At 71.1% G+C, this 113,612-nt stretch carries 108 protein-coding genes, 4 pseudogenes and 1 riboswitch (1 of these 113 running past the window's edge); of the genes and pseudogenes, 86 read left to right on the plus strand and 26 right to left on the minus strand.

The annotated features are described in order from the left end of the window. Positions 1–171: 171 nt before the first annotated feature. From pgsA to KXC43_RS21825, 4 genes are read left to right on the plus strand one after another with little or no spacing between them, the layout of a single operon-like run. A complete protein-coding gene (gene pgsA / locus KXC43_RS21810) occupies positions 172–858 on the plus strand; it encodes a phosphatidylinositol phosphate synthase (protein ID WP_221377971.1) in 687 nt (228 codons plus the stop codon). Continuing rightward, on the plus strand, positions 855–1,718 hold the full coding sequence (locus KXC43_RS21815; RefSeq protein WP_221377972.1) for a phosphatidylinositol mannoside acyltransferase: 864 nt from the start codon (positions 855–857) through the stop codon (positions 1,716–1,718). The genes pgsA and KXC43_RS21815 overlap by 4 nt, the downstream gene beginning before the upstream one ends. Before the next feature lie 9 nt (positions 1,719–1,727). Then, entirely contained in the window at positions 1,728–2,882 is a 1,155-nt protein-coding gene (locus KXC43_RS21820; protein WP_221377973.1) for a glycosyltransferase family 4 protein, read from the plus strand. 25 nt (positions 2,883–2,907) lie between these two features. Further along, positions 2,908–3,447: a hypothetical protein gene (locus tag KXC43_RS21825; protein ID WP_221378154.1), complete on the plus strand. Its 540-nt coding sequence runs from the start codon at positions 2,908–2,910 to the stop codon at positions 3,445–3,447. A gap of 7 nt (positions 3,448–3,454) precedes the next feature. Here the strand turns inward: KXC43_RS21825 and pdxS are convergent, their stop codons facing one another. Then, a complete protein-coding gene (gene pdxS, locus KXC43_RS21830; RefSeq protein ID WP_221377974.1) occupies positions 3,455–4,342 on the minus strand; it encodes a pyridoxal 5'-phosphate synthase lyase subunit PdxS in 888 nt (295 codons plus the stop codon). 435 nt (positions 4,343–4,777) lie between these two features. On the opposite strand from pdxS, the gene KXC43_RS21835 reads away from it, so the two are divergent. Further along, complete coding sequence (locus KXC43_RS21835) at positions 4,778–6,001, plus strand: glycosyltransferase (RefSeq protein ID WP_221377975.1); 1,224 nt, start codon at positions 4,778–4,780, stop codon at positions 5,999–6,001. Positions 6,002–6,310: 309 nt separating this feature from the next. Here KXC43_RS21835 and KXC43_RS21840 read toward each other — a convergent pair whose 3' ends face one another. Then, positions 6,311–6,712: a VOC family protein gene (locus tag KXC43_RS21840; RefSeq protein WP_221377976.1), complete on the minus strand. Its 402-nt coding sequence runs from the start codon at positions 6,710–6,712 to the stop codon at positions 6,311–6,313. Then, positions 6,709–7,125, minus strand: coding sequence for a helix-turn-helix transcriptional regulator (locus KXC43_RS21845; protein ID WP_221377977.1), 417 nt, complete (start codon positions 7,123–7,125; stop codon positions 6,709–6,711). The genes KXC43_RS21840 and KXC43_RS21845 overlap by 4 nt, the downstream gene beginning before the upstream one ends. A 23-nt stretch (positions 7,126–7,148) precedes the next feature. Here KXC43_RS21845 and pdxT point away from each other — a divergent pair, with 23 nt between their 5' ends. The 4 genes from pdxT to KXC43_RS21865 all read left to right on the plus strand — a co-directional run bounded on the left by pdxT (position 7,149) and on the right by KXC43_RS21865 (position 9,726). Beyond that, positions 7,149–7,745 carry a pyridoxal 5'-phosphate synthase glutaminase subunit PdxT gene (gene pdxT / locus KXC43_RS21850; RefSeq protein ID WP_221377978.1) on the plus strand — a complete coding sequence of 199 codons (597 nt, stop codon included), beginning with the start codon at positions 7,149–7,151 and terminating at the stop codon, positions 7,743–7,745. Between the two features lie 18 nt (positions 7,746–7,763). Continuing rightward, complete coding sequence (locus tag KXC43_RS21855) at positions 7,764–8,516, plus strand: YebC/PmpR family DNA-binding transcriptional regulator (protein WP_221377979.1); 753 nt, start codon at positions 7,764–7,766, stop codon at positions 8,514–8,516. 43 nt (positions 8,517–8,559) lie between these two features. After that, a complete protein-coding gene (locus KXC43_RS21860) occupies positions 8,560–9,111 on the plus strand; it encodes a Uma2 family endonuclease (RefSeq protein WP_221377980.1) in 552 nt (183 codons plus the stop codon). Positions 9,112–9,177: 66 nt separating this feature from the next. Continuing rightward, positions 9,178–9,726 (plus strand): Uma2 family endonuclease, encoded by a 549-nt coding sequence (locus KXC43_RS21865; protein WP_221377981.1) that lies wholly within the window; start codon positions 9,178–9,180, stop codon positions 9,724–9,726. A gap of 103 nt (positions 9,727–9,829) precedes the next feature. Here KXC43_RS21865 and KXC43_RS21870 read toward each other — a convergent pair whose 3' ends face one another. After that, positions 9,830–10,369, minus strand: coding sequence for a hypothetical protein (locus tag KXC43_RS21870; protein WP_221377982.1), 540 nt, complete (start codon positions 10,367–10,369; stop codon positions 9,830–9,832). A 104-nt stretch (positions 10,370–10,473) separates the two neighbouring features. Here KXC43_RS21870 and ruvC point away from each other — a divergent pair, with 104 nt between their 5' ends. The 10 genes and pseudogenes from ruvC (at position 10,474) to KXC43_RS21920 (ending at position 20,686) form a co-directional block, all read left to right on the plus strand. After that, positions 10,474–11,016 carry a crossover junction endodeoxyribonuclease RuvC gene (gene ruvC / locus KXC43_RS21875; RefSeq protein ID WP_221377983.1) on the plus strand — a complete coding sequence of 181 codons (543 nt, stop codon included), beginning with the start codon at positions 10,474–10,476 and terminating at the stop codon, positions 11,014–11,016. Continuing rightward, entirely contained in the window at positions 11,013–11,615 is a 603-nt protein-coding gene (ruvA, locus tag KXC43_RS21880) for a Holliday junction branch migration protein RuvA (RefSeq protein ID WP_221377984.1), read from the plus strand. Before ruvC ends, ruvA begins: the two co-directional genes overlap by 4 nt. Then, positions 11,612–11,947, plus strand: a pseudogene (locus KXC43_RS51110) (Holliday junction branch migration DNA helicase RuvB); the annotation flags it as partial. The gene ruvA and the pseudogene KXC43_RS51110, both read left to right, overlap by 4 nt. Positions 11,948–11,986: 39 nt before the next feature. Then, positions 11,987–12,625 (plus strand): annotated as a pseudogene (locus tag KXC43_RS51115) (LAGLIDADG family homing endonuclease); the annotation flags it as partial. A gap of 60 nt (positions 12,626–12,685) precedes the next feature. After that, positions 12,686–13,654: pseudogene (gene ruvB / locus KXC43_RS21895) on the plus strand (Holliday junction branch migration DNA helicase RuvB); the annotation flags it as partial. A 145-nt stretch (positions 13,655–13,799) separates the two neighbouring features. Then, the gene (gene yajC / locus KXC43_RS21900; RefSeq protein WP_221377985.1) at positions 13,800–14,186 is read left to right on the plus strand and encodes a preprotein translocase subunit YajC; all 387 of its coding nucleotides are present in this window, start codon (positions 13,800–13,802) and stop codon (positions 14,184–14,186) included. A gap of 188 nt (positions 14,187–14,374) precedes the next feature. Further along, positions 14,375–16,246, plus strand: coding sequence for a protein translocase subunit SecD (gene secD, locus KXC43_RS21905; RefSeq protein WP_221378156.1), 1,872 nt, complete (start codon positions 14,375–14,377; stop codon positions 16,244–16,246). A 1-nt stretch (position 16,247) separates the two neighbouring features. After that, entirely contained in the window at positions 16,248–17,450 is a 1,203-nt protein-coding gene (gene secF, locus KXC43_RS21910) for a protein translocase subunit SecF (protein WP_221377986.1), read from the plus strand. A 68-nt stretch (positions 17,451–17,518) separates the two neighbouring features. Next, complete coding sequence (locus tag KXC43_RS21915; RefSeq protein ID WP_221377987.1) at positions 17,519–18,082, plus strand: adenine phosphoribosyltransferase; 564 nt, start codon at positions 17,519–17,521, stop codon at positions 18,080–18,082. 168 nt (positions 18,083–18,250) lie between these two features. Further along, entirely contained in the window at positions 18,251–20,686 is a 2,436-nt protein-coding gene (locus tag KXC43_RS21920; RefSeq protein ID WP_221377988.1) for a RelA/SpoT family protein, read from the plus strand. Between the two features lie 51 nt (positions 20,687–20,737). Here KXC43_RS21920 and KXC43_RS21925 read toward each other — a convergent pair whose 3' ends face one another. Further along, positions 20,738–21,580, minus strand: a complete 843-nt coding sequence (locus KXC43_RS21925) for a peptidylprolyl isomerase (protein ID WP_221377989.1) — start codon at positions 21,578–21,580, stop codon at positions 20,738–20,740. Positions 21,581–21,616: 36 nt separating this feature from the next. Next, entirely contained in the window at positions 21,617–22,471 is an 855-nt protein-coding gene (locus KXC43_RS21930) for a peptidylprolyl isomerase (protein ID WP_221377990.1), read from the minus strand. Positions 22,472–22,602: 131 nt separating this feature from the next. Between KXC43_RS21930 and KXC43_RS21935 the strand changes: the two genes are divergently transcribed. The 3 genes from KXC43_RS21935 to KXC43_RS21945 all read left to right on the plus strand — a co-directional run bounded on the left by KXC43_RS21935 (position 22,603) and on the right by KXC43_RS21945 (position 25,682). Then, entirely contained in the window at positions 22,603–23,301 is a 699-nt protein-coding gene (locus KXC43_RS21935; protein ID WP_221377991.1) for an MBL fold metallo-hydrolase, read from the plus strand. Positions 23,302–23,327: 26 nt separating this feature from the next. Further along, complete coding sequence (gene hisS, locus KXC43_RS21940) at positions 23,328–24,635, plus strand: histidine--tRNA ligase (RefSeq protein WP_221377992.1); 1,308 nt, start codon at positions 23,328–23,330, stop codon at positions 24,633–24,635. A gap of 120 nt (positions 24,636–24,755) precedes the next feature. Continuing rightward, positions 24,756–25,682, plus strand: a complete 927-nt coding sequence (locus tag KXC43_RS21945; RefSeq protein ID WP_221377993.1) for an acyl-ACP desaturase — start codon at positions 24,756–24,758, stop codon at positions 25,680–25,682. Positions 25,683–25,686: 4 nt separating this feature from the next. Here the strand turns inward: KXC43_RS21945 and KXC43_RS21950 are convergent, their stop codons facing one another. Next, positions 25,687–26,193: a PaaI family thioesterase gene (locus KXC43_RS21950; protein ID WP_221377994.1), complete on the minus strand. Its 507-nt coding sequence runs from the start codon at positions 26,191–26,193 to the stop codon at positions 25,687–25,689. A gap of 55 nt (positions 26,194–26,248) precedes the next feature. Here KXC43_RS21950 and KXC43_RS21955 point away from each other — a divergent pair, with 55 nt between their 5' ends. From KXC43_RS21955 to KXC43_RS21980, 6 genes are all read left to right on the plus strand, one after another. Beyond that, positions 26,249–26,731, plus strand: coding sequence for a winged helix-turn-helix transcriptional regulator (locus KXC43_RS21955; protein ID WP_221377995.1), 483 nt, complete (start codon positions 26,249–26,251; stop codon positions 26,729–26,731). Between the two features lie 9 nt (positions 26,732–26,740). Next, positions 26,741–28,315, plus strand: a complete 1,575-nt coding sequence (locus tag KXC43_RS21960) for an MFS transporter (protein WP_221377996.1) — start codon at positions 26,741–26,743, stop codon at positions 28,313–28,315. 117 nt (positions 28,316–28,432) lie between these two features. After that, positions 28,433–31,165, plus strand: a complete 2,733-nt coding sequence (cphA, locus tag KXC43_RS21965) for a cyanophycin synthetase (RefSeq protein WP_221377997.1) — start codon at positions 28,433–28,435, stop codon at positions 31,163–31,165. 497 nt (positions 31,166–31,662) lie between these two features. Next, complete coding sequence (locus KXC43_RS21970) at positions 31,663–33,756, plus strand: serine/threonine-protein kinase (RefSeq protein WP_221377998.1); 2,094 nt, start codon at positions 31,663–31,665, stop codon at positions 33,754–33,756. 297 nt (positions 33,757–34,053) lie between these two features. After that, positions 34,054–34,308: a hypothetical protein gene (locus tag KXC43_RS21975; protein ID WP_221377999.1), complete on the plus strand. Its 255-nt coding sequence runs from the start codon at positions 34,054–34,056 to the stop codon at positions 34,306–34,308. Positions 34,309–34,463: 155 nt separating this feature from the next. Beyond that, entirely contained in the window at positions 34,464–35,366 is a 903-nt protein-coding gene (locus KXC43_RS21980; protein ID WP_221378000.1) for a sigma-70 family RNA polymerase sigma factor, read from the plus strand. A gap of 53 nt (positions 35,367–35,419) precedes the next feature. On the opposite strand, the gene KXC43_RS21985 is transcribed toward KXC43_RS21980, so the two are convergent. The 8 genes from KXC43_RS21985 to KXC43_RS22020 form a co-directional block, all read right to left on the minus strand. Then, complete coding sequence (locus KXC43_RS21985; RefSeq protein WP_221378001.1) at positions 35,420–36,145, minus strand: urease accessory protein UreD; 726 nt, start codon at positions 36,143–36,145, stop codon at positions 35,420–35,422. Between the two features lie 16 nt (positions 36,146–36,161). Beyond that, positions 36,162–36,914, minus strand: coding sequence for an urease accessory protein UreG (ureG, locus tag KXC43_RS21990; RefSeq protein ID WP_221378002.1), 753 nt, complete (start codon positions 36,912–36,914; stop codon positions 36,162–36,164). Continuing rightward, positions 36,904–37,548 carry an urease accessory protein UreF gene (locus tag KXC43_RS21995; protein ID WP_221378003.1) on the minus strand — a complete coding sequence of 215 codons (645 nt, stop codon included), beginning with the start codon at positions 37,546–37,548 and terminating at the stop codon, positions 36,904–36,906. Before KXC43_RS21995 ends, ureG begins: the two co-directional genes overlap by 11 nt. Continuing rightward, positions 37,548–39,266, minus strand: coding sequence for an urease subunit alpha (locus KXC43_RS22000; RefSeq protein ID WP_221378004.1), 1,719 nt, complete (start codon positions 39,264–39,266; stop codon positions 37,548–37,550). The genes KXC43_RS21995 and KXC43_RS22000 overlap by 1 nt, the downstream gene beginning before the upstream one ends. Then, positions 39,263–39,643 (minus strand): urease subunit beta, encoded by a 381-nt coding sequence (locus KXC43_RS22005; protein WP_221378005.1) that lies wholly within the window; start codon positions 39,641–39,643, stop codon positions 39,263–39,265. The genes KXC43_RS22000 and KXC43_RS22005 overlap by 4 nt, the downstream gene beginning before the upstream one ends. A 124-nt stretch (positions 39,644–39,767) precedes the next feature. Next, positions 39,768–40,070 carry an urease subunit gamma gene (locus KXC43_RS22010; protein WP_221378006.1) on the minus strand — a complete coding sequence of 101 codons (303 nt, stop codon included), beginning with the start codon at positions 40,068–40,070 and terminating at the stop codon, positions 39,768–39,770. A 122-nt stretch (positions 40,071–40,192) separates the two neighbouring features. Then, the gene (locus KXC43_RS22015; protein WP_221378007.1) at positions 40,193–40,573 is read right to left on the minus strand and encodes a RidA family protein; all 381 of its coding nucleotides are present in this window, start codon (positions 40,571–40,573) and stop codon (positions 40,193–40,195) included. 12 nt (positions 40,574–40,585) lie between these two features. Further along, positions 40,586–41,782, minus strand: coding sequence for an amidohydrolase family protein (locus KXC43_RS22020; protein WP_308129188.1), 1,197 nt, complete (start codon positions 41,780–41,782; stop codon positions 40,586–40,588). A 43-nt stretch (positions 41,783–41,825) separates the two neighbouring features. On the opposite strand from KXC43_RS22020, the gene KXC43_RS22025 reads away from it, so the two are divergent. From KXC43_RS22025 to KXC43_RS22040, 4 genes are read left to right on the plus strand one after another with little or no spacing between them, the layout of a single operon-like run. Continuing rightward, complete coding sequence (locus KXC43_RS22025) at positions 41,826–43,400, plus strand: beta-N-acetylhexosaminidase (protein ID WP_221378009.1); 1,575 nt, start codon at positions 41,826–41,828, stop codon at positions 43,398–43,400. A 34-nt stretch (positions 43,401–43,434) separates the two neighbouring features. Next, positions 43,435–43,869, plus strand: a complete 435-nt coding sequence (locus tag KXC43_RS22030) for a hemerythrin domain-containing protein (protein WP_221378010.1) — start codon at positions 43,435–43,437, stop codon at positions 43,867–43,869. Then, positions 43,856–45,028, plus strand: coding sequence for an alanine racemase (locus KXC43_RS22035; RefSeq protein ID WP_221378011.1), 1,173 nt, complete (start codon positions 43,856–43,858; stop codon positions 45,026–45,028). The genes KXC43_RS22030 and KXC43_RS22035 overlap by 14 nt, the downstream gene beginning before the upstream one ends. A 38-nt stretch (positions 45,029–45,066) precedes the next feature. Continuing rightward, entirely contained in the window at positions 45,067–45,831 is a 765-nt protein-coding gene (locus KXC43_RS22040) for a 2-phosphosulfolactate phosphatase (protein WP_221378012.1), read from the plus strand. A 3-nt stretch (positions 45,832–45,834) separates the two neighbouring features. Here the strand turns inward: KXC43_RS22040 and KXC43_RS22045 are convergent, their stop codons facing one another. After that, positions 45,835–46,845 (minus strand): aldo/keto reductase, encoded by a 1,011-nt coding sequence (locus KXC43_RS22045; protein WP_221378013.1) that lies wholly within the window; start codon positions 46,843–46,845, stop codon positions 45,835–45,837. 47 nt (positions 46,846–46,892) lie between these two features. Here KXC43_RS22045 and pdxR point away from each other — a divergent pair, with 47 nt between their 5' ends. The 17 genes from pdxR to KXC43_RS22130 all read left to right on the plus strand — a co-directional run bounded on the left by pdxR (position 46,893) and on the right by KXC43_RS22130 (position 66,962). Beyond that, positions 46,893–48,260 (plus strand): MocR-like pyridoxine biosynthesis transcription factor PdxR, encoded by a 1,368-nt coding sequence (gene pdxR, locus KXC43_RS22050; RefSeq protein WP_221378014.1) that lies wholly within the window; start codon positions 46,893–46,895, stop codon positions 48,258–48,260. Positions 48,261–48,323: 63 nt separating this feature from the next. After that, a complete protein-coding gene (locus tag KXC43_RS22055) occupies positions 48,324–49,022 on the plus strand; it encodes a hypothetical protein (RefSeq protein WP_221378015.1) in 699 nt (232 codons plus the stop codon). 70 nt (positions 49,023–49,092) lie between these two features. Further along, positions 49,093–50,895, plus strand: a complete 1,803-nt coding sequence (aspS, locus tag KXC43_RS22060; protein ID WP_221378016.1) for an aspartate--tRNA ligase — start codon at positions 49,093–49,095, stop codon at positions 50,893–50,895. Between the two features lie 12 nt (positions 50,896–50,907). Beyond that, the gene (locus KXC43_RS22065; RefSeq protein WP_221378017.1) at positions 50,908–51,702 is read left to right on the plus strand and encodes an SDR family oxidoreductase; all 795 of its coding nucleotides are present in this window, start codon (positions 50,908–50,910) and stop codon (positions 51,700–51,702) included. A gap of 104 nt (positions 51,703–51,806) precedes the next feature. Further along, complete coding sequence (locus KXC43_RS22070; protein WP_221378018.1) at positions 51,807–52,295, plus strand: GyrI-like domain-containing protein; 489 nt, start codon at positions 51,807–51,809, stop codon at positions 52,293–52,295. A gap of 5 nt (positions 52,296–52,300) precedes the next feature. Continuing rightward, positions 52,301–52,969: a hypothetical protein gene (locus KXC43_RS22075; RefSeq protein ID WP_221378019.1), complete on the plus strand. Its 669-nt coding sequence runs from the start codon at positions 52,301–52,303 to the stop codon at positions 52,967–52,969. A gap of 84 nt (positions 52,970–53,053) precedes the next feature. Further along, a complete protein-coding gene (locus tag KXC43_RS22080) occupies positions 53,054–53,272 on the plus strand; it encodes a hypothetical protein (protein ID WP_221378020.1) in 219 nt (72 codons plus the stop codon). A 119-nt stretch (positions 53,273–53,391) separates the two neighbouring features. Continuing rightward, on the plus strand, positions 53,392–55,047 hold the full coding sequence (locus tag KXC43_RS22085) for a replication-associated recombination protein A (RefSeq protein WP_221378021.1): 1,656 nt from the start codon (positions 53,392–53,394) through the stop codon (positions 55,045–55,047). A 3,143-nt stretch (positions 55,048–58,190) separates the two neighbouring features. Then, complete coding sequence (locus tag KXC43_RS22090; protein ID WP_221378022.1) at positions 58,191–58,925, plus strand: hypothetical protein; 735 nt, start codon at positions 58,191–58,193, stop codon at positions 58,923–58,925. Positions 58,926–59,001: 76 nt separating this feature from the next. Then, complete coding sequence (locus KXC43_RS22095; RefSeq protein ID WP_221378023.1) at positions 59,002–59,454, plus strand: DUF948 domain-containing protein; 453 nt, start codon at positions 59,002–59,004, stop codon at positions 59,452–59,454. 63 nt (positions 59,455–59,517) lie between these two features. Continuing rightward, a complete protein-coding gene (locus KXC43_RS22100) occupies positions 59,518–59,787 on the plus strand; it encodes a hypothetical protein (RefSeq protein ID WP_221378024.1) in 270 nt (89 codons plus the stop codon). Next, complete coding sequence (gene alaS, locus KXC43_RS22105; protein ID WP_221378025.1) at positions 59,784–62,468, plus strand: alanine--tRNA ligase; 2,685 nt, start codon at positions 59,784–59,786, stop codon at positions 62,466–62,468. The genes KXC43_RS22100 and alaS overlap by 4 nt, the downstream gene beginning before the upstream one ends. Positions 62,469–62,537: 69 nt before the next feature. Further along, on the plus strand, positions 62,538–62,996 hold the full coding sequence (gene ruvX, locus KXC43_RS22110) for a Holliday junction resolvase RuvX (RefSeq protein WP_221378026.1): 459 nt from the start codon (positions 62,538–62,540) through the stop codon (positions 62,994–62,996). Next, entirely contained in the window at positions 62,993–64,189 is a 1,197-nt protein-coding gene (gene mltG / locus KXC43_RS22115; protein ID WP_221378027.1) for an endolytic transglycosylase MltG, read from the plus strand. The genes ruvX and mltG overlap by 4 nt, the downstream gene beginning before the upstream one ends. 70 nt (positions 64,190–64,259) lie before the next feature. Further along, positions 64,260–65,099, plus strand: coding sequence for a shikimate dehydrogenase (locus KXC43_RS22120; RefSeq protein WP_221378028.1), 840 nt, complete (start codon positions 64,260–64,262; stop codon positions 65,097–65,099). 160 nt (positions 65,100–65,259) lie between these two features. Then, on the plus strand, positions 65,260–66,438 hold the full coding sequence (gene aroC, locus KXC43_RS22125; protein WP_221378029.1) for a chorismate synthase: 1,179 nt from the start codon (positions 65,260–65,262) through the stop codon (positions 66,436–66,438). After that, entirely contained in the window at positions 66,438–66,962 is a 525-nt protein-coding gene (locus tag KXC43_RS22130; protein WP_221378030.1) for a shikimate kinase, read from the plus strand. The genes aroC and KXC43_RS22130 overlap by 1 nt, the downstream gene beginning before the upstream one ends. On the opposite strand, the gene KXC43_RS22135 is transcribed toward KXC43_RS22130, so the two are convergent. Beyond that, the gene (locus tag KXC43_RS22135; RefSeq protein WP_221378031.1) at positions 66,931–70,179 is read right to left on the minus strand and encodes an NACHT domain-containing protein; all 3,249 of its coding nucleotides are present in this window, start codon (positions 70,177–70,179) and stop codon (positions 66,931–66,933) included. The genes KXC43_RS22130 and KXC43_RS22135 overlap by 32 nt on opposite strands. A gap of 193 nt (positions 70,180–70,372) precedes the next feature. Here KXC43_RS22135 and KXC43_RS51125 point away from each other — a divergent pair. The 3 genes and pseudogenes from KXC43_RS51125 to KXC43_RS22145 form a co-directional block, all read left to right on the plus strand. After that, a pseudogene (locus tag KXC43_RS51125) lies at positions 70,373–70,480 on the plus strand (NADP-dependent oxidoreductase); the annotation flags it as partial. Between the two features lie 98 nt (positions 70,481–70,578). Further along, on the plus strand, positions 70,579–70,833 hold the full coding sequence (locus KXC43_RS51130; RefSeq protein WP_308129189.1) for a zinc-binding dehydrogenase: 255 nt from the start codon (positions 70,579–70,581) through the stop codon (positions 70,831–70,833). Then, positions 70,797–72,731 (plus strand): AAA family ATPase, encoded by a 1,935-nt coding sequence (locus tag KXC43_RS22145; RefSeq protein WP_221378033.1) that lies wholly within the window; start codon positions 70,797–70,799, stop codon positions 72,729–72,731. Before KXC43_RS51130 ends, KXC43_RS22145 begins: the two co-directional genes overlap by 37 nt. Here KXC43_RS22145 and KXC43_RS22150 read toward each other — a convergent pair. Next, positions 72,722–73,420 (minus strand): Clp protease N-terminal domain-containing protein, encoded by a 699-nt coding sequence (locus tag KXC43_RS22150; protein WP_221378034.1) that lies wholly within the window; start codon positions 73,418–73,420, stop codon positions 72,722–72,724. The two genes, KXC43_RS22145 and KXC43_RS22150, sit on opposite strands and share 10 nt — an antisense overlap. An 88-nt stretch (positions 73,421–73,508) precedes the next feature. Here KXC43_RS22150 and aroB point away from each other — a divergent pair, with 88 nt between their 5' ends. Genes aroB through nusB form a run of 4 tightly spaced genes read left to right on the plus strand, consistent with a single transcriptional unit; the run spans position 73,509 to position 76,058 of the window. After that, complete coding sequence (gene aroB, locus KXC43_RS22155; protein WP_221378035.1) at positions 73,509–74,579, plus strand: 3-dehydroquinate synthase; 1,071 nt, start codon at positions 73,509–73,511, stop codon at positions 74,577–74,579. Next, the gene (gene aroQ / locus KXC43_RS22160) at positions 74,576–75,004 is read left to right on the plus strand and encodes a type II 3-dehydroquinate dehydratase (RefSeq protein WP_221378036.1); all 429 of its coding nucleotides are present in this window, start codon (positions 74,576–74,578) and stop codon (positions 75,002–75,004) included. The genes aroB and aroQ overlap by 4 nt, the downstream gene beginning before the upstream one ends. A gap of 60 nt (positions 75,005–75,064) precedes the next feature. Then, on the plus strand, positions 75,065–75,622 hold the full coding sequence (gene efp, locus KXC43_RS22165) for an elongation factor P (RefSeq protein ID WP_221378037.1): 558 nt from the start codon (positions 75,065–75,067) through the stop codon (positions 75,620–75,622). Positions 75,623–75,647: 25 nt separating this feature from the next. Further along, positions 75,648–76,058, plus strand: coding sequence for a transcription antitermination factor NusB (nusB, locus tag KXC43_RS22170; RefSeq protein ID WP_221378157.1), 411 nt, complete (start codon positions 75,648–75,650; stop codon positions 76,056–76,058). 313 nt (positions 76,059–76,371) lie between these two features. On the opposite strand, the gene bldD is transcribed toward nusB, so the two are convergent. Next, complete coding sequence (bldD, locus tag KXC43_RS22175; protein ID WP_020517563.1) at positions 76,372–76,860, minus strand: transcriptional regulator BldD; 489 nt, start codon at positions 76,858–76,860, stop codon at positions 76,372–76,374. 289 nt (positions 76,861–77,149) lie between these two features. On the opposite strand from bldD, the gene pyrR reads away from it, so the two are divergent. From pyrR to KXC43_RS22245, 14 genes are all read left to right on the plus strand, one after another. Further along, entirely contained in the window at positions 77,150–77,713 is a 564-nt protein-coding gene (pyrR, locus tag KXC43_RS22180) for a bifunctional pyr operon transcriptional regulator/uracil phosphoribosyltransferase PyrR (protein ID WP_221378038.1), read from the plus strand. Next, a complete protein-coding gene (locus KXC43_RS22185; protein WP_221378039.1) occupies positions 77,710–78,633 on the plus strand; it encodes an aspartate carbamoyltransferase catalytic subunit in 924 nt (307 codons plus the stop codon). The genes pyrR and KXC43_RS22185 overlap by 4 nt, the downstream gene beginning before the upstream one ends. Continuing rightward, the gene (locus KXC43_RS22190; protein ID WP_221378040.1) at positions 78,630–79,895 is read left to right on the plus strand and encodes a dihydroorotase; all 1,266 of its coding nucleotides are present in this window, start codon (positions 78,630–78,632) and stop codon (positions 79,893–79,895) included. The genes KXC43_RS22185 and KXC43_RS22190 overlap by 4 nt, the downstream gene beginning before the upstream one ends. Further along, a complete protein-coding gene (gene carA / locus KXC43_RS22195) occupies positions 79,895–81,001 on the plus strand; it encodes a glutamine-hydrolyzing carbamoyl-phosphate synthase small subunit (protein WP_221378041.1) in 1,107 nt (368 codons plus the stop codon). The genes KXC43_RS22190 and carA overlap by 1 nt, the downstream gene beginning before the upstream one ends. A 2-nt stretch (positions 81,002–81,003) precedes the next feature. Continuing rightward, positions 81,004–84,315, plus strand: a complete 3,312-nt coding sequence (gene carB, locus KXC43_RS22200) for a carbamoyl-phosphate synthase large subunit (protein ID WP_221378042.1) — start codon at positions 81,004–81,006, stop codon at positions 84,313–84,315. After that, a complete protein-coding gene (locus KXC43_RS22205; protein ID WP_221378043.1) occupies positions 84,312–85,364 on the plus strand; it encodes a quinone-dependent dihydroorotate dehydrogenase in 1,053 nt (350 codons plus the stop codon). The genes carB and KXC43_RS22205 overlap by 4 nt, the downstream gene beginning before the upstream one ends. Before the next feature lie 120 nt (positions 85,365–85,484). Further along, the gene (locus KXC43_RS22210) at positions 85,485–86,762 is read left to right on the plus strand and encodes an adenosylmethionine--8-amino-7-oxononanoate transaminase (protein ID WP_221378044.1); all 1,278 of its coding nucleotides are present in this window, start codon (positions 85,485–85,487) and stop codon (positions 86,760–86,762) included. A 203-nt stretch (positions 86,763–86,965) separates the two neighbouring features. Then, the gene (gene pyrF, locus KXC43_RS22215; RefSeq protein ID WP_221378045.1) at positions 86,966–87,796 is read left to right on the plus strand and encodes an orotidine-5'-phosphate decarboxylase; all 831 of its coding nucleotides are present in this window, start codon (positions 86,966–86,968) and stop codon (positions 87,794–87,796) included. A gap of 185 nt (positions 87,797–87,981) precedes the next feature. After that, positions 87,982–88,299: an integration host factor, actinobacterial type gene (gene mihF / locus KXC43_RS22220; RefSeq protein ID WP_020517554.1), complete on the plus strand. Its 318-nt coding sequence runs from the start codon at positions 87,982–87,984 to the stop codon at positions 88,297–88,299. A 33-nt stretch (positions 88,300–88,332) separates the two neighbouring features. After that, positions 88,333–88,932, plus strand: coding sequence for a guanylate kinase (gmk, locus tag KXC43_RS22225; protein WP_221378046.1), 600 nt, complete (start codon positions 88,333–88,335; stop codon positions 88,930–88,932). Positions 88,933–88,945: 13 nt separating this feature from the next. Beyond that, positions 88,946–89,209 carry a DNA-directed RNA polymerase subunit omega gene (rpoZ, locus tag KXC43_RS22230; RefSeq protein WP_015623990.1) on the plus strand — a complete coding sequence of 88 codons (264 nt, stop codon included), beginning with the start codon at positions 88,946–88,948 and terminating at the stop codon, positions 89,207–89,209. A gap of 577 nt (positions 89,210–89,786) precedes the next feature. Next, positions 89,787–91,037: a bifunctional phosphopantothenoylcysteine decarboxylase/phosphopantothenate--cysteine ligase CoaBC gene (gene coaBC, locus KXC43_RS22235; RefSeq protein WP_221378047.1), complete on the plus strand. Its 1,251-nt coding sequence runs from the start codon at positions 89,787–89,789 to the stop codon at positions 91,035–91,037. A gap of 45 nt (positions 91,038–91,082) precedes the next feature. Next, on the plus strand, positions 91,083–92,273 hold the full coding sequence (metK, locus tag KXC43_RS22240; RefSeq protein WP_221378048.1) for a methionine adenosyltransferase: 1,191 nt from the start codon (positions 91,083–91,085) through the stop codon (positions 92,271–92,273). Positions 92,274–92,372: 99 nt separating this feature from the next. Next, positions 92,373–92,996 (plus strand): hypothetical protein, encoded by a 624-nt coding sequence (locus tag KXC43_RS22245; RefSeq protein ID WP_221378049.1) that lies wholly within the window; start codon positions 92,373–92,375, stop codon positions 92,994–92,996. Positions 92,997–93,506: 510 nt separating this feature from the next. Here the strand turns inward: KXC43_RS22245 and KXC43_RS22250 are convergent. After that, positions 93,507–95,804 carry a primosomal protein N' gene (locus KXC43_RS22250; protein ID WP_221378050.1) on the minus strand — a complete coding sequence of 766 codons (2,298 nt, stop codon included), beginning with the start codon at positions 95,802–95,804 and terminating at the stop codon, positions 93,507–93,509. 273 nt (positions 95,805–96,077) lie between these two features. Between KXC43_RS22250 and KXC43_RS22255 the strand changes: the two genes are divergently transcribed. Genes KXC43_RS22255 through KXC43_RS22270 form a run of 4 tightly spaced genes read left to right on the plus strand, consistent with a single transcriptional unit; the run spans position 96,078 to position 100,353 of the window. After that, positions 96,078–97,304: a cytochrome P450 gene (locus KXC43_RS22255; protein WP_221378158.1), complete on the plus strand. Its 1,227-nt coding sequence runs from the start codon at positions 96,078–96,080 to the stop codon at positions 97,302–97,304. A gap of 41 nt (positions 97,305–97,345) precedes the next feature. Continuing rightward, on the plus strand, positions 97,346–97,903 hold the full coding sequence (gene def, locus KXC43_RS22260; protein WP_221378051.1) for a peptide deformylase: 558 nt from the start codon (positions 97,346–97,348) through the stop codon (positions 97,901–97,903). Positions 97,904–97,908: 5 nt separating this feature from the next. After that, positions 97,909–98,835: a methionyl-tRNA formyltransferase gene (fmt, locus tag KXC43_RS22265; RefSeq protein WP_221378159.1), complete on the plus strand. Its 927-nt coding sequence runs from the start codon at positions 97,909–97,911 to the stop codon at positions 98,833–98,835. 45 nt (positions 98,836–98,880) lie between these two features. Then, entirely contained in the window at positions 98,881–100,353 is a 1,473-nt protein-coding gene (locus KXC43_RS22270; RefSeq protein WP_221378052.1) for an RsmB/NOP family class I SAM-dependent RNA methyltransferase, read from the plus strand. A 58-nt stretch (positions 100,354–100,411) separates the two neighbouring features. Here KXC43_RS22270 and KXC43_RS22275 read toward each other — a convergent pair whose 3' ends face one another. Beyond that, entirely contained in the window at positions 100,412–101,275 is an 864-nt protein-coding gene (locus KXC43_RS22275) for a septum formation family protein (protein ID WP_221378053.1), read from the minus strand. Between the two features lie 135 nt (positions 101,276–101,410). Between KXC43_RS22275 and rpe the strand changes: the two genes are divergently transcribed. The 6 genes from rpe to ribH all read left to right on the plus strand — a co-directional run bounded on the left by rpe (position 101,411) and on the right by ribH (position 106,930). Further along, positions 101,411–102,079, plus strand: a complete 669-nt coding sequence (rpe, locus tag KXC43_RS22280) for a ribulose-phosphate 3-epimerase (protein ID WP_221378054.1) — start codon at positions 101,411–101,413, stop codon at positions 102,077–102,079. After that, on the plus strand, positions 102,076–103,083 hold the full coding sequence (locus tag KXC43_RS22285; protein ID WP_221378055.1) for a GGDEF domain-containing response regulator: 1,008 nt from the start codon (positions 102,076–102,078) through the stop codon (positions 103,081–103,083). Before rpe ends, KXC43_RS22285 begins: the two co-directional genes overlap by 4 nt. Before the next feature lie 108 nt (positions 103,084–103,191). Continuing rightward, positions 103,192–103,377: riboswitch (FMN riboswitch) on the plus strand. Between the two features lie 126 nt (positions 103,378–103,503). Further along, complete coding sequence (gene ribD / locus KXC43_RS22290; RefSeq protein ID WP_221378056.1) at positions 103,504–104,580, plus strand: bifunctional diaminohydroxyphosphoribosylaminopyrimidine deaminase/5-amino-6-(5-phosphoribosylamino)uracil reductase RibD; 1,077 nt, start codon at positions 103,504–103,506, stop codon at positions 104,578–104,580. 20 nt (positions 104,581–104,600) lie between these two features. After that, on the plus strand, positions 104,601–105,200 hold the full coding sequence (locus tag KXC43_RS22295; RefSeq protein WP_221378057.1) for a riboflavin synthase: 600 nt from the start codon (positions 104,601–104,603) through the stop codon (positions 105,198–105,200). After that, positions 105,193–106,407 carry a bifunctional 3,4-dihydroxy-2-butanone-4-phosphate synthase/GTP cyclohydrolase II gene (locus tag KXC43_RS22300; protein WP_221378058.1) on the plus strand — a complete coding sequence of 405 codons (1,215 nt, stop codon included), beginning with the start codon at positions 105,193–105,195 and terminating at the stop codon, positions 106,405–106,407. The genes KXC43_RS22295 and KXC43_RS22300 overlap by 8 nt, the downstream gene beginning before the upstream one ends. Positions 106,408–106,453: 46 nt before the next feature. Then, complete coding sequence (ribH, locus tag KXC43_RS22305) at positions 106,454–106,930, plus strand: 6,7-dimethyl-8-ribityllumazine synthase (protein ID WP_221378059.1); 477 nt, start codon at positions 106,454–106,456, stop codon at positions 106,928–106,930. Between the two features lie 42 nt (positions 106,931–106,972). Here ribH and KXC43_RS22310 read toward each other — a convergent pair whose 3' ends face one another. The 5 genes from KXC43_RS22310 to KXC43_RS22330 all read right to left on the minus strand — a co-directional run bounded on the left by KXC43_RS22310 (position 106,973) and on the right by KXC43_RS22330 (position 110,350). Then, positions 106,973–107,362 (minus strand): hypothetical protein, encoded by a 390-nt coding sequence (locus tag KXC43_RS22310; RefSeq protein WP_221378060.1) that lies wholly within the window; start codon positions 107,360–107,362, stop codon positions 106,973–106,975. Then, a complete protein-coding gene (locus tag KXC43_RS22315) occupies positions 107,362–107,781 on the minus strand; it encodes a hypothetical protein (RefSeq protein WP_221378061.1) in 420 nt (139 codons plus the stop codon). The genes KXC43_RS22310 and KXC43_RS22315 overlap by 1 nt, the downstream gene beginning before the upstream one ends. A gap of 106 nt (positions 107,782–107,887) precedes the next feature. Then, positions 107,888–108,628, minus strand: a complete 741-nt coding sequence (locus KXC43_RS22320; RefSeq protein WP_221378062.1) for an amino acid ABC transporter ATP-binding protein — start codon at positions 108,626–108,628, stop codon at positions 107,888–107,890. Between the two features lies 1 nt (position 108,629). Continuing rightward, complete coding sequence (locus KXC43_RS22325; RefSeq protein WP_255644561.1) at positions 108,630–109,457, minus strand: amino acid ABC transporter permease; 828 nt, start codon at positions 109,455–109,457, stop codon at positions 108,630–108,632. 20 nt (positions 109,458–109,477) lie between these two features. Continuing rightward, positions 109,478–110,350, minus strand: a complete 873-nt coding sequence (locus KXC43_RS22330; protein ID WP_221378064.1) for an ABC transporter substrate-binding protein — start codon at positions 110,348–110,350, stop codon at positions 109,478–109,480. A 77-nt stretch (positions 110,351–110,427) separates the two neighbouring features. On the opposite strand from KXC43_RS22330, the gene KXC43_RS22335 reads away from it, so the two are divergent. The 6 genes from KXC43_RS22335 to rplT form a co-directional block, all read left to right on the plus strand. After that, on the plus strand, positions 110,428–110,691 hold the full coding sequence (locus KXC43_RS22335) for a phosphoribosyl-ATP diphosphatase (RefSeq protein ID WP_127503214.1): 264 nt from the start codon (positions 110,428–110,430) through the stop codon (positions 110,689–110,691). Between the two features lie 47 nt (positions 110,692–110,738). Continuing rightward, on the plus strand, positions 110,739–111,581 hold the full coding sequence (hisG, locus tag KXC43_RS22340; protein ID WP_221378066.1) for an ATP phosphoribosyltransferase: 843 nt from the start codon (positions 110,739–110,741) through the stop codon (positions 111,579–111,581). Between the two features lie 35 nt (positions 111,582–111,616). Next, entirely contained in the window at positions 111,617–112,066 is a 450-nt protein-coding gene (locus KXC43_RS22345) for a PH domain-containing protein (RefSeq protein WP_438870907.1), read from the plus strand. A 335-nt stretch (positions 112,067–112,401) separates the two neighbouring features. Next, a complete protein-coding gene (gene infC, locus KXC43_RS22350; RefSeq protein ID WP_221378161.1) occupies positions 112,402–113,022 on the plus strand; it encodes a translation initiation factor IF-3 in 621 nt (206 codons plus the stop codon). 71 nt (positions 113,023–113,093) lie between these two features. Continuing rightward, on the plus strand, positions 113,094–113,288 hold the full coding sequence (rpmI, locus tag KXC43_RS22355; protein WP_221378067.1) for a 50S ribosomal protein L35: 195 nt from the start codon (positions 113,094–113,096) through the stop codon (positions 113,286–113,288). 37 nt (positions 113,289–113,325) lie between these two features. Further along, a protein-coding gene (gene rplT, locus KXC43_RS22360) for a 50S ribosomal protein L20 (protein WP_221378068.1) crosses the window boundary here: on the plus strand, positions 113,326–113,612 show its 5' portion. The gene runs 106 nt beyond the window's last position; 287 of the gene's 393 nt are visible here — the first part of the coding sequence; it begins with the start codon at positions 113,326–113,328; the stop codon falls past the right edge of the window.

The following is a 113,612-nucleotide window of genomic DNA, read 5'->3' on the forward strand; positions in this document are numbered from 1 at the left end:
TCTGCGGCAGGCCACCCGGGGGCCGGTCGCTCCTGCCGTTTCGAGACTGTTACGACGCCGTTGGTAAATCCCACACCCCGCGCCGTCCACCCCGCAACCCTATGTAGTCGGCCACGTTACGGCCCGGGCGGGGCGCGCTGACCAGGCTCACGCCGATAGGGTGGGACGGCCATGGCAAAGATCGTCCAAGTACCCGCGCGCGCCGTCATCGCTTACGGCGTGAACCCGCTCGCCCGTTTCCTGTTGCGGATCGGCGTCACCCCCAACGCCGTCACTGTCGCCGGCACCGTCGGCGTGCTGTTCGGCTCCTACTTCGGCGCGATAGGCGAGCTCATCTGGGGCACCGTCATCGTCACAGCCTTCGCGCTGACCGACGCGCTCGACGGCACGATGGCCCGGATGCGGGGCGGCTCCAGCAAGTTCGGGGCCCTGCTCGACTCGTCGATGGACAGGCTGGCCGACGCGGCCGTCTTCGGCGCGGTCGTCTACTACATGTCGACCGAGGGCAACCCGTACGGCGGCATGGTCGCGGCCCTGATCAGCCTGTCCGCCGGCCAGGTCGTCTCCTACGTCAAGGCCCGGGCGCAGAGCCTCGGGCTGGACGCCGACGTCGGCATCGCCGAGCGCCTCGAGCGCCTGCTCATCGTGGGTGCCGGCGGTCTGCTCGGCGGGTTCGGGCTCGACTGGGGCCTGCCGGCCGCGCTGTGGGTGCTGGCCGCGCTCTCGCTGGTCACCGTCTTCCAGCGGCTGATCCACGCCGGGCGCACCGAGCCGCTGCCGGCCGACGTCCGCGAGGCCCAGGCGGAGGCGCGCGCCGTGCCCGACGAAACCCCTGATGCCAAGGACCTTCCTGCGTGAAGGACAGGTTGATCGAGTTCGGCTACGCCGCCGGGTGGCGGGTGGTGCGGGCGCTGCCGTTGCCGGTGGCGCGCCGCCTTTTCATGGCGGGGGCCGACCGGGCGTACGCAAAGAACGGCCCCGGCACCCAGCGGCTGCGGCGCAATCTGCAGCAGGTGCGGCCAGACATGCCCGACGAGCTGGTGCGCGACGGGCTGCGCTCGTACGCGCGGTACTGGCTCGAGGCGTTCCGGCTGCCCTCGCAGACCCGGCAGCAGTTCCTCGACGGCTTCGGCATCTCGCCCGAGCACTACGACTGGCTCAAGACGGCGGTGGCCGACGGCAAGGGCCTGGTGCTCGCGCTGCCGCACGTCGGCAACTGGGACGCGGCCGCCGCGTGGGCCGTCTCCAACGACTGGCCCATGATCACCGTGGCCGAGCGGCTCAAGCCCGAGGCGGTCTTCGAGCAGTTCGTGGCGTACCGCGAGAAGCTCGGCCTGGAGGTGCTGCCGCTCACCGGGGGCCGGCGGGCTCCGCTCGACGTGCTGGCCGAGAAGCTGCAGCAGGGGTACGCGGTGGCGCTGCTGGGCGACCGCGACCTGTCCCGCAACGGGGTCGAGGTCGAATTCTTCGGCGGTCGCACCCGGATGCCGGCTGGGCCCGCGATCCTGGCCATCCGCACCGGCGCGCCGCTGTTCGCGGTCGACCTGTCGTTCACGCCGACCCAGACGTACGCCGTGCTGCGCCGGATCACGCCGCCCACCGAGGGCGCCCTCGACGTGCGGGTCAAGGCGACCACCCAGCTGCTCGCCGACGCCTACGCGGCCGGCATCGCGGACCACCCGCAGGACTGGCACATGCTGCAGAAACTGTGGCTCTAGGGGGACGCCATGCGGATCGGGATCGTCTCGCCCTACTCCTTCGACGTGCCCGGCGGCGTGCAGAACCACATCATGGACCTGGCCGAGGCCCTGATCGGGCTCGGCCACGAGGTCAGCGTGCTGGCCCCGGCCGACGAGGATGCGACCCTTCCGCCGTACGTGGTCTCGGCCGGCCGGGCCGTGCCGCTGCCCTACAACGGGTCGGTGGCGCGCATCGCGTTCGGGCCGATGTCGACGGCCCGGGTGCGGCGGTGGCTGAAGGCCGGGCAGTTCGACGTGCTGCACGTCCACGAGCCGATGACCTTGAGCCTGTCGCTGCTGGCCGTGCTGTCGGCCCGGGGACCGGTGGTGGCGACCTTCCACACGGCGATGACCCGGTCGCGGGCGCTGTCGGCCGCGCAGGGAATGCTCCAGCTGGTGGTCGAGAAGATCACCGCGCGCATAGCGGTCAGTGAGCTGGCCCGGAAGGTGCAGGTCGAGCATCTGGGCGGGGGAGCGGTCGAGATTCCCAACGGGGTGGCGGTCGCGAAGTTCGCCGCCGCCGCGCCCCTGGACGGGTGGCCCGGTGACGGCGGCACCATCGGTTTCCTCGGGCGTTTCACCGAGCCGCGCAAGGGTTTCGACATCCTGCGGGACGCGTTCGTGCCGCTGGCTCGTCAGCGGCCCGGACTGCGGTTGCTGGTGGCCGGGCCGGGCGACCACGACGACCTGTACGACTATTTTCCGGCCGGCCTGCGCGAGCGGGTGACATTTCTCGGCCTGGTCTCCGAAGCCGACAAAGCTCGCATGTTGCGCAGTGTCGACGTCTATGTGGCGCCCAACACGGGCGGGGAGAGCTTCGGCATGATCCTCACCGAGGCCATGGCGGCGGGCACGGCCATCGCGGCCAGCGACCTCGACGCCTTCCGGCGGGTGCTCGACGGCGGCCAGGCCGGGGCGTTGTTCCCGACCGGCGACTCCCAGGCGCTGTGTGGACTGCTCGACAGCCTGCTGTCGAACCCCGCTCGGCGCTCGGCGCTCTCGTCGGCGGCGTCGGCCGCGGTGACCGCGTTCGACTGGCCGAGCGTCGCTCTGCGTGTGCTCGAGGTCTACGCGACGGCGATCGAGGCCACCGACGGGCGGGTCATGGACGAGGAGTGGTCCGAACCACGCTCCTCGTCATAACACCGCGAGGCGGCGGGGCACTACGATTCCCGCCATGTGGTGGGTCCTGGGTGTCGTCGCGGCGGTGGTGCTGCTCGCGGCCTACCTGGGCTGGACGGCTCATCGGGTCGAGCGGGTGCACGTGCGGGCCCAGTCGGCCGAGCGTGCCCTCGACGCCCACCTGATGCGCCGGGCCGCGGCGGCCGCGGTGGTGGCCGAGCAGTCCGACATCATCGAGCTCTACGCGGCGGCGCGGCTCGCCCTCGACGCCGACCCCGACGAGCGGGAATCGGCCGAGAACGACCTGACCCGTCAGTTGCAGGTCGTCGCCCTCTCGGGTCCCGACCCGGCCACCCGTACGCTCCTGGCCACCAGCCGCCGCGTCGTGCTCGCCCGCCAGGTGCACACCGATCTCGTCCGCGATGCCCTGACCGCCCGCCGCCGCCCGCTGGTGCGGGCCCTGCGCATGGCCCGGCAATACCCGCGCCCCCAGTATTTCGACATCGAAGAGCCCCCGATGCCGGCGGCCGTGCCCGTTCCGGCGCCGGCCCCAGCGGTGCCGGCGACACCGCTGGAACCGGTCTGAGCAGCTGTTACCAGCCGCGCTCGGCCAGCCGGTGCGGCTCCGGCACCTCTTCGACGTTGATGCCGACCATGGCCTCACCCAGGCCGCGGGAGACCTTGGCGATCACATCGGGGTCGTCGTGGAACGTGGTCGCCTTGACGATCGCGGCGGCGCGCTGGGCCGGGTTGCCCGACTTGAAGATGCCGGAGCCGACGAACACGCCCTCGGCGCCCAGCTGCATCATCATCGCGGCGTCGGCCGGGGTCGCGATGCCACCCGCCGTGAACAGCGTGACCGGCAGCTTGCCCAGCTCGGCCACCTCCTTCACCAGCTCGTAGGGCGCCTGCAGCTCCTTGGCGGCGACGAAGAGCTCGTCGGTGGGCAGCGTCTGCAGCCGGCGGATCTCGGCCCGGATCTTGCGCATGTGGGTCGTCGCGTTGGAGACGTCACCCGTGCCGGCCTCACCCTTCGACCGGATCATGGCGGCGCCCTCGGTGAGCCGGCGCAGCGCCTCACCCAGGTTGGTGGCGCCGCAGACGAACGGCACCGTGAAGTTCCACTTGTCGATGTGGTGGGCGTAGTCGGCCGGCGTCAGCACCTCGGACTCGTCGATGTAGTCGACACCGAGCGACTGCAACACCTGGGCCTCGACGAATTGGCCGATGCGAGCCTTGGCCATGACCGGGATCGACACGGCGTTGATGATGCCGTCGATCATGTCGGGGTCGGACATGCGGGACACGCCACCCTGCGCGCGGATGTCAGCCGGCACCCGCTCCAGCGCCATGACCGCCACGGCCCCCGCGTCCTCGGCGATCTTCGCCTGCTCCGGCGTGACGACATCCATGATCACGCCGCCCTTGAGCATCTCAGCCATGCCGCGCTTGACCCGGGCGGTGCCTTTGTTCTCAGACATACGAGCAGCGTAGGCAGGGAGACGTCGCCGTCCGATGGCCAATCGAACCCCAGGTGGCCTGGTTTGCCGGTGGCCGGGCGCACAGGCATCGTGGGCATCTTCGGCATCTTCGGCATCAGGATCAAGATCGAGGTCATGTCGTAGCGGGGTGGTGGGTACGGACCGCCGCTCCCGCCGAGGGCGCGGGCGGGCCGAGCTGGGCGCTGGCGCGCCCAGAGCGCTCGGCCCACCCGCGCGACGTGAGTGAGTGGCTGCGCTCAGAACTTGCGTCATCTCGGCCGCCAAGGTGTGGCTGGACAGGACGTCCCTGGCCAGAAGCAGGTCCCGGCTTCCCGGCGGTTCTACGGAGTAACAGCACTGCCGTTGCCGCTGCGCTGTGCGGCGGACGCGGGCGGTCTCAGCGTTTCGACAGGCGCGCTGCGTGAGGATCTGTCCATGCGGATCGTGGCGCTGGCCGTGGGCAGTCGGGGGGATGTCGCACCCTACGTGGGGCTGGGCGTGCGGCTCGTGGAGGCGGGACATCAGGTCACCATTGCCACGCACGCGTTCTTCGAGAAGATGGTGGCCGGGGCCGGCCTCGGGTTCGCCGCTCTGCCGCTCGACACGCGCGAGGAGCTGATGGCCCGGGCCGGCAGCGGATCGCTGGCCGGCATCCTCGCGGTCAACCGGTCGGTCGGCGCGCAGGCGCTGCCGCTGGGCCGGGCCATGGTCGAGGCCGCCCGTCAGGCCGACGTGCTGCTGCTGACCCCGGCCGGCTGGATCGGCGGACATGTGGCCGAGGGTCTTGGGCTGCCCAGCCTGGGCGCCTACCTGCAGCCCATGACGCCGACGCGCGAGTTCCCGCCGTCCACGGTCACGACGCGCTCGCTCGGCGCGTGGGGCAACCGCGCGGCCGCCCGGGCCGTGCTCGAATGGGGGCAGCAGCCCTACAAGCAGGGCGTGCGTGCCCTGCGGGCTGAGCTCGGGCTGCCGCCCATCGGGCACCGGCAGTGGCTGCGGGACCTCGACGCGGCCCGGTGGCCCATCTGCTACGGCTACAGCCCGCACGTGGTCCCGCCACCCGCGGACTGGCCGTCGTCGTGCACCACGACCGGCTACTGGTGGCCCGCCCCTTCGCCCGACTTCGTCCCGCCGCCGGAACTGTTTGATTTCATCGACGCCGGCCCGCCTCCCGTGTACGTCGGCTTCGGCAGCATGCCCACCCGGGACGCCCGGGCGTTGTCGTCCCTGGTCCGCGACGCTGCGCGCGCCGCCGGCGTCCGAGTCGTGTTGAGCGCGGGCTGGGCCGGCCTCGACGCGTCCGGCGACGACGTGCTCACGATCTCCGAGGTGCCGCACGAGTGGCTGTTCCCCCGGATGGCCGCGGTCGTGCATCACGCGGGCGCCGGCACCACCGCCGCCGGCCTGCGCGCCGGCGTGCCCGCCGTTCCGGTGCCGGTGATGGTCGACCAGCCCTTCTGGTCGCAACGCCTCGTGCGGCTGGGAGTCGCCCCGGCCGCCGTCCCGTTCCGCCGCCTGACCGCCGCGCGCCTGGGCGCGGCGATCCGCGAGGCCGTAGCGGAGCCCGCATATCGGCAGCGGGCCGCAGAGGTCGCCGCGATCTTGTCCCAGGAGGACGGGACGGCCGCAGTCCTGAAGGCACTGAACAACCTGACGTAGCCCCTGCTGCGCCGACCACTGGCAGGCGGTTCATGGCTTTGAGCGCAACCGCTCACTCACGTCGCGCGGGTGGGCCGAGCGCTCTGGGCGCGCCAGCGCCCAGCTCGGCACGCCCGCGCCCTCGGCGGGAGCAGCGGTCCGTACCCACCACCCCGCTACGACATCCAGCCTTTGACCTGGCAGTTGAAAGCGGAAAGCATGCCCTCGGCGGGAGCAGCGGTCCGTACCCACCACCCCGCTACGACAGCCGGCCTTTGACCTGGCAGTTGAAAGCGGAAAACACCGCGCTGCGACAAAACTCGGCGTTGATCAGGCGTTCTCGACGAGGACCAGCCAATTCCCGGTGTTGTCGCGCATGACGGCCTCGACGCCGTAGGGGCGGTCGGACGGCTCCTGCAGGAACTCGACGCCGGCCGCCGACAGCTCGGCGTACGTCCGGTGGCAGTCGTCGACCCGCAGGCCGAAACCGCCCATCTGGCCCGACTCCAGCTGCCCGCGGATGAAGGCGGCCGCCTCCGGCGACAGCGGCGGGCCCGGCGTCATCAGCGTCACCTCCAGCTTGGGCTGGTTGGGGTGGACGATCGTGACCCAGCGCAGCCGGCCCATCCGGGCGTCCACGCGGGGCTCGAAGCCGAGGTGCTTCACGTAGAAGTCGCGGGTGGCGTCCTGGTCGAGGCAGTACACGGTCATCAGCGAGATGTTGAGAATCATCTGTCGACCGTAGGACGCCCGGCACCCGGGGGCTTCTCCGAAATTGCGATCACTCCGTGCATGAAGAGCCAGCAGCCGGGGATGTGCGGCGCCGAGGTGGCCCAGCGCTTCTGGTACGCCGTGGGGCTCTCGCCGACCAGCTCGGTGAAGCGGGTCGAGAACGAGCCGAGCGACGAGAAGCCGACCGCCATGCACACCTCGGTGACGGTCAGATTGGCGTGCCGCAGCAGGTCCTGCGCCCGGGCGATGCGCCGCCGGGAGACGTACCGCATGGGGGTCTCGCCGTAGGCGGCGCGAAACGCCCGTACGAGATGGAACCTCGACAGGCCGCCCAGCGCGGCCAGGCCGCTCAGCGTGAGGGGCGCCGCGCTGTTGCGGTCGATGTGGTCGCGCACCCTGCGCAAGGCGAACACGAGGTCAGCCTAAGCTCGACACCGTGAACATCGGAGTGCTGGCTCTGCAGGGCGACGTGCGCGAACATCTCGCCGCGCTGGCCGAGAGCGACGTCCGGACCCGGCCGATCCGCCGTCCCGAGGAACTCGCCGACGTCGAGGCCCTGGTCATCCCCGGCGGCGAGTCGACCACGATCAGCAAGCTGGCCGTCTCGTTCGGCCTGCTCGACCCGATCCGCAAGCGGATCGCCGACGGGATGCCGGTCTACGGCTCCTGCGCGGGCATGATCCTGCTGGCCACCACGGTGCTCGACGGGCGTCCCGATCAGGAGAGCTTCCAGGGCATCGAGATGACCGTGCGGCGCAACGCGTTCGGCCGGCAGGTCGACTCGTTCGAGGGCGACGTCGCGATCGACGACATCGCCGGCGGCGATTTTCACGCTGTCTTCATCCGCGCGCCCTGGGTCGAAGAGGTCGGCGGCGACGTCCGGGTGTTGGGCCGCGTCAGCGGCGGGCAGGCCGCCGGTAGGATTGTGGCCGTTCGGCAGGGGAACCTGCTCGCCACGGCTTTCCACCCGGAGCTCACCGGCGACCTCCGCGTCCACCGGTACTTCGTCGAGATGGTCCGCCAGGCCGCCTGACACAACGGAGGTTCTCGCATGTCCGGCCACTCCAAGTGGGCGACGACCAAGCACAAGAAGGCCGTCATCGACGCCAAGCGCGGCAAGATGTTCGCCAAGCTCATCAAGAACATCGAGGTCGCGGCCCGCACCGGCGGCGGTGACCCGGCGGGTAACCCGACGCTCTACGACGCCATCCAGAAGGCGAAGAAGAGCTCCGTCCCCAACAACAACATCGACAACGCGGTCAAGCGCGGCTCCGGCCTCGAGGCCGGCGGCGCCGACTGGCAGACGATCATGTACGAGGGCTACGGCCCCAACGGCGTCGCTCTGCTCATCGAGTGCCTCACCGACAACCGCAACCGCGCCGCCACCGAGGTCCGCACGGCGCTGACCCGCAACGGCGGCACGTTCGCCGACGCCGGCTCGGTCTCGTACCTGTTCAACCGCAAGGGCGTCATCATCGTCCCGGCCGAGGGCATCAGCGAGGACGACCTGATGATGGCCGTCCTCGACGCCGGTGCCGAAGAGATCAACAATCTCGGCGAGTCGTTCGAGATCGTCAGCGAGCCGACCGACCTGGTCGCCGTGCGCACGGCGCTGCAGGAGGCCAACATCGAGTACGACTCGGCCGACTCGTCGCTCCTGCCGACGATGAACGTCGAGGTCGACGAGGAGGCCGCGCGCAAGGTCCTCAAGCTGGTCGACGCGCTCGACGACTGCGACGATGTCCAAGAGGTCTACACGAACGCCGACATCAGCGACGACGTGCTGGCTGCTATTGACGCGTGACAACTGGTCGCGAGACCAGTAGGGTGAGGGGGTGCTTGCCGTTATGACCGATGTCAATCTGCCGAAGGTTGAGGACCTCGACGTTGACGACCTCGCCTCCTTGCCTCGTGGCTACCGCTACGAACTGCACGACGGAAATCTCGTCGTCATGACGCCTTCGACCTACTGGCACAAGTTGATGGCGCAGCGTCTGCTTCTCATGCTTCACGCGGCCGGCTTCCGCTGGGTTCTTCAGGACACTGGGATCCGCGGGGACCGGCCGCGTGACTGCCGCATACCTGATCTCGGGGTGCTCAAGAAGCTCCCGGCCGATATGAACGACTCGAACCTGCCCGCCTCCGCCTTCCAGTTGATCATTGAAGTTGTGTCGGAGAAGTCCCCGAACGGCGAGTACCGGCAAAAGGCTCAATGGTATGCGGAGCGCGGCATCGTCGAGTACTGGATCGTCGACAGAACTCCGGATCGCGCACCCGAGGACGCGGTGGTTCATCTTCACCACTTGACGCTCGGAGCCGGCGAACCGGCCTACACGCGTCAACGGTCGGTGCTGCTGACCGAGCTCGAGGCGGAGTTCCGCGCGAAAGGTGAGGCCTGACGACTGGTCGCGTGACCAGTAAGGTGGCGGGACAGAGCCATCTCGGCGTGGAGGTGCGACCCGCCCATGACCGGCCTCTTCCTTCCGCCCATCGAGGATCTCGAACTCGACGACCTCGCCTCCCTGCCGCGGCACTACCGCTACGAGCTGCGCGACGGCAATCTGGTCATTGCGGCGCCCTCGAGCTTCTGGCACAAGGTCATGGCGGGCCGGGTGCTGGTCATGCTGCACAAGGCCGGCCTCAACGTCTTCCAGGATCCCGGCGTACGCGGTGACCGCCCCCGCGACTGCCGCGTGCCCGACCTGGGCGTGGCCAGCCGTTTGCCACCCGGCCTGGCCACCTATTCGCATCTGCCGGCGTCGTCGTTCAACCTCGTCGTCGAGGTCGTCTCCGAGGGCGCGGCGAACGGCGAATACACCGACAAGGCGGCCTGGTACGCCGAGCACGGCATCCCCGAGTACTGGATCGTCGACCAGGCCCCCGACCGCGCCGACGACGACGCCTTCGTCTTCGTCCACCGCCTCCTGCTGGCCGGCGGCGAGCCCATCTACGGCCGCGAACGCAACGTCCTGCTGTCCGAGCTGGAACGCGAATATCCTGATATTGACTCGTGACAACTGGTCGGCGCCGACAAGCCGACGAATTGAAGCATCACCGGCTTCGGGCGGGTCCATCAAGACAGAGGACAATGTCCTCGGTCGATGGATGAAGTGCTTCTCAGTAGTCGACCGCGATCTTGGACATGGTCTGGATCAAGGTGGCTATGAGGAGGATGCCGAAGGCTATGCGGCGGCCCACGGCGTGCCACTGCTGGCGCCGGTAGGCCTGACACCAGGCGATGCCGGCGTCGGCGGCGGCGCTCACCCGGCCGGATCGGTGCGTGTCGGGCAGCACCGCGGCCTTGAGCAGGGCGATGCTGCCGCCGCGGCGGTACAGGGCGGGCGCGTACGCCGGGCGGTGCAGCACCCGCACGTCGACCTCGTAGACCTGGTCGTCGCGCCACTGCTTCGTGCGGACCTCCAGGCGGTGGCGCAGATACTCGTACTCGGCATGGGGCCGGCCCAGCAGGCGGCGACGCCACGACAGGCGCCGCCAGTGGGAGGCCACGTCGGCCAGCACGTCCATGTAGAGGTGCTCGGCCTCGGGGTCGCCGCCGACCAGCCGGCTCGTCTCACGGCGCAGGTCATCGAGGTGGCACGAGACGAAGTCGACGTACGCCGGTGGCGGCTCGTCGTCCATGGGTGGCACGAGATACATGGGTCACACCCCCGGCCACCATCGTCGAGGCGTGTCGCTGCCGGGCGCAAGAGGGCAGCGTATTAGGGTGTCGAACACACGTACGTGAGTCAGGGGAGGTCTTGGTGCGCGTGCTCGGCATCGACCCGGGTCTCACCCGGTGCGGGGTCGGTGTCGTCGAGGGCGTGCCGGGGCGGCCCGGCACGATGATCGCCTATCACGTCGTACGCACCGAGGCCGACGACGACATCGCGCACCGCCTGCTGCAACTCGACCGGGCGCTGGCCGCGCTGGTCGCCGAGCACCAGCCCGAGAGCGTGGCCGTCGAGCGGGTGTTCGCGCAGCACAACGTCCGTACGGTGATGGGCACCGCCCAGGCCAGCGCGGTCGCCGTGCTGGCCGGCGCGCGGGCCGGACTGCCCGTGCAGACCTACACGCCGAGCGAGGTCAAGGCGGCCGTCACCGGCTCCGGCACAGCCGGCAAGGCACAGGTCACGGCGATGGTCACCCGGCTCCTCCAGCTCGACGCGCCGCCCAAGCCGGCCGACGCCGCCGACGCCCTCGCCCTCGCCATCTGCCACATCTGGCGCGGCGGCACCCGTGCCCGGATCCAGGCCGCGGCCCTCGCCGCCGCCCGCAAAGCTCACCAGGGGAGAGTCCGCCGATGATCGCAAGCGTGCGCGGGGTGGTGGCGGCGATCGCGCCGGACAGCGCCGTCATCGAGGTCGGCGGCGTCGGCCTGCAGGTGCAGTGCGCGCCGGGCACCCTCGCGGGGCTGAAGCCGGGGGCCGAGGCGCGGCTGGCCACGAGCATGGTCGTCCGGGAAGACTCGCTGACCCTCTACGGCTTCGCCGACGACGACGAGAAGCACCTGTTCGAGCTGCTCCAGACGGCCAGCGGCGTGGGCCCCCGGCTGGCCCAGGCGGTGCTGGCCGTGCACCAGCCCGAGACGGTGCGCCGCGCCATCGCCGGCGGCGACCTGGCCACCCTGACCCGCGTGCCCGGCATCGGCAAGAAGGGCGCCGAACGCCTCGTGCTCGAGCTGCGCGACCGGATCGGCCCGCTGCCGATCGGCGACGGCGGCTCAGCCGGCGTGCTCAACGGCGCCTGGCAGGAACAGGTACGTCAGGGCGTGCTCGCGCTGGGATGGTCCGCCGCGCAGGCCGACCAGGCTGTGGTCGCCGTGGCCGAATCCATCGAAGGCGAGGTCCCCCCGGTTCCCGTCCTTCTCCGCCAGGCGATCCGCCTGCTGGGCAAGGCCCGATGAGCGACGACCTGGTCTCCGCCACCGCCGGCGACGACGAGCTCGACGCCGAGGCCAGCGTCCGGCCCCGCCGCCTGGCCGAGTTCATCGCCCAGCACCGCGTCCGCGACCAGCTCGACCTGCTGCTCAAGGGCGCGATGGGCCGCGGCACCCCACCCGACCACATTTTGCTCTCGGGGCCTCCCGGTCTGGGTAAGCCGGTCTCGGTGGACGCGCTGGTCCTGATGGGCGACGGCTCCCGACGCCGCCTCGGCGACATCGTGGTGGGCGATCAGGTGATCACCCGCACCGGTGACCCGGCCGCCGTCCTCGCCGTGCACGAGCAGGGCGAACTCGACTCCGTACGCATCCGCACCGCCTCCGGCCGCGAGGTCGTGGCCGCCCCGGATCACCCGTTCTGGACGACTGAGGGCTGGGTCAAGGCGGGCGACCTCACCCCGGAGGACGTGCTGGCCAACGTCCTCTCCCCGGCGACCGTGGCCGAGAGCGCCGGGGAGACCGACGAGTTCCGCCTGGCCGGCTACATGATCGGCGATGGCTGCACGAGCAACCAGGTCACCTTCACCGGCGGAGACGCCGTCGTGCTGGATGACTTCCGGGCGGTATGCGACCGCCTCGGCTATACGCACAAGAGCCGCCCCGATTCCGCGCGCAGCGAGCTGGTGCGCGTCTCCGGGCTGAAGCCCTGGCTGGCCGAGACAGGTCTGCTGGACAAGACGGCGTGGGACAAGCGAGTTCCCGGCTTCGTGTTCCGGGGCGACGAGTGGCAGGTCGGCGCGTTCCTGGCCGCCTACTTCGCGTGTGACGGCACAGTGAGCCGGCGTGGCCGAGACCGCTATGACGTCGTCGTCGAGTTCCACAGCGTTTCGCGTGGCCTGCTCGAGGACACCCAGCATCTCCTGCTCAGGCTCGGGATTCAGTCCCGGCTGAAGCTCAAGCGCGGGCGTTACCTGGGCCGGGTTCACGAGTCGTGGCGGTTGTCGATCACCAGCCAGGACGATGCGGCCCGCTTCGCCGAGCGGATCACGCCTATCGGCGACCGCGGTCAGCGGTTGCGGGAGTGGGCGCCGCGGCGGAATCGGTTCGATGAGCGGCTGTCGCCGGACAAGGTGGCGTCCGTCGTGGGCGCGGGGCTGACCGAGTGCCGGTGCCTGACCGTGGCCGACGACCACACGTTCACGGTGAACGACCTGGTCGTGCACAACACGACGCTGGCCAACATCGTGGCGGCGGAGTTGGGGACGGGAATCCGGACCACGAGTGGGCCGGTCATCGAGCGGTCGGGCGACCTGGCGGCGATCCTGACCGGGCTCGCGCCGGGGGACGTGCTGTTCATCGACGAGATCCACCGGATCGCCAAGCCGGCCGAGGAACTGCTGTACAGCGCGATGGAGGACTTCCGGGTCGACGTCGTGGTGGGCAAGGGGCCGGGGGCCACTGCCATTCCGCTCGATGTGGAGCCGTTCACGCTGGTCGGGGCGACCACGCGGGCCGGGTTGCTGTCGGGGCCGATGCGCGACCGGTTCGGGTTCGTGGCGCATCTCGACTTCTACTCGCCGGCCGACCTCGACTCGTTGCTGCACCGGTCGGCCCGCATTCTCGGGGTGCCGATCACCGACGACGGCGCGGCCGAGATCGCGGGGCGGTCGCGGGGGACGCCGCGTATCGCGAACCGCCTCCTGCGGCGGGTCCGCGACTACGCCGAGGTGCGCGCGGACGGCGTGGTGACCGAGGCCACGGCGCGGGCCGCCCTCAAGGTGTACGACGTGGACGCTCTGGGGCTCGACCGGCTCGACCGGGCCGTGCTGCGGGCGCTGATCGAGTCGTTCCGGGGCGGGCCGGTCGGTCTGTCCACGCTGGCAGTGGCCGTGGGGGAGCAGTCCGACACCGTCGAAGAGGTCTGTGAGCCCTTCCTCGTACGGGCCGGGTTGCTGGCCCGTACGCCGAGGGGCCGGGTTGCGACCGAGGCGGGCTGGGCCCATCTGGGAAAGACGCCGCCCTCGGGCACGATGCAAGGAGATCTGTTCGCGCGCGATGCGTGAAATCCCTCGTAATGCGAACGTGATGTGTGCCGCATTCGGAACTCCCAGGTTGACCGATTAGACTCGCCGCCGTTCAACCGGGATGTGTTTATCGCCCCGGTGCGTGGTCTTCCGCGTCACCGGCGGCCAACGGAAGGCTTTTTTCGTGCCATACGCAGCCGAGGCATCCGGGGGTGGCAGCTTCACGCCGCTGCTCCTCATCGTTCTGCTCTTCGCCGTGATGTATTTCTTGATGATCCGGCCGCAGCAGAAGCGTCGTCGCGAGGCCGCGCAGATGCAGAACGCGCTCGGCCCCGGCGACCGCATCGTCACCATCGGCGGCCTGCACGGCACCGTCGTCGCCGTTGCCGACGACGTCGTCACGCTGGAGATCGCCGACGGCGTGCACGTCGACTTCGCGCGCCCGGCCATCGCCCGCGTCGTGAGCCAGACGGCCGCCGCGGCCGAGGTTCCGGCCGAGGAAGAGATCGCCGAGCCCGTCGTGGAGGAGCCGATCGTCAACCCGGTCACCGACACGCGTAAGAAAGACTGACAACTCAGACGTAGTACCCCTCGGGCCGGCCCGTGCGGCGTCAAGCTGCCGGGCCGGTTCGTCGGGCCCGCGCGAGGCCGCAGCCGAGAGCGCGAAGCGGACGTTAGACTCCACGACCGCCTCAACCACACCAAGACGCCGTAAACACAGGGAGATCGAAAGCCGTGGCACGACCACCACAGGGACAGATGCATCCCGGACGGCAGCTTGCCGTGCTCGGCGCGATCTTCGTTGTCCTTTACCTGCTCGTCTTCTTCGCGGGCGGGGCGAGTGGCTCCTTCACCGACCGTCTGCACCCCAAGCTCGGCCTCGACCTGGTGGGTGGCACGCAGGCCACCTACATCGCGTCGGTCCAGGGCGGCCAGGTGCCGCCGAAGGCGAACATGGAGCAGGCCCGCGACATCATCGAGGAGCGGGTGAACGCCCTCGGCGTCTCCGAGGCCGAGGTGGTCATCCAGGGTGACCGCAACATCGTGGTCTCGCTCGCCGGCAAGGCCGACGACCAGCTCAAGGACCTGTCGCAGGCCGCGCAGATGCGTTTCCGCATGGTCATCGGCGCGACGGGTGACGCCGCCGCGGTCGCGCTGAACCCGCCGTCGGCCCAGCCGAGCGCCCCGGCCTCCGCTCCGGGCAGCGCCCCGGCGAGTGCCCCGGCCAACCCGCCCGCGAGCGGCGGCGCCAACGCCCCCCAGGTCGGTAACAGCCCCTCCTCCGGTGGTCAGGGTGGCGGCGCGCCCGCCCCCAGCGCCACGCCGAGCGCCCCCGCGCCGTCGCCCAGCGCGACCGGGGACGCGCCGGTGAGCGCCGACACGCAGCAGCAGCGCGACGCCGTCGAGAAGAAGGTCGGCGCCGCCGCGTGGGCCGCGGCCGAGAAGCTGACCGCTCCGGTCGACCTGCAGTCCAACCCCAAGGCCGGCCTGCCGTTCGCGAACTTCGCCAAGCTGAGCGGCGAAGAGATCAACGTGCTGACCCCGCAGATGCAGTTCAACGTGCCGACGGTCAGCTGCAAGCAGCTCGAGGACCGGCCGAACGGCGCCATCGACGCCGTCAACTCCCAGGCCGTCGCCTGCTACCAGGGCGGCAAGGTCCTGCTCGACAAGGCTCCGGTCGTCGGTGAGGACATCTCCAAGGCGAGCCCGCAGCTCGACCAGCAGACCGGCCAGTGGGTCGTCTCGCTCGACTTCACCAGCGCCGGCTCGGCCAAGTGGGCCGCGCTGACCCGGCAGGCGTTCGAGGCCACTCAGAGCGACCCCTGCTTCGTCGCCGCCCAGTCGCTGTACGGCCAGGTCGACCACTGTGCCGTCGCCGTGGTGCTCGACAAGAACGTCATCTCGGCGCCGCAGATCCAGGGCGTGCTGACCGGCACGTCGCAGATCACCGGCCAGTTCAACTCGGCCTCGTCGCGGCAGCTGGCCGACCAGCTCAACTTCGGCGCGCTGCCGGTCACCTTCACCTCGGGCCCGGCCCAGACCGTGTCGGCGACCCTGGGCATCCAGCAGCTGCAGGCCGGTCTGCTGGCCGCCGCGATCGGCATGGGCCTGGTGGCGATCTACGCGTTCTTCTACTACCGCCTGCTCGGCTCCGTGATCTTCCTGAGCCTGATCCTGTCGGGTCTGCTCACCTTCGGCGCGCTGGTGATCCTCGGCCGGACGATGGGCTTCACCCTGACCCTGGCCGGCATCGCCGGGTTCATCGTGTCGCTGGGTGTCGCGGCCGACTCGTTCGTCATCTACTTCGAACGTCTGAAAGACGAGATCCACGAGGGTCGAAGTCCGCGAAGTGCGGTGCCCAGAGCATGGGCGCGCGCACGCCGGACGATCATCTCGGCGAACACGATCACCATCCTCGCCGCCGTGGTTCTCTACATCGTCTCGGTCGGCGCGGTGCAGGGCTTCGCCTTCGCGCTCGGCCTCTCGACCGTGCTCGACCTGGTCGTGGTGTTCCTCTTCCGTCACCCGATCATGACGATGTTCGCGCGGACCAAGGCGTTCCTGTCGCCGCGGGTCAGTGGCCTCGGCCGCGTCCTGCGTACTGCCACGACCGATCCCAAGGAGGCCTGAGATGGCCCGCCAAGGTCTTGCCGCCCGGCTGTACGCGGGTGAGGCGAACGTCAACATCATCGGCCGCCGCAAGCTGTGGTTCCTGATCGCCGGCCTGCTCGTCGCCATCTCGATCGCGAGCATCTCGATCAAGCAGTTCCACCTGGGCATCGAGTTCTCCGGTGGAACGTCGTTCAGCGTCCCGGCCAAGGTCGGCAACACCGAGCTCACCCAGGCCGAGGTCTCCGACGCGGTCGAGCGGGCCATCCAGGGTGTCGACCCGGGCGCCGAGGTCGGCGCCGCGCAGCGGGTCGGCACCGCCGGCGGCGCCGCGAGCTTCACCGTGCGGGCCACGGCGCTCACCGCGCAGCAGGCCGAGCAGGCCAAGACGGCCCTGGTGCAGGATCTCGGCGTCAGCCCGGAGGAGGTGAGCGACGACCAGGTGTCGGCGGCCTGGGGCGGGCAGGTGACGAGGCAGGCGCTGCTGGGCCTGATCATCTTCCTGGTGCTGGTGATGGTCTATCTGGTCGTCCGGTTCGAGTGGCGGATGGCGGTCGCGGCCCTCAGCTCGCTGTTGCTCGACCTGATCGTCACGGCGGGCGTCTATTCGCTGGTCGGCTTCGAGGTCACGCCATCGACGGTGATCGGCTTCCTGACGATTCTGGGTTATGCGCTGTACGACGTGGTGGTGGTGTTCGACAAGATCCAGGAGAACACGCGCGGCATCACGGCCAGCAGTGTGCGGACCTACAACGAGGCGGCCAACCTCGCGGTCAACCAGACCCTGATGCGTTCGCTCAACACCGGTCTGGTGGCGCTGCTGCCGGTCGGCGGCCTGCTCTTCATCGGCGCCGGCCTGCTCGGCGCGGGCACCCTGAAGGACCTGGGCCTGGTGCTCTTCGTCGGCATGGGCTTCGGCGTCATCGCCTCGATCCTGTTCGCGGCCCCGGTGCTCACGGTGCTCAAGGACCGCGAGCCGAGGATCAAGGCGCATACCGCCCGGGTGCTCGCCCGCCGGGCCGGCGCCCGCTCGGGCGACGTCGCTCCGCGCGGCGAGCGCACGGGCCGCGACGCCAACGTCGCCGACTCGGACGAGACGGCTCCGGCGCTGGCCTCGGCCGCGCCGCGGCCGGGCAGCCGCCCGACGGCCAAGCGCAACACCAACCGCGGCGGACGGCCCGGCGGCGCCGGCAACCGCCCCGCCGGGGGCAGCAAGCGTCGCTGACGCAGCACGACAGTGAAGGGGCAGCCGGATCACCGGCTGCCCCTTCGTCGTTCGTTAGGCTGTCGCGCGTGACCGATGAGAAGACGCGCGCCACCGGAGACAGCGGCCCCGATCTGGCCGCAGTGGTCGCCGGCGGCACGATCGACGTGCCCGACTTCCCCAAGCCGGGCATCACCTTCAAGGACCTGATGCCGCTGTTCGCCGACGGGCGGGCCTTCCACGAGGTGATCGACGGGATCGTCGCCCACTACGGCGCCGACTCGTTCGACGTCGTGGCCGGCGTCGAGGCGCGCGGCTTCGTGGTGGCGGCGGCCGTCGCGTACGCGACGGGGGTGGGCGTCGTGCCGGTGCGCAAGGCGGGCAAGCTGCCGCGCCAGGCCCTGGCGGCCTCGTACGAGCTGGAATACGGCGAGGCCACCCTCGAGGTGCACGAGGACGCGTTCATCGCCGGACAGCGCGTCCTGGTGGTCGACGACGTGCTCGCCACCGGGGGCACGGCCGGCGCGGCTCTCGAGCTGGTCGAGCGGGCCGGCGGCACGGTCGTGGGCTTCACCGTGCTGATGGAGTTGGCCTTCCTGAAGGGCCGCGAGCGCCTGAAACCCCGCACTGTCCACGCCCTGCTGACCGTTTGATGGGGCTTTGCCGCTCTCCGGGCAGCTCTTTCGGAGGTTCGGCCGCGCCATCGGGGAAGACTGTGCGGGTAGGATGGCGTTCCTAACCAGGTGACCAACCCTGGCATTGGTGGACTTCTCCGGCCGGCGACGACCGGCCGGGTCCCGAGCGATGGTGTGAGGAGGCCGGTGTCCAGCGACGTCGTCCCTCCGGCGGAGGGCACGGTGCAGCCGACCGAGGACTCACAGAACGGTGCGGGTGCTCCGGTGCCCCCTGACGAGCCGAGGCCGGTCGAGGCACCCGACTCCGACGCGACTCAGCCGATGCCTCCGGCCGAGGCGCCGGCCGCGGGCTTCGGCACCCTGGCCGGCGCGCCCACCGGCCGCCGGGTGCGGGCCCGGCTGGCGCGCTTCAACGCGCCCTGGCAGAGCACCCAGGTCAGCGAGGTTCTCGAACCCCTGATCGCCACCCACCGGGCCAGCCACCCCAAGGCCGACGGCCGCATGCTGCAGCGCGCCTTCGACGTGGCCGCTCGCTGGCACTCGGGCCAGTACCGCAAGTCCGGCGACCCCTACATCACCCACCCGCTGGCCGTGGCGACGATCCTGGCCAACCTCGGCATGGACACGACGACCCTGGTCGCGGCCCTGCTGCACGACACCATCGAAGACACGGACTACTCGCTCGAGCAGATGCGCAGCGACTTCGGCGGCGAGGTCGCGCTGCTGGTCGACGGCGTCACCAAGCTCGACCGGGTCAAGCTGGGCGACGCGGCCAAGGCCGAGACCATCCGCAAGATGGTCGTGGCGATGGCCAAAGACCCGCGGGTGCTGGTCATCAAGCTGGCCGACCGGCTGCACAACATGCGCACCCTGACCTTCCTGCCGCGCCCCAAGCAGGAGCAGAAGGCCAAGGAGACGCTCGAGATCCTGGCCCCGCTGGCTCACCGCCTCGGCATGAACACGATCAAGTGGGAGCTCGAGGATCTCGCCTTCGGCACCCTGTTCCCCAAGCGGTTCGAAGAGATCAACCGGCTCATCGGCGAGCACCAGCCGCAGCGAGAGGCGCTGCTGCGCCAGGTGACCAACCGGGTGAGCCTCGACCTCAAGTCCGCGAAGATCAAGGCCGAGACCACCGGCCGCCCCAAGCACCTCTACTCGATCTATCAAAAGATGATCGTGCGGGGCCGCGACTTCAACGACATCTACGACCTGGTCGGCGTGCGCATCCTGGTCGACACGGTCCGCGACTGCTACGCCGCGCTGGGCGTCATCCACGCGAACTGGCAGCCCGTGCCGGGCCGGTTCAAGGACTACATCGCGATGCCGAAGTTCAACATGTACCAGTCGTTGCACACGACGGTCATCGGCCCGACCGGCAAGCCGGTCGAGATGCAGATCCGCACGTTCGCGATGCACCGCACGGCCGAGTTCGGCATCGCCGCCCACTGGAAGTACAAGGAGCAGAAGGGCGCGACGATCGTCGGCCCGCCGGCCCACATCGACGAGATGACCTGGCTGCGGCAGCTGCTCGACTGGCAGCGCGAGGCGAGTGACCCGTCCGAGTTCCTCGACGCGTTGCGCTTCGACCTGTCGAGTCAAGAGGTGTACGTCTTCACGCCCAAGGGCGACGTCATCCCGCTGCCGACGGGGTCGACCCCGGTCGACTTCGCCTACGCGGTGCACACCGAGGTCGGGCACAAGTGCATCGGCGCCCGGGTCAACGGCAAGCTGGTGCCGCTCGAGTCGACGCTCTCCAACGGCGACGTCATCGAGATCTTCACCTCGAAGTCGGCCAACGCCGGCCCCACGCAGGACTGGCTCGGCTTCGTCAAGAGCCCGCGGGCGCGGACGAAGATCCGGCAGTACTTCAACAAGGAGCGCCGCGAGGAGGCGATCGAGGACGGCAAGGAGGCCATCGTCAAGGCGATGCGCAAGCAGGGCCTGCCCCTGCAGCGCATGCTGACGAACGAGAACCTCACGACGATCGCCCGCGATCTGCACCTGGCCGACGTCGCGTCGCTCTACGCGGCGATCGGCGAAAGCACGGTGTCGGCCCAGTCGGTCGTGCAGAAGCTGGTCGCCGGCTTCGGCGGCGAGGAGGGCGCGGTCGAGGACATCGCCGAGACCGCCGTCGCGACCCGCCCGCCGCGCAACCGCAGCACCGCGCAGGACCCCGGCGTCGTGGTCAAGGGTGTCAGCGACGTGTGGGTGAAGCTGGCCCGCTGCTGCACCCCGGTGCCGGGCGACGCGGTGTTCGGCTTCGTCACCCGCTCGGGCGGCGTCAGCGTCCACCGGGAAGACTGCGCCAACGCCGAAGACCTGCGCGACCAGCAGGAACGCGTCGTCGAGGTGACGTGGAAGCCGACCAGCGCGTCCACCTTCCTGGTGGCGATCCAGGTCGAGGCGCTCGACCGGCACAAGCTGCTGGCCGACGTCACCCGGGTGCTCTCGGAGGAGCGGGTCAACATCCTCTCGGCGACCGTCACCACGACCCGCGACCGGGTGGCCGTCAGCCGGTTCACGTTCGAGATGGCCGACCCGAAGCATCTGGGTCACCTGGTGGCCGCCGTGCGTAAGGTCGACGGCGTCTTCGACGCCTACCGCGTCACGTCCGGCGCCTAGCCGGAAAAGAAAGGGCCCCCGCCGAAGCGGGGGCCCTTTCTCATGAACCGATCAGGCGGCGGCCATCGTCAGCGACTTGATGGTCACCTCTTTCTTCGGGTGGCCACCTCCCGCGGACTGCGCGAACGCGCCGTCGTCGCCCGCCTTGACCACGTCCTTGACGAGGTTCAGGCCCTCGGTGATCGTGCCGAGCAGCGTGTAGTTCGCCGGCAGCTGGGTGTCTTCCGAGCAGATGAAGAACTGGCTGCCGGTGCTGCCGGGCTGCCCGGTGTTGGCCATCGCGATCGAGCCCGCCGGGTACGGCTTCTTGGTGTCGGTCGGCAGGTTCTCCTCGGCCATGGTGTAGCTCGGGCCGCCCTGGCCGTCGGTCTCGCGCCAGCCCTTGCCCGAGGCGAACGGGTCGCCGCACTGGAGCACCTTGAAGGTCGCCTCGTTGACCAGGCGGTGGCACTTCGAGTTGTCCCAGAACTTCTTGCTCGCGAGGAACTCGAAGCTGGCCGCGGTGCAGGGCACCTTGGACTTGTCGACGGTCGCCTTGATGACGCCCAGGTTGGTGTCCATGGTCAGCACGTCGCTGCCGGTGTTGGGTGCGGTCTTCGGCGGGGTGCCGACGTCCTTGACCTTGCCGCCGCCGCCCGCGTCGGGCGTCCAGGTGCAGGCGACCTGGCCGGCCGGGACGTTACCGGCCGCGGTGGGGGAGTCGGCCTTGTTGTCGTCACCGCCGATCGAGGTGACGATCCACACGGCGGCGCCCGCGATCAGCACGACGGCGATCGCCGAGCCGATGATGGCCTGCCGCTGCCGGCGCTTGCGGGCAGCCGCGGAACGCTCGGCCATCTCCTTCTCGAGACGGGCCCTCGCCGCCGCGCGTTGCCGGTCCTTGATCGACGACACGGTGTTCCTCCTGCTGCTGATATGTCGGCCTGGGGCTCAGGACTGGGTGCTGGCCGAAGGGGCTACGGACGCCGGGGCGTCGCCGACGGTCAGGGTCTTGATGGTGATCTTCTTGGTCGGCTTGACCTTGTCGCCGGTGGCGTTGGCCGTCGTGGGGATCTTGGCCAGCTTGTCCACCGTCGCCTGCCCACCCGTCACCTTGCCGACGATCGAGAACTCCGGCGTGGCGGGGGAGTAGTCCTTGGTGAAGATCAGGAATTGACTGCCGTTGGTGCCCGGCGGGTTGCCGATCAGGGCGACGGTGCCCTTCGGGTAGAGCGGCGTGCTCGAACCGGGAGCGGCCGAGGCGCTCGGCTCGGGGGTGGTCGGCACGTTCTCGTTGTAGACGCTGTACGTCGGGCCGCCGAGACCCGTGCCGGACGGGTCGCCGCAGCGCACCGCCCCGTACGCCGTGATCTCGTGGCAGTCGGTGTTGTCGTAGAACTTCTTGCTCGCCAGGTACGTGATGTCGGCCGTGCCGCACGGCGAGAGCTCGCTGTCGAGGCCCACGACGACCGGCTCACCCTGATTGGTGCTGATCGTCATCGTCTGGGTGCCGAGCGTCGGGATGTCCTTGGTCGGTGGCGTGCCCACGTCCTTCAGGTTCGAGTTCGTGGACGCGTTCTGCGGGGTCCAGAGACAGATGTCCTGGTCGGCCGCCTCGGTTGTCTCGTCGGAACCGAACGCGCCGCCGATCCACGCGACGCCGGCCACGATGAGCAGGACCGCCACCCCGGAACCGATGCCCGCGAGCATTCGCCGTCGGCGATTCTGTTTCGCGGCCCGCCGCACCATCTGCCGATCGAGCTTCGCCCGCGCCAGCTTGCGCTGCCGGTCCCTGCTGGATGCCACCGAACGCTGTCCTCTCGAACGACCGTGTCACACGCCCGCAAGAGTGTACGGCTACCTCCTGAGAAAGTGGTGTGCGCCCGCCCGACTAGGATCGTTACGATTCGTACCTGTCTGCGCGAGGAGGGCCCGGCGTGCTCGTCACCGGCTTCGAGGCCCAGGCCTTCGGCACCAATTGCTATGTGGTGGCCACCGCCCCGGGCGAGCAGTGCCTGATCGTCGACCCCGGCATCGGCGTGCTCGACCGGCTCGACGAGGTGATCGCCGAGCACCGGCTCTTCCCGGCCGCGGTGCTGCTGACGCACGGCCACCTCGACCACAGCTTCTCGGTCGCCCCGGTCTGCGGCGCGCGCGGCGTCCCGGCGTACGTGCACCCCGCCGACACCGAGATGCTGGCCGACCCGGCCAAGGGTCTCGGCATGGGTATCGACCAGCTCTTCGGGGGTCGACTGACCTATTCGGAGCCCGACGACGTCGCCCTGCTCACCGACGGCGAGACGATGGTGCTGGCCGGCCTCGAGGTGACCGTCGACCATGCGCCCGGCCATACCGGCGGGTCGGTGCTGTTCCGGCTGCCCGGCGCGGGCTCCTCCTTCGACGCGGACCAGGTCTGCCTCTCCGGGGATGTTCTCTTCGCCGGCTCGATCGGGCGCACCGACCTGCCGGGCGGCAGCACGCCGACGATGATGACCAGCCTGCGGGACAAGATCCTCCCGCTGGCCGACGACACCGTCGTCCTGCCCGGCCACGGACCGGCCACCACCGTCGGCCGCGAGCGCGCGACGAACCCGTACCTGCGGGAACTCGTCGCAGCGCCCGGCCGCGGACTTTGAGCGTCTTCTGAGGAGATTGAAGAGCAATGCCCATTTCCGGCTTTCCCGAATGGATGCCGCCGCAGCGCATGATCGAGCAGCGGGTCCTCGACCGGATCCGCTCCACCTTCGAGCTGTACGGCTTCTCCCCGCTCGAGACCCGTTCCGTCGAGCCGCTCGAGACCCTGGTGAGCAAGGGGGAGACGTCCAAGGAGGTCTACCTGCTGCGCCGCCTGCAGGCCGACGAGAACGCCAAGGACGACGACCAGCTCGGCCTGCACTTCGACCTGACCGTGCCGTTCGCCCGGTTCGTCGTCGAGAACGCGGGCAAGCTGCAGTTCCCGTTCCGGCGCTACCAGATCCAGAAGGTGTGGCGCGGCGAGCGCCCGCAGGAGGGCCGCTACCGCGAGTTCCTGCAGGCCGACATCGACGTGGTCAACCGCGGCGAGCTGCCCTTCCACTACGACACCGAGATGCCGCTGGTGATCGGGGACGCGCTCGGCGGCCTGCCGATCCCGCGCATCCGCATCCAGGTCAACAACCGCAAGGTCTGCGAGGGCTTCTACCGTGGGCTCGGCCTCGCGGACACGGCGCAGGTTCTGCGTACGGTCGACAAGCTCGACAAGATCGGCCCGGCCCGCGTGGCCGAGGCGCTGATCGAGACCGCCGGCGCGACCCGGGCCCAGGCCGAGGCGTGCCTCGAACTGGCTGCCATCTCGGCTGACGACGGCTCCTTCGTGGACGCCGTCCGCAAGCTCGGGGTGAACGACCCGCTGCTCGACGAGGGCCTGAACGAGCTGCTGCAGGTGGTCGAGACGGCCCGCGAGAACGCGCCCGGCCTGGTTGTGGCCGAGCTGAAGATCGCGCGCGGGCTCGACTACTACACCGGCACCGTCTACGAGACGCAGTTGCAGGGCTACGAGCGGTTCGGCTCGATCAGCTCGGGCGGCCGCTACGACAACCTGGCCTCGGCCGGCAACGAGCGGTTCCCCGGCGTCGGCTACTCGATCGGCGTGTCCCGGATGCTCGGCGTGCTCTTCGGGCAGAACGCCCTGAGCGTGTCGCGATCCGTGCCGACCTGTGTGCTGGTCGCCCTGCCCAACGAAGATCAACGGCCGTCCTGCGTACGCATCGCCGCCGCCCTCCGCCGCCGCGGCATCCCGACCGAGGTCGCGCCGTCCGCGGCGAAGTTCGGCAAGCAGATCCAGTACGCGGACCGTCGCGGGATTCCCTACGTGTGGTTCCCGGGCGAGCCCGACACGGTGAAGGACATCCGCTCCGGCGACCAGGTCGAGGCCGACGCCACCACCTGGCAGCCGCCCGCCGGCGACCTGCACCCGGTGATCGCCGGCTAGCGCGGCGCCCGGCCGGCGTCCCGTCGCCTCATCCTGCGGGACGCCGGGACGCCGCGCGGGCGGCAGCGCGTACCCTTACCTACGGTGCCGTAAGTTACGGCACCGTAGGGAGTGATCGTCATGCCGCTGGACCAGACCTCGTTGCTCCTCGAACTGGAGCCCGTCGTGGCGACCAACCTCGACCGGCATCTGTCGCTGGCCAAGGAGTGGTTCCCCCACGAGTACGTGCCGTGGAGCGAGGGCCGCACGTTCGACGGCCTGCTGGGCGGCGAGCCCTACCGGCCGACCGACTCGCCGCTGCCCGACGTCGCGCGTACGGCGCTGATCGTCAACCTGCTCACCGAGGACAACCTGCCCTCGTACCACCACGAGATCGCGACGCTCTTCGGCCGCGACGGCGCCTGGGGCACATGGGTGCACCGCTGGACCGCCGAGGAGGGCCGGCACGGGATCGCGCTGCGCGACTACCTGACGGTGACCCGGGCCGTCGACCCGGTCGAGCTGGAACGGGCCCGCATGACCCACATGGAGGCCGGTTACTCCAACGGCCACCCCGACGAGATCCTGCACTCGATCGCGTACGTCGCCTTCCAGGAGCTCGCGACCCGCATCTCCCACCGCAACACCGGCAAGGCCACGGGCGACCCGATCGCCGAGCAGTTGCTGGCGCGGGTGGCGGCCGACGAGAACCTGCACATGGTCTTCTACCGGAACCTGCTGGCGGCGGCGTTCGACCTCGACCCCAACCACGCGATGCGCGCCGTCACCGACGTGGTCGCCGCCTTCGAGATGCCCGGCGCCAACATCGAGGGCTTCGGCCGCAAGGCGCTGTCGATCGCGCTGGCCGGCATCTACGACCTGCGCCAGCACCGCGACGAGGTGCTGCAGCCCGTGCTGCGCCAGTGGGACGTCTTCGGGCGTACCGACCTGGACGGGGACGGCGAGAAGGCCCGCGAGGAGCTCGCCGCTCACATGGACGAGCTGGAGGCTCAGGCCGCCCGGTTCGAGGAGAAGCGAGAGGCCCGGCGGCAGCGTCTGCAGCGCTGACCGCTCATTCGGCCAGCGGGAACAACATGCAGCTGGACATGGCCTGAGCCACCAGCCGGCCCGACCCGTCGGACAGGCGGGCCTCGGCGAGGGCCGTCCGGCGGCCGCTCTGCAGCACCGAGCCGGTGCAGGTGAGGCGGCCCGAGGCGAGGGTGATCGGGCGCAGGAACTTCACGTTGAGGTCGAGGCTGGTGTAGCCGACGCCGGCCGGCAGCGTGCTGTGGACCGAGCAGGCGGCCGCGGTGTCGAGCAGCGTCGAGATGACGCCGCCGTGCATGGAGCCCAACGGGTTGTAGTGGAATTCCTGCGGGTCGAGCAGCAGGGTCACCGAGCCGTGCTCGACCCGCATGGCGGCCAGGTCGATCAGCTGCATGATGGGCGGCGCGGGTAGCGAGCCGTCGGCCATGCCCTGCAGCAGTTCCAGACCGGTGCGGCGGCCGATCAGGTCCGCGTGCAACGCCGGGTCGCTCCAGCTGAAGGTTCGGGTCCGGTCCTGCTGGGTCTGCTTCATGGACGCAGGTTCGCACCCGCTTGCTGGGTCTGTCCAGTGGACTTAGGGTTCTGTCATGAGTTCCACAGCGGCACCGGAGGCCCTGGACTGGTCGGTCGACACGTGCACGGTGGCGCGGGCGATGGAGATCCTGGGCGAGAAGTGGACCGTCGTCGTGCTGCGTGAGGTGTTCTCGGGCATCCGCCGCTTCGACGACATGCGGGTGCGCACCGGCATACCGCGGCAGGTGCTGACCAACCGGCTCGCCATGCTGGTCGACAACGGGGTGCTGCGCCGCGTGCCCTATCAGCAGCCGGGGGCACGGGCCCGGAACGAGTACCGGCTGACCCCCAAGGGGTTCGACCTCTATCCGGTGCTGATCGCGGTGGCCGCCTGGGGCGACCGCTATCTGGCCGAGCCGGAGGGCCCGCCGCTGGTCTACGAACACCGTGACTGCGGGGCCCGCGCCCACGTCGAGATCCACTGCGACGCGGGGCACGACGTCAGCGATTTCCGGCAAGTGCTGCCCAGGCCCGGGCCCGGGGCCCGCCGCCGCTAGATTCGCTTCGTGGATTCACCCTGGGCGCCGCTGCGGGGGCGCGTGTTCCGGATGCTCTGGATCGCGGTGCTGGCCGGCAACGTCGGCACCTGGATGCAGACGGTCGGCGCGCAGTGGCTGGTCGTCGAGGAGCCGGACGCGGCCACCTGGACCAGCCTGGTGCAGACCGTGACCATGCTGCCGGTGCTGCTGCTCGCCCTGCCGGCCGGCGCGATCGCCGATGTGCTCGACCGGCGGCGGTTGCTGATGGCCGTACAGACCACGTTGTTCCTGGTCGGGACGCTGCTGACCGTGCTCACAGCGCTGGGCCGGATGCCGCCGCCGCTGCTGCTCCTCTTCACGTTCCTGCTCGGCGTCGGGCAGGCGCTGACCCTGCCCACCTGGCAGGCTGTCATCCCCGAGATCGTGTCCCGCGCCGAACTGCCGGCCGCGTCCGCGCTCGGCGCCGTCAACACCAACCTGGCCCGCTCGGCCGGTCCGGCGGTTGCGGGCCTGCTGGTGGCCCACATCGGGCCGGCCGCCGTCTTCGCGCTCAACGCGATCTCGTACGCCGTGTTCGCGCTCGCCCTGGTCTTCTGGCATCGCCCGCCGAAGAAGGGGCCCAGCCACCCGGAGCGTTTCGGCCCCGCCGTGCGGGCGGGCGGGCGCTTCGTGCGGTACGCGCCGGCCGTACGCCGTCTGTTGATCCGGGTGATCCTGTTCGTCCTGCCCGGCAGCGTCGTCTGGGGTTTGCTGCCCGTGGTCGCGCACCAGGAGTTGCGCCTGGGCGCGAGCGGCTACGGCGTGCTGCTGGCCGCCCTGGGCGTCGGGGCGATCGCCGGCGCGCTGCTCATGCCCCGGATCCGCCGTGTCATGAGCGCCAACCGCCTGATCGTCGTGGCCGGCCTGAGCTACGGCGGCGCTCTGGTCGTCGTCGCGGTGGCGCCGCACGAAGCCGCGGTCGGCGCGGTGCTGGTGCTGGCCGGCGCGGCCTGGATGACGCTGGTCTCGCGGATGAACGCGACCCTGCAACTGCTGCTGCCGAACTGGGTACGCGCCCGGGGTTTCGGCATTTACCAGGTCGTCTTCGCGGGTGCCCAGGCTGTGGGCGCGCTCGCGTGGGGTCAGGTCGCCGAGTGGGCCGGCCTGCCCGTGACGTTCGTCGCGGCCGCCGTGCTGATGCTGATGGGCACGGCGACCGTGTGGTGGCTGCCGGTGCACGAACATGACGACGCCGACCGCAGCCCGGCCGTCTACTGGGCCGAGCCGCACATCATGCTCGAGCCCCACGCCGAAGAGGGCCCCGTGCTGGTCACCGCGGTTTACCGGGTACGGGACGACCGGGCGGCCGAGTTCGTGGCGGCGATGGACGCCGTGCGGCTCACCCGGTTGCGCACCGGGGCGACGCGGTGGGGCCTGTTCCGCGACGGGGAGGACCCGGTCCGCTACGTCGAGGTCTATCAGGTGCCCACCTGGGAGGACCATCTGCGGCAGCACGAGGGCCGGCTGACCGGCAGCGATGAGGAGGTGGAGCAGCGGGCGTGGGCGCTGGCCGAGGGCCCGGCCGAGGTGACCCACCTGCTTCCCACCGACAAAGACGATTAGCCCGATGTTTCGGTTTTATTGCGATTAATCTCAGGGGTGGCCGCTCCGGCCGGGTGCCACCCGCCCGTGCTGCCCGCCGGGGCACGCCTTCCAGATCACCGGCCGGGAGCCCCGCCCATGAAGATCGAGAGCCTGCGCCGCCTGCGCGGACCGAACGTGTATCTCTCCCGGCCGGCTGTGGTAGCGCGGCTGCATCTGGGCCGGCTGACCGGCGTCGAGACCTCCGACGTCACCGGCTTCGCGGAGCGGTTGCTGCGCGCCCTGCCCGGACTGGCCGAGCACCACTGCGCGTCCGGTGCGCCGGGCGGGTTCGTCAGCCGGATGCGCGGCGGCACCTACTTCGGGCACGTCACCGAGCACGTCTGCCTGGAGCTGTCCCAGATGATCGGCCGCGACGTCAGCTTCGGCCGCACGGTGTCGGCGGGCGAGCCCGGCTGCTACAACCTGATCCTCGAGTGCCCGGTCGACGAGTCACCCGGCTCGGACGTGCCCCGCGACCTGCTCGACGCCGCCGTCGAACTGGTGCTGGCGGTCGAACAGGGCGGGACGGGGGCGCCCGATCTGGCCGGCCTCGCGGCGCGGGCCGAACGGGAGGCGGCCGGGCCGAGCACCCGGTCGATCATCGCTGCGGCCCGCCGGCGGGGCATCCCGGTCGAGCGCTACGACGACCTGAGCCTGCTGCGGCTGGGCTGGGGCACCCGCCGCCGGATGGCCTGGGCCGCGATGACCGACCGGACCAGTGGGGTGGGCATCGACATCGCCGGCGACAAGCAGGTGACGCGCCGGCTGCTCGACGAGGCCGGCGTGCCCATGCCCGCGGGCGGGGCGGCGCGCACGGCCGGCGAAGCGCTGCGCTGGCTCGACCGGCTGGGCGGCCCGGTCGTCGTCAAACCCCGCTGCGGCCGGCAGGGCGAGCATGTCGCGCTCCATCTGCGTACGACCGCAGAGGTCGAGCGGGCCTTCGCCGAGGCCGGCGGGGACGTGATCGTCGAGCGGCAGCTGGACGGCCGCGACTATCGCGTGCTGGTGGTGGCGGGCGAGGTCGTGGCCGCCGCCGAACGCATCGCCGCCGAGGTGGTGGGCGACGGCTCCAGTACGGTCGACGCGCTGGTCGGAAAGGTCAACGCCGATCCGCGGCGCGGGGTGGGGCACTCCCGCGTGCTGACCCGGATCACGGCCGACCCCCGGATGCTGGAGCGCCAGGGCCTGACCGGCGACAGCGTTCCGGCCGCGGGCGCCGTGGTGCGGCTGGCTGCCACCGGCAATCTGTCCACCGGCGCCACCAGCTGCGACGTGACCGACCAGGTACACGCCGACGTGGCCCGGCTGTGCCTGCGGGTCACCGCGCTGCTCGGTCTCGACATCGCCGGCATCGACCTGCGGCTGCCCGGCATCGCCGAGCCGCTGCCCCCGGCGGCCGCCGGTGACGAGGTCACGGCCGGGGTGATCGAGGTCAACGCCGTACCGGGCCTGCGGATGCACCTCGCCCCGGTGCGCGGGCGCTCGCGGGACGTGGGCGACGCCATCGTGCGGGCGATGTTCCCGGCCGGATCCGACGGGCGGATCCCGACGGTCGCGGTGACCGGCACGAACGGCAAGACGACGGTGACCCGGATGACCGGGCACCTGCTGGCCGACATCGGCCTGCGGGTGGGCCTGGCGACCACGGACGACGTGCGGATCGACGGCCGGGTGGTCTACCGCGCCGACGCCACCGGGCCGTTGTCGGCGCAGATGGTGCTCGGCGACCCGGGCGTGCAGGCCGCGGTGCTCGAGACGGCCCGCGGTGGGCTGCTTCGGCGCGGGCTGGGCTACGACTGGTCGGACGTGGGGGTGCTGACCAACATCACCGCCGACCACCTGGGGCAGGACGGGCTGGACACGGTCGAGGACCTGGCCCACGTCAAGGCGCTGGTGGCCGAGCGGGTGCGCGACGGCGGCACGCTGGTGCTCAACGCCGACGACCCGTGGGTGCGCACCCTCGTCGACCGGCCGCGGGTGCGCGCCGACCGCAAGCGGATCGTCTGGTTCTCGCTCGACCCGGGCCAGCCCGTGCTGCACGAGCACCTGGCCCGGGGCGCGACCGCGTACCTGCTGCACGACGGCTGGGTGGTGCAGCAGACCGGGGCGCGGCGGACCCCCCTGATGCGGGCGGCGGAGATTCCCGGGGCGTACGGGGGAGCGGCGCCGCACATGGTGGCCAACGCCCTGGCCGCGATCGCAGCCGCCCGGGCCCTGGGCGCGGGACAGGAGGCGGTGTGCCGGCGGCTGGCCGAGTTCGACCCGGTGGTCGACAACGCGGGCCGGGGCACGCTGCTTCGCCTCGGGGACGTGTCGGTGTTCGTCGACTATGCGCACAACCCGGCGGCGCTGGCGGCGACGGTGCGGACGCTGCACCGGCTCTGGGGCCCGGACCGCTGTGTCGCGGCGGTGACCCTGCCCGGCGACCGGCGCGACGACCTGCTCGCGGCGTGCGCGCAGGTGATCGCCGACGGCGTCTCCCGGGTCGTTCTCTACGAGGACGAGGACCCGCGCGGGCGTCTGCCGGGGGAGGTGTCCGCATTGGTGGAACGCGAGATGCGCGTCCGCCGGCCGAAGCTCACCGCCGTGCCGGCGCCCGACGTGCGCGACGCCATCGCGGAGGCGCTGGGTCTGGCCGTGCCGGGTGACGTGGTCCTGGTGCTCTACGAGAAGCTCGCGCCGGTGCTCGGGCTGCTGGCCGATCTCGGCGCTGTGCCGGCCGGCGCGGCCGTGCCGGCGCTCCCGGGCCGCGCTCCGTGGTCCACCGTGTCGCCGGCAAGATCAATAATGGGGAACGGACGTGTTCCCATCCCCGGATACCACAGCTGAGAGTGACCGTCTCAGATTGGCACATCGAATAGGTTGATCAGAGGATGCGGCTGACCGTTCAGGCGGGGTTGCACTGGTAGATCCTTCAACAATTGCTCCAGGGCGATTATTTGTCGACTATTTGGAGCAACTGCTATGCGTGACAGCACGGCGACAGTTTGTTGAACCCTCCACCCTGGATGGTGGCAAACTTATGCTGGGAGAAACTTCCGATGAAGCGGGCATTTGCCTCTAACTCGGGTTGATGCTCCCAGGAAACAGTCAGGGATCCGACTTTCGGGTACTGGACGGGCACCCGTCGCGGGTGCGATCGGCCCCGGAACGGACTGTGACGATCCGCAGGTAAGACCACATGTGCGCGGGATCGTGAGGGGGCCGATCATCGGCTAGCATCCCTTCCGTCGATGGGGAAAACCCGGCACCCCGCCGGGCACCCCGACGCCGAGAAGCATGGCGGTGCAACTCGGTGTTTCTTTCAGGCGCGCATGTGGGGGCACATGAGCACGACGGACCTGCCCGGTTCGAGTCTGCTGGCCGGTCGTTATCGACTGGTCGAGCGGCTCGGCGCCGGCGGGATGTCAGTGGTGTGGCGAGGGTTCGACGAGGTCCTCGGGCGCCAGGTCGCGGTCAAAGTTCTGCCACCGTCGACCAGCGCAGACCCGGCGTTCCGGCGCCGGCTGCGCGCGGAGGCTCAGGCGGCAGCCCGCCTCAGCCACCCGAACATCACCAATGTCTACGACTACGGCGAAGCGACCACCGTCGACGGTGAGCCGGTTCCCTACGTCGTCATGGAGCTGATCGACGGCGAATCGCTCGCCGCCGTGCTCGCCCGCGTACGCAAGCTGCCCTGGCAGCACGCCGTGCGGATAACTGCCGAGGTCGCCGCGGCGCTGGCCGCCGCGCACTCGCGGGGCATCGTCCACCGTGACGTGACCCCGGCCAACGTCATGCTCACGGCCACCGGGGCCAAGGTCGTCGACTTCGGCATCTCGGCCCTGATCGGCGAGAACGACATCGACCCCGACGGCAGCCTGCTCGGCACGCCGGCCTACCTCGCGCCCGAGCGGCTCGAGGGCGGCCAGGTCAGCCCGGCGACCGACGTCTACGCGGTCGGCCTGCTCATCTACCGCACGCTGATCGGCCAGCTGCCGTGGGACGTCGGCACCACGACGGCGCTGCTGCGAGCTCACCAGTACACCGAGCCCGAGCCGCTGCCGCCGGTCGAAGATCTGCCGCCCGAGGTGGACGCCCTGGTCGGCCGGTGCCTCGAGAAGCGCCCGGCCGACCGGCCGTCCAGCGCCGAGCTGGCGCACGTCCTGGCCGCCATCTCGGCCGGGGCGCCCGCGGTGGCCCGCGGCTACGTGCCCGACTGGGCCGGCGCCGGCGAGGACACGACGATCCTGCCGTCGCCGCAGTCGTACGCCGAGATCCTCGCGCTCGCGGCGGCGGCCCAGGTGTCGCCCGCGGTCGCGCCGGCTTCGGCCGCGCCGGTCTCGCCCGCGGCGCCGGAACCGGCAGCTGAGGCTGCCGAGGCCGCTCCGGCTCGCAACAGCCGCTTCGGTGAGCTGCCGTCGGGGCCGGTCTACAACGCCGCCCCGGCCGCCTCCGACGGCGGTCTGCGGCCGGCGGTCGGCAACCAGCCACCGTCCCCGCCCGACAAGGCGGCCAAGTCGTCCGCGCGGTCCTGGACTCACCAGCCGCAGACCAAGACCCGCCGCATCCTCGTCGTGGCTGTGGGCGTGCTGCTGCTCGCGGTCGGAACGTACGGGTGGAGCCTGACGGGGGGCCCGAAGGACATCAGCGGCGGTAATCCCGCTGCTGCCGCGCTGCCGCCGCCCGCCCGCTGCGTGGTCAGCTACGCCGTCTGGTCCGACACCAAGGGTCGGTTCAAAGCGCAGGTCACGGTGGCCAACCGCAACGAGACGCCGGTCAAGGACTGGAAGCTCTGGTTCATCATGCCGGGCGACCAGGTCGTCTCCGGTGACGGCGACACCAGCCTGACCCAGTCGGCGCCCAAGGGTGGCGGCATCACGGTCACGTCCGAGTTGGCGATCGAGCCGCTGAAGACGGTGTCGTTGCCGATCAGCGGCCGCTACGTCGACAGCAACACCCCGCCCATGGCGTTCTCGCTGAACGAGTCGCAGTGCGAGACGTTCGTGTCGGCCAAGCCGGGGGAGCCCTCGCGCTACGTGCAGCACCTGGCCAACGGTCAGACCAAGCTGGGCCCGACGACGTCGCCCATCCCGGGCATCTCGGTGGGTCCCGGCGGCATCATCACGGTGACGCCGACGACCGGCCCGCCAACCACGACGAAGCCAGGTGGCGGCGGTGACCCTGTGAAGGGTCCTCCGCCCACCACCGACCCGGGGTCCACTGGGTCTCCCAGCCCGACGCCGACGCCGACGCCGACGCCGACCGAAACGCTCGAGCCAAGTCCCTTGCCGCCGACGACACGGCCGCCGGAGACGACGCCGCCGGCGACGACGCCGCCGGCGACGGCCATCGTCGACACCGAGACCGAGACCCCACCGGGCGTCCCGGGCGACGCCGCCGGTGAGGGGTGCGAAGAGAGCGCCGGCGACGACTGCTGACAGCACCTTGACGAAGAAGGACCGGCTCACTCGAGCCGGTCCTTCTCCTTGTGTCCGGCGAGCTGTCGGGATCTGAACTGAGCCGCGGTGAAAACCAGACGTCACAGCCCCGGTCACGGAGTTAGGGTGAAGGTGATGATCAGGACAGTTTCCTCCGAGTCGCCCGGCGTGGCGGCCGGGCGGGGGCGGCGCCTGGGCAAAGATGAGATAGCGGAACTGGGCGTAGGCACGGTCTGAAATGCCGCGAGAAGCGGCAATGCCTGCTGCGCACAGAAGTCTTCCATCGGGGAGTTCGACATGATCAGCATCGTCCGGGATCTGGCAGCGGAGGCACTGTTCGTCTCCGACCTGCAGCCCTCGCAGTGCCCCAGCCATGAGGCGGTGGAGCGTGCGGTGACCACGATGATCCTGCAGTACGGCAGCGACGGCTGTGCGGCGAGCGTGGCCCTGGAGTTCGGTGACCACCCGGACACGGCGGTCCGCCGGATGCACTGGGTCCACGCCGAACTGACCGAGGTCCTCGAGCCTCGCCGGGACGTCGTTCTGCACTGAGAACGGCCCCGCCGGCCCCACGGCAAAACCTGAGTCGTTTTCACGAAAAGCACCTGAAAAGCAACCGAGTTCGGCCGCCTTCGCACCTTTCGACGGCAAAAGTCTTCCTCGTCAGCCGGTTTCACCCAACCGGTCGTATGAGCGAGGAGGCCTACGTGACCGACGCGACCCAACTCCCCGCCACCATCGGCACGACCCACGACGCGCCCTCCGCGCGCGACATCGAGGACCTGGTCCGCGAACACATGCCGATGGTTGGCCATCTGGTCCGGGAACTTCTGAACCGGGTACCGGGCCACGTCCATGCGGACGACCTGTCCTCGGCCGGGTTCGCCGCGCTGCTGGGCGCGGCCCGGTCCTTCGACGTGAGCCGCGGAATCCCGTTCCACCGCTTCGCAGCGGTCCGCATCCGCGGCGCGCTGCTCGACGAGCTGCGCGGACAGGACTGGGCAAGCCGCTCGGTGCGCGCCCGGGCTCGCAAGAGCGCGGCCGCCCGCCAGGAGCTCACCGCCGCCCTCGGCCGCACGCCGACCGACGCCGAGGTGGCCGAACTGCTCGGCATCGGCGTCGCCGAACTGGCCACGGTCGAGGACGACGTGCAGAAGGCGGCGCTGCTCAGCCTGCAGGGCTTCCCCACCGGGGCGGCCGAGGAGATGGTGCCGGAGACCTCGGAGGGGCCCGAGGACCTGCTGCTCAAGCGGGAACGCCTCGGCTACCTGCACCAGGCGATCCAGGCGCTCCCCGAGCGGCTGCGCCTGGTCGTCACCGAGTCGTTCCTGCAGGAGCAGCCCCTCAGCGACGTGGCGGCCCGGCTCGGCGTGACCGAGTCGCGCATCTCCCAGCTGCGCACCGAGGCGCTGCAACTGCTCCGCGAGGGCCTGAACAGCTCGCTGGCGCCGGAGCTGCTGACGGTGGCAGCGGGCGGACCTCGTACGCGCAAGGGGTGCCTGCAGCGCCGCCGGTCGGAGTATTTCGCCCGGGTGGCCCAGCAGGGCAACCTGCACACCCGCCTGGCCCTGACCGATGCCAACGGCGTACCGATCGCGCTTGCAGCTTGATCGATCAATAGAGCGAGGGCGGCCCGAGCGGGCCGCCCTCGTGCCGTTCCGCTTCAGCTGTGGATGAGGGCGGGCTCGGTGAGCGGGTCCAGGGCGGCGCGTACGGGGCGGATGTCGGCGCCGACGGCGGTGGCCAGGGCGCCGGGGCCTGCCAACGGCATGATCGCGACATCGCCGGGACCCGACGACGGCGGGGGCAGCATCGCGGCGGGGACGGCGACGACCGTGCCCAGCGCGCGGCCGCCGCCGAGGACTGCCGCGCCCGACCAGCCGGGGGCGGACGGGCCGATCGACAGCTCGTGGCGGTAGAGCGTGCTGCCGGCGTACCGGATCGTGGTGTCGGCTCGGAAATCGCCGGCGCTTTCACCGTGGCGGCCGCAGACCAGGTCGTCGCGCCAGAGCAGGGAACCGCCCGTCGCCACCTCGATGCGGGTGACGGTCAGGTGGTGGCAACCGGCCGCGGCGATGAGTGGCTCGGGCAGCCAGCGCAGGGTGCCGGCCACCGTCGCGTGGATCTCGAGGCGGGACTGCGGCAGGTGGGCGCGGCCGGGCAGGGCCAGCTGCGCGGCCACGCTGCGGATCTCCAGGGTCGCGCCGGGGCCCACTTCGATCTCGAGCCGCAGGTCGTCGCCGCGCAGTGGGCCGGCGCCGCCGCCCACCAGGTGAACCGTGGCCGGACCGGTGCGGCGCAGCAGGAGGGGGGACTCGCTGCGCAGGACGGCCAGCCGGGTGCCGCCGAGCCCGTCCGGCTCGGCGACTACCCGGGAGAAGGCCTTCACGTGGGCGACCGGCTCGTCATGCGGCGGGCACCCGGGCGGCGACCAGGCCGCGGATCCAGTCCGCGACCGGGGACGCCTGGCGGTCCTCGACCAGGGAGAGGAAGACCGTGGGCAGATCGCCGCGGCGGGCCCGGGCGTCGTGGTCCATCACCGCCAGGTCGGCGCCCACCATGGGAGCCAGGTCGGTCTTGTTGATGACCAGCAGGTCGGCCGCGGTCACGCCGGGGCCGCCCTTGCGGGGCACCTTGTCGCCGCCGGCCACGTCGACCACGAAGATCTGGTGGTCGATCAGGCCCTTGCTGAACGTGGCGGTGAGGTTGTCGCCGCCGCTCTCCACGAGCACCAGGTCGAGCGGGCCGAGCGCCGCCTCCAGGTCTTCCACCGCGTCCAGGTTGGCCGAGATGTCGTCGCGGATCGCCGTGTGCGGACAGCAGCCCGTCTCGACCGCGCGCACCCGCTCCGCCGGCAGCACGCCGTTGCGCAGCAGGAAGTCGGCGTCCTCGGTGGTGTAGATGTCGTTGGTGACCACGGCCAGCCGCAACTCGTCGCCGAGGGCCCGGCACAGCGCCGCGACCAGGGCGGTCTTGCCCGAGCCGACCGGGCCGCCGATGCCGACCCGCAGGGCGCGGGGCCCGGCGGAGAGCGGCGCGTGCGGGTCGACGCCGGGGTCGGGGTGCGTGTGCGGGAGGTCGTCGTGGTCGTGGTCGTGCGTGTAGCCGTCCGAGGGGTGGGGGAGAGCCCCACCGGCGACGGAGTGATCAGGATGCAAAGAGACGCACCTCCCAGGTGGCGTGGAGCTCGGCGCCGATGTCGAGCAGGGGCGCTCCGGCGGCCGGCAGGTCGTCGACCGGGTCGCCGGCCCGGGCCGCGGCGGCCGCCGCGATCCGGTCGCATTCGGGAGCGAGCCGGGCCAGCAGCCCGTGCACCGCATAGGGGTCGAGGCCCAGCAGCCGTACGGCGGCACTGGCCGTACCGCTGACCATGCCGTGGGCCGCCGCGACGGCCGCTTCGACCGGCGTGAGCCCAGCCGCCGAGGCGACCACACCCAGCGCCACGGGCTGGTGCGGCTCGCGGCCGGCCGGCGGCAGGCTCCACATGGCCCGCGCGGCCCGCAGCAGCGCCCGGCCCTGTGCGCGCGAGGCCTTGCGGAGCGCGGGCGACGGCGTACGGGAATCGAAGCCCGCGTCGAGATCCGGGGAGCGGGCCGGCCGGTCGCAGGCGGCAGCGGCGAAGGCTGCGGCGACGAGCCCGGAGGTGACGAGTTTGCCGCGCAGGAACCCGGCGACGTCGTCGACATCGCGCACGCGTCCGGCCGAGACCTGCGCCTCGAGACCGCCCGAGTGCGCGTGACCGCCCGCGGGCAACCGCCCGTCAGCCAGCACGAGAAGCGTGGCGAGGCTCATCAGAACAGGAAGTAGCGCTGGGCCATGGGCAGTTCGGTGACCGGGTCGGGCTCGATGACCTCGCCGTCGACACGCACCTCGAACGTGTCCGCGTCGACCCGGATGTCGGGCAGCGCGTCGTTCAGCGGCATGTCGGCCTTGGTGACCCGGCGGGTGTTCTCGACCGGGGCGAAGGTGCGCTTGACGCCGACGCGGTCGGTCAGCAGCGCGTCGATGGCGGCCTCGGCCACGAAGGCCAGCGACGTCTGGGCCGGCACGACGCCGTGGGCGCCGAACATCGGGCGCGGCAACATCGGCTGCGGGGTGGGGATCGACGCGTTCGCGTCACCCATCTGCGCGTACGCGATCATGCCGCCCTTGATGACCAGGGCCGGGCGCACACCGAAGAACGCCGGGTCCCACAGCACCAGGTCGGCCAGCTTGCCCGGCTCGACCGAGCCGATGTGCGACGACATGCCGTGCGCCACGGCCGGGCAGATCGTGTACTTGGCGACGTACCGCTTGGCCCGGTTGTTGTCGGCGGCGGAGTCGCCCGCGAGACTGCCGCGGCGGGCCTTCATGACGTGGGCGGTCTGCCACGTCCGCAGGACCACCTCCCCGACCCGGCCCATGGCCTGCGAGTCCGAGCCGATCATCGAGATCGCGCCCAGGTCGTGCAGCAGGTCCTCGGCGGCCATCGTGGACGGGCGGATCCGGCTCTCGGCGAACGCGAGATCTTCCGGCACGGCCGAGTTCAGGTGGTGGCAGACCATCAGCATGTCGAGGTGCTCGCTGAGGGTGTTGCGGGTGTACGGCCGGGTCGGGTTGGTCGAGGACGGCAGCACGTTCGGGTGGGCGGCCACCGTGATGATGTCCGGCGCGTGCCCGCCGCCGGCGCCCTCGGTGTGATACGCGTGGATCGACCGGCCGGCGATGGCCCGCAGCGTCTCCTCGACGAAGCCGGCCTCGTTCAGGGTGTCGGTGTGGATCGCCACCTGCACCCCGGAGGCGTCAGCCACCCGCAGGGCAGCGTCGATGACGGCCGGGGTCGTACCCCAGTCCTCGTGCAGCTTGAAGCCGCCCGCCCCGCCGCGCAGCTGCTCCCACATCGAGTCCTCCGACATGGTGTTGCCCTTGCCGAGCAGCAGCACATTGATCGGGTACACGTCGATGGCCTCGAGCATGCGGGCCAGATACCAGGCGTTGGGCGTGACGGTGGTGGCCTTGGTGCCCTCGGCCGGCCCGGTGCCGCCGCCGATGATCGTCGTGATGCCGGTGGCCAGCGCCGTGTCCAGGATCGTCGGGCTGATCAGGTGCACGTGGCTGTCGATCGCGCCCGCCGTGAGGATCTTGCCGTTGCCCGCGATGATCTCGGTGCCGGGCCCGATGACCAGGTCGGGATGCACGCCGTCCATCGTGTCGGGGTTGCCGGCCTTGCCGATCGCGGTGATCCGGCCGTCCCGGATGCCGATGTCGGCCTTGACGATCCCCCAGTGGTCGAGCACGACGGCGCCGGTGATGACCGTGTCCGGGCTGCCCTCGGCGCGGGTGGCCCGCGACTGTCCCATCGACTCGCGGATCACCTTGCCGCCGCCGAAGACGACCTCGTCGCCCGGGCGGGGGCCGGCGCTGCGGTCCTCCTCGATCTCGATGAGCAGGTTGGTGTCGGCCAGCCGGATGCGGTCGCCTTTGGTGGGGCCGTAGAGAGCGGCGTAGCGCCCGCGGTCGAGGGTGGTCATCGCGGGCTCCCGTTCTCGGGGTTCTCGGGCGCGGCTTTCTTTTCGATGGCGGGAGCGGGGCCGCCGTTGTCGAGCGGCCCTCCGGCCAGTCCGCGCAGGCCAGGCACGATGCGGGCGCCCTCCAGCGCCACCAGCGAGATGTCGCGGGGGATTCCGGGTTCGAAGCGCACCGAGGTGCCCGCGGGAACGGCCAGGCGGTGGCCCCAGGCGGCGCCGCGGTCGAAGTCGAGGGCCTCGTTGGATTCGGCGAAGTGGAAGTGGGAGCCGACCTGCACGGGGCGGTCGCCGGTGTTGCGCACGGTCATGGCCAGCGTCTCGCGCCCGGGGTTGATCTCGATCTCGCCGTCGCCGAACAGGATCTCACCAGGAATTGTCATGCCGCCCCCTGTGGATAACTCGGCTGCTCCGGCTTGACACCGCGTAACGTCCCCGCCCATGCCCCGAGGCGGGAGGGGGCTAGGGATGGCGCGACCGGTCGAATTGCAAGATCGAACAGCGTGGTCATGAGATCGGGCCGTGGACGGTGACCAGCTTGGTGCCGTCCGGGAAAGTGGCCTCGACCTGCACTTCGGGCAGCATCTCGGGAACGCCGGGCATGACGTCCTCGCGCGAGAGGACCCGGCGGCCGGCGTCCATCAGGTCAGCCACCGTGCGGCCGTCGCGGGCGCCCTCGAGCAGGAACGCCACGATGATGGCGGTCGCCTCGGGATGGTTGAGCTTCAGGCCGCGTTCCTGCCGGCGGCGGGCCACATCGGCCGCGACATGAATGAGCAGTCGTTCCTGCTCGTGCTGGCTGAGGAACAAACGGGCCTCCCTGGGTAGCGCTCCGCGATGCTCGCAGCTCGACGTTTCCGACGTGTTACCCATCGGGTGCGGGACGCACCATGTCGATCAAAGCAGGCCGGAGCGCCATCCAGGGGCGAAACTCAGGCTCCGGTGTAGAGGACCGCGTCGATTTCGATGTCGAAGCCGACCAGGGGAACCGGCAGGGTGGTGCGTACGGGCAGGTTGTCGCCCTTGATGTACTGGGCGTAGATCTCGTTCAGCTCGGCGAAGTCGTCGAAGTCGCGCAGGTAGACGCCGAGGCGGACGGCCTGGTCGAGGCTGGAGCCGGCCTCCTCGGCCACGGCGGCCAGGTTGCGGAACGCGGCGTGCGCCTGCTCGGCGAAACTGCCCGTGACCATGGTGCCGTCGGGCAGCGCGGGCACGGCGCCGGCCAGGTAGATGAAGTCGCCGGCGATGACGGCGTGCGAGTACGGGCCGCCGGCGGGGGCCGCGGTCGTGGCCTTGAGGGCGCGCTTGGGCATGCTTTCTGTCTCCTAAGGGTTGCGTGGGAACTGTTCGGCCAGTCCGGATGCGTCGACCAGCGGGTCGTTCAGCAGCTCCCGCAGCCGGTGGGTGCGGCGCGCGAGGGCCTCGTGCTGGGCCGGGGTGAGCGACACCCAGGGCGGGGGATCCTGCGGCCACGACGGCTGCAGCAGGCGCCCGCCCACGTAGGTCGCGACGTTCACCAGGCGCAGGGGAGCGGTGCGCACCTGCAGGTGCGAGTCGACGACCTCGTGCTCCTCGGCCCGCACGTCGAAGACAGCCAGATCCGCCGGGGCGCCCACGGTCAGGGAGCCACCGGGCAGGCCGAGGGCGCGGGCGGGCGCAGCGGTCACCTTTTCCAGTACGTCGGTGAGGGGCATGCCGGCGGCGAGCAGCTTGGCCATGGTGGTCGGCAGGTCGAAGACCGGGCCGGGCAACGAGCGGCAGTGCAGGTCCGTTGAGATGGTGTGCGGCGCGAGCCCGAGGTCGAGCTGCCGCTCGAGCACGTCGAAGGCGAAGGCGCCCGAGCCGTGTCCCAGGTCGAGCAGCACGCCCCGGTCGACGGCGGCGCGCACGGCCGGGCCGAGCGGCGAGGCGAGGCCGCTGGCGCAGTGCGTCATGATGTCGCCCGGTCGCAGCAGGTCGAGCACCTCGTCGAGGGCGGGTGGCGTCGTCCCGATGTGGACCATCACCGGCACCCCGCAGGCGTCGCCGACGGCCAGGCCGCGGCGCAGCGGCTCGACACCGTTGTCGCCGACGGTCTCGCGGTCGACGCGCACCTTGATGCCGCGGATGAGCGGCCGGTGCTGCTGCACGGTGTCGATGGCCAGCGGCACGTCGCAGTTGGTGAGGTCGCGGCTCTCGCCGGTGCGCCCGGTCAGCCCGATCGCCGAGATGTTGAGCAGCGCCGGCACCCGCACCTCGCGGAACGTGCGGCGCAGCAGGTCGAGCGTGTAGGCCCCGGTGGAGCCGGCGTCGACCCAGGTGGTGACGCCGGTGCGCCAGGCGATCGGGTCGGGGTCGATGCCCCAGTAGCCGGGGCCGACGTGGGTGTGCAGGTCGATGAGCCCGGGCGTCACGAGCCGGTCGGTCACGTCGGCCACGACCCGGGCGTCGCGCGGCAGGGACGGGCCCACCGCCGCGATCACCCCGCTGGTGACCGCCACGTCGAACGGCTCTCCGCCGGCCAGCAGCAGGTCGTAGGTCACGCCACCTCCCCGGCCGACCCTACTCGAATCTAGGCTGCTGATCATGATCCCAGAGCCGGTCTCGGTCCGTCCCGCCGACGGTGCCTTCGCCCTGGGGGCGGAGACGCAGCTGGACGCTCCGGCGGACTTGGGCGGTGTCGCTTCCTGGCTTCGCACCACGCTGCGCTGCCCGCTTCCGCCGGGCGGGGGCGGCGTGAGTCTGCGGGTCGATCGGGCTCTGAGTCCCGAGGCGTACGAGCTGAGCTGCGCCCCGGGAAGGCTGAGGATCACGGGCGGGTCAGCGGCCGGCGTGTTCTACGGCGGTCAGACGCTCCGCCAGCTGCTGCCACCGGCGGCGCTGCGCCGGGCCGGTCCGACCGGCTGGCTGGTCCCGGCCGGCACCGTCACCGACCGGCCGCGGTTCGGCTGGCGGGGCGTGATGCTCGACCTGGCCCGGCGCTTCATGCCCGTGTCCGACGTGCTGCGCTTCGTCGATCTGGCCGCGTTCCACAAGCTCAACGTGCTGCACCTGCACCTCACGGACGACCAGGGCTGGCGCCTCGAGGTGCCCGGATGGCCGCGGCTGACCGACGTCGGCGCGTGGCGGGCCGAGTCGATGCTGGGCGCCCGGCAGCACGCCCGCTACGACGGGCGGCCCCATGGCGGCTTCTACACGGCCGACGACCTGCGCGAGATCGTGGCGTACGCCGGGGAGCGGCACGTCCGGGTCGTGCCCGAGGTGGACATGCCCGGCCACATGCAGGCCGCCGTGGCGGCGTACCCGGAGCTCGGCAACGGTTTCGCCGGCGGCGTGCGGACCGGTTGGGGCATCTCGTCACACGTGCTGAACCTGGGGGAACGGTCGCTGGACTTCTGCCGGGCCGTGCTCGACCAGCTGTGCGAGATCTTCCCCTCGGAGCTGATCGGCATCGGCGGCGACGAGTGCCCGCGCGACGAATGGGCGGGTGAGGACCGGCAGCCGGCGTTCACCGCGCTGATGGCCGCGCACCTGGCAGGGCGGGGCCGGCGGATCTACGGGTGGGACGAGATCCTCGAGGGTGGCGCTCCGGCCGGCGCGGTGGTGGCCGCCTGGCGTGGGAAGGAGCCGACCACGGTCGCGGCCCGGCGTGGGCACCAGGTCGTGGCCTGCCCGGACATCGCGGCCTACCTCGACTACCGCCAGTCGGACGACCCGGGCGAGCCCACCCCGGTCGGCACCCGGCTGACCCTGGCCGACGTGTACGCGTTCTCGGCCGTACCGGAAGGGTTGTCGCCGGCCGAGCGGGAACTGGTTCTGGGCGGGCAGGCGAACGTATGGACCGAGCACATGGAGACGGCTCGCCAGGTCGACTACATGACGTACCCGCGGTTGAGCGCGTTCGCCGAGGCCGTGTGGGACCCGCCGGGGCGGTCGTACGAGTCGTTCGAAACCCGGCTGCCCGCGCATCTGGAGCGGCTGGACGCGCTCGGGGTCAACTACCGCCCACCGAGCGGGCCGCGTCCGTGGGACGCGCGCCCCGACGCCCCGGGCAACCCCCGCGAGCTGCCCGACCGCCTGGCCGAGCTGGCCGAGATGACGAAGCGCCTTGACCCTCATCCGACCACCCCGCCGCCACCCGAACCGGACTGTAGGCGTTGACTCACCAAAACCCGTCTGATGAGCTGGCGTCAGCATGGGTTACGACACTGAGCGGACTAGGTTCCGCGCCTACGGAAACCAACTGATCGGCGCGCATCTGCGCCTGCGCGAGATGGTCGACGACCTCTACGACGCGCTGGACGAGGGCCGTGACCTCCGGCTGCACTGCCTCGCTCTGTGCACGGCGGTGACGAAGCACCACACGGCCGAGGACGCGAACGTGTTCCCGCTGCTGGCCGAGCGGCATCCGGAACTGGCTGATTTTCTGGACGGCCTGCAACGCGACCACGAGATCATCGGGGGGATGTTGCGGCGGCTGGAGGCGGCGACCACGCACGAGGAGCTGGACGGACTCAGCGCGGTGCTGGAGACGCATTTCATCGGTGAGGAGAAGCGGCTGACCGGCGTGCTCAACGCCCTCGAACCGCTCGGCGATCTAGGCATCGAGGTTCCCCTTGGACGTTCCTGAGGCGACCCCCGACTGGCGGAGCAAGGGATTCTGGCTGCCGGAGGGCACGTTTCCGCTGGACGCGAAGCCGAGCCTGTTCGGCGGGCTGTTCACCTGGCCGCTGCTGGTGCTGCGGCGGGACGCGGCCGAGGCCAACATCGCGACCATGGCGGCGTACGCCCGGCGGCACGGCTGGGAGTTCGCTCCGCACGCCAAGACGACCATGGCGCCCGGGCTGCTCGCCCGGCAGCTGGATGCCGGGGCGTGGGGCCTGACCGTGGCCACCCCGAACCAGGCGCTCGTGCTGCGCAAGCTGGGTGTGCCGCGGGTGCTGATCGCCAACGAGGTGCTCGACCCGACGGCCCTGCACTGGCTGGCCGGGCAGGACGACATCTGGTTCCAGGTCGACTCGGTCGCCGGGGTGGCCGCCGCCGCCCGGGCCGGGGGCCGGTTGCGGGTTCTCGTCGAGCACGGGCACGACCACGGGCGTACGGGGGTCCGGACGCTCGATGAGCTCGAAGAGGTGGCCCGGGCCGTGGCGGCGGCGCCCGGCCTCGAACTGGCCGGTCTCACCGCGTACGAGGGTCAGCTGCGCACCGAGCGCGAGGTCGACGACTTCCTGGACCAGGTCGTCGCCGGGTTCGTGCGGTTGCGGGACGCGGGGCTGCTGCCGGAGCGGCCGATCCTGTCGGCCGGGGGCAGCGCGTGGTTCGACCGGGTCGTCGCCCGGATCGACGTCGACGCCCTGCTCCTGCTGCGCAGCGGGGCGTCGGTCACCCACGACGACGGGTTCTACCGGGAGCGGACGCCGTTCCTGCGGGTGCCCGGCGAGGGGCCGCTGGCGGCGGCGCTCGACCTGTGGGCGCAGGTGATCTCGACGCCGGAGCCGGGGCTGGCCCTGGCCGGGATGGGCAAGCGGGACGCGCCGTTCGACGAGGGCCTGCCGGTGCCGATGGAGATCAGGCGGCCGGACGGCACGTCGGCTCCGGCCACCGGCCTCGAGGTGACCAAGCTCAACGACCACCACACGTATCTGTCCATCGGGGACGCCCGGCTCGAGCCGGGCGACCTGGTGCGGTTCGGGATCTCGCATCCGTGCACGGCGTTCGACAAGTGGCGGCACATCCCGGTGGTCGACGACGACCGCCGCGTGGTGGACGTGCTCGCCACCTGTTTCTGATCTCGTCCTCGCGGGCAGACTGCGGACAGGGGGGATTGATGGCCGTCGCTGATGGGCAGGGTGTTTTCCGGGTTCGCTTCGATTGGGGGCCGGTCGGCGCGGACGCGGTCGCGCCGGGTGCGGCCTACGTCGCCGTGGTGGACGTGCTCTCGTTCACGACCACGCTGACGGTGGCGATCGAGCAGGGCATCAGCGTCCTGCCGTACCGCTGGCGGGACGACTCGGCGGTGGCGGTGGCCCGGCTGCACGGGGCGATGCTGGCCGTGCTGCGGTCGCAGGCCGGGCCGGGACAGATCACGCTCTCGCCCGAAAGCATCCTCAACACCGACCTCGAGGCCGCGAAGATCGACCGCCTGGTGCTGCCCTCGCCCAACGGATCGGCGATCTCGGCGCGGCTGGCCGACGCCGGTGCCACGGTCGTCGGGGTGTGCCTGCGCAACGCCGCGGTCGCGGCCGAGTGGGTGGCCGAGCGGACCGCGGGCCGGCCCGTGGCCGTGGTGGCGGCGGGCGAGCGGTGGCCCGACGGGTCGTTGCGGCCGGCCGTCGAGGATCTGTGGGGCGCCGGCGCGTTCCTGGCCGCGCTGGCCGAGGCGGACGGCGGAGCCGGGTTCTCGCCCGAGGCGCTGACCGCGGTCGCGGCCTACCACGGCGTGGCCGATCGGCTCGCGACCGCTCTGCCGGAGTCGGTGAGCGGTCGCGAGCTGCGGGTCAACGGCTTCGCGGGCGACGTCACGGTGGCCGCAGCCGTCGGCGCCGGCCCCGTGGTGCCGGTCCTGCGGGACGGCTGGTTCGTTCCCGCCTGACGACTACTCGCGCGCGGGGCTGTGAGTGCTGAAGGCCAGCGTGTCGTACGGGAACGGCAGGGGGTCGACAGTGGTCACCGCGTCGAGCCGCTCCACCAGCGCCGCGTCCAGATCCCAGCCGGTCGCGCCCAGATTGGACTCGAGCTGCTGCATGCTGCGCGCCCCGATGATCGGTGCGGTGACAGCCGGGCGGCCGAGCAGCCAGTTGAGGGCCACCTGTGCCTGCTCGCGGCCCGCCTCCCGGGCCACCGCGGCCAACTCGTCGAGCACCCGCCACGTGCGGTCGTTGTCGTACACCGCCCACCGCTCGCCCCAGTTCTCGCTGTCGGCCGTCCCGACGCGGCTTCCGGCCGGCGCCGACCCGCCCCGCTGGTAGCGCCCGGTCAGCCAGCCCCCGCGCAACGGGCTCCACGGCAGCACGCCCAGGCCCGCGTCGGCGGCCAACGGCCCCTGCTCCCACTCGAATTCGCGGTCGAGCAGGTTGTAGCGCGGCTGGATCGCGGCGAACGGCTCCCACCCGCGCTTGTCGGCGACGCCCAGCGCCTTCTGGATCTGCCATGCCGCCCAGTTGCTGACCGCCAGGTGACGCACCTTGCCGCTGGCCACCAGCAGGTCGAGGGTGCGCACGACCTCTTCCACCGGTGCGGCCGGGTCCCAGCCGTGCACGTGGTAGAGGTCGATGTGGTCGGTGCCCAGGCGGCGCAGGCTGCCCTCGGCGGCGGTCATCACGTGTTTGCGGCCCAGACCCTCGCGGTTGCCGCCCGGGCCCCAGCGCACCTTGGTCGAGATCACCCAGTCGTCGCGGTCGTGCTGCTTGAGCCAGCGGCCGACGATCTCCTCGGAGCGGCCGGCGCCGTACGCGTCGGCCGTGTCGAGGAACGTGCCGCCGGCCTCGGCGAACCGGTCCATCATGCGGTGGCTGGTCTCCTCGTCGCTCTCCCGCCCGAAGGTCATGGCCCCCAGGCAGAGCTCGCTCACGGCCAGCGACGTGCGTCCCAGAAATCGATAGCGCATGCGGCCGAGCCTATGACCGGATCGGTTCGGTCGTACGATCCGAACTCATGCCGGAATCCCGTACCAATTCGGCCTGGGAGACGCTGCTCGACCTGCCCGCCCAGGGCCCGCGGCACGTCGCGCTGGCCACGGCGCTGCGAGCGGCGATCCGCGCCGGACGGCTGCCGACCGGCGCCGCGCTGCCGCCGAGCCGTCTGCTCGCGCCGGCGCTGGGCTGCTCGCGCTGGGTCGTCACGCAGGCGTACGCGCAGTTGGCAACCGAGGGCTACGTGACCGGCCGGACCGGTTCGGCCACCCGGGTGCGCTGGTCCGCGGGCGCCGATCGGTCGCCGCCGGCGGTGGCGGCGCCGGCGGCCCGGCCCCTGTTCGACCTCGCCCCGGGGCTGCCCGATCTGCGGGCCTTCCCGCGCCGGCAGTGGGCGGACGCGCTGGCCCGGGCGGCCGCCGACGCCGACCTCGGCCATCCGCCGCCGGGTGGTCTGCCCGGGCTGCGGGCCGTGCTGGCCGAATATCTCGCTCGCTCGCGGGGCGCGGTCACGACGGCTTCCTCGGTGACCGTCTGCGCGGGCATCCGGGATGCCGTCGGCCGTCTGTGCCGGGGGCTGGCGTCGGCCGGGCATCGCGAGATCGCGGTGGAGGATCCGGGGTGGGGCGCGTTGCGCTCGGCGGTGACGGCGGCCGGCCTGCGGCCGCGGCCGGTTCCGGTGGACGGTGACGGCCTGCGGGTGGCTGAGCTTCCTTCCGGCGTACGGGCGGTGTTGCTCTCGCCCGCCCACCAGTTCCCGACCGGCGCGGTGCTGTCGCCGGCCCGCCGCGCCGCGCTGATCGACTGGGCCCGCGTCGCCGACGGGCTGATCGTCGAGGACGAGTACGACAGCGAGTTCCGCTACGACCGCAAGCCGGTGGGCTGCCTGCAGGGCCTCGACCCGGATCGGGTGGCGCTGGTGGGCTCGGCCCACAAGACCCTGGCCCCTGCGGTCGGTGTCGGCTGGGCAGTGGTTCCACCGGCCTGGCGTACGGCGGTGGAGGCCGGCCCGGGACCGTCGGTGATCGACCAGGCCGCGTTCGCCTCGTTCGTGGCCGCCGGCCGCTACGACCGGCACCTGCACCGGGCCCGTCAGCGCTACCGCGCCCGCCGCGACCTGCTGATCGCCGAGCTGTCGGGCCACCTGCCGGGTGCGACGACGCAGGGCGTCTCGGCCGGGCTGCACGTGGTCTGCTCGTGGCCCGGCCTGGACGAGACCGAGGTGGCCGCCGCAGCCCGTTCGGCCGGCGTCGGCGTGATGACGCTGGCCGACTACCGCACGGCGCCCGGCCCGCCGGGGCTGGTTCTCGGTTACGGCAACATCAGCGATGCCGCCATACCCCGGGCGGTGGCTGTGCTGGCGTCGGTCAGTCGCCTGGCCAGGGGATAGAGGGATAGCGTTTCGTCGGCTTAGGGTCGCTTCATCCGGTTTGCCGAGCGTTCGGAGCCGCCGATGTCGACCTTTCGCGCCACGAACAACACCCCGCCCAAGGCCCGCGACCCCTATCCGATGAACCCGGCCAAGGCGCGCCCGGAGGAGCCCGAGGCGCCGATCCCGGACGGGCCGACCGAGCGGATCGGCGCGCGGTCCGGCCGGCGGTGCGGGGCGGCCTTCGTGGCCACGCTGGTGGCGCTGTTCGCGCTGAACGTGGCCGGGGTGGCGATCTTCGTCTCGTGGCGGGCGTCGAACCTGGCCCGGGTCGCGATGGAACAGCCCGCACCGGTGGCGGTGGCGCCGCCGGCGTCGGAGAGCTTCGATGTCTCGTACGCCCAGGAGCCGTTGCGGGTGCAGGTGGGGTGTTCGGCGGTGCTCTTCCTCGATCTGGACGAGCCGCGCTCCGACGCCGCCGAGAAGGCCGGCGACCTGCGGTACGACAGCCGCTGCGGGGACCAGCCGCCGACTCTCGTGCTCGGGTCGGGCGCGGCCGGCGGCAGTCAGGTCCGCAGCCGGGACCTCGACGCGGCCGGGTGCGCCCGCGCCATCCGGACGAGCCCGATCGGGCCGGGGGCCAGTGTTCCCGTACGCAAGGGGACCGTTCTCTGTGTGCTGACCGCGGCCACCCCGGCCCGCATGGTGCTGGTCGAGATCGTGGATGTGGGCGCGACCGGGACGGCCGGGATGCGGGCCACCTCGTGGAAAGTCGCGGCCTGACGGCGGTCGCCGCGGGCGCCCCTGACAGAATGTCGGGTGCGCCCCAGACCGTTTGTGAGGAGTCCTTCCCGTGATTCGTACCCATGACGCCGGCACCCTGCGCGCAAGCGACGCCGGCACGACGGTGACGCTCGCCGGGTGGGTCGCCCGCCGGCGCGACCACGGCGGTGTCATCTTCGTCGACCTCCGTGACGCCTCGGGCGTGGTCCAGGTCGTCTTCCGCGAGGAGGACGCGCACGCGCTGCGCAACGAGTTCTGCGTGCTCGTGGTGGGCGAGGTGTCGGCGCGGCCCGAGGGCAACGCCAACCCCGAGCTGGCGACCGGCGAGATCGAGGTGGTGGCCTCGCAGCTCACCGTCCTCTCCGAGGCCGCCCCGCTGCCGCTGCCGGTCGACGACACGATCACCGCGTCGGACGACCTGCGGCTCAAGTACCGCTACCTCGACCTGCGCCGCTCCGGCCCGGCCAACGCGCTGCGCCTGCGCTCGCGGGCCAACCAGATCGCCCGCGAGGTGCTGCACGCCCGCGACTTCAACGAGATCGAGACGCCGACCCTGACCCGGTCGACGCCCGAGGGCGCCCGCGACTTCCTGGTGCCCGTGCGCCTGCAGCCCGGCACCTGGTACGCCCTGCCGCAGTCGCCCCAGCTGTTCAAGCAGCTGCTCATGGTGGCCGGCATGGAGCGGTACTACCAGATCGCCCGCTGCTACCGCGACGAGGACTTCCGCGCCGACCGGCAGCCCGAGTTCACCCAGCTCGACATCGAGATGTCCTTCGTCACCCAGGACGACATCATCGCCCTCGGCGAAGAGATCGTCTCGCGGCTGTGGAGCGAGCTCGCCGGCTACCAGGTGCAGCTGCCGATCCCGCGGATCACCTGGACCGACGCGATGAACCGCTACGGCTCCGACAAGCCCGACCTGCGCTACGGCGTCGAGCTGACCGAGCTGACCGCATACCTGCAGGGCACCGAGTTCCGCGTGTTCGCGGGCGCCATCGCGGCCGGCGGCTACGTCGGCGCGGTTGTCATGCCCGGCGGCGCCGCGCAGACCCGCAAGGAGCTCGACGGCTGGCAGGACTGGGCCAAGGCCCGCGGCGCGCGCGGTCTCGCCTACGTGGTGCTCGACGCCGAGACCGGCGAGGCACGCGGCCCGGTCGCCAAGAACCTCTCCGAGGCGCACCTGGCCGGCCTGGCCGACGCGGTCGGGGCCAAGCCGGGCGACGCGATCTTCTTCGCCGCCGCCAACGAGCGCCGCGAGGCGCAGGAACTGCTGGGCGCGGCCCGCATCGAGATCGCCAAGCGGTCCGGCCTGATCGACGAGTCGGCCTGGGCGTTCTGCTGGGTCGTCGACGCCCCGATGTTCGAGAAGACCGACGAGGGCGGCTGGACGGCGGTCCACCACCCGTTCACCTCGCCCAACGACGAGTGGCTCGACCGCTTCGAGGACGCGCCCGACCAGGCGCTGGCCTACGCGTACGACATCGTCGTCAACGGCAACGAGATCGGCGGCGGCAGCGTCCGTATCCACCGGGCCGACGTGCAGAGCCGGGTCTTCGACCTGCTCGGCATCACGCCCGAAGAGGCGCAGGACAAGTTCGGCTTCCTGCTCGAGGCGTTCAAGTACGGCCCCCCGCCGCACGCCGGCATCGCGCTCGGCTGGGACCGCACCTGCATGCTGCTCAGCGGCAACGAGTCGATCCGCGAGGTCATCGCGTTCCCCAAGACCCGCGGCGGCTACGACCCGCTGACCACGGCGCCGACCCCGATCACGGCGCAGCAGCGGCTCGAGGCCGGCATCGACGCCAAGCCCAAACCAACGGCCGGCACACCCGGCACCGACGGCCAGGCTGTTCCCGTGGAGCGCTCGAACTGATCTGATCGAGGCATGAGCACTCTCCTCGTCGGCGCATCGGGTTTCCTCGGTTCCGTTCTGGCCCGTCAGGCGACGGCCGCCGGTCATGCCGTGGTGGGCACAGCCACCACGGCGTCCGGGGGCTGGGTGCCGGTGGACATCACGGATCGCAAGGCGGTGCGGGCGCTGATCTCGGCCGTACGCCCGAAGCTGGTCATCAACAGCACGTGGGGTGGCTGGGCAGTGTCGGCCGACGGGGCAGCCACCGTGGCTGCCGAGGCCGCCGCCGTCGGAGCGCGGCTGGTGCACGTCTCGACCGACGCGCTGCACGCCGGCCGTCCCGCGCCGTACACAGAGGACGACCCGCCGACACCGGTCAGCCTCTACGGCGCGGCCAAAGCAGCGGCCGAGACCGCGGTGACCGCGATCGACCCGTCGGCGGTCATCGTGCGCACGTCGCTGATCTACGGCAACGGCGCGGGCCGATTCGAGCGGTTCGTGCGTGGCCTCCTCGACGGGCAGCCGGGCACGCTGTTCACCGACGAGATCCGCTGCCCGATCCACGTCGACGACCTGGCCGGCGCCCTGCTCGAACTGGCCGACTCCCGGTTCGCCGGGGTCCTCGACGTGGCCGGGCCCGAGGCCGTCTCGCGGGTCGAGTTCGGCCGCCTGATCGCCCGCGCGCACGGGCTCGACCCGGCGGCGCTGCCCGTCGGCCTCAGCACCGACGCCGGGCTCGGGCCGCGCCCGCTCGACGTCAAACTCGACACGTCGCTGGCCCGCTCGGTGTTGCGGACCCGGCTGCGGCCCGTCTCCGAGGGCTTCTGACCGGCCGGCGACGGGTCGGCGTGCGGCTGATCGCCGGGGCTGTGAGGCCGGTCGGGCCAGCGGGTCGGCGTGCGGCTGATCGCCGGGGCTGTGAGACTGGCCCGGTGCAGCCGACGATTGTCGAGAGAACCGCGCAGTTGTACGTGGGCCGGCGCGAGTCGATCACGATGACGCAGTTCGCGCGGGTCGCCGACCACCTGCCGACCATGTTCGCCCGGCTCGGCGAGCGCGGCGCCGCGGTCGCGGGCGCACCGTTCTTCCGCTACCGGGTCATCGACATGTCGGCCGACCTGGTCATCGAGGCCGGCATCCCGATCGCCGGCCGGGTCGAGCCGCCCGCCCCGATGTTCGTCGAGACGCTCCCCGCCGGTCGCTACGTCACGGTCAGCCACGTCGGCCATCCCGACGAGTTGATGGCGGTCACCGCCCGCATGCTCGACTGGGCCCGCGACCGCGGCCTCGAGTGGGACATGCAACCCACCCCGACCGGCGAGGTGTGGGGCTGCCGCCTCGAGGTGCTGCTGACCGACCCGGCCGAGCAGCCCGACATGCACAGGTGGCGCACCGACCTGTTCTTCAAGCTCGCGGACTAGCCGCGATGACCGGGGAACAGCCCGCCTGGCGCCGGCCCACCGACCCGGAAGCCCGCTGGCCGGCCGCGCTCGCGGTCGTCGGGATGGTCGCGATCCAGATCATGCTGCCCGACCGGCTCACGCTGGGGCCGCGCTGGCTGCTGCCGGCGATCGAGGTCGTGATGGCGGTCGTGCTGGTCGCGGCCGACCCGAAGCGGATCAAGCGGGACACCCCGGCCCTGCGCATGGTCGGCCTCGGCCTGATCGTGGTGGCCAGCCTGGGCAACGCGTGGTCGGTGGCGATGCTCGTACGGGACATCCTGACCGGGCACGACACCGGCTCGGCGAGCCAGTTGGTGGCCGTCGGCGGCGCCATCTACGTGTTGAACGTGCTGTCCTTCGCGGTGTGGTTCTGGGAGCTCGACCGCGGTGGCCCGGCCCGGCGGGCGCGCGGCGAGGACCCGTACCCGGACTTCCTGTTCCCGCCGATGACGTCGCCGCAACTCGCGCCCAAGGACTGGGAGCCGTACTTCCTCGACTATCTCTATGTCGCCTTCACCAACGCGACGGCGTTCAGCCCGACCGACACGTTGCCGCTGTCGCGGTGGGCCAAGTCCGCGATGGCCCTGGAATCGGCCATCGCGCTGCTGATCGCCGTCCTGCTGATCGCCAAGGCGGTCAATGCGTTGCCTTGATCACCCACTCCAGGGTGGAGTTTGCGCGGGACCGGCTGCGGGGTATCTGCGTGACACGGCTCTCACCCCTCGGAGGAAAACATAATGCTTGCCATCGCCGCCGCAGTCGTTTTCGGTGTCTGGCTCCTGCTGGACCTGCTCGACACCAACCTGGGCGCCCCCGACCTGTTCAACTTCCAGACCATGGCCTCCCTCGGTCTGCTGCTGCTCGCCCTGTACCTGGCCGGTGTGGGCAGCGGGCCGCGGGCCGGCAACGGCTCCTCGGGCCGCCGCTTCTACGGCCGTCGCCCCGGCCGCGGCTGAACCCGTCCCCGCGCCACCACTCCGCGAGCCACCGGCGCCCCGCCTGGCACGGCTCGCACCCGGCCCGCCGCCACGTGGATTTCGCATCCCGTTCCGGCGGGCCGGTACTGTTTCCACCGATGGAATCAGACGGCCTCTTCTCCCTGGCGCAGCCTGGTGGCGCCACTCAGTCCGCCGGCCCGGCGGACGGTTTCAGCTCCCCGGCCGCCGACTCCCCGCTGCCGGTACGCATGCGACCCGCCTCGCTCGACGAGCTGGTCGGCCAGGAACACCTGCTCGCGCCCGGGGCACCGCTGCGTCAGCTGGTCACCGGAGCCAGCCCCATGTCGGTGATCCTGTGGGGTCCGCCCGGCACCGGCAAGACCACCATCGCCCACCTCGTGGCCGGCGCGACCAACCGCAAGTTCATCGCCATGTCGGCTCTGTCGGCCGGGGTCAAGGACGTGCGCGCGGTGATCGACACGGCCCGCCGCGAGCGCCGCTACGGCGGCCCGCCGACGGTCCTGTTCATCGACGAGGTGCACCGCTTCAGCAAGACCCAGCAGGACTCGCTGCTCGCCGCCGTCGAGGACAGGACGGTCACGCTGCTGGCGGCGACCACCGAGAACCCGTACTTCTCGGTCATCTCACCCCTGCTGTCGCGCTGCGTGCTGCTGACCCTGCAGGCGCTCGACGAAGACGACGTGCGCGGCCTGCTGCGCCGCGCGGTCACCGACGAGCGCGGGCTGGGCGGCGCGGTCACGCTGTCGGCCGAGGCCGAGGAGCACCTCGTACGCCTGGCCGCGGGCGACGTGCGCAAGGCGCTCACCGCCCTGGAGGCGGCGGCCGGCTCGGCGGCCGCCCAGGGCGTGGCCGAGATCGACCTCGCCACGGCCGAGAAGGCGGTCGACGTGGCGGCCGTCCGCTACGACCGGGACGGCGACGCGCACTACGACGTGACCAGCGCCTTCATCAAGAGCATGCGCGGCAGCGACCCCGACGCGGCCCTGCACTGGCTGGCCCGCATGCTGGTCGCGGGCGAGGACCCGAGGTTCATCGCACGCCGCATCGTGATCTTCGCCAGCGAGGACGTGGGCATGGCCGACCCGCAGGCGTTGCTGGTCGCGACGGCGGCGGCCCAGGCCGTCCAGAACGTGGGTCTGCCCGAGGCCGGGCTCAACCTGGCCCAGGCCGTGGTGCACCTGGCCACCGCCCCGAAATCCAACAGCGTCACCACGGCCATCGGCGCTGCCATGGCCGACGTGCGGGCCGGCCGTGGTGGTGCGGTGCCCTCTGCCCTGCGCGACGCGCACTACCCCGGCGCGCGCGGATTAGGGCATGGCCGGGGTTATCGCTATCCGCACGACGACCCCCGCGGGGTGGTGAAACAGCAGTATCTGCCCGACGATCTGGCCGACGCCGAGTATTACCAGCCGACCGACCACGGCGCCGAACGGGCGATCGGCGAGCGGGTGCCCCGGCTCCGGCGCATCGTCCGTGGCCGGGCAAACACGCAGCGTACGGGGGATGCTCCGGCAATCGGGACAGACCGCGCGACGGGTGGTGCCCCGGCCGCCGATGAGGGACGCTTTGCCGCGAACATCACACCGGAGAAGTCACCGCCCCCCGTCGTGGCTGATCCGGCGCAGGACGAGCCCGAACCGACAGGCGCCGACCCCGGGGCCGCCGCTTCCGATGGGAGCGCGACCACAGCCCGGGCTGGTAGCGTCGCCGATCCGGGCCCGACCGGCACAGAAGACGACAGCGGCTCCGCCGCCGGAAAGGAACAGCCGTGACCCCGCGCGGTGCCGATCGGCCCGACGACGACGCTGACCTGCGCAACGAGCAGGCCGGCGGTCGAAAGGGACGCCGATTCGGCCGCGGGCGCCCGGCCGAGCCGATCGAACCCGAGGTCATCGGCCAGGAGGAAACCGGCTGGCTCGACGACCTGCGCACGGTCAAGGAACAGCGCGGCGCGATCGGCCCCGGCACGCTCGCCGGCGAGACGCGCTACAGCAAATCGGGCCGGATGGCCCCCGGCCCGGACGACAAACCGGACGACGGCTTCCCCGCCCTGGGCGCCGACGCGACCCCCGGCCAGCCGGGCGGCAGCGGCGAACAGCCGGCGCCCGGCCACCCGGCCCCGCCGCAACCCCACCAGCCCGGCCAGGTCTCCGGAGCGCGTCCCGTCCCCGGCCAGGCCGCTCCGGGCCGGGCCGGCGTGCCGCCCCAGGGCAGCGCCCAGCCGGGCCCACCCCAGCGCGGCGCGGCCCAGGTCGGCCCTCCGCCGGGTGCTCCGCAGCGCGGCGCGGCCCAGGTCGGCCCTCCGCCGGGTGCTCCGCAGCGCGGTGCGGCCCAGGTGCCAGGACCGGGTATGCCGAGCGGACGCGTGCCGGGCCGTCCGGGTGTCGACCCGCGCGCCTTCGATGGCATGACTTCCGGGCCGATCGTGCCCGTCTCCGGCAACGCGCCCGAGGTTCCTTCGGTCCGGCCGGTGTCCCCGGCTTCGCGGCCCGTCTCCCCGGGCAGTCCGACCCGCGGTCGTGACCGCTTCCGTGCCGACGGCCCGTCGCCGGGCGGCGCCGGGCGGCCGGTGTCCGGAGCGGAATTCGGCGGGCCCGACACCGGCTCCGGCCGGCCTGTCTCGGGCGGTCCGGGCGAGTACGGCGGCGCTGGGCGCCCCGTGTCCGGTGCGCCTGGTGGTGCGAACTTCGGCGGGCGTGGGCCGGTGCCGGGTGAATACGGCGGGGCCGGCCGCCCGGTTTCGGGAGCGCCCGGTGGCGATTCCGGCCGGCACGGGTCGGCACCCGGGCGGCCCGTGTCCGGTGGGCCCGATGGTGCGAGCTTCGGCAGGCATGGCGGTGGCCACCCTGTTTCCGGTGCGCCCGGTGACGAGAACTCCGGGCGGCGAGCAGCCGGGCCGAGTGAATACGGCGGCGCGGGGCGGCCCGTGTCGGGTGCGCCCGGTGGTGCGAACTTCGGCGGGCGTGGGCCCGCGTCGGGTGAATACAGCGGCGCCGGTCGGCCGGTTTCGGGTGACCCCGGCGGTTTTGGTGGGCGCGGCTCGACCTCCGGTGACTACGGCCCGGCTGGTGCGGGGCGGCCTGTGTCCGGTGCTCCGGGTCCGGCCTTTCCTGGCGGCGGGCCGGGCTACACCGGTGCCGGCAGCGGGAGCGGGCCGATCGCCGGGCGCCACGGTCGTGGCGACGAGGACAGCCCGGGTGAGCGGACCGGACGGCACGGCACCCCGGATGCGGGGGAGCGTGGCCGGAGGCCCGGTGACTCGGGCGCCTTCGGAAGCGCACCGGACTTCACCGATCAGGACGGGCCGCGTGGCGGTGGCCGCGGCAACGTGCCCGCGCAGGGTGGCCGCGGGCCGCAAGGCCGTGGCGGCCCGGCCGGACCCGATCAGGGTGCCGCTGGTGGGCGTCATGGCGGTGCGAGTGGTCCCGGTCAGGGCGGCACTGGTGAGCGTGGTGGATCCACGGGGCGCGTTCAGGGTGGCCCCGGTGGGCGTGGCCCGGGCGGCGCCGGGACTTCCGGGCACACCGGAGGCTTTCCGGTAACCCCGCCTGGCGGCACCGGGCCGGCGCGGGGCGCGGCTGTTGTGCCGCCGGTCGTGCCGGGGCGCGAAGGCGTCCGGGCGCCGGCGGTTCCCGGGCGGGCCGGGGCGATGGCCGGGCACACGTCCGGTGTTGTGGCTCGGCCGGGCGAGGGTTCGGGACGGGTCGGTCCGCGAGGCAACCAGCAGGGCGGTAACCAGCAAGGCGGTCAGCAGGGCGGCGGTCAGCCACAGGGCCGCGGCCGGGCGGGACAGCAAGGGCCGGGCCGGGCCGGGATGGGCACCGGCGCCATACCTGTCCGTCCGGTATCGCCGCCGGTCGGGCCGGCGTCCCCCGGCCAGCCGTTGCAGGGGCAGAGCCCTGCCGGTCAGCCTTCGCACGGGCAGAACCCCGGGGGGCAGGCACAGAGTCTTTACGGACAGGCGCCGCAGGGGCAGGCCCGCAGCCAGGACGCCCACGGCTCGGTTCCGGGTGAGTACGGCCAGCTTTCGCGCGCCGGCAGTGTTCCCGGAGCGCCGCGGGGTGAGACCGATCAGGACGACTTCGAGCGGCCACGGCACGGTGAGCCCGACCGGGTTCCCGGCGAATACGGCCAGTTGTCGCGGGCCCAGGCCGTTCCGGGGCAGCCGCCCCGGGCCGCGTTGCCCCCGGCTGGGCGAGGCCGCGCGGGCGAGTCCAGCGGTGAGGGCCCGGGCGGCCGGGGAGCGGCCGGCCGCGGATCCCCAAGCGTCAGCCCGCCTCCGGCCGGCATGGGTCCGGGCGGTTCTTCCGGGCCGGGTAACGGTTCCTCGGGTGCGCACGCGTTGGGTGCCCGCGGAGCCTCCGGTGCTGCCGTGGTCGGCGGAATCGCCGGTGCGGCAGCCGCCGGCGCAGCCTCGGTTGGTGGCCCGGCGAGCGGCGCGGCTTCGGTTGGTGGCCCGGCGAGCGGCGCGGCTTCGGTTGGTGGCCCGGCGAGCGGCGCGGCTTCGGTTGGTGGCCCGGCGAGCGGCGCGGCCTCGGTTGGTGGCTCGGCCAGCGGCGCAGCTTCGGTGGGCGGCGCCGCAGGATCGGCGGCCGTTCGCAGCGGAGCGCCCGGCAGCGCGGCACGGAGTGGCCCGGCAACAGGCAGTTCGGCAAGGAGCGGCCCAGGCACGGGCGGGTCGGCCAGGAGCGGTCCGGCCCGGGGCGCGGCCGGTGCGGCCTCGGTCGGTGGTGGCGCGGCCGGTGCAGCTTCGGTCGGGGCGGCCTCCGTCGGCGCTCCGGGGGCGGCCAAGGCGGCCGCCCGCGTGGGGGCTGCCGCGGTTGTCGCGCGGCCGGACGCGCCCGGCCGGGCTGCGGTCGACAGTGGTGCGAACGCGGACGGCGTACCCCCAAGGAGTGAAGCCGGCGCGGCCCGGGTGAGCTCCCCCGTGATCGGCGCCAAGGCCGCCGCGGCGAAAGCCGCCGCCGAGGCCGGCGACGACGACGAGCGCGGCGGCGGATTCCTGGACCGACTGCGCACCCAGCGCAAGCTCCGCATGGTGAGCCTGATCTCGCTGGCTGTCGTCGTGCTGGTCGTGCTGCCCGCCTTCTTCGGGCTGCGGGCGGCCAGCAACGACCCGGTCTTCGGCTCGCTCGACTCGCTCGACGTTCCGGCGTGGGCCGAGCAGAAGGTCGACGACAAGAGCGACGGCAGCCGGTGGTGCTTCATCGACTGCACGTTCCGGGAGCGCACCGCCGAGTCGCAGAAGTCCATCGAAGAGACCACCGCGGCGTACACCTCGGCCCTGACCAGCGCCGGATGGGCGCCGTGGAAGGTCGTCGAGTGCCCCGAGGTGCCGATCCCGGAGGGCGACAAGACCACCTACAGCTGCTTCAAGCGCGACGAGTTCACACTGGACCTGCGGGTCAGTCAGCCCGAGTGCCAGGTCGACCAGGTCGCCGCGAACGACCCGTCCGTGGCCGGGGCCACCGCGCCGCCGCCACCGGCCAAGGGCCAGTGTGTCGGGTCGGCCGTGAGCATCAAGGTGCAGAACGCCATCGCCGACTCCCGCGGCAAGCCGGACCCGCAGAAGAGTCCGCTCATCGGCGAGACTCCCGACACGGTCATCACGGAAGATCCGCTCCTGGAGCCGACACCCTCGGCGTCGTGACGCGGGCTGAGGTCACGGACGGTAGGGTCTGCACGTTGCCACGCCGAATAGTGACCTTGTAAGGGAGACGCGCCTGATGGACGCCGGAGAAATCGCAGGCCTGATCGCGGCGGGCGCCTTTCTGATGCTCGTCATCGTGCTCGCCGTGCCGATCCTGAAGCTGGGCCGGACGGTCGACGCCGCCACCCGCGCGATCAACGACGTGACCGACCGCACGGGCCCGCTGCTGACCGACGTGAACGAGACCGTCCGCAGCGTGAACGCCACCCTGGGGCAGGCGCAGGTCTCACTGGACACTGTGAACGTGCAGCTCGCCAAGGTCGACACGATCACCGAGCACGCCGCGCACGTCACCGCCAACGTGGCCAACCTGTCCACCGTCGTCGCCGCGGCCGCCGCCAACCCGCTGGTCAAGGTGGCCTCGTTCGGGTACGGCCTGCGCAAGACCGTTGCGGCCCGCCGCAACGCCGAGGAGGCGCGCGAGGTGCGCGAGACCCTCAAGCAGCGCCGCAAGGCCGCCCGCCGCTGATCGCACGGCTGCGTCAGAAGGCGCACGGCTGCGTCAGAACTCTTCAGAAGGGAACCACCCGCTATGAAGCGGCTGCTCTGGCTGGGCGTGGGCCTGGCCGTCGGTGCGATCGTCGTCCGCAAGCTGACTCAGAAGGCGAACGAGTTCACCCCCACCGGCATCGCCACCTCCTTGTCGCAATCCGCTGGCGGCGTGGTCGAGTCGGTGCGTAGCTTCGTGGATGACGTCCGCGTGCTCGCGGCTGATCGCGAGGAACAGATCAACGAGGCGTTCGCCAAGGGTGAGCTGTACGTGGACGAGGACGGCCAGGACGGCCAGGAGGGGAACCGATGAAGACGGCGGAGATCAAGCGGCGCTATCTGGCGCATTTCGAGGCCAACGGGCACACGGTCGTGCCGAGTGCCCCGCTGCCCGCTATCGACGACCCCAACCTGCTGTTCATCAACGCCGGCATGGTGCAGTTCGTGCCGTACTTCCTGGGTCAGCGCACCCCGGCCTTCAAGCGTGCCGTCAGCGTGCAGAAGTGCATCCGGACGCCCGACATCGACGAGGTCGGCAAGACGTCCCGGCACGGCACGTTCTTCCAGATGAACGGCAACTTCTCGTTCGGCGACTACTTCAAAGAGGGCGCGATCAAGCTCGCCTGGGAGCTGGTGACCAACCCGGTCACCGCGGGCGGTTACGGCCTCGACCCGGAGCGGATCTGGCCCACCGTCTACCTCGACGACGACGAGGCGTACGGGTTCTGGAAGGCGATCGGCGTCCCCGAGTCGCGCATCGTGCGCCGGGACAAGAAGGACAACTACTGGTCGATGGGCATCCCGGGCCCGGCCGGCCCGTGCTCCGAGATCTTCTACGACCGCGGTCCCGAGTACGGCCGTGAGGGCGGCCCCGCGGTCGACGAGGACCGCTACATGGAGATCTGGAACCTGGTCTTCATGCAGTACGAGATCACCGACGTACGCTCCAAGACCGACTTCACCGTGGTCAGCGAGCTGCCGAACAAGAACATCGACACCGGCATGGGCCTCGAGCGCGTCGCGTCGGTGCTCCAGGGCGTCGACAACCTGTACGAGATCGACGAGGTCCGCCCGATCCTGGCCCGCGCGGCCGAGATGACCGGCAAGGTCTACGGCGCGCACTCCGGTCACGTGGCCGGCGAGTCCCACCCCGACGACGTGCGCCTGCGGGTGATCGCCGACCACGTGCGCACCGCGCTGATGCTCATCGGCGACGGCGTCACGCCCAGCAACGAGGGCCGGGGCTACGTGCTGCGCCGGATCATGCGCCGGGCCATCCGCTCGATCCGCCTGCTGGGCTGGCAGGCGCCGGCGCTGCCCGAGCTCTTGCCGGTGGCGCGCGACTGCATGGCGCCGTCGTACCCGGAGCTGGCCGAGGAGTTCGGCCGGATCTCCACGTACGCGTACGCCGAGGAGGACGCGTTCCTGTCCACGCTGCGCGCGGGCACGACGATCCTGGACACGGCGATCACCGACACCAAGAAGTCGGGCGGCGCCAAGCTCAGCGGCGACCAGGCGTTCCAGCTGCACGACACGTACGGCTTCCCGATCGACTTGACCCTCGAGATCGCGCAGGAGCAGGGCCTCGAGGTCGACCAGGACGGTTTCCGCCGGCTCATGGCCGACCAGCGGTCGCGCGCGAAGGCAGACGCGGCGGCCCGCAAGACGGGACACGCCGACCTCAGCGCGTACCGGAACGCTCTTGATCTTGGTGGCCCGGTGGAGTTCACCGGTTACCAGGAGGTGCAGCGCGAATCGCGGGTGCGGGCGCTGATCGGTGGCAGCGGCGCGGTCGAGGTGGCCGGCGAGGGCGACTTCGTCGAGCTGGTGCTCGACACCACGCCGTTCTATGCCGAGGGCGGCGGCCAGCAGGCCGACACCGGCGTCATCAAGGTCGGCGGCGGCCAGCTCGAGATCGTCGACGTGCAGCAGCCGCTGCCGGGCCTGATCGTGCACAAGGCGCGGGTGATCCGGGGCGAGGTGCGTACGGGCGAATCGGCCGAGGCCGAGATCGACGTGACCCGCCGCAAGGCGATCTCGCGCTCGCACACGGCGACCCACCTGATCCACCAGACGATGCGCGCGTTCCTCGGCGAGTCGGCGACCCAGGCCGGTTCGCTGAACGCGCCGGGCCGCCTGCGGTTCGACTTCAACACCCCCGGGGCCGTCTCGCCCGCGGTGCTGAACGACGTCGAGCAGCAGGTCAACGAGGTGCTGCTGCGGGACCTCGAGGTGCACGCGTTCATCACCTCCCAGGAGGAAGCGCGCCGGCTGGGCGCGATGGCGCTGTTCGGTGAGAAGTACGGCGATGAGGTCCGTGTGGTTGAAGTCGGCGACTACGCACGTGAGTTGTGTGGTGGCACGCACGTCGCCCGCTCGGGTCAGCTGGGGCTCGTGAAGATCCTCAACGAGTCGTCGATCGGCTCCGGCGTGCGCCGGGTCGAGGCCCTGGTCGGCATCGACGCGTTCGGGTTCCTGGCCAAGGAGCACCTGCTGGTCAGCCGCCTGGCCGAGCTGTTCCGGGTGCCCGGCGACCAGGTCGCCGACCGGGTCGAGCAGACGGTCACCGCGCTGCGCGACGCCGAGAAGGAGCTCGAGAAGATGCGCGCCCAGATGGTGCTGGGCGGCGCGGGCGCTCTGGCGGCCCAGGCGAAGGATCTGCGCGGTGTGGCGTTCGTCGGCACCGAGGCTCCCGAGGGCGCGGCCGGCAACGACGTGCGTACCCTGGCCCAGGAGATCCGCGGCAAGATCGACGCGGCTCGGCCCGCGGTGGTCGCGGTGGCGGCCCGCTCGAACGGCAAGGCGTCGCTGATCGTGGCGGTCAACGCGGCGGCCAAGGGGCGCGGGTTGTCCGCGGCCGATCTGGTCAAGGGCGCGCTGTCCGGCCGGGGTGGCGGCAACGCCGACCTCGCCCAGGGTGGCGGTGTGCCGGCCGACCAGGTGCCGACGCTGCTGGCTGCCGTGGAAAAGGCGGTCGGGGACGCCGCCGGCTGAGGAATGTGGCCGCCTTAAGTCCGCTTTAGGGGCGGTGGTCGGGGCGGTTGAACAGGGGAGGGTGGCCGGATGAGCGCGCTGTCGCGGGGTAGGCGACTGGGCGTGGATGTCGGTAAGGTGCGCGTCGGGGTTGCGATCAGTGACCCTGACGGGATCCTGGCCACCCCCCTGGTCACGGTGCCCCGTGACATGGGCGCGGCAGAGGATGCCGTGCCCGGCGACATAGCTGAGCTCGTCCGCCTCGTGGGGGAACACGAGGTGGTGCAGATCGTGGTGGGGCTCCCGGTTCGCCTGAACGGGGCCGAGGGACCTGCCGCCATCGACATTCGTGCGTACGCTGGGCGACTGGCGTCGGCGGTCGGCGAAGTGCCGATCGCTCTGGCGGACGAAAGGATGTCGACCGTGGTCGCGACCCGTAGGCTGGCCGAACGTGGCGTCCGGGGCAAGCGCCAACGGGCGGTCGTCGACCAGGCGGCCGCGGTGGAGATCCTGCAGAGCTGGCTGGACGCGCAGCGGAGGCAGAGATGATCGACGAGCTGGACCTGGCGTTCGACGAGCATGCCGAAAAGGGCAAGCCTCGTCACCGGCGGGGCGCCCGTGGTGCCAAGAAGAGCGCGGGTAAGTCCGGTATCGCCTTTGTTATGGCTTTTGTGCTGCTGGCTGCGCTCGGTGGCGGGGTCTATTTCGGCTACAACAAGGTCAAGGGTTTCTTCACGGCGGCCGACTACGACGGCGCCGGCGGCGAGGCCATCCAGGTCACGATCGAGAAGAACGCGACCCTGACCGACATCGGCAACACGCTGGTCGAGTCCGACGTCGTCAAGAGCACCAAGGCCTTCGTCAACGCCGCGGACGAGAACCCCAAGGGCAAGAACATCCAGTCCGGCACGTACAACCTGAAGAAGCAGATGTCGGCCGAGAGCGCCGTGACGCTGTTGCTCGACCCCAAGACGCGCGTCACCCGTGGTGTCACGCTGCGTGAGGGTCTGACCATGATGCAGACATTCGACCTGCTCGCCAAGGCCACGAAGATCCCGTACGACGACTTCGTCGAGGCCGCCAAGGACCCGGAAGAGCTGGGCGTGCCCGACTTCTGGTTCAACCGCCGCGACAACAAGCAGGCGAAGAAGACGGTCGAAGGCTTCCTCTACCCGGACACGTACGAGTTCGACCCCAAGCTCGACGCCAAGGGCGTGCTCGAGGTGATGGTCGCCAAGTTCCTCGACACGACCACGGAACTCGGCTTCGTCGACACGGTGCAGAAGAACCTCTCGGTCTCGCCGTTCGAGGCGCTGATCGTGGCGTCGCTGGCCCAGGCCGAGTCCGGCGCGGACCCCGACACCCCGAAGATCGCCCGGGTTGCCTACAACCGCACGTACAAGCAGAAGCCGGCCATGCCGCTGCAGTTCGACGTCACCGCGAACTACTGGCTCCAGCTCAAGGGCAGCGCGGCCAAGCACTCCGGCCAGCTCTCCGCGGCCGAGCTGAACGACCCCAAGAACCCGTACAACTCGGTGAGCCAGGCCGGTCTGACCCCCGGCCCGATCGACAACCCGGGCCGGAAAGCGCTGGAGGCCGCCATGAAGCCGGCCACCGGCCCCTGGCTGTTCTTCGTGGCCGTCGACAAGAAGGGCAACTCGGCCTTCGCCGTCACCGACGCCCAGCACGAGGCCAACATCGACAAGGCGTGCGCCAACGGCATCAAGCTGCAGTGCGACTAGCGTCTGGTTCATAACCGAGGCCACGCCGCAGCCCCGCCTCAGTTGTGAACCAGGCGCTAACCTGGTCGGCGTGATTCCGACCCGCCGGGCTGCCGTGTGCGGCCAGCCGATCGCCCACTCGCTGTCGCCGGTGATCCACAACGCCGGCTTCGCCGCGGTGGGCCTGTCGGGCTGGTCGTACTCCGCCTTCGAGTGCGGTGAGGCGGATCTGGCCGCGCTGGTCGGCGGCCTCGGCCCGGAATGGGCCGGCCTGTCGCTGACCATGCCGCTCAAGGAAGAGGCCCTGCGCCTGGCCGCGGCGGCGACGCCGGTCGCGGTCGCGATCGGTGCGGCCAACACTCTCGTACGGCGGCAGGACGGCACCTGGCTGGCCGACAACACCGACGTGGCCGGCATGGTGCGCGTGCTGCAGGGCGCCGGCCTCAAGCCTGCCCCTTCGGTGACCGTGCTCGGCGGCGGCGGCACAGCCCGGGCCGCACTGGCGGCGGCCGCCCAGCTCGGCGCCTCAGCCGTGTCGGTGGTGACCCGTCGTCCGGCCGCCTACGAAGAGCTGGCCCCGGCCGCGGCCGCCCTGAACATCACCATGATCGCCGTTTCGTGGGATCGCGCCCCCGACACGTTCGAGGCCGACGCGGTCATCTCCACGGTCCCCAAGGGCGCGGCCGACCACCTGGCCTGCGAAGTGGCCTGGCGCGACGGCACGGTGCTGTTCGACGCCATCTACGACCCCTGGCCGACGCCCCTGGCCGCTTCGGCCCAGGCTCACGGCGTACCCGTGCTGTCCGGTCTCGACCTTCTGCTGGCCCAGGCCTTGAGCCAATTCGAGCAGTTCACCGGCGTCAGCCGGGCCCCGGAAGAAGCGATGCGCACCGCGCTCCTCCAGGCCGCCGCCGCCCGATCCTGTGGATAACTCATTCCCGCGCCTTGACAAGGCGGTAACGTCCTTCCTCTTCCCCTGAGGCGGGTGGGGGCTGGGGATGGACGCCCGCGCGCGAGGCTCAAAATTCCGGAAGGCGGGACGGCGGCAGGGCAGCGGCGGCGGCCACCGGCGACGTGCCAGACTGTGACCCGTGTTGCGCTGGCTGACCGCAGGTGAATCGCACGGCCCCGCCCTCGTCGCGCTGCTCGAGGGGGTGCCCGCCGGTGTCGAGGTGACGACCACCGAGATCGGGCGGGACCTCGCGCGCCGCCGTCTCGGTTACGGCCGCGGCGCCCGCATGAAGTTCGAGCAGGACGTCGTCGAGGTGATCGGCGGCATCCGGCACGGGCTGACGCTGGGCAGCCCCGTCGCGATCCGGGTGGCCAACTCCGAGTGGCCCAAGTGGGAAACGGTGATGGCGGCCGACCCGGTCCTGGCCGAAGAGCTGGCCGCGCAGGCCCGCAACGCGCCGCTGACCCGCCCGCGCCCCGGCCACGCCGACCTGGCCGGCATGCAGAAGTACGGGCACACCGACGCCCGCCCGATCCTCGAACGCGCCAGCGCCCGCGAGACGGCCGCCCGCGTCGCCGTCGGGGTGGTCGCCAAAAACCTGATCAAGCAGGCGCTCGGCATCGAGGTCGTCTCGCACGTCATCGAGCTGGGCTCGGTCGCGGCCAAGACCGGTCTGATCCCCACGCCCGAAGACGCCGAGCGCATCGACGCCGACCCGCTGCGCTGCCTCGACCCCGAGGCCAGTGCCCGCATGGTCGCCGAGGTCGACGCGGCCAAGAGCGACGCCGACACGCTGGGCGGCATCGTCGAGGTGCTGGCTTACGGCGTACCCCCGGGCCTGGGTTCGCACGTGCAGTGGGACCGCAAGCTCGACGCGCGACTGGCCGCGGCCCTCATGTCGATCCAGTCGGTCAAGGGCGTCGAGATCGGCGACGGTTTCACCCAGGCCCGTTCGCGCGGCTCGGTGGCCCACGACGAGATCGTCCCCACCGCCGACGGCGTGAAGCGGGTCACCGACCGGGCCGGCGGCCTGGAAGGCGGCATCACCAACGGCGAGCCGCTGCGGGTGCGCGCCGCGCTCAAGCCGATCTCGTCGCTCAACCGCGCTCTGCAGACGATCGACGTGACGACGGGCGAACCGACGACGGCGATCAACCAGCGCTCCGACGTGGTAGCCGTGCCGGCCGGGGCCATCGTCGCCGAGGCCATGGTCGCGCTCGTGCTGGCCGAGGCCGCGGTCGAGAAGTTCGGCGGCGACTCGGTGACCGAGATCCGCCGCAACCTGGCCGGCTACCTCGACAACCTGGTCATCCGCTGATGGCGCCGCGGGCCGTGTTCGTGGGCGCCCCCGGCGCCGGCAAGTCGACCATCGGCGCCGCGGTCGCCGAACTGCTGGGCGTGCCGTTCGCCGACGCCGACACCGTCATCGAGCAGTGGGCCGGCAAGCCCATCCCCGAGATCTTCATCGACGACGGCGAGGACGCGTTCCGTGCCCTGGAACGCGAGACGATCGCGGCCGGGCTCGAGGAGTTCGACGGGGTGCTGGCCCTGGGCGGCGGCGCGATCCTGCACGAGGGCACCCGCGAGTTGCTGAAGAAGCACACCGTGGTCTACCTCTCGGTCGACCTGAGCGACGCCGTCAAGCGCGTCGGCCTCGGCGCCGGCCGCCCCCTGCTGGCCATCAACCCCCGGGCCACCCTGAAATACCTGCTCGACCAGCGACGCCCGCTCTACGCCGAGGTCGCCACCCACACGGTCAGGACCGACGGCCGCGATCCCGCCGAAATCGCGACGGAGGTCGCCGCCCTGCTCACGACCACTGACGACGCAGCCGGACAGTAGGCGGCAGGCCTCGTCGGCCGACGACTTTGCTGCGCTGGGAGACGTCAATGGTGAGCAGTCCTCCTTTCCAGCTTCGGAATGGAGCGAGGTCGACGGAGTTCTGGACGTCCCAGATCTCGATCTGCTCGATCTGCGCCAACCGGGCGAGCGGTCCGAGGTCCACCGGCGCAGCCGGGGCGAGGACAATCTGGGTGAGTCGAGGCGTCGCTTCGAGCGTTCCCAAACGCCGGCTGGCCCCAGGAAACGCAATCAGCCTGGTCAGCGAGGGCAGTTCCTTGATCGCGGCAAGGTCCCAGTCGTCGGTCACTCCGCCGAGCTCGAGCTCTTCCAGGCGAGGGAAAAGGGACTTCAGGGGACTCAAGCCGTTGGCGTCCAGTACGGCCAGTCGCAATCCGAGTCGTCGCAGTTCACTCGGTGGTCCGAGCGACGTGCTGTGTTCTCCATCGAGGAAGAGATATTCGAGAAACTGCATGCTGGTCAGCGCCGAGACGTCGGTCACTTCCGGATGTAGCCGCACATCCAGGCGCCGCAGCTGTGACATGTCAGCGATGATCTTGATGTCATGCATGCGGACCGAGGAGTTCCAAATGATGCCCAACTCTTTGAGGCTTCGCATGCCGACCATCGCACGCAGATCGCCGGCATCCACGCGGCTGGCTCCCACTACCACCCTTTCGAGTGCCGGGTATCGGTGTAGGTCGCGGAGGTTCTGACATTTGTCGCCGTACAGGTGAATCCCTTTGAGCGCGGGCGCGTCCGACAGCTCCGCGACGTCAACCGAGCGATCGAAGTTGGCCCGGATGCTGCGCAAATTGCTCAGGTGGCGGGTAGCGCCCAGGAGGCCGGGTTCGCGCACGAAAACCTCGCCGCCGACCAAGGGTGCGTTCGCCAAGACACGCTGCGCATACTCCTCGGGGTCGAAGGTCCGCCAGCAGTCGGCGAGTTCCTGTTGCACCCGGAAGCGTGAGTCATGGGCGTACATGGCAAGAATGTCGAGCGCACGAGGGCCGTTAACCAACGAAACAGTCTGGATCAAAGCCACGGCTCGGCTGTCAGACAATCCGTCGAGCGATCGAGGCAGCCGGTCCAGAATCGGCTCGCCGACGATGTAGAGCGATCGCGACTCCACCGGTCGGCGGGGCGGTAGAAGGCGGTCGAGGTGCCGGTGAATGTCGTCGATCAGCGTCGGTGGATCGAGCGATGGCATCGTCTCCAGGCAAGCGGTGGCCAGCAAGACCAACGTACGGTGGTGGCGAGGCTCCCGGTCGGCACGGGCGAGCAGGCCTTCGATCAGCTCGCGTCGCATGCGGCTGTTGCCGTGACCGGCCGCCATCACGATGATCTCGCGCCAGGTGTCCAGGTGGGCCTGTCCGGCCAGCATGCCGCCCATGTCCTGCTCAGCTGCCTCCCGTGCGGCCAGATACTCCTGAAAAGTCCGGTGGACAAAATCGATCCGTCCCACCGCAGGTTCGCGTAGCATTCCGCTCCGCTCAACAAGGTGGGTCAGCACGGTTCGGGAATCAGCCGACACTCGCGGCATGCCGGCCAGTCGACGGCCGAGGTATTCGATCGCCTCGGCCCAGGTCAGCTCCGACCGCCCGTTCAACGAGATCCGCCAGGCCAAGTCCTGGAGCAGCTGAAGGCGCTCGCGCACGGACATCCCGGGAAGGACCGAGTGCACACCGCGCTCAGTGTCGCGCCGGTGCAGCAACATGTCGACGGCGGCCTGATAGATGCCCATGCGGTCGGGCGGCAGATTGGCCTCTCGGTCGAGGTTGAGCGCGCACAGCATGGCGGCCATCAACGGGTTGCCCGCCATCCGATAGAGATGTCGGCTCGCCGTCAGCTGAGTCAGAAGCGATTGTTCGTAGTGAGGCAATCTCTGGGGCAGGCAGGGCAGCGACGCCGAGGAGAGCGCCGCCCGATGCCACTGTTCGATCAGCGCCCGGACGTCGGCCGGAGTCAGCCGTTCGAGCGTGAGCGACTCGAAGCCCTCGGCAGCAAGCCACCGTACCGGGGCGGCAGGCGGCCGCGAGGTGACCACAGCGAGCGATTGAGGATACGCGTCGAGCAGTTCCCGCAGCCAAGTTCGGACTTTCGATCGCCGCTCCGCGGGCAGTTCGTCGACGCCGTCGACCAGCAGCAGCGCTCGTCCCTCTTCTAGCTGACGGTGCACCCATCCGGCCGGCATCGTCGCGGCGATGGGGTCGGCGATTCCGGTCAGGAACTGCTCCGGCGCCGGCAGCGTCTCGGGCCAGCTTCGCAATTTCACCAGGAAGGGCACCCGGCCGTTCCAATCGGCGAGCGGACCGGTGAACCGTTGGTTGGCTGCGGTCACGGCCAGCCAGCGCAGCAATGTGGACTTGCCGGCCCCGGCCTCGCCCCGAATCAGCGTGCGGGTGCGCGTGGCGAGCGCCCGTTCCACCCGCTCCCCGCCGGCGCTGTCGGGCCGCGCGTGCCGAAGCAGAGTCGGCTCCCATGCAGGCGGCGGTTCCGTCACCCCCGCGCCGTCGTCGCTGACGGCCAGGCTGATGTAGGCGACGCTGAGTGTGGTCCGGGGGCGGAACTGCGTCTCGACGCCGACAAGTTCGAGCGCGTTCAACTTGTTCGTGAGCACCTCGGCGTACCGCGGCCGGAACTCGGTCGGTGAGAGGCCACCCACAGTGAGATGCCGCAGGGCCTCGGACATGATGCCGGTGATCTCGGTGAGCCGGCCCAGCATTTCCACCGCCGCCCGATTGCCGAACGGCGATGTGCGTACGACGAATTGAGTGAAACACCGGCAGCAGTCGTCGAGCGCCAGGTCGTAGAGGCGTTCCGCTCCGGCCGACAGCCCGGCCGGCGGCATGTCCGCTCGCAGAAGAGCGGCGAGACGTGCGGGGTCGAGGTCGGCCGCGAAGAGTGAGTCGTCGGAAAGGTCGGCCCGCCGGAAGGTGTCAGCGACGGCTTCGAGGGCGGCGACTGCCTCGTACTGGGGCAGGGCAGCGAATCGGGTGGCTGTCAGCGGTGCGAGTCGTTCGGCCACCTCGTCGACAACGGCCTCGATCTGTCGTTCGCCCCGGCGGCGGGTGAACTCGTCGGTGGCCTTCTGCTTGAGCAGGTCGCTGAGAGGCAGCGTGCGTTCCCGGGCTTCCCGCCGGCCGCCCAGCCATCTGGTGAACAGCGGCGTCACCACCGCGCGGCCGACATTGACCAGTGCTGTCTCGATTCCGGTCAATGGAACCACCCCCACGGTGACCTTAGGACACCACAGGTGGGGTGGACGAGACGGCGCTGACGCGGCTCGGCGGGGCAAGACTGGGCGCATGACATGAGCGGTGCGATTCGATCAGCACGGCGACGTGGACGTTCCTGGCATTGACGAGGTGGAACGCCAGGTGCCCGCGGCCGACCAGGCGCTTGTCGAGGTGGTGGCGGTCGGCATCAATCCCGGCGAGGCGTCCATCCGGTCCGGCCTGCTGCACGAGCGATGGCCCGCGACGTTCCCGTCCGGTCAGGGCAGCGACTTCGCCGGGCGCGTGGTCGAGACGGGCGGGTCGGTCACCGAGTTCGCGGTCGGCGACGAGGTGCTCGGCTGGTCCGACTGGCGGTCGTCGCAGGCTGACGACGTCGTGGCGTGCGCAGCGTCGGTGTCACCCAGTGGCAGATCCTGTCCTTCCTGGCCGGCGAGTTGGCATGGGGCGGGGCCGTCCTGCCGATCGCCGCGATCTATCCGCTGGACGAGGTGCGCGACGCCTACACCGAATTGGCCGCCCGGCACACCCGCGGCAAGATCGTGCTGTCCACCGAGGTGCCGGCGAACGCGGGCCGTCTTTCGTCAGTAGTCTGCGGCGCATGGACGTCGATCTGCGGGTGCGGCCGGAGCTGTTGAAGGAGCTTCGCCGCCACGCCCGTGGGCTGGTGTTCGCGGTCGGGGAGCGCGGCAGCGGCCGGTCGGCGACGCTGGCCGCGTTCGCCGACGAGCTGCGCCGGGACGACGAGCCGCCGATCGTGGCGCGTTATCAATTCAGCGGCGACGCGGCCGAGCTGCTGAACCGGGCTTTGCTCGCGCAGCTCGTCGCGGCCGTGGCCGAGTCGCCGCACGCCGAGCGCCAGCTGTGTGCCCTGCGTGAGAGCCGGCGGCTCGACGAACCCGGCGACCTGCTGGCCATGCTGCGCATCGCGGCGCGGGTGAGACCGGTGGTGTGCCTGCTCGACGACTTCTCGGCGGCCGACCTGGTCTGGTGGCGGCTGTTCCTGCGGGACAGCGCGCCCGAACTGGCCCGCCTGCCGCTGCTGATCGTGGCGGCGCTCGACGCCGGCGAGGGGCGGATCGTGGACCACCAGGATCTGGCTACCTCGCTCGACTCGTGGTTCGCGTCGACTGTGCGGCTGGGCCCGGCCGGCGCCGGCGAGCTGGAGGCCCAGATCGGCGGGCGCCTCGTCGAGCCGCTGCGGTCCGACGTGTTCGAGCTGGCCGGCGGCAAGGCGGGCCGGGTGGGGGACCTGTGGCAGGAGCTGGTCGACGACGGCGCGGTCGAGTTCGACCACGACGAGTGGCGCTGGCGGTGGGGCGGGCCCGAGGACCACTCCGGTTTTGTCCGGGACGCGTTCGACCGGCGGATCCGGCAACGCTGCCCGACGCCCGAGGAGTGCGCGCTCGCCTGGTCGGTGGTGCGGATGGCGGCGATCGAGGGCCCCGAGTTCACCCCGGCCGCGGTGGCCGTCGCGCTGCACCGGATCGGCTGCGACGGGTGTGACGACGTCGACGCGGTTGTCGACTTCATCGACGAGGTGCTGGCCGGCCCCGAACTGTTCGAGGTGGGCGACACGGCTTGGCGCTGGCGCGACCGTTACGCGTACCGTGCCCGCTTCTTGCACCTGGGACACGCGGAGGCGCTGCGCCGGTTCGGGCTCGACGACGAGGAGAGGAAGGACTGGGCGGCGGCGCTGGGATGGGCGCTGGAGGAGCTGTACGCGGGAGCGGCCGACCGCATCGGCCCGGTGCTGGCCGACGTCTGGGCACAGGCCGGGGAGCCCGATCGGGTGGGCTGCGCCGGCGTCCTCACCGAGCGGCGCCGGCGCGGGCTGATGCGGGACGAGGCCGCTGAGCCGGTGGACCACCTGATCTACGTCGACCACCTTCTGACCGAGGCCCGCGGGACGGCGTCCGGGAATCCGTGGCGGGCGCTGGAACTGGGCCGCCGCGCCCTGAGCGAGGCGGAGCGGTCCGGTTCGAGTGATGCGGTCGCGCTGTCGCTGGTCACCATCGCCGCCGAGTTGCAGGCGCTCGACAAGGCCGGTGAGGCTTTGCCGTACGCGTCCCGGGCCGCCGCTGTCGCCGGAGCTCACCCGTCCACCCGGCGGAGAGCCCTGACAACCGTCGCGTCCTGCCGCCTCGCGATAGCCGAGGACGGTGACCTGGCCGAGGCCGAGCGGATCAGCGACGAGCTGCTGGCCACCGCCACGTCGGCGGAGGAACGCCGGACGGCCCGTGCTCTGCGGGAGCAGGCTCGTGCCGCGGAGTTGGTCGGGACCGGTGCATTGCCCGAAGCTCGCGCGGTGCTGCTGGCTGCCCCCGACCCGAGCTGTCTCCGGCTCCTGCGAACGATCGCCGATCGGCTGGGCGACACCGCGATCGCCGAGGAACTGGCCCACCTCTCGCTCGTGCTGGCCTGGGACGACGCCCGGCGGCGAGCCTGGTCCGGGCAGGACGCCGAGGTCGCCCGGCTGGTTGCGGCGCTCGACGACCTCGGCGGCTACCTCCGGACGCTGCACGCTCAGGCCTGACGCTCCAGGCGCTCGATCCGTTCGATCAGGGGCGCCAGTTCCGCGCGTACGGCGGTCAGCAGATCCGGCGCCGGGCCGGTGTTCTTCCGCAGGTGGGCATAGCCGGTCAGCGCCGCCGCGACCGCCCGCCGGGTGGCCTTGGGGTCGAGTCCGCGCGAGCGCAACAGGTCACCGGCCGCCCCGTCGGGCTCGGCGGCCAGGGCGATCAGCAGGTGCTCGCATCCGACGTAGTTGTTGCCCAGACTCAGAGCTTCGCCCGCTGCCAGTTCCAGTGCGGCGGCCGCCTTGGGGCTGAAACGCAGGCCGTCCATGGCCGCTCCCGGCTCGGGAGCGGACGGTGCCGTGAGCGAGGACGGGCTGATGTCCATGGCCGTCAGCAGTTGCAGCGCCAGGTTGCCGCCCTCGGCCAGGATGCCGTGCAGCAGGTCGCCGGTGGTGACCGTGGTCGCGCCGGCCTCCCGGGCTCGTCCGGCGGCCAGGCTCAGCACGGTGACCAGCCGCCCGGTGAGGCTGGGGAACTGCTCGGCCAGGGACGCGGCGTCGACGTCGGTGAGGACGGCCTGGCGGATCGTGGTGATGCGGCGGACCGCCTGGTCGAGGGCGCGCTGGCAGACGGCGCTGACCGGCACGCCGGTCTCGCGGACGGCTTCGGCGAGGTCGTCGGGCAGGTAGACGTTGATTTTCGGCATGGCTCAGTTGTAACCCCGATGGGGGCATAAAGATATAACCCCATTTTCGTACGAGCCGTGGCCGTTGCCGCCGGAGGCGGAGGATAGGGTGACCGCCGTGGTGACACGAATTCGGGTGAGCGGTGACCGTCCGTACGACGTGCTTGTCGGTCGCGACCTGGCGGGTGAGCTGCCCTCGTTGATCGAGGGTGCGGCCCGTGCCGCGGTGCTGTTCGCCGCCCCGCTGCGCGAGCAGGCGGCCCGCGTCGCTGCGGCGGCCGGCGTGCAGACGGTGCTGATCGAGGTGCCCGACGCCGAGCGCGGCAAGACCGTCGAGGTCGCCGCCGGGTGCTGGGACGAGTTGGGCCGGCACAACTTCACCCGGACCGATGTGGTGATCGGCGTCGGCGGCGGCGCCGTGACCGACCTGGCCGGCTACGTGGCCGCCAGCTGGCTGCGCGGGGTGCGCTGGGTGCCGTGCTCGACGTCGCTGCTCGGCATGGTCGACGCGTCCGTCGGCGGCAAGACCGGTGTCAACATCGCGGCCGGCAAGAATCTGGTGGGCGCGTTCCACCCGCCCGCCGGGGTGCTGTGCGATCTCGACTCGCTGCGCACCCTGCCCGCCGACGACCTGCTGGCCGGCCTGGCCGAGGTGATCAAGTGCGGCTTCATCGCCGACCCGGTCATTCTCGAGCTGATCGAGGGCGACCCGGCGGCCGCCGTCGACCCCGACGGGCCGCTGCTGCGCGAGCTGGCCGAGCGGGCGATCCGGGTCAAGGCCGAGGTGGTCAGCGTCGACCTCAAGGAGTCGGGGCTGCGCGAGATCCTCAACTACGGCCACACGCTGGGCCACGCGATCGAGAAGCGCGAGAAATACACCTGGAAGCACGGCCACGCGGTCTCGGTCGGCCTGATCTTCGCCGCGGCGCTGGCTCAGCTCGCCGGTCGGCTGGACGCCGCGACAGCCGGTCGCCACCGGTCGATTCTCGAGTCCGTCGGCCTGCCCACCCGCTACCAGGCCGAGGCCTGGCCGGAGCTGTTCAGCGCGATGCGCGTCGACAAGAAGACGCGGGCCGCCACCCTGCGGTTCGTGGTCCTGAACGCCCTGGCCAAGCCGGACATCCTCAGTGGGCCGGACGAATCGCTCCTCGAGCAGGCGTACGCGGAGGTGGCGCGATGATCTACGTGCTCAACGGCCCCAACCTGGGCCGGCTCGGCACCCGTGAGCCCACGGTCTACGGCTCGACGACACACGCCGACCTCGAGCAGCTCTGCCTCTCCACGGGCGAGCGGCTGGGCCTGAAGGTCGAGGTGCGCCAGACCGACGCCGAGTTCGAGATGATCAAGTGGCTGCACCAGGCGGCCGACGAGGGCGCCGACGTGGTGCTCAACCCGGCCGCGTGGAGCCACTACAACATCGCGATCCGGGACGCGGCGGCCATGCTGCGCGGGCGGCTCGTCGAGGTGCACATCAGCAACATCCACACACGGGAGGAATTCCGGCACCATTCGGTCATTTCGGCCGTCGCCACCGGCGTCATCGCCGGGCTGGGTGTCGATGGTTACCGTTTGGCGCTGGAGCACCTGGCCCGATTCGTCGGTTAGCCCGCGACGTCGGTAAACTCGGTCGGTCACCGACAGATTTCCCCAACAGCAGGGCAGGACATGGCTTCCACGAACGACCTGAAGAACGGCCTGGTGCTCAACCTCGACGGCGACCTCTGGTCCGTCGTGGAGTTCCAGCACGTCAAGCCGGGTAAGGGTGGGGCGTTCGTGCGCACCACGCTGAAGAACGTGCTGTCCGGCAAGGTCGTCGACAAGACCTTCAACGCCGGCACCAAGGTCGAGACCGCGACGGTCGACAAGCGCACGATGCAGTACCTCTACCAGGACGGCGAAGACTTCGTCTTCATGGACCTGGACACGTTCGACCAGATCACGGTGCAGGCCGGCACGGTCGGCGAGAACGCGAACTACCTCCTCCCCGAGGCCGAGGCGACGGTCGCCACCCACGAGGGTGTCCCGCTCTACATCGAGCTGCCGACCAGCGTCTTCCTCGAGGTCACCTACACCGAGCCGGGCCTGCAGGGCGACCGCTCGACCGGCGGCACCAAGCCGGCCACGGTCGAGACCGGCGCCACGGTCAACGTGCCGCTGTTCATCACCACCGGCGAGAAGATCAAGGTCGACACCCGCGACGGCCGTTACCTCGGTCGTTCCTGAGATGGCCGAGGGTCCCAAGCTGCAGATGCCCGCGCGCCGCAAGGCACGCAAGCGGGCCCTCGACGTGCTCTACGAGGCCGACCTGCGTGACCTGCCGCCCCGGCAGGTCCTGGCCACCTACCTCGAGCGCATCGCGAAACCGCACCCCGATCACCTCGACTACACCGTCAGCCTGGTCGAGGGCGTGGCCGAGAACCTCGACCGCATCGACGAGCTGATCGCCAGCTACGCCGAGGGCTGGACGATCGACCGCATGCCCGTGGTCGACCGCAACCTGGCCCGCATCGCCGTGTACGAGCTGCTCTACGTCTCCGAGATCGACGACCCGGTCGCGATCACCGAGGCCGTCGAGCTGGCCAAGCAGATGTCCACCGACGACAGCCCGCGCTTCCTCAACGGCATCCTGGGGCGGATTGCGGAGTTTGCCACGCGGTAGTGGCGTGTGAGTAAGTCGGAGGCTCCGGTCGGGATTCGCGATCGGGGCCTCTTGTGCTTCCCGACGTTGCCGGTGGTCAGCCCCGGAAAGCTGACCAGTCAGGTTCAGCGAAAAAACTGACCGTGTGCGGCACCATCATCACTGATCGCGCAAATTCCGGCGGCGAAGTCGATCATCGTAGATGCGTCCGACACGATAAGTGATGTCGGCCGACAACGAAAAAGCCCGCGCGGACGCGGGCTTTTCGGGCTCGGGACGACGCCGGAGGTGGATGCCGGCGTGGTCGGGGGAATGGGGGATGAGGCGGGGAAGATCAGCTGGCGAAGAAGGCCCGGGGGTCGGCCACCAGGACACCCTGCTCGGTCAGGCGCTCGATGAGGCCGGACGGCGAGATGTCGTACACGATGGCCAGGGCACGCAGGTCGTCGGCCCGGATCGACAGGACGCGGCCGTTGTAGTCACCGCGCTGCTGCTGGATGGCCCGGGCGTAACGCGCCACGTAGGCGAGATCCTCGCCGGTGGTGTCGTAGAGCTTCTCGAGGTCGAGCACGATCTTGTTGGTGGCTTCGAGACGGACACCGCTGCCGTCGGGCAGCAGTTCCGAGACGGGCACCCGGTAGAAGTCGGCCAGCTCGGCCAGGCGCGAGACGGTGACGGCGCGGTCGCCGCGCTCGTACGAGCCCACCACCACGGCCTTCCACCGGCCGTTCGACTTCTCTTCCACACCCTGCAGGGACAGGCCCTGCTGCTGCCGGATGGAGCGCAGGCGCGCACCCAGCGACTTGGCGTACTCAGACGGCATTCGGAACACTCCCACTGTGCTGGCCCGGAGGGTTCCCCTCCGCGATCGCTACGCAGCGTGACGGTACGCAGTGAGCGACCCCCGGTCAAGTGTCGTTTACCTATGAGTCGCGCCGCGCCGGGGAGAGTTGTCGGATTAGTCCGTCGTGTTCGCTCGTCGGGCACGTCACCATGGTCACCGCCGCGTCCACTGGTAACGTAGCGTCAGCCATCGGGCCGGCTCCCTCCGGGGCCGTTCCACCAGACGTCCTTTAACGACCCGTCCCGTGAGGCGGGGAAGGAGGTCCGCCGTGGCATCGCCACGCGCCGACGCGCCTAGCAAGATCATTCTGAGTGCGTCCGACCTGCACCGGGTCGTCGACCGCATCGCTCATCAGATTCTCGAGAAGACCTCGGGCGCCACCGGCACCGTCCTTCTCGGCATTCCCACCCGCGGGGTCCCGCTCGCTCGCCGGCTGGCCGCCCGCATCCACGCCTTCGAGGGCATCGACGTTCCGGTCGGCTCCCTCGACATCACCCTCTACCGCGACGACCTGCGGCTGCACGCCACCCGCGCGCTCGGCAAGACCGAGCTGCCCGGCGGCGGCATCGACGGCCGGCGGGTCGTCCTGGTCGACGACGTGCTCTTCAGCGGGCGCACCGTGCGGGCCGCGCTCGACGCCCTGAACGACGAGGGCCGGCCCAGCTCGGTGCAGCTCGCGGTGCTGGTCGACCGCGGCCACCGCCAGCTGCCGATCCGCGCCGACTACGTGGGCAAGAACATCCCGACCGCGCTGTCCGAGAGCGTCCGCGTCTCGCTGACCGAGTCGGACGGCCTCGACGAGGTCAAGCTGACCGGGGGCGAGGAAAAGTGATCAAGCACCTGCGTTCCGCGGCCGACCTGGACGCGCCCACCGCCACGCTGATCCTGGACACCGCGGGCGAGATGGCCGCGCTGGCCGGGCGCGAGGTGAAGAAGCTGCCGACGCTGCGCGGCCGCACGGTGGTCAACCTCTTCTACGAGGACTCGACCCGCACCCGCATCTCGTTCGAGGCCGCCGCCAAGCGGTTGTCGGCCGACGTCATCAACTTCTCGGCCAAGGGCTCCAGCGTCTCCAAGGGTGAGAGCCTCAAGGACACCGCCCTGACGTTGCAGGCCATGGGAGCCGACGCGGTCGTCATCCGGCATCCCGCCTCGGGCGCGCCGCACCGGCTGGCCCAGTGGGTCGACGGGTCGGTGGTCAACGCGGGCGACGGCACTCACGAGCACCCGACGCAGGCGCTGCTCGACGCGTACACGATGCGCTCGCGGCTGGGCCGGCTGGACGGCCTCAAGGTCGCGATCGTGGGTGACGTGCTTCACAGCCGGGTCGCCCGCTCCAACGTCCTGCTGCTGACGACACTGGGCGCGCAGGTCACCCTCGTAGGGCCGCCGACGCTGATCCCGCTCAACGTAGCCGCCGCATTGTCACCGAAAACCAAAGTGTCGTACGACCTGGATAGCGTCCTGCCCGACATGGACGTCGTGATGATGCTGCGAGTACAGACCGAGCGCATGCAGGACTCGTACTTCCCGTCCGCACGGGAATACAGCCGCCGCTACGGCCTCGACCTCGCCCGCATGCGCAAGCTGCCGGAGCACGCGATCGTGATGCACCCCGGCCCGATGAACCGCGGCATGGAGATCACCCCCGAGGTGGCCGACTCGTCGCGCTCCACGATCGTCGAACAGGTCGCCAACGGCGTGAGCGCTCGGATGGCCGTCCTTTATCTGCTGCTGGGAGGCAAGGCGTGACCTCATACCTGCTGCGTGGTGTCTCGGTCCTCGGGGCCGAGCCGACCGACCTGCTGATCCGCGACGGGGTCATCGCCTCCGGCCCGGCGACCGGCGCCGACATCATCGACGCCGCCGGCCTGGTGGCCCTGCCCGGCCTGGTCGACCTGCACACCCACCTGCGCGAGCCCGGCCGCGAGGACGCCGAGACGGTCGAGACCGGCTCCCGGGCCGCGGCGCTCGGCGGCTACACGGCGGTGTTCGCGATGGCCAACACGTCACCGGTGGCCGACACGGCCGGCGTGGTCGAGCAGGTCTGGCGGCTGGGCCGCGAGGCCGGGCTGGTCGACGTGCAGCCGATCGGCGCGGTCACCGTCGGGCTCGCCGGCAAGCAGCTCGCCGAGCTGGGCGCCATGGCGACCTCCGCGGCCGGCGTGCGCATCTTCTCCGACGACGGCCACTGCGTCGCCGACCCGCGCCTGATGCGCCGCGCGCTCGAATACGTGAAGGCGTTCGACGGCATCATCGCCCAGCACGCCGAGGAGCCGCGGCTCACCGAGGGCGCGCAGATGCACGAGGGCGAGGTCAGCACCCGGCTCGGCCTCACCGGCTGGCCCGCGGTGGCCGAAGAGGCGATCATCGCCCGCGACGTGCTGCTCGCCGAGCACGTCGGCAGCCGCCTGCACATCTGCCACGTCTCGACGGCCGGCTCGGTCGAGGTGCTGCGCCAGGCCAAGGCCCGCGGCGTCCGCGTGACGGCCGAGGTCACCCCGCATCACCTGCTGCTCACCGACGAGCTGGCCGCCTCCTACGACCCGGTCTACAAGGTCAACCCCCCGTTGCGTACGGCGAAGGACGTGCATGCCCTGCGCGAGGCCCTCGTCGAGGGGGTCATCGACATCGTCGCCACCGACCACGCGCCGCACGCCGTGGAGGACAAGGAGTGCGAGTGGGCGTACGCGCGCCCGGGCATGGTCGGTCTCGAGACCGCCCTGCCGGTCGTGCTCTCGGTGCTGGGCGAGCGGTGGGACCTGATCGCCGAGCGCATGTCCCGGACGCCCGCGCGCATCGCGGGCCTGACCGGCCACGGCACCGACCTCGCGGTGGGTGACCCGGCCAACCTCACGCTGGTGGACCCGTCCGCCCGGCGGGTCGTCGACCCGTCCGAGCTGGCGAGCCGCAGCCGCAACACACCGTACGCGGGCACCACCCTGCCGGGTCGCATCGTCGCGACCTTCCTCCGGGGAGAGCCGACGGTCCTGGACGGGAAGGCTGTTAAGTAATGAGTAAAGCGATCCTCGTGCTCGAGGACGGGCGGACGTTCGTCGGCGCGGCCTACGGCGCGCTGGGCGAGACGTTCGGCGAGGCCGTCTTCACCACCGGCATGACCGGCTATCAGGAGACGCTGACCGACCCCTCCTACCACCGGCAGGTCGTCGTGCAGACGGCGCCGCAGATCGGCAACACCGGCGTCAACGACGAGGACGACGAGTCCTCCAAGATCTGGGTCGCGGGTTATGTCGTACGGGACCCGGCCCGCCGCCCCTCCAACTGGCGCTCCACCGGTGACCTGGGAGAGCGGCTGGCCGCCGAGGGCGTGGTCGGCATCAGCGGCATCGACACCCGGGCGCTGACCCGGCACCTCCGGTCGCGCGGCGCCATGCGGGTCGGCATCTCGTCGGTCGACCTCGACCCGCAGTCGCTGCTGGCCCGCGTGCAGTCCGCGCCGCAGATGGTCGGCGCCGACCTGTCGGCCGAGGTCACCACCTCGTCCCGCTACACCGTCGAGGCCGTCGGCGAGCACCGGTACACGGTGGCCGCTCTCGACCTCGGCATCAAGCGCAACGTCTCCCGCCGCCTGGCCGAGCGGGGCGTCACCACGCACGTCTTCCCCGCCTCGTCCACGATCGACGAGCTGCTCGCGGTCAGCCCCGACGCTGTCTTCTTCTCACCCGGCCCCGGCGACCCGGCCACGGCCGACGGCCCGGTCGCGCTGGCCCGCGAGGTCATGCGCCGCGAGAAGCCGCTTTTCGGCATCTGCTTCGGCAGCCAGATCCTGGGCCGGGCGCTCGGCTTCGGCACCTACAAGCTCGGGTACGGGCACCGCGGAATCAACCAGCCGGTGCTCGACAGGACCACCGGCAAGGTCGAGGTGACCAGCCACAACCATGGCTTCGCGGTCGACGCGCCGCTCAACACCGTGATCGACACCGACTTCGGCGGCGTCGAGGTCTCGCACGTCTGCCTCAACGACAACGTGGTCGAGGGCCTGCGGGGCCTCGAGGTCCCCGCGTTCACCGTCCAGTACCACCCCGAGGCCGCCGCCGGCCCGCACGACGCCGACTACCTCTTCGATCGGTTCGTCGAGCTTGTGGAAAAGAAGGGCTGACCATGCCGAAGCGTGAAGATCTCAAGCACGTGATGGTGATCGGCTCCGGCCCGATCGTCATCGGCCAGGCCTGCGAGTTCGACTACTCCGGCACCCAGGCCTGCCGCGTCCTGCGGGCCGAGGGCATCCGGGTCTCCCTGGTCAACTCCAACCCGGCCACGATCATGACCGACCCCGAGTTCGCCGACGCCACCTACGTCGAGCCGATCACCCCGGAGTTCGTCGAGCTGGTCATCGCCAAGGAACGCCCCGACGCGATCCTGGCCACACTGGGCGGCCAGACCGCGCTCAACACCGCGATCGCGCTGCACGAGAGCGGTGTGCTCGAGAAGTACGGCGTCGAGCTGATCGGCGCCGACGTCGACGCGATCCGCCGCGGCGAGGACCGTCAGCTGTTCAAAGAGATCGTGGCCAAGGCCGGCGGCGAGACCCCGCGCTCGCGCGTCTGCCACTCGATGGACGAGGTCCGGGCGACCGTCGCCGACCTCGGCCTCCCCGTGGTCATCCGGCCCTCGTTCACCATGGGCGGCCTCGGCTCGGGCATGGCCCACACCGACGAGGACCTCGAGCGCATCGCCGGCGCCGGCCTGGCCGCATCCCCGGTGCACGAGGTGCTCATCGAGGAGAGCGTGCTCGGCTGGAAGGAGTACGAGCTCGAGCTGATGCGCGACAAGCACGACAACGTCGTGGTCGTCTGCTCGATCGAGAACGTCGACCCGATGGGCGTGCACACCGGCGACTCGGTGACCGTGGCCCCGGCCATGACCCTGACCGACCGCGAGTACCAGAAGCTGCGCGACCTCGGCATCGCCGTGCTGCGCGAGGTCGGCGTCGACACCGGCGGCTGCAACATCCAGTTCGCCGTCAACCCCGACGACGGCCGCCTGGTCGTCATCGAGATGAACCCGCGCGTGTCCCGCTCGTCCGCGCTGGCGTCGAAGGCCACAGGCTTCCCGATCGCCAAGATCGCGGCCAAGCTCGCCATCGGCTACACGCTCGACGAGATCCCCAACGACATCACGCTCAAGACGCCGGCCGCCTTCGAGCCGGCCCTCGACTACGTGGTTGTGAAGATCCCGCGGTTCGCGTTCGAGAAGTTCCCGGGGGCCGACCCCGAGCTGACCACCACGATGAAGTCGGTCGGCGAGGCGATGTCGATCGGGCGCAACTTCGCCGAGGCGCTCAACAAGGCCATGCGGTCCCTGGAAACCTCGGCCGCGGGCTTCTGGACGGCGCCCTCGTTCGACAGCGCCGAGGCCGCTCTCGAAGCCATGCGGACTCCGCACGACGGGCGGCTCTACACCGTCGAGGCCGCGCTGCGACTCGGCGCGACCGTCGAGCAGGTGCACGAGGCCAGCGGCCGCATCGACCCCTGGTTCCTCGACGAGATCAAGGCCCTGGTCGACCTGCGCACGCAGATCATGGACGCCCCGGTGCTCGACGAGGAGCTGCTCCGCCGGGCCAAGCGCTCGGGCCTGTCCGACAAGCAGCTCGCGGCGCTCCGGCCCGAGCTGGCGGGCGAGGACGGCGTGCGCATGCTGCGGCACCGGCTGGGCATTCGCCCGGTCTACAAGACCGTCGACACCTGCGCGGCCGAGTTCGAGGCGGACACCCCGTACCACTACTCGACCTACGACGAGGAGACCGAGGTCGCGCCGTCGGCCCGGCCCAAGGTGCTCATCCTCGGCTCGGGCCCGAACCGCATCGGCCAGGGCATCGAGTTCGACTACTCCTGCGTGCACGCCGTGATGGCGCTGAGGGGTGTCGACTACGAGACCGTCATGGTCAACTGCAACCCCGAGACGGTCTCGACCGACTACGACACGGCCGACCGGCTCTACTTCGAGCCGCTCACCTTCGAGGACGTCTTCGAGGTGTTCCACTCCGAGGACTCCAGCGGCAAGGCCGCCGGCGGCCCGGGCGTGGTCGGTGTGATCGTGCAGCTCGGCGGTCAGACCCCGCTCGGCCTGGCCAACCGGCTCAAGGCCGCCGGCGTCCCGATCGTCGGCACCTCGCCCGAGTCGATCGACCTCGCCGAGGACCGCGGCCAGTTCGGCGCGGTGCTGGCCAAGGCCGGCCTGCGCTCCCCCGACCACGGCACCGCGACCAGCTTCGACGAGGCCAAGCAGATCGCCGACACCATCGGCTACCCGGTGCTGGTCCGCCCGTCCTACGTGCTCGGCGGCCGCGGCATGGAGATCGTCTACGACGAGCCGACGCTGCAGGGCTACATCAACCGGGCCACCGAGATCTCGCCCGACCACCCGGTGCTGGTCGACCGGTTCCTCGACGACGCGATCGAGATCGACGTCGACGCGCTCTGCGACGACACCGGCGAGGTCTACCTCGGCGGCGTGATGGAACACATCGAGGAGGCCGGCATCCATTCCGGCGACTCGTCCTGCTCGCTGCCGCCGATCACCCTGGCCGGCTCGCACCTGGCCGAGGTGCGCCGGTACACCGAGGCGATCGCCCGCGGCGTCGGGGTCCGCGGCCTGCTCAACGTGCAGTACGCGCTCAAGGACGACACGCTCTACGTGCTCGAGGCCAACCCCCGCGCGTCCCGCACGGTCCCGTTCGTCAGCAAGGCGACGGCGGTGCCGCTGGCCAAGGCGGCCGCCCGCATCATGCTCGGCGCCACCATCGCCGAACTGCGGGCCGAGGGCATGCTGCTGGCCGACAGCGACGGCGGCACGGTGCCCGAGGGCGCGCCGATCGCGATCAAGGAAGCGGTGCTGCCGTTCAAGCGGTTCCGCACCCCGGCCGGCAAGGGCGTCGACAGCCTGCTCGGCCCCGAGATGAAGTCGACCGGCGAGGTGATGGGCATCGACGCCGGCTTCGGTCAGGCGTTCGCCAAGTCGCAAGCGGCCGCGTACGGGTCGCTGCCGACCGCCGGCAAGATCTTCGTCTCGGTGGCCAACCGCGACAAGCGGGCCATGGTCTTCCCGATCAAGCGGCTGGCCGACCTCGGCTTCACGATCGTCACCACGGCCGGCACCGGCGAGGTGCTGCGCCGCCACGGCGTGGTCTGCGAGGTCGTGCCCAAGCACTTCGAGAGCCCCGGCAAGAACGCGGTGGAGCTCATCCTGGCCGGCGAGATCGCGATGATCATCAACACGCCGCAGGGCTCGGGCGCCAGCGCCCGGTCCGACGGGTACGAGATCCGCAGCGCCGCGGTCACGGCCGACATCCCGAGCATCACCACGGTGCCCGGCGCGGCCGCCGCGGTCATGGGCATCGAAGCGCTGATGCGCGGCGACATGACCGTCCGGCCCCTGCAGGAGCTGCACGCCGCCCTGCGAGGCCCGAAGTGACCTTGTTCGAGTCCGCCGTCCGCCCGGTGCTGTTCCGGGTGGGCGGCGGGGACGCCGAGAAGGCCCACGAGTTCACGCTGGCCCGCCTGGCCCGGCTGCCCGGCCCGGTGCGGGCGGCCATGCGCGCCCGGTACACGGTCGACGCCCCGGTCGAGGCTTTCGGTGTGCGCTTCCCCAACCCGGTCGGCCTGGCCGCCGGCATGGACAAGAACGGCCGGGCCCTTCCTGCTTGGCCGGCCCTCGGCTTCGGCTTCGTCGAGGTCGGCACGGTCACCGCCCACGCGCAGCCCGGCAACGACAAGCCCCGCCTGTTCCGGCTGCGCGACAGCGAGGCGATCATCAACCGGATGGGCTTCAACAACGCGGGCGCGGCGGCGCTGGCGGCTCGGCTCGACGAGCTCGGCCCGATCGGGGTGCCGCTGGGCATCTCGCTCGGCAAGTCGAAGGTCACTCCGCTGGAGGAGGCGGTCGACGACTACCTCACCTCGCACAAGCTGCTGCACCCGCATGCGGACTACATCGCGGTCAACGTCTCGTCGCCCAACACGCCGGGCCTGCGGACGCTGCAGGACAAGACCGCGATCGCCGATCTGCTGACCGCGCTGGTCGGCCCCAAGCCCGTACTCGTGAAGATCGCCCCCGACCTCACCGAGCCGGCCGTCGCCGAACTGCTCGAGGTCTGCCTCAGCCACGGCGCGGCCGGCGTGATCGCCACGAACACCACGCTGGCGCGCGACGGCCTGGCCGCGGCCGACGTGTCCCGAGCCGGCGAACCGGGCGGGCTGTCCGGACGGCCGCTGACCGAGAAGGCCCGCAAGGTCGTCCACTTCGTGCACACCGAGACGGGCGGCCGGCTGCCGATCATCGGGGTGGGCGGGGTGATGTGCGCCGACGACGCCGCACGGCTGTTCGACGCGGGCGCCGCCCTGGTGCAGCTCTACAGCGGGTTCATCTACCGGGGCCCGGCGCTGGTCCGGGCCGCGGCGTCCGTCCGCCGGGCCGTGTCCTCCGGGCCATCGGCCTACCCCGGGTCGGCGGCCGCACTGTGAACGGCTCGGCGGTTTCCTGCCGGGCGGCGGTGGCCTGCTCGCGGTTGGCGGCTGTGCGATGAACGGCTTGGCGGTTTCTCGCCGGGCGGCGGTGGCCTGCTTGCGGTTGGCGGCTGTGCGATGAACGGGTCGCGGGCGGCCGAGCTGATCGCCCGCGATCGGCGGCACGTCTGGCACCCGTACGGGCCGATGCCGGGGCGCAGTGAGCCCTACCTGGTCGAGAGCGCGTCCGGCGTACGGCTGAAGCTCGCCGACGGCCGCGAGCTGGTCGACGGCATGTCGTCGTGGTGGGCGGCCATCCACGGCTATCGGCACCCGGCGCTCGACGCGGCGCTGGCCGAGCAGGCCGGGCGGATGAGCCACGTGATGTTCGGCGGCCTCACCCACGAGCCCGCGATCGAGCTGGCAACCACGCTGGTTGACCTGGCGCCGGACGGGCTCGAGCACGTCTTCCTGTGCGACTCCGGCTCGGTCGGCGTCGAGGTCGCGATCAAGATGGCTCTGCAGGCACAGCTGGCGCGGGGCCGCCCCGGTCGCCGCAGGCTTGCGACGTGGCGCGGCGGCTACCACGGCGACACGTTCCACCCGATGAGCGTCTGCGACCCGGTCGGCGGCATGCACTCGCTGTGGACCGGGGTGCTGCCCACCCAGGTCTTCGCCGGCCCGCCACCCGCGGAGTACGACGAGGCCTATGCGACCGAGCTGGTCGAGATGGTCGGGAAGCACGCCGACGAGATCGCCGCGGTGATCGTCGAGCCGGTCGTGCAGGGCGCCGGGGGCATGCGGTTCCACGATCCGCGGTATCTGCGCGTCCTGCGCGACGTCACGGCCGCGCACGGCATCTTCCTGATCTTCGATGAGATCGCCACCGGCTTCGGCCGTACGGGCGAGTTCTTCGCCTCCGCGCACGCCGGGGTCAGCCCCGACATCATGTGCGTGGGCAAGGCGCTGACGGGTGGCTACCTCACGCTGGCGGCGGCGCTGTGCACGACCGAGGTCGCGGAGGCGATCTCGGCGGGGGAGGGCGGCGGTCTCGCGCACGGCCCGACCTTCATGGGCAACCCGCTGGCCTGCGCGGTCGCCAACGCCTCGCTGGAGCTCCTCCGCACGGGTGACTGGCAATCCCGGGTACGAGTGATCGAAAACGGTCTACGGGCGGGTCTGGAGCCGCTGCGAAAAGCGTCCGGGGTTGCCGATGTGCGGGTCATGGGCGCGATCGGGGTCGTGCAGCTCGACCACGACGTGGACATCGCCCGGGCGACCGCGGCGGCCGTCGAGGTCGGGGTGTGGCTGCGGCCCTTCCGCGACCTGATCTACACGATGCCGCCGTACGTCGCGGAGCCGGACGACGTCGCCCGGATCGCCGCCGGCATCGCCGCCGCGGTCGCCGCGACCTGACGGCCCGAACCGATCGCCAGGGGGTGCTTCTGACCGTGCCGACAGCACGACCGCACCGCCGCGGTCCACCCCGCCCCCAAGCGTCCCGCGCCGGGCCGCGACCCTCCCGGGGACGGCCCCGCCAACCTGACTGACCACCTGACTGACCCGGCCTCACCGACCTGACTGATCACCTGACTGCTGACACGGAAGAGGGAGTCCCAGTGGAGACCTTCGGCAAGCGCCTCGCGGAGGCCATGGACAAGCGCGGCCGGCTGTGCGTAGGCATCGATCCGCACGCCGCCCTGCTGACCAGGTGGGGGCTCACCGACGACATCGCCGGCCTGGAACGTTTCGCCCGTACGGTCGTCGAAGCCCTGGCCGATCGGGTGGCTGTGCTGAAGCCGCAGTCGGCCTTTTTTGAGAGATTTGGGTCACGTGGCATCGGAATTCTTGAGTCAACTATCCGACAGTCCCGGGAGGCCGGGGCGCTTGTCCTGCTGGACGTGAAGCGCGGCGACATCGGCTCGACGATGGCCGCGTACGCCGACGCCTACCTTGATCCAGCGAGTTCTCTCTGTGCTGACGCGATTACTGTGAGTCCCTATCTCGGTGTGGGCTCGTTGCAGCCGGCATTCGACATCGCCGCCCGTCACGGTGCCGGCGTGTTCGTTCTCGCGCTCACGTCCAATCCGGAGGGACGGTCCGTCCAGCATGCTGTCGCAACGGACAAAAAGACCGTGGCCCAAACCGTGATCGACGAAGTTTCCCTGCTCAACAAGGGTTTTGAGCCGCTCGGAAGCGTCGGACTCGTAATCGGAGCGACGATCGGCGACACCGGGCACGATCTGTCCCGAGTGAACGGTCCGCTGCTCGCTCCGGGCCTCGGAGCACAGGGCGCGACCCCCTCCGACCTGCGGTCCGTCTTCGGCGAAAGCCTGCGCAACGTGCTGCCGTCGTACTCACGGGAAGTTCTGACAGCGGGACCTTCGGTGGCCGGCCTGAGGGCTGCCGCGGACCGCGCCGCGGACGAATGCAGATCCGCTCTCGGGTGAAACGGCCCTGCTTATCAGGGAGTCGCGGAGCGGTTGCGGGGGTACCCCCACGTTGCCGAAAGCGCCGTTGACCGCTAGTTTTCCCGGCGCCGGGAACCACATGCCCCTTTGGTTCCCTGGCACACCACGTTTCACAGAAGCGCCGGTATTGAACTACCGCCGCGATAGGGACCTGAGGAGAACTGGTGCCGCTCCCGTCACTGAGCCCCGAGCAGCGCGCTGCAGCGCTGGAGAAGGCCGCGGAAGTACGTAAGGCTCGGGCTGAGCTGAAGGAACAGCTCAAGTCCGGCAAGACCACCCTCGCCGCTGTGCTTGACCGCGCGGAGGAGGACGAGGTCGTCGGCAAGCTGAAGGTCTCGGCCGTGCTCCAGGCGCTGCCGGGCATCGGCAAGATCCGCGCGACCCAGATCATGGAGAAGCTCAAGATCGCCGACAGCCGCCGGCTGCGCGGTCTCGGCGACCAGCAGCGCAAGGCCCTCCTGGGGGAGTTCGCTGCGAACTGACTCATGGGCTCGTGTTGAATGAGCCTTGTGAGCATGGATGACGACGCGCGCCCGGCAGCCCGCCTCACCGTCCTTTCCGGCCCCTCCGGGGTCGGCAAAGACAGTGTGATCGAGTTGATCCGGGCGCGCTCGCCTTGGATCAAGTTGTCGGTGTCGGTGACGACGCGGAAGAAACGCGACTACGAGACCGACGGCGAGCACTACCACTTCGTGACCCGGCCCGAGTTCCAACGACTGATCGACGGCGGTCAACTGCTCGAATGGGCGGAGTTCGCCGGCAACCTCTACGGCACGCCCAGGGCGCAGGTCGAGGGCTGGATCAGTCAGGGCCGGCCGGTCCTGCTCAAGATCGACCTGCAGGGCGCCCGCCAGGTGCGGGCCACGATGCCCGACGCGCAACTCGTCTTCCTGGCCCCACCCAGCGTCGAGGAACTCCGCCGCCGCCTGATCGGCCGCGGCACCGACGACGAGGAAACCATCCGGCGCCGCCTCGCCCACGCCGACGAGGAACTGGCCGCCGAGAAGGAATTCGACCGAACGGTGGTCAACGACTTCGTCGAGCGTGCGGCCGATGAGCTGGTAGGATTGCTCGGTTCGTCATTTCTGACGCCAGCGCAAGCCCCAGAGCATTAAGGATCTTAAAACTGTGGGAACCATCGCGAACCCCGAAGGCATCACCAACCCGCCGATCGACGAGCTGCTCGACAAGACCTCGTCGAAGTACTCGCTGGTGATCTTCGCGGCTAAGCGCGCCCGCCAGGTCAACGCGTACTACAGCCAGCTCGGCGAGGGTTTGCTGGAATACGTCGGCCCGCTGGTCGAAACCACGCCGCAGGAGAAGCCGCTCTCGATCGCCATGCGCGAGATCAACGCCGGTCTGCTGACCGCTGAGGCTACCGACAACCCCTGATCCCTCCGCGCCCCTCCTGGTGGCGCGTCACATTGATCCCGTGTCCCGTGGTTGGGGCGCGGGATCTTTGCGTTTCTGCTTCGTGGGATGGGCTTTCTTGCGCTGGGACGGCCGGGGGTTCACCTCGCGGTGAGTGGGGGCCGGCGCTTCTCTGGGTGCGGGGGCGGGCTGAGGAGACCCGTGCGGGTGGGCGGTCTGGCTTCCGCGTTGGGGATGAAACCAGGACCTTCTCTCACTTGGGCCGGCCTGGGTGGTGGGGTGCGCGTTCGCACCGTGCCGCTTGCGCGGCCGGTTGGTCAAAAGCCGGGTTAGTGGATGGTTGGGATGGGCTCCGTATTTGGGGTGCGCGGCCCCCCCCCACCGCAACCGTCGCCAGAGGTGATCTCCAGCGATTGCTGGGGTCTGGGGCAAAGCCCCAGGGTCTTGATCGTTCGACCGCACACGGTTGTCATCCACAGGCGTCGGAATCCCTGTCGCTTATCCACAGGCATGGGGGTCTGTGCCGCATCCGGAGCCGCCTTCGGGCTAGCGTTGGCTCGTCGTCCACGCCGGTGGGCGAAGGAGCGTTCGGGGGTCTGTGGTGGCTGAGGTCGTCCTCGGGGTGGCGGGCGGTATTGCTGCCTACAAGGCGTGTGAGCTGCTGCGGCTGTTCACCGAGTCGGGGCACAAGGTGCGCGTCGTGCCGACGGCGTCCGCGCTGCAGTTCGTCGGCGCGCCCACCTGGGCCGCGCTCTCGGGGCGCCCCGTGGCGACCGAAGTCTGGGACGACGCGCATGAGGTGCCTCACGTCCGCATCGGGCGGTCGGCCGAGCTCGTCGTCGTGGCGCCCGCGACCGCCGATCTGCTGGCCAAGGCGGCCCACGGCCTCGCCGACGACCTGTTGACCAACACGCTGCTGACGGCCACGTGCCCGGTGGTCTACGCCCCGGCCATGCATACCGAGATGTGGGAGAACGCGGCCACCCAGGCCAACGTCGCCATCCTGCGGGCGCGCGGCGCGGTGGTGATCGAGCCGGCGGTCGGGCGGCTGACCGGCAAGGACACGGGCAAGGGCCGGCTGCCTGATCCCGTGCAGATCTTCGAGCTGGCGTTGCGCGTACACCGGCGGGGCCTCGATCTCGATCTGGCCGGCCGCCATGTCGTGGTGACCGCCGGCGGCACCCGCGAGCCGCTCGACCCGGTGCGGTTCCTCGGTAACCGGTCGTCCGGCAAGCAGGGGTACGCGCTGGCCAAGGCGGCTGCGGCGCGGGGTGCGCGCACGACGTTGATCGCGGCGAACGTGACCCTGCCCGATCCGGCCGGCGTCGATCTCGTGCGGGTGGGAACGACCGAGGAGCTGCGGGCCGCCACGGTCAAGGCCGCCGCCGAGGCGGATGTCGTCGTGATGTCGGCCGCGCCCGCCGACTTCCGCCCGGCCACCGTGGCCGACGAAAAGATCAAGAAAACCGACGACGGCTCGCCGGCGCCGATCGCCCTCGTCACCAATCCCGACATCGCCGCTGAACTGGGCGCGAGCAAGCGACCGGGGCAGATCCTCGTGGCCTTCGCAGCCGAGACACACGACGCGATCGAGCACGCACGGGTCAAACTGATCAAGAAACGTGCCGACCTGATCGTCGTTAACGAGGTGGGTGTGGACCGCGTGTTCGGCGCCGACCACAATGAGGTCACGCTGCTCGGGGCCGACGGGAGCACGACTAGTTACGCCGAACTCCCCAAAGACGATGTGGCCGATATGATTTACGACCGTGTCGTCACGCTCCTGGAAAGCCAGGTCGCCGACGGTGGGAGAGCCCAGTACCCAGGCGACTCCCGCCAGGCACGGTGACTACACTTCCGCGTTACGTTGTATTCGACAATTCTGAGGAGCACCGTGGCACGCCGCCTGTTCACCTCCGAGTCGGTCACGGAAGGCCACCCGGACAAGATCGCTGACCAGATCAGCGACGGCATTCTCGACGCCCTGCTGGCGCAGGACCCCCGCAGCCGTGTCGCGGTGGAAACGCTCATCACGACCGGCCAGGTGCACGTAGCGGGTGAGGTCACCACCCAGGCGTACGCCGACATCCCGAGCATCGTGCGTGACACGATCCTCAAGATCGGGTACGACTCGTCGAAGAAGGGCTTCGACGGCGCGTCCTGCGGCGTCAGCGTCTCGATCGGGTCGCAGTCGCCCGACATCGCTCAGGGCGTCGACAGCGCGCTCGAGCTGCGCGAGGGCGACAGCGAGCACGTTCTCGACAGCCAGGGCGCCGGCGACCAGGGCATGATGTTCGGCTTCGCGTGCTCCGAGACGCCCGAGCTGATGCCGCTGCCGATCGCGCTGGCCCACCGCCTGGCCCGCCGGCTGTCGGCCGCCCGCAAGGACGGCACGATCCCGTACCTGCGTCCCGACGGTAAGACCCAAGTCACCATCGAGTACGACGGGCTGCGCCCGGTCCGCCTCGACACGGTGGTCGTCTCGTCGCAGCACGCGGCCGACATCTCGCTCGAGTCGCTGCTCACGCCCGACATCCGCGAGCACGTGATCGCGCCCGAGCTCGAGGGCCTCGGCCTCGACACCGAGGGCTACCGCCTGCTGGTCAACCCGACCGGCCGCTTCGAGATCGGCGGCCCGATGGGCGACGCCGGCCTCACCGGCCGCAAGATCATCGTCGACACGTACGGCGGCTACGCCCGGCACGGCGGCGGCGCGTTCTCCGGCAAGGACCCGTCCAAGGTGGACCGTTCCGCGGCCTACGCGATGCGCTGGGTCGCCAAGAACGTCGTGGCGGCCGGGCTGGCCGAGCGCTGCGAGACCCAGGTCGCGTACGCGATCGGCAAGGCCCACCCGGTGTCGCTGTTCGTCGAGACGTTCGGCACTGAGAACGTGCCCGTCGAGCGCATCGAGAAGGCCATCAACCAGGTCTTCGACCTCCGCCCGGCCGCGATCATCCGGGACCTCGACCTGCTGCGCCCGATCTACCAGCAGACGGCCGCCTACGGTCACTTCGGCCGCGAGATCCCCGAGCTGCTCTGGGAGAGCACCGACCGCGCTCAGGACCTCAAGAACGCCGCTGCCTGACCCGTTCCGTGAAGCCGGCGCCTCCGCGAACCGCGGGGGCGCCGGTTTTTGTGTCACACGTGGTTACCGGGTCGCCGGAGCCTTCAGTAATGTGCCCGCATGGGTGATGATCTTGACGATGGCCTGCTCACGCGCTGGGGTGCGGCCGGGGCGGACGATGTGCAGCGGATCGAGGCCGCCGACTGGCGCGAGTGGCCCGCCGAGTTGTCCCTTTTCGACGACCGGGACGAGGCGGTCCGCGTCGCACGCGACAAGCTGGTGCCCGCGGAGGGCTCGGGCCACGTCCTACGGGTGCAGACCCGCGACAACGAGCCGACCGGCGTGATCGTCGAGGAGGCGGACTGGCGCGGTCCGGTGCCGGAAGCCGAGTTCGCCGACGGCCCGAACCTGCCGGCAGCGTGGCGGGCGTACCTGCGGTCGTCATCATGGCTGCGGCGCGGCTGGCTGCCGTCGGGCAAGTACGTGTGGCTGTACCCGCCGGCAGAGGCCCGTCAGCTGCTCGCCATCTGGGAGACCCAGAGCACGCACCCCGGCATCGCCCTGATCGGCGGCGACGGCGGTCTGGAGAACTTCGTGCTCGACCTCCGCCAGAACCCGGCGCCGGTGCTGCTGGTCAGCAACGCGAGCGAAAGCTGGGACGACGCCGTCGTGCAGTCCGTGGACGTCGAGTCGTTCATCGCCCGCGTCGAGGACGGCACCTTCGACCTGACCTGGACCGACTGACTGCATCCGCTCGCTGGCCGGCGAGGTGAGGTCACAGCGCGAGCTGGCGGGCGGGGACGCCGGTCGTTTCTGCGAGGTGGTGGCGGGGCGGCCGGGGTGGGGGTTGTCGCGTACGTCGGTCGGGCGTGGCGGGACGCGGGCCGCTTCTGCGAGGTGGTGGCGGGGCCGGCGTGGTGGGTTGTCGCGTACGTCGGTCAGGCGTGCCTGCGCGGCAGCGCTTCGGCAGGCACGACAGGGAACTGGCGGGGCGCGGAGCGGAGTGGTCGGGCGAGGTCGAGGCGCGAGCCGTTGTTCGAGGTGCCGCTGCGGCCGCGGTGAGGTTTGCGGCGTGGGCAGCCAAGCGAGGTGCCGGTGCGGAGCGCCCACGGGAGGCGTGGCGTGGGCTGGCCAGTCGCGGTTCCGGTGTGGGTATCCACGGGAGGTGTGGCGTGGCCCGTTGTGCGAGGTTGCCGCACTGCCCCCAGGCGCAGGGCCGAACATCGGCCGGATGCGGTGTTGGCCGGTGCGGAGTCAGAAGAGGGCGGACGGGTCGATCTCGATGCGGACGGACAGTGCGGCCTTCTTGGCGCTGCGGACCGCGGCGGTCTCGTGCAAGGCGTGGGCCAGGGCGGCGGCTTGGCCGCGGGGGACGCGCAGCAGCATGCGTTCCTGGTCGTCGTCGGCGGGGACGGGGCCCAGCAGTTCGGTGTCGTCCGGCAGGCGCGCGATGTTCAGGAACTCGGACAGGGCCTCGGCCTTGCCGGTGAGGCTGGCCATGCGGGCCGCGGGCGGGAAGGACAGCTCGCGCCGCTCGGTCAGCTCGCGCAGGGCGAACCACGCCGGGTCCCAGCGGATCAGCGCCTGGACCGGCGCCAGGGAGCCGTCGGCGACGACGACCACCTTGCCGCCGGCGGCGGCCGGACGGGCCAGGGCGGCCGCGTTCAGCCAGCGGCGCATCGTCTCTTCGGCAGCGCGCAGGTCGGAGCGGGTGAGCAGGGCCCACGTGTCGAGCAGGAGGACGGCGCCGTAGCCGGCTGCGGCCACCGGCTCGGCGCCGGGGGTGGCCACGACGACGGCGGCGTCGGCCGGGACGGTGTCGAGGATCTCGTCCTTGCCGGAGGTGCGGATCGGGACGCCGGGGAAGGCACGGCCCAGCTCCTCGGCGGTGCGGCGGGCGCCGGTGATCGAGGCCCGCAGGCGACGGCCGCCGCAGGCCGGGCACGAATAGTCCGCGGCTGCCCGGCCGCACCAGTGGCAGGTGGGAACGTCGCGGGCGCCTTGCAGGCCGAGCGGCCCGGAACAGTGGGGGCAGCGCGCCGGCGTGCGGCACTCGGCGCAGGCTACCGAGGGCAGGTAGCCGCGCCGTGGCACCTGGACGAGCACCGGGGCCCCCGACTGAAGTGCCCCCCGTGCGGCCTGCCAGGCCAGGCTGGGCAGGCGGGCGGTCGCGGCGCCGGGGTCGCGGGCCAGCTGGGGGTCGTCGCCGGTGGGGGCGATGGCCGGGGCGTGGGCGCGCAGCACGTCGCGGGCGGCGCTGATCTCACGGGCCCAGCCGGTCTGGAGCAGCAGCTGGCCCTCGCCGGTGCGGGCGAACCCGGCGACCAGGGCGGCGCAGTCGGCCAGCTGGGCGCGGGTGAGCAGCACCTCGCGGGCGTGCGGATACGGCGAGCGGGGCTCGGCGTGCAGGTCGTCGCCGTCGTCCCAGATCACGACCAGGCCGATCTTGGCCACCGGGGCCCACATCGCGGCCCGCGTGCCCACCACGACCGGCACCTGGTGACGGCTCGCGGCCAGAAACCGGCGGTAGCGCTCGGCGGGACCCAGCGCGGCGTTGAGCGCGACATGCCGCCCCGGCCCGAGTACGGCTTCGAGCGCCCGGTCGACCCGGTCGAGGTCGCGCGCGTCGGCCACCACGATCACCACGCCCCGGCCGCCGCGCACGGTCGCTTCGGCGGCCTCAGCGATCCGCCGCGACCAGTCCTCACCGGGCAACGCGCCCCACACCGCCCGGGCGTTGCGCCCGTCGGTCAGCGCCTTGAGAAACGCCGCACCGGCCACGTACTTGCCCCAGCCACCCGCGTCAGGTGGGTGTGAAGACGCCGCCCCGGGCGGGCGGGCGGATGCGGCTTCGGTCGCGTGGGCAGAGGCCCCGTCGAGGTTGTGGGAGGCCGGTGGGGCGGGCTCGCCGGGCGGCGCCGCTTCGGGCGATCGAGCGGACGCCCCGTCGAGATTGCGGGAGGTCGGCGGGGCGGGCTCGCCGGACGATGCCGCGTCGGGCTCGTGGGCGGAAAGCCCGCTCGCGGAAGGCGCGTCGGGCTCGGGCAGAGAAAGCCCGCTCGCGGAAGGCGCGCCAGCGGAAAGATCGGAAGGCGCATCGGAGTCGGGCGAAGTGGTGCCGGCGGGTTCCTCGGACGGCGTGGCTGGGCCCGGGGACGCTTTCGAGGGCTGGGCCTCGACCCGGGCGTGACGTGGGGGGACGGCGAGGCGCAGGACGTCGCTGAGGTTGCCGGCGTAGCGGTCGGCCACGGCCCGGGCCAGCTGAGCCACCTCGGGGTCGAGAACCTGCTCGGACGAGACGATCTTGTCGAGGTAGGCGAGCTTGCCGCCGTGGGGCGAGGACTCGGCGCGTTCGAGCAGGAAGCCGCTCACGAGCTGGCCCGCGAAACGAACCTTCACCCGTACACCCGGTTGGGCCGCCTCGTCGTCGGTGGCGGCGACCAGATAGTCGAACGGCCGGTCGAGGTGGGGGAGCGGCACGTCGACGCAGACGCGGGCCACGGGAAGCCGCTCGGCCGGCTCCCGCTCACTGCGTCCACTCTTCGTCGCCATCGCCGAACATTCTGCCCGGCGCCTCCGACAATTCCCGCCGCTCCCACCCGCTCGGCTCGGCCTCGGCGGAAAACGATCTTCCGGGGTGCCACCGCCTCCCCCGCCCGCCCAAGGGATTGGGGGGAGAGTAGGCGAATGTCAAGAAGGGCGGGCGTCGTCGTCCACAGGCGGGTTTCATCGTCGGCGTGGGAGGCGGCGTTGTGCACAGGCGGCGCGTCCCGGATGGACAGCGCGCGGTAGAACGTAGGCGTGACGACGATCGATGGCGGGACGATGGACGCGGGCAAGGCCGTGGCCATGCTGCTCGACCCGCGCGCCAACCATGAGCCCGTTCCCGCCTACGCCGCCCTGCACCGTCACGGCCCTGTGCTGCGGGTTTCCGGCGGTTACTACTTCGTCTCGGGTTATGCCGCTGTCGCCGCCGTCCTGCGCGACCCGGCCATGGAGGCCTACGACGCCAAGCGCCTGGACGCGCAGTGGTCCGACTGGCGGGACAACCGGGCCGTCGCCCTCTTCGCCGATTCGATGCTGCGCACCAACGCGCCTCAGCACACCCGCATGCGCCGACTGGCCGCGGGCGTCTTCACGGCGCGGCGGGTCTCCGCTCTGCGCGAGGTCATCGCCACGCAGGTCGACGAAATTCTCGACGCGCTGCCGCCGGGGGAGACCGACCTGGTGAGCCATCTCACCTATCCGCTCCCGATCGGGGTGATCACTGCCCTGCTCGGTGTGCCCGCGGCCGACCGGGGCCGCTTCCGCCGTCTGGCCGAGGCGCTGACCGCCGTGCTCGAGGTGCGCTGGACCGAGGAGGATCGCCGCCGCGCCCACGAGGCCGCGCTCGAACTCGAGGAGTACTTCACCTACCTGGTGGCCCGGCGCCGCGCCGAGCCGGCCGACGACCTGGTCACCGCCCTGGCCGCGGCGCACGACGCGGGCGGCGAGCAGCTCACCGGCGAGGAGCTGATGGGCAACCTCGTGCTGCTGCTGGTGGCCGGCTTCGAGACCACGACCAACCTGCTGGGCAACGGCATCGTGCTGCTGCTCGACAATCCCGCGTACGCGAAGCAGCTTCGGCAGGATCCGGAGCTGGCTCCGGCGTACGTGGAAGAAGTGCTTCGCATCGAGTCGCCGGTGCAATTGACCGAGCGGTACACGTCGCGCCCGACTGTGGTCGGCGGCGCCGAGCTCCCGGCCGACGCCGAGCTGGTGCTGTTGCTCGGCGCGGCCAACCGCGACCCGGCACGGTTTCCCGACCCCGACAAGTTCGACCCCTTCCGTACGGACCTCGCCCCGCTCTCTTTCGGGGCCGGCGCTCACTACTGCCTGGGCGCACCCCTCGCGCGCCTGGAAGCTCAGATCGCGCTGCCCGCCCTGCTGCGCCGCTTCCCCGATCTCGCCCTCGCCCAGCGCCCCACCCGCCGGCCCCGGATGAACCTGCGCGGGTGGTCCTCGCTGCCCGTGACGCTCGGCACTCGGCAGACCGGAATGAGCACTCCGTAGACTGGTCAGGTGCTGAGCCGAGATGTCAGGAGTCTGCCCGCGTGACCGTCCAGTCCATCCGTCTGTTCGGCGATCCGGTGCTCCGGACGCCGGCCGACCTCGTCGTCGACTTCGACAAGGAACTGCGCACCCTGGTCAAGGACTTGACCGACAGCATGCTCGACGAGGGCGGCGCCGGCCTGGCCGCCCCGCAGATCGGCGTCGGCCTGCGCGTCTTCACCTTCGACGTGGATGACGTGGTCGGCCACATCGTCAACCCGGTGCTGTCGTTCCCCGACGACGAGGAGCAGGACGGGCCCGAGGGCTGCCTGTCGATCCCGGGCATCTACATCGACACCAAGCGCCGCCAGAACGTCGTGGCCGCCGGCTTCAACGAGCACGGCGACCCCATCCAGATCGTCGGCACCGGTCTGATGTCGCGCTGTGTGCAGCACGAGACCGACCACCTCGACGGCGTGCTGTTCCTCGACCGGCTCGACGCCGCCGCCCGTAAGGACGCGATGAAGCAGATCCGCTCGGCCGAGTGGTACGACGCCGGCCGGCCGCCCACGATCAAGACCAGCCCGCACGGCCGGGGCCTGTTCGGTCTGGGGCGGTGAGCGGGTTGCGTCTGGTCTTCGCCGGCACGCCGGCCGTCGCGGTGCCCAGCCTCGACGCCATCGCCGCCTCGGGGCACGAGCTGCTGGCCGTGGTCACCCGGCCCGACGCCCCGGCCGGGCGCGGCCGTCGCCTCGTGCGTTCGCCCGCCGCGGCCTGGGCCGACGAGCGCGGCATCGAGGTGCTCACCCCGGAACGTCCGCGCGAGCCCGAATTTCAGGAGCGGCTGCGGGCGCTCGCGCCCGATTGTGTGCCGGTGGTGGCGTACGGGGCCCTGGTGCCCCCGAGCGCTCTCGAGATCCCCAAGCACGGCTGGGTCAACCTGCACTTCTCGCTGCTGCCCGCCTGGCGCGGCGCCGCCCCGGTGCAGCATGCCGTGCTGCACGGCGACGAGGTGACCGGCGCGAGCGTGTTCGAGCTCGAGGCCGGGCTCGACACCGGCCCGGTCTACGGCACCCTGACCGAGACCATCCGTCCCACCGACACCTCCGGCGACCTGCTCGGGCGGCTCGCCACCGAGGGCGCCGGCCTGCTCGTGGCCGTGCTCGACGCGATCGAGGCCGGCACGGCCCGGGCACACACCCAGCCGGCCGACGGCATCTCGCTCGCGCCCAAGCTGACGGTCGACGACGCGCGCATCCGCTGGAGCGACCCGGCGTTCGCGGTCGACCGGCGCATCCGCGCGTGCACCCCCGCCCCCGGCGCGTGGACGACGCTGCGCGAAGACCGGCTCAAGCTGGGCCCGGTGCGGCCGGTGGCCAACGCGCCCGCCCTCGCGCCGGGCGACCTGCTCGTCGAGCGCACCCAGGTGCTGGTCGGCACGGCCACCACGCCGGTCGCGCTCGGTGAGGTGCGGGCGGCGGGCAAGAAGCCCATGGCCGCCACCGACTGGGCGCGCGGCCTGCGCGTCCAGCCGGGAGAAAAACTTCAGTGACCAGCACAGCGCAGTACGGGGCATCCAGCCCGGAGAGAAGCTTCAGTGACTGATCACAAGGCAGACCGGCCGCACGGCTCGGGGCGTCCGCGTCGGCCCGGCGGGCCGGGTTACGACCGCGACTCGCGTACGGGCCGGGGCCCGCGGGCCGGTCGGCCGCCGTCCGACCCGGCCCGTCAGGCCGCCTACGAGGCCATCGCGGCGGTGCACCGCGACGACGCGTACGCCAATCTGGTGTTGTCCGAGATCCTGCGCGACATGCGGCTCGACGGCCGGGACGCGGCGTTCGCGACCGAGCTCACCTACGGCACGCTGCGCGCGCTCGGCACCCTCGACCTGATCGTGGCGGACGCCGCCGGGCGCGAGGTGGCCCGCATCGACCCGCCGGCCCGCGACGCGCTGCGGCTGGGTGCCTATCAGCTGCTGCACACGCGGGTACCCGCCTTCGCCGCCGTCAGTCAGACCGTCGACCTGGTGCGCTCGGTCGCTCCCGGCGCGGCCGGTTTCGCCAACGCGGTGCTGCGCACGATCGCCGAGACGCCGCTCGACAAGTGGCTCGAGAAGCTGGCGCCGTCGTACGACGAGAACCCGATCGGCAACCTCGCCGTGCACCACAACCATCCGGAGTGGGTGATCCGGTCGTTCGCCGAGTCCCTCGGCGGCGACTTGGCGGACACCACGCGCCTGCTCATCGAGGACAATCAGCCCCCGGTCGTGCACCTGTGCGCCCGTCCCGGCCGGGTCGACGCGGTCGAACTGGCCGATGAGGTCGGCGGGGTGCCCGGGGCCTTCTCGCCGTACGCGGTCTATCTCAACGGCGGCTCCCCGCGCGAGCTGGCCGCGATCCACGACGGTCGCGCCCACGTGCAGGACGAGGGCAGTCAGCTGGTCGCCGCGGCGCTGTTGGCCGCCCCGCTCGACGGGCAGGACACCCGCTGGCTCGACCTGTGCGCCGGCCCCGGCGGCAAGGCGGGCCTGCTGGGCTCGATCGCCGCCGCACGGGGCGCCGAGGTGACGGCCGTCGAGGTCGCCGAGCACCGGGCCCGGCTGGTCGAGCAGGCCACCAAGGGCATGCCGGTGACCGTCCTGCCGGTCGACGGCCGTTCGGTAGGCCGCGAGACCGGCCTGCCCGAGGGGGGTTTCGACCGCGTGCTGGTCGACGCGCCCTGCACCGGCCTGGGCTCGCTGCGGCGCCGCCCCGAGTCGCGGTGGCGCCGGCAGCCGGCCGACCTGCCGCCGCTGACCAAGCTCCAGCGCGAACTGCTGGTGGCCGCCCTGCGGGCAGTACGCCCGGGCGGCGTTGTCGCGTATGTGACGTGCTCTCCCCACATGGTCGAGACCCAGGTGACGGTGACCGAGGGTTCCCGGCGCAGCGGAGTCGACGTCGATTTTGTCGACGCCCGCCCGCTGCTCCCGCCGGGCATGCCGGGCCTCGGCAACGGCCCGACGGTGCAGCTCTGGCCGCACCGCCACGGCACCGACGCCATGTTCCTGGCAGTGCTGCGCCGCACCAGCTGACGGCCTGGCGATAGCCGCACCAGCTGACGGCCTGGCGACAGCCGCACCAGCTGGCGGTCTAGCGGTAGACGTAGTGGATTTTCAGTTTGCGGGTGCCGGCATTCTTGTAGGTGCCGGTCATCCGCTCGCCGTTGAGCCAGAGGAAGCAGCGGACGGCGCGGTCGCCGAGCTTCCACGAGGCGTTGTCGGGCGGGAAGCCGAGCCAGCCCACCCGGTTGCGCACGCTGCCGTTGTCGGGGATGCCGGTGAACTTGGCGATCGTGCGGTGGCAGCCCTTCTCCATCTCGCCGGCGGTCAGCGCGGCCGCCGACGCGCGCTTGCTCTCGAAGATGCCGGCGAACTCGGCGGTGTGCGCCTTGGCGCAGGCGACCGGGCGCATCGCGGCGACCCGTTCGCCGACGACCGACGGGTCGGCGCACGTCATGCGGACCTTGCCCGCGCCGGCCAGCGAGCCCTTCAGGCTGCCCGAGCGGCGCACCAGGTCGCCGTCGACCGGGGACGTCTCGACCAGATCGCAGCGGTACCACCGGGCGCCGCCGGTCCACGCCTGCGGGCTGGGCAGCACGGGCTGCAACACCAGCCAGCCGGTGCGCCAGTCGCCGCCGAGGAACGTGGTGACGCGCTTCGAGCACTCCCGGAACGCGCGGCCCTTCCGCTGCCCGGCCGGCAGATCGGGCAGATCGGCGATCGCGACCGTCTCGGCCACGTGCGGGCCCCGGCATGCGACCGGCGCGTAGTCGTCGATCGTGCCCTGTTCGACCACGTCGGGATGGCACTGCGCGGCGGCCGGACGGAACTGCTGCGCCGCGGGCGGGGCCGGCCAGCCGTTCGTCAGGTCGCCGTCGACCCCGCCGGGCAGGTCGGAGCAGCCGGCCACGGCGAGCGTGAGGACGCCGGCCAGGGCCGCCACCCATCGCCGCATGTCGTTCTCCCGTCCCGGTCCCGCCAAGGGGCGTCACTCTATCGGTTGGTTCCGCCCGGGCTCGGCCTGGCGTGACGGCCGGGGTTATCCACAGGCGGGACGAGCGAGGGCCGCGGAAGTCATAGACTTTCTGCCGTGACACCATCGCCGATCATCGCCCCCAGCATCCTGGCCGCCGATTTCGCCCGCCTCGCCGACGCGGTGCACGCGATCGAGGGCGCCGCCGACTGGGTGCACGTCGATGTCATGGACAACCACTTCGTGCCCAATCTGACGATCGGCCTGCCGGTCGTGCAGAGTCTGCGCAAGGCGACGTCCATCCCGTTCGACGTCCATCTGATGATCACCGATCCCGAGCGCTGGGCCCCCGGTTACGCCGAGGCCGGCGCCCACAACGTCACGTTCCACGCCGAGGCCACCGACGACCCGGTCGCGCTGGCCAAGACTCTGCGGGCCGCCGGGGCCAAGGCCGGCCTGGCCATCGACCGCGACACCGCGGTCGAGCCCTACCTCGACCTCTTGCCTCATGTGGACACTTTGCTCATCATGACCATCAAGGCCGGTTTCGGCGGGCAGAAGTTCCTGCCCGAGATGCTCGACAAGGTGCGCGAGGTGCGCCGCCGCATCGATGCTGACAGTCTCGAGGTGCGCCTCGAGGTCGACGGCGGCATCGCGGCCGACACCATCGAGCGGGCCGCCGAGGCCGGCGCCGACGCGTTCGTGGCGGGCACGGCGGTCTACGGCGCGCACGACCCGGCCGAGGCCATCGGCAAGCTGCGAGCTCTCGTGGAAGGAGCGGGATGAGCACAGGGGTCGCTGATCCCCAGCACGATGATCTCGGTCCCGAGCCCGAGGACCGTCCCGACCTGATCCTGGTCGTCGACGACGATCAGGACATCGCGAGTTTTGTCGAGTTCAACCTCAAGATGCACGGCTACGAGGTGATCCGCGCCCGCGACGGTGAGGACGCTCTCGAGCTGATGGAGACCCAGCGCCCCGACCTGGCCGTGGTCGACTGGATGATGCCGCGCATGGACGGCGTCGAGCTGACTCGCCGGCTGCGCGCCGAGCCGCTCACCTCGGCCCTCCCGGTGATCATGCTGACCGCCAAGAGCATGACCGTCGACAAGGTGGTCGGTCTGACCGCCGGCGTCGACGACTACCTGGTCAAGCCGTTCGACACGGCTGAGCTGATCGCGCGCGTGTCCTCGACGCTGCGCCGCAACAAGGAGTTCCGCGAGGTCTCGCCGCTGACCGGGCTGCCCGGCAACGCCCGGGTGCGGCGCGAGATCGCCGACCGCATGAAGGCCGGCGGGGAATACTCGGTGGGCTACATCGACATCGACCGGTTCAAGAGCGTCAACGACGTGTACGGCTTCGACCGCGGCGACGAGTTCATCGGCGCTCTCGCCCGCAGCCTGCACCGCGCGGTGGCCTCGGTCGGCAAGCCCTCCATCTTCCTGGGCCACATCGGCGGCGACGACTTCGTCTTCATCTGCACGCCCGACCAGGTGCTCCCGCTGACCAAGCGCACGGTCACCGACTTCGAGCAGACGGCCGACCAGCTCTACGACGACGTGGACGCCAAGCGCGGCTACATCGAGGTGCCCGACCGCCGCGGCAACAAGAACCGTGCCGCCTTGGTGACGCTCTCGATCGGTGTCGCCCAGGCCACCGTCGAGGGCCGCCGCTTCACCGACCCGCGGGTGGTGATCGGCGTGGCCTCCGAGATGAAAAAGGTCGCCAAGTCGCAGCCCGGCTCCTACGTGGCGATCGACCGCCGGCGGGCTGACGGGGCCGAAGCCTGAGGTCACGGGTGGTGCCCGTGTTGTGCGTTCAAGTTAAGCACCTGTGACATGGCTCGCCCGGGGGGTGGCAAAGTCCCGGAGTCGTGTAAAACTCGGGGGTGACCCACCACGCGCTGGCGGGACTCGGTGAAATTCCGAACCGGCGGTGATCCGATCATCAGAAGTGATTCTGACGATCGGTAAGCCCGCGACCCGGACGTCGTTCTGCGACGGACGGTGGACCTGGTGAGACTCCAGGGCCGACGGTTGATCAGGCGCCGCCTGGTCAGACAGTCCGGATGGGAGACAGCGCGTCGGCATCGGAACGAGGGCTGCCCAGCCCCCGGCCGGGGTACGCGCAGCGTACCCTCGTGCCCGATTTCGGCGTTTTCTGCCTTTTCCTGCCCGCGCGTGATCGCACCGCGCGAGAGGAAGACACCGATGGTGACCGAGGACGAGGCGATGCGCCGCGCAATCGCGCTGGCCGCCCGCGGACTCGGCACGACCAGCCCCAACCCGGTGGTCGGCTGCATCCTGCTCGACTCCGACTGCGAGGTCGTCGGCGAGGGCTTCCACGCCTACGCCGGCGGGCCGCACGCCGAGATCGTCGCCCTGGCCCAGGCCGGCGACCGCGCCCGCGGCGGCACCGCCGTCGTCACCCTCGAACCCTGCAACCACACCGGCCGCACCGGCCCCTGCAGCCAGGCCCTGATCAACGCCGGCGTCGAGCGGGTGGTGATCGCGGTCGACGACCCGACCCCGGTCGCGGCCGGCGGCGCGGTCACCCTGCGCGCCGCGGGGGTGCAGGTCGAGACGGGCGTCCGCCGCCTCGAGGCGGCCGAGGGCAACGTCGCCTGGCTGACCGCCGTGCGCCGCGGCCGCCCGTACGTGACCTGGAAGTTCGCCGCCACGCTGGACGGGCGCTCGGCCGCCGCCGACGGCACCAGCCAGTGGATCACGTCGGCCCCGGCCCGCTCCGACGTGCACGTGCTGCGCAGCACGGTCGACGCGATCGTGGCCGGCGTGGGCACCGTCATCGCCGACGATCCCCAGCTCACCGTGCGCGACCTGCGCGACGGCAGCCTCGCCATCAAGCAGCCGCTCCGCGTGGTCGTCGACTCGGAGGGCCGTACGCCGGAGAAGGCGCGCGTCAACGACGCCGCCGCACCCACCTGGATCGCCACCAGGCGGGAACTCGGCGCCGGGCCGGACGGCCGGGTCGACCTGTCCGCGCTGCTCGCCGCCCTCTTCGGCCGCGGCGTGCGCTCGGTGCTGCTCGAGGGCGGGCCCACCCTGGCCGGCGCTTTCCTCGAGGCGGGCCTGGTCGACCAGGTCATCGGCTACGTGGCGCCCAAACTGCTCGGCGCCGGCAAGCCGGCTCTGGTCGAGGCCGGAATCGGCACCATCGCCGACGCGTTGGAACTCGACCTCAAGGACATCACGCAGATCGGCCCCGACCTGCGCTTCACAGCATCGCTCCGCCAGAAGCCATCCGACCGTCCCACCCACCGGCCCTAACCGGATTCAGGAGCAGCCTCATGTTCACCGGCATCGTCGAAGAACTCGGTCACGTCGAAAGCCTGACCGACGACGGCAGCGACTCCGCGGTCTTGAAGATCCGCGGGCCGCTGGTCACCTCGGACGCACGGCACGGCGACTCGATCTCGGTCAACGGCGTCTGTCTCACCGTGATCGACAACGTCGACGGCGTCTTCACCGCCGACGTGATGGGCGAGACGCTGCGCCGCTCCTCACTCGGCGCGCTCGAGGCGGGCAGCCAGGTGAACCTGGAGCGCGCGGCCGCCCTGGGCAGCCGCCTCGGCGGTCACCTCGTGCAGGGCCACGTCGACGGTGTCGCGCGCATCGTGGCCCGTGAGCCCGCCGCCGACTGGGAGGTCGTGCGCTTCTCGCTCCCCGCCGAGCTGGCGAAGTACGTGGTCGAGAAGGGTTCGATCACCGTCGACGGGGTCTCGCTGACCGTCATGGCCGTCGACGACGAGACGTTCAGCGTCGGCATGATCCCGACCACCTCGAAGCTGACCGTGCTGGGCGCCAAGGACGTCGGCGACCCGGTGAACCTCGAAGTCGATGTGATCGCCAAGTACGTCGAGAAGATGCTGGGAGATCGTCATGTCTGAGTCCTTCGCCAACGTCGAGCGGGCGATCGCGGACATCGCCGCCGGCCGCGCCGTGATCGTGGTCGACAACGAGGACCGCGAGAACGAGGGCGACCTGATCTTCGCCGCCGAGAAGGCCACTCCGGAGCTGGTCGCCTTCATGGTGCGCTACACCTCGGGCTACATCTGCGTGCCGATCACCGAGGACGAGGCCGACCGCCTCGACCTCCCGCCCATGTTCCACACCAACCAGGACGCGCGGGGCACGGCGTACGCGGTGACGGTCGACGCCCGCGAGGGCGTGGCCACCGGCATCTCGGCCGCCGACCGGGCTCGTACCATCCGCCTGCTGTCCGCGCCCGAGACCCAGCCGACCGACCTCTCCCGCCCCGGCCACGTCGTGCCGCTGCGGGCCAAGGCGGGCGGCGTGCTGCGCCGCCCCGGGCACACCGAGGCCGCGATCGACCTGTCCGTGCTGGCCGGCCTGCGGCCCGCGGGCGTGCTGTGCGAGATGGTGAACGACGACGGCACCATGCAGCGCCGCCCCGACCTCGAGAAGTTCGCGGCCGAGCACGATCTGGCGCTGATCTCCATCACCGAGCTGATCGCCTACCGCCGGCACCGCGAGACCCAGGTCGAGCGGGTCGTCGAGACGCGGCTCCCCACCGAGCACGGCGTGTTCACCGCGGTCGGCTACCGGGCGCTGACCGACGACGGCGAGCACGTGGCCCTTGTCTACGGCGACCTCGGCGACGGCGAGGACGTGCTGGTCCGCGTCCACTCGGAGTGCCTGACCGGCGACGTCTTCGGCTCGCACCGCTGCGACTGCGGCCCGCAGCTCGACGCCGCCCTGGAGCGGGTGGCCGAGGCGGGCCGGGGTGTCGTGCTCTACATGCGCGGCCACGAGGGCCGGGGGATCGGGCTGCTGCACAAGCTGCAGGCCTACCAGCTGCAGGACCGCGGCTTCGACACGGTCGACGCCAACCTCGAGCTGGGCCTGCCGGCCGACGCCCGCGACTACGGCACGGGCGCCCAGATCCTGTACGACCTGGGGGTGCGCTCGATGCGGCTGCTCACCAACAACCCGGCCAAGCGGGCCGGCCTCGAGGGCTACGGGCTGACCATCACGGGTCGCGAGGCGCTGCCGGTGCGGCTGCACCCCGAGAACGTGCATTACCTGCGGACCAAGCGGGACCGCATGGGGCACCTGTTCGAGGCGTTGGGCTGATTTCCCGCCTGTCGCGGGTGACGATGGACTTCTAAGAGGGGGCGACATGGCCGGTTTCGGTGATCCGAAGATGGAGACGGTCGACGCGGCCGGGCTGCGGCTCGGCATCGTCGGCGCGCGCTGGCACTCCGACCTGATCGACCACATGATCGAGCGGGCCCGGGCGGCGGCCGAGGAGTGCGGCGTCACGGACGTCGTGGTGGCCCGGGTGGCGGGCTCGGTCGAGCTGCCGGTGGTGGCGCAGGCGCTGGCTCGTACGTGTGACGCCGTCGTCGCCCTGGGCGTGGTGATCAAGGGCGAGACCGACCACTACTCGTACGTGAACGATTCGGTGACCTCGGGGCTCACCCGGGTCGCGCTCGACGAGCGGACCCCGGTCGGCCACGGCGTGCTGACCGTACACAGCCTGGGGCAGGCCCGCGACCGGGCCGGCCTGGAGGATTCGGTCGAGGACAAGGGCTGGCAGTCCACGGTGGCCGTGCTCGACGCCGCTCTGGTGCTGCGCGACCTGGCCAAGGACTGACAGCGCGGTCCGGGCGCCTCGGCGTCCGGACCGCGCCGGTCCTCAGTTCTGCAGGCGGACGTTCTGGTTGATCGGGGCGGCCCCGGTCACCAGCATGGTGAGCCGGGCCCGGCCGCGTTCGAAGGGCGCCCCGAGGACACTGGCGGTGACCCGGGCGATGTTCAGGATTCCGCCGTTGCGGCACGAGAACTCGTCGACCACGACCCCGCTCGCGGTGAGGCCGTCGTCGCGGGTCTGGGTGACCGAGACGGTGGCTGTGCCCTCGACGTCGGCCGGGCAGGTGATGCCGAAGTTGACGTCGACCGCGGCGCCGCGGGCCGCGAGCGTCGTCCCGAACAGCTCGATCTCGGTGGTGGCCGCGGCGCGGGCCGGTGCGGGGCTCAGCGCGATGAGCAGGACAGCGGCGAGGGCAGTGGCGATCATCTTGCGCATCAGCTGATCCGAATCGTCTCGTCGAAGGAGATGGTGTCGCAGCCGGAGTCGTCGCAGACCGTTCGCACGGTGGTCGCCGTGGCCGCGCCGACGATGAAGATCGCGCCGATCGGGTTGTGCTCCACGCGCAGTTCGATCGGCTGGGCGGTGCCCGCGCAGTCCACCTTCTTCTGACGGGCGCCCTGCGCGATGCGGTTGTCGTTGGCCGCGGTGACGGTGACGACGACCTTGATCGTGGCGCCGGCCGGGCAGGTGGCGCTGAGCGTCACGACCACCCGCTCGCCCTGCGCCGCGCGGTCGGCGGTGACGACGCGGGTGGTGGACGGCCCGGTGTCGGCCTGCGCGCCGGGGGCGAGCAGCAGCACCGAGCCGATGATGAGGGCGGTCAGGACGGCGAGAAATGCGGTGAAACGACGCATAGCGGTCCTCTCAGCGGAGCATGAGGGCCGCCTCCCCGTGATCGGCGGTTCACCCCCGTGCCCGCCGTTGCACAATGTCATGCGCCCGCAACACCGCGCCATGCTCTCAGAGGCGGCCGGCCTCGATGATGCGGGCCAGGAACTGGCGGGTGCGGGCCTCCACCGGATCGCCGAGCACCTGTTCCGGGGGGCCCTGTTCGAGGACGCGGCCCTTGTCGAGGAACGCCACCCGGTCGGCCACCTGCCGCGCGAAGCCCATCTCGTGCGTGGCCAGCACCATGGTCATGCCCTCGCCCTTGAGGTCGCGGATCATCGTGAGCACCTCGCCGACCAGTTCGGGGTCGAGCGCGGAGGTCACCTCGTCCAGCAGCAGCAGGCGCGGGCTGTTGACCAGGGCTCGCACGATCGCCACGCGTTGCTGCTGGCCGCCCGAGAGCTTGTCGGGGTAGCTGCCCGACTTGTCGGCCAGGCCGACCCGGTTCAGCCACTCCATCGCCTGCTCGCGCGCCGCGGCGGCGGAGCGCTTGTGCACGCGTACCGGGGCCAGCGTGATGTTGTCGAGCACGGTCATGTGCGGGAACAGGTTGTACGACTGGAAGACCAGGCCGATCTTCTGGCGGACCGAGTCGGGGTCCACCCGCGGATCGGTGATGTCCGCACCGTCCAGGCGGATCACGCCGTCGTCGATCTCGGCCAGCAGGTTCACGCAGCGCAGCAGCGTCGACTTGCCCGAACCGGAGGCGCCGATCAGCGCCACCACCTCGTGCTCGCCGACGTCGAGGGTGAGCCCGTCGAGCACCACATTGGCGCCGAACGTCTTGCGGACGTCCGTGCAGGACAGCACCATCTCAGGTCCCCGCGTTCTGCCGTCGGGCCGCCCGGAGCGTCACCCAGTCGGTGATGCCGATCAGCGGCAGGGCCAGCAGCACGAAAAGCACGCCGGCCACCACGTACGGGGTGAAGTTCGCCGTCTGGGCCACGCCGATCTGTGCCGCCCGGATCGCGTCGATCGGCCCGGCCAGCGAGATCAGCCCCACGTCCTTCTGCAGGGCGACGGTGTCGTTGAGCAGCGGCGGCGCCACCCGGCGGACCGCCTGGGGCAGCACCACGAAACGCATCGACTGCCGGTAGGTGAGCCCGAGCGAGCGCGCCGCGGCGATCTGGCTCGGGTGCACCGACTCGATGCCGGCCCGGAACACCTCGGCCAGGTAGGCCCCGTACGTGATCACGATGGCCGCCCCGCCGAGCACGGTGACGCTCGGGGTGCCCTGCAGCCGCAGGCCCGGGACGCCGAAGGCCATCAGGTAGATCACGATGATCAGCGGCAGACCCCGGAACGAGTACGTGTAGAGGGTGGCGAGCGCCCGGACCGGGAAGAACACCGGACCCCGCAGCGTGCGCAGCACCGCGATGAGCAGGCCCAGCGCGAGCGCCGCGATCGCGCAGAACACGAGCATGCGGACGTTGAGCCAGAGTCCCTCGAGGATCTCGGGCAGCCACTCGCGGGCGATGCGCGGATCGAAGAACGACTGGCGCACCCGGTCCCACCCCGGCGCGCCGGTGACCAGCACGCCCAGCAGCGTGCCGACGATCGCGGTGGAGAGCGCGGCGAGCAGCACGGACCGGACCGCCTTCCGGCGGCGGAAAGAGATCCGGTCCTGCTGAACGTCGCTCAAGCGGTAGGGCGGCGTGGGGCTCACTGGAGTTCGGGGGCCCCGCTGCTGCCGGCCAGCCAGGTCTTCTCCAGTACGGCCAGGGTGCCGTCCTGTCGCAGCTGGTCGACCGCCGTGCTCACACAGCCGGTCAGCGCCGAGCCCTTGTCGAGCACCAGGCCGAACTGCTCGGGCACGCCCACCTGGGGCAGCTGGCCGACGATGACGCCGTTGTCGAGCTCGGCCCCGGTCATGTAGAACGCGGTCGGCAGGTCGACCACGATGCCGTCGACGGTGCCGTTGACCAGAGCGGCCTTGGCGTCGTCGTTGTTGTTGAAGACGGACGGCTTGGTGCTCGGCTTGATCAGGTCGGTGACCGCCTGGTAGCTGGTCGTGCCGACCTGGGCCCCGAGCTTGGCGCTCCGCAGGTCGGCCAGCGACTTGGCGCCCGCGATCTTCGAGCCCTTGGTGGTGATCACCGTCTGCCGGACCAGGTAGTACGGCGACGAGAAGTCCACGGCGTTGCGCCGTTCGGGGGTGATCGAGAACTGGTTGATGTCGAAGTCGTAGGCCTTCGGACCGGGCGCGATGGCGTTGTTGAACGTCACAGAGGTCCAGATCACGTTGTCCTGCGAGTATCCCAGACGTTGGGCGACCTGGTACGCGACGGCGGACTCGAAGCCTTTGCCGTTCTTCGGGTCGTTGTCGGAATACCACGGCTCGTAGGCCGGCGTGTCGGTGCCGATCGTCAACTTGCCGGCGGTCTTGGTGGCAAGGGCTCCAGCAGGGCAAACGTCCCCGGAGGCGCTCGCCGAGGCCGCGGGGGAGGCGTTCTCCTCAACGGGCGAGCAGCCCGCGAGGGCGGCGAGCGCGAGGACGGCGCCGCCGGTGGTGATAAGGGTGAATCGGCTGACCATGCCCGGGAGCCTAGAACACGTCTCACCTGCTGGGGGCGTTCGTCGCCATCCCGTGACGAGTTGGCAAAATGCTCCCCGTGAAGACGTTCGAAGAGTTGTTCGCCGAGCTCCAGGCGAAGGCGGCGGAACGAACCCCCGGTTCGTCCACTGTCGCGGCATTGGAGCGCGGAGTCCACTTCATCGGGAAGAAGGTCGTCGAAGAGGCGGCCGAGTCCTGGATGGCCGCCGAGCACGAGGGCCCCGAGCGGGCCGCCGAGGAGATCTCCCAGCTGCTCTACCAGGCCCAGGTCCTGATGATCGCGACCGGCCTCGACCTCAAGGACGTCTATCGACATCTGTGACGTGCTGACTCTTTGGTGATCCCCCAGACGAAGGAGCACGTCCTGCCATGCTGCGCATCGCCGTCCCCAACAAGGGGACCCTGTCCCAGCCCGCCTCCCAGATGCTGCGTGACGCGGGCTACCGCCAGCGCACCGACCCCAAAGACCTGATCTGCCGCGACGAGGCCAACAACGTCGAGTTCTTCTACCTGCGGCCGCGCGACATCGCCACGTACGTCGGCTCGGGCGACCTCGACCTCGGCATCACCGGGCGCGACCTGCTGGTCGACTCCGGCGTGCCGGCGTCCGAGGTGCTCGACCTCAACTTCGGCGGCGCCACCTTCCGCTGGGCCGCACCGTCCGGTTCCATCACGTCGGCCGACGAGATCGGCGGCAAGCGCATCGCCACCGCGTACCCCGGGGTGGTCGAGCGCTACCTGGCCGAGCACGAGCTCAAGGCCGACGTCGTGCGGCTCGACGGCGCGGTCGAGAACGCGGTGCGGCTCGGCGTGGCCGACCTGATCGCCGACGTGGTCGAGACCGGCGCCACACTGCGTCAGGCCGGCCTGGTCACGCTGGGCGAGCCGCTGCTGCGCTCGTCGGCCATCCTGATCGGGCGGGCCGAGCGCGACAACGCCGGCGCCGCCCAGCTCGTCCGCCGGCTGCAGGGCGTCCTGGTCGCCCGCAGCTACGTCATGCTGGCCTACGACGTGCGGGCCGATCTGCTCGACCAGGCCACCGGCCTGACCCCCGGCATCGAGTCGCCCACGGTCTCGCCGCTGCACCGGGAGGGCTGGGTGGCCGTGCAGGCGATGGTGCCGACGTCCGACGTCCACAAGATCATGGACGAGCTCTACGAGCTGGGCGCCCGGGCCATCCTGGTCACCGACATCGCGAACTGCAGACTGTGAGGAGCGTGAAGTCGGCTGTGAGTACCGTGAAGGCTGTGGATGAGACGACCGTGACCTACCGGCCCCGGAAGATCCGTTGGGTGGCCATTCCGATCGCGGTCGCCGTGGCCGGGCTCTTCACCGTGCTGAGCTTCGGCCTCAAGGGGTCGGCCGGGTTCGACAACTCCGGTTCGTTCCAGCGCGGCGACCAGGCCGCCATGATCGGGCTCGGCATCCTGATCGGGCTCGGTGTGCTGGCCTTCCTGCGCCCCCGGGTGATCGCCGACGCCGAGCACATCCGCGTGCGCAACGTCGTCGGCGGCTACGACCTGCCCTGGTCGGTGGTGCGCAAGGTGCGCTTCGACCGGAACTCGCCGTGGGCCCAGCTCGAGCTGCTCGACGACGAGCAGATCTCGGTGCACGCCCTCCAGGCCGTTGACAAGGACTACGCCGTCGACGGCGTACGCACCCTGCGCAAGCTGCATGCGGCGGCCGTCGACGCGTGACAACCCGACCAACCACCCCGCCACCACCCCGGACCCGACTGAAGGCTGCAACCTGGTAGAGTTGGCGTCGTCGACCACGCCCTGCTTCACGGCAGGGCGCGAAAGAGGAGCCCGCTGGTTCCCACCCGCCGCCCTTTACCGAGGGCCGGGTCCGGTCACCTGGGCGCCCGCAAGGGCGTCCGGGGCGCGTCCTCACGGGCGTCGATGACCGGTCGAGCGGGCCCCAGCATGCGCGAAAGCGCCTGCGGGGCCTTCTGCTTTCCCGGCGCCCGGTTTGTCGAGGGCGCGGGGCCGACCGACATTGGCAGACAAAGTAACCGTTCTGAGGAGGCCCCATCAGCGTCGAACCACGCGTTAACGAACAGATCCGTGCTCGTGAGGTCCGATTGGTCGGCCCTGAGGGTGAGCAGGTGGGCATCGTCCCGCTCGAGCGCGCCCTGCAGCTGGCCGCGGATGTCGATCTGGATCTGGTCGAGGTTGCTCCCATGGCGCGGCCGCCGGTGTGCAAGCTCATGGACTTCGGCAAGTTCAAGTACGAGAGCGCACTGAAGGCACGCGAAGCGCGGCGCAACCAGCAGCAGACCGTCATCAAGGAAATGAAGCTCCGCCCGAAGATCGACCCGCACGACTACGAGACCAAGAAGGGTCACGTGGTGCGGTTCCTCAAGGCGGGCGACAAGGTCAAGGTGACGATCATGTTCCGCGGTCGCGAGCAGAGCCGCCCCGAGCTGGGTTTCCGGCTCCTGCGCAGGCTCAGCGAAGAGATCTCGGAGCTGGGATTCGTGGAAGCCAGCCCGAAGCAGGACGGCCGAAACATGATCATGGTGCTGGCCCCGCATCGGGCGACCAAGGCCGCGGCCGTGGCCGCCGTCGCCGGCGCCGCCAAGCCCGCCCGCGAGCCTCGCGAAGGCGAAGCTCCGGTCGAGGCCGAGACTTCCACCACCACCGCAGAATAGACAGCTTTTCCACACGCATCAGGGGGCCAGTGGGCCCCCTGACGTGCGGAAAGATCAGAAAGAGGCTCCAAGTGCCTAAGTTCAAGCCCCACACCGGCACCGGCAAGCGGGTGAAGGTCACCGGTAAGGGCAAGATCGTCCGCGAGAAGGCCGGCAAGCGCCACCTCCTCGAGGGCAAGTCCTCGCACGTCACCCGGCGCATGACCGGCACCGTCGTCATCGCCGAGGCCGACCTTCCGCGAGTCAAGAAGCTTCTCGGCCGCTGACGCGCGCCACACCCGTTCCCCTGTTAGGAGTACCGAAATGGCACGCGTCAAGCGGGCAGTGAACGCCCAGAAGAAGCGTCGCACGTTGCTGGAGACCGCCAGCGGATACCGCGGTCAGCGCTCCCGCCTTTACCGCAAGGCCAAGGAGCAGATGCTGCACTCGATGCAGTACTCGTACCGGGACCGTCGTGACCGCAAGGGCGACTTCCGCCAGCTGTGGATCACGCGCATCAACGCGGGCGCCCGGGCCAACGGCCTGACCTACAACCGCCTCATCCAGGGTCTTCGTCTGGCTGAGATCGAGGTCGACCGGAAGATCCTGGC

The sequence above is a fragment of the Paractinoplanes polyasparticus genome, from assembly GCF_019710575.1.
Lineage (GTDB): Bacteria > Actinomycetota > Actinomycetes > Mycobacteriales > Micromonosporaceae > Actinoplanes > Actinoplanes polyasparticus.

Excerpts from the sequence above, each read along its gene's own strand:
- pgsA (WP_221377971.1), top strand. The coding sequence starts at position 172 with ATGGCAAAGATCGTCCAAGTACCCGCGCGCGCCGTCATCGCTTACGGC.
- KXC43_RS21820 (WP_221377973.1), top strand. The coding sequence starts at position 1,728 with ATGCGGATCGGGATCGTCTCGCCCTACTCCTTCGACGTGCCCGGCGGC.
- pdxS (WP_221377974.1), bottom strand. The coding sequence starts at position 4,342 with ATGTCTGAGAACAAAGGCACCGCCCGGGTCAAGCGCGGCATGGCTGAG.
- KXC43_RS21835 (WP_221377975.1), top strand. The coding sequence starts at position 4,778 with ATGCGGATCGTGGCGCTGGCCGTGGGCAGTCGGGGGGATGTCGCACCC.
- KXC43_RS21840 (WP_221377976.1), bottom strand. The coding sequence starts at position 6,712 with ATGATTCTCAACATCTCGCTGATGACCGTGTACTGCCTCGACCAGGAC.
- KXC43_RS21855 (WP_221377979.1), top strand. The coding sequence starts at position 7,764 with ATGTCCGGCCACTCCAAGTGGGCGACGACCAAGCACAAGAAGGCCGTC.
- KXC43_RS21860 (WP_221377980.1), top strand. The coding sequence starts at position 8,560 with ATGACCGATGTCAATCTGCCGAAGGTTGAGGACCTCGACGTTGACGAC.
- KXC43_RS21865 (WP_221377981.1), top strand. The coding sequence starts at position 9,178 with ATGACCGGCCTCTTCCTTCCGCCCATCGAGGATCTCGAACTCGACGAC.
- KXC43_RS21870 (WP_221377982.1), bottom strand. The coding sequence starts at position 10,369 with ATGTATCTCGTGCCACCCATGGACGACGAGCCGCCACCGGCGTACGTC.
- ruvA (WP_221377984.1), top strand. The coding sequence starts at position 11,013 with ATGATCGCAAGCGTGCGCGGGGTGGTGGCGGCGATCGCGCCGGACAGC.
- secD (WP_221378156.1), top strand. The coding sequence starts at position 14,375 with ATGCATCCCGGACGGCAGCTTGCCGTGCTCGGCGCGATCTTCGTTGTC.
- secF (WP_221377986.1), top strand. The coding sequence starts at position 16,248 with ATGGCCCGCCAAGGTCTTGCCGCCCGGCTGTACGCGGGTGAGGCGAAC.
- hisS (WP_221377992.1), top strand. The coding sequence starts at position 23,328 with ATGCCCATTTCCGGCTTTCCCGAATGGATGCCGCCGCAGCGCATGATC.
- KXC43_RS21945 (WP_221377993.1), top strand. The coding sequence starts at position 24,756 with ATGCCGCTGGACCAGACCTCGTTGCTCCTCGAACTGGAGCCCGTCGTG.
- KXC43_RS21950 (WP_221377994.1), bottom strand. The coding sequence starts at position 26,193 with ATGAAGCAGACCCAGCAGGACCGGACCCGAACCTTCAGCTGGAGCGAC.
- KXC43_RS21955 (WP_221377995.1), top strand. The coding sequence starts at position 26,249 with ATGAGTTCCACAGCGGCACCGGAGGCCCTGGACTGGTCGGTCGACACG.
- cphA (WP_221377997.1), top strand. The coding sequence starts at position 28,433 with ATGAAGATCGAGAGCCTGCGCCGCCTGCGCGGACCGAACGTGTATCTC.
- KXC43_RS21970 (WP_221377998.1), top strand. The coding sequence starts at position 31,663 with ATGAGCACGACGGACCTGCCCGGTTCGAGTCTGCTGGCCGGTCGTTAT.
- KXC43_RS21975 (WP_221377999.1), top strand. The coding sequence starts at position 34,054 with ATGATCAGCATCGTCCGGGATCTGGCAGCGGAGGCACTGTTCGTCTCC.
- KXC43_RS21995 (WP_221378003.1), bottom strand. The coding sequence starts at position 37,548 with ATGAGCCTCGCCACGCTTCTCGTGCTGGCTGACGGGCGGTTGCCCGCG.
- KXC43_RS22000 (WP_221378004.1), bottom strand. The coding sequence starts at position 39,266 with ATGACCACCCTCGACCGCGGGCGCTACGCCGCTCTCTACGGCCCCACC.
- KXC43_RS22005 (WP_221378005.1), bottom strand. The coding sequence starts at position 39,643 with ATGACAATTCCTGGTGAGATCCTGTTCGGCGACGGCGAGATCGAGATC.
- KXC43_RS22015 (WP_221378007.1), bottom strand. The coding sequence starts at position 40,573 with ATGCCCAAGCGCGCCCTCAAGGCCACGACCGCGGCCCCCGCCGGCGGC.
- KXC43_RS22025 (WP_221378009.1), top strand. The coding sequence starts at position 41,826 with ATGATCCCAGAGCCGGTCTCGGTCCGTCCCGCCGACGGTGCCTTCGCC.
- KXC43_RS22030 (WP_221378010.1), top strand. The coding sequence starts at position 43,435 with ATGGGTTACGACACTGAGCGGACTAGGTTCCGCGCCTACGGAAACCAA.
- KXC43_RS22040 (WP_221378012.1), top strand. The coding sequence starts at position 45,067 with ATGGCCGTCGCTGATGGGCAGGGTGTTTTCCGGGTTCGCTTCGATTGG.
- KXC43_RS22045 (WP_221378013.1), bottom strand. The coding sequence starts at position 46,845 with ATGCGCTATCGATTTCTGGGACGCACGTCGCTGGCCGTGAGCGAGCTC.
- pdxR (WP_221378014.1), top strand. The coding sequence starts at position 46,893 with ATGCCGGAATCCCGTACCAATTCGGCCTGGGAGACGCTGCTCGACCTG.
- KXC43_RS22055 (WP_221378015.1), top strand. The coding sequence starts at position 48,324 with ATGTCGACCTTTCGCGCCACGAACAACACCCCGCCCAAGGCCCGCGAC.
- KXC43_RS22065 (WP_221378017.1), top strand. The coding sequence starts at position 50,908 with ATGAGCACTCTCCTCGTCGGCGCATCGGGTTTCCTCGGTTCCGTTCTG.
- KXC43_RS22075 (WP_221378019.1), top strand. The coding sequence starts at position 52,301 with ATGACCGGGGAACAGCCCGCCTGGCGCCGGCCCACCGACCCGGAAGCC.
- KXC43_RS22080 (WP_221378020.1), top strand. The coding sequence starts at position 53,054 with ATGCTTGCCATCGCCGCCGCAGTCGTTTTCGGTGTCTGGCTCCTGCTG.
- KXC43_RS22085 (WP_221378021.1), top strand. The coding sequence starts at position 53,392 with ATGGAATCAGACGGCCTCTTCTCCCTGGCGCAGCCTGGTGGCGCCACT.
- KXC43_RS22095 (WP_221378023.1), top strand. The coding sequence starts at position 59,002 with ATGGACGCCGGAGAAATCGCAGGCCTGATCGCGGCGGGCGCCTTTCTG.
- KXC43_RS22100 (WP_221378024.1), top strand. The coding sequence starts at position 59,518 with ATGAAGCGGCTGCTCTGGCTGGGCGTGGGCCTGGCCGTCGGTGCGATC.
- alaS (WP_221378025.1), top strand. The coding sequence starts at position 59,784 with ATGAAGACGGCGGAGATCAAGCGGCGCTATCTGGCGCATTTCGAGGCC.
- ruvX (WP_221378026.1), top strand. The coding sequence starts at position 62,538 with ATGAGCGCGCTGTCGCGGGGTAGGCGACTGGGCGTGGATGTCGGTAAG.
- mltG (WP_221378027.1), top strand. The coding sequence starts at position 62,993 with ATGATCGACGAGCTGGACCTGGCGTTCGACGAGCATGCCGAAAAGGGC.
- KXC43_RS22130 (WP_221378030.1), top strand. The coding sequence starts at position 66,438 with ATGGCGCCGCGGGCCGTGTTCGTGGGCGCCCCCGGCGCCGGCAAGTCG.
- KXC43_RS22145 (WP_221378033.1), top strand. The coding sequence starts at position 70,797 with ATGGACGTCGATCTGCGGGTGCGGCCGGAGCTGTTGAAGGAGCTTCGC.
- KXC43_RS22150 (WP_221378034.1), bottom strand. The coding sequence starts at position 73,420 with ATGCCGAAAATCAACGTCTACCTGCCCGACGACCTCGCCGAAGCCGTC.
- aroQ (WP_221378036.1), top strand. The coding sequence starts at position 74,576 with ATGATCTACGTGCTCAACGGCCCCAACCTGGGCCGGCTCGGCACCCGT.
- efp (WP_221378037.1), top strand. The coding sequence starts at position 75,065 with ATGGCTTCCACGAACGACCTGAAGAACGGCCTGGTGCTCAACCTCGAC.
- nusB (WP_221378157.1), top strand. The coding sequence starts at position 75,648 with ATGCCCGCGCGCCGCAAGGCACGCAAGCGGGCCCTCGACGTGCTCTAC.
- bldD (WP_020517563.1), bottom strand. The coding sequence starts at position 76,860 with ATGCCGTCTGAGTACGCCAAGTCGCTGGGTGCGCGCCTGCGCTCCATC.
- carA (WP_221378041.1), top strand. The coding sequence starts at position 79,895 with ATGAGTAAAGCGATCCTCGTGCTCGAGGACGGGCGGACGTTCGTCGGC.
- carB (WP_221378042.1), top strand. The coding sequence starts at position 81,004 with ATGCCGAAGCGTGAAGATCTCAAGCACGTGATGGTGATCGGCTCCGGC.
- KXC43_RS22210 (WP_221378044.1), top strand. The coding sequence starts at position 85,485 with ATGAACGGGTCGCGGGCGGCCGAGCTGATCGCCCGCGATCGGCGGCAC.
- gmk (WP_221378046.1), top strand. The coding sequence starts at position 88,333 with ATGGATGACGACGCGCGCCCGGCAGCCCGCCTCACCGTCCTTTCCGGC.
- KXC43_RS22245 (WP_221378049.1), top strand. The coding sequence starts at position 92,373 with ATGGGTGATGATCTTGACGATGGCCTGCTCACGCGCTGGGGTGCGGCC.
- KXC43_RS22250 (WP_221378050.1), bottom strand. The coding sequence starts at position 95,804 with ATGGCGACGAAGAGTGGACGCAGTGAGCGGGAGCCGGCCGAGCGGCTT.
- KXC43_RS22255 (WP_221378158.1), top strand. The coding sequence starts at position 96,078 with ATGGACGCGGGCAAGGCCGTGGCCATGCTGCTCGACCCGCGCGCCAAC.
- KXC43_RS22275 (WP_221378053.1), bottom strand. The coding sequence starts at position 101,275 with ATGCGGCGATGGGTGGCGGCCCTGGCCGGCGTCCTCACGCTCGCCGTG.
- KXC43_RS22285 (WP_221378055.1), top strand. The coding sequence starts at position 102,076 with ATGAGCACAGGGGTCGCTGATCCCCAGCACGATGATCTCGGTCCCGAG.
- ribD (WP_221378056.1), top strand. The coding sequence starts at position 103,504 with ATGGTGACCGAGGACGAGGCGATGCGCCGCGCAATCGCGCTGGCCGCC.
- KXC43_RS22295 (WP_221378057.1), top strand. The coding sequence starts at position 104,601 with ATGTTCACCGGCATCGTCGAAGAACTCGGTCACGTCGAAAGCCTGACC.
- KXC43_RS22300 (WP_221378058.1), top strand. The coding sequence starts at position 105,193 with ATGTCTGAGTCCTTCGCCAACGTCGAGCGGGCGATCGCGGACATCGCC.
- ribH (WP_221378059.1), top strand. The coding sequence starts at position 106,454 with ATGGCCGGTTTCGGTGATCCGAAGATGGAGACGGTCGACGCGGCCGGG.
- KXC43_RS22310 (WP_221378060.1), bottom strand. The coding sequence starts at position 107,362 with ATGCGCAAGATGATCGCCACTGCCCTCGCCGCTGTCCTGCTCATCGCG.
- KXC43_RS22315 (WP_221378061.1), bottom strand. The coding sequence starts at position 107,781 with ATGCGTCGTTTCACCGCATTTCTCGCCGTCCTGACCGCCCTCATCATC.
- KXC43_RS22320 (WP_221378062.1), bottom strand. The coding sequence starts at position 108,628 with ATGGTGCTGTCCTGCACGGACGTCCGCAAGACGTTCGGCGCCAATGTG.
- KXC43_RS22330 (WP_221378064.1), bottom strand. The coding sequence starts at position 110,350 with ATGGTCAGCCGATTCACCCTTATCACCACCGGCGGCGCCGTCCTCGCG.
- hisG (WP_221378066.1), top strand. The coding sequence starts at position 110,739 with ATGCTGCGCATCGCCGTCCCCAACAAGGGGACCCTGTCCCAGCCCGCC.